Raw genomic sequence first — 84,764 nt, forward strand, 5'->3', positions numbered from 1 at the left:
AACTCAGCAGTGAAACGATGCATCGCCGATGGTAGTGTGGGGTTTCCCCATGTGAGAGTAGGTCATCGTCAAGATTCATTTCGCAAAACCCCTATCTGCGCATGCAGGTAGGGGTTTTGTCTTTCTGGCCTAAACCCCAGACCTGCACAACCCTCCTCTGTGGGAGCGGGTTCACCCGCGAACACCGGCATAGCCGGTGCCATCCACCGCGTCGCCCGCTTCGCGGCTAAAGCCGCTCCCGCAGGTATGGCGCGGGTCCAGGGTATGCTGTGGAAGTGGCCTTCACCCCGCCGGCAGCCCTTTTCCTATGCAAGCCAACAGCCCATAGCTATCATGCCTGCCTTATTCCAAGTCGAGACTGGCATGCTGAAGTTGTTGAATCTCCTCAAGGATGGTCGGTTCCATTCCGGAGAAGCTCTGGGGGCGGCCCTCGGGGTAAGTCGCAGCGCCGTTTGGAAGCAGCTGCAGCACCTGGAGAGCGAACTGAACCTCACCATTCACAAGGTTCGTGGGCGCGGCTATCAGCTGGCGGCGCCACTGGCTTTGCTCGATGCGCAAGCGATTGCCGGGTTTGCCGAAGGCGAGCAGTGGCCCGTTTTCATCCACGAAACCATCGACTCGACCAATGCCGAAGGCTTGCGGCTCGCCGGGGAGGGGCAGACCGCTCCATTTCTGGTCCTGGCCGAGCGCCAGAGCGCCGGCCGTGGTCGTCGCGGTCGGCAGTGGGTCAGCCCGTTTGCCGAAAACCTCTATTACAGCCTGGTACTCCGTGTGGATGGCGGCATGCGCCAGCTCGAGGGCTTGAGCCTGGTGGTGGGGTTGGCGGTAATGCGTACCCTGCAGGCGTTTGGGGTTAAGGATGTGGGGCTCAAATGGCCCAACGATGTCCTCGTTCGCGGGCAGAAGATCACCGGTATCCTCCTGGAGTTGGTGGGTGACCCGGCAGATGTCTGTCATGTGGTGCTGGGTATCGGCATCAATGTGAACATGCAGGTCAACGATCAGGTCGACCAGGTGTGGACCTCGATGCGCCGCGAAGTAGGGGCGGCAGTCGACCGTAACCGGCTGGTAGCGTTGCTCAGTCAGCAATTGCAGCACGAATTGGCACGGCATCGTCGCTACGGGTTTGCCGCATTCCAGGAAGAATGGGAGCAGGCGCACCTCTGGCAGGGGCGCAATGTTTCTCTGGTTGCCGGTAGCACGCGTATTGATGGCGTGGTTCTTGGCGTCGACGGGCAGGGCGGCTTGCGCCTTGAGGTGGGCGGGGTGGAAAAGAGCTTCAGTGGTGGTGAGCTCAGTTTGAGGTTGCGTGATGATTCTTGAGCTCGATTGCGGTAACAGCTTCATCAAGTGGCGGGTAATCCACGTCGCTGATGCAGCGATTGAAAGCGGCGGTATCGTCGACTCCGATCAGGCGCTGGTGGCCGAAGTGGCTGCGCTGGCTTCGGTACGTCTGACCGGCTGCCGCATTGTAAGTGTGCGCAGTGAGGAAGAAACCGATGCGCTTTGCGCGCTGATTGCCCAGGCATTTGCCGTGCAAGCGCGCGTGGCGCACCCCGCCCAGGAAATGGCGGGTGTGCGCAATGGCTATGACGACTACCAGCGCCTGGGCATGGACCGTTGGTTGGCGGCGCTGGGAGCATTTCACCTGGCCAAGGGCGCTTGCCTGGTCATTGACCTGGGCACCGCTGCCAAAGCGGATTTCGTTGCGGCGGACGGTGAGCACCTGGGTGGCTACATCTGCCCGGGTATGCCATTGATGCGTAGCCAGTTGCGTACTCACACCCGGCGTATCCGTTATGACGATGCCTCGGCCGAGCGTGCATTGGCCAGCCTGGCGCCAGGTCGCTCGACGGTCGAGGCGGTCGAGCGCGGTTGCGTGTTGATGCTCCAGGGTTTTGCGCGTACCCAGCTCGAGCAGGCGCGTGCGTTGTGGGGGGACGATTTCACGGTGTTCCTCACAGGTGGCGATGCGCCGCTGGTTAGGGAGGCCGTGCCCCAGGCGCGTGTCGTGCCTGACCTGGTTTTCGTAGGCCTGGCTATGGCCTGCCCATTGGATTGAGGTGCCTATGCGTTGGTTGTTTCTGCTGTTACTGGTGCTCAACGTCTTCTATTACGTGTGGCACCAGCAGGAAGCCCCGCTGAAGGTCAAGGAAGTCGCGCCCCTGTCGCTGTACAAGGGGAATCAGCAAGAAATCCGCCTGTTGCGCGAAACGGGGGTGTCGGCGCCACCCAAGCGCCGGGATGAGTGCCTGGTGGTCGGTGGCGTGATGGGGCAGGGCCAGCTCGATGCACTGCGTCAGCGCCTGTTGAGCCTGGATATTGCCACGCTGCCGGTGGTGGGGCAGCTGCCAGGGGCGGATGGTCGTTGGCTCAAGGTTGCCCCGGAAAGCGAGCGTTTGCTGGACCAAACCGTGCTCGCGACTCTTTCCAACGATTTCAAAGACTTAAAACACAAAATTATTTTCTGCCAGGGTATTGCAACTGGCGAATAGCTTGATAGAATGGCGCCCGCTTCACAGGGAACACCACTCAGGTGGCAGAACTGGAAGCGGTGTCAAAGCAGCTAAGTTTCAGATTTGATTGAAAAAATTTGAAAAAAACGCTTGACACTAGGACGGCAGACAAATAGAATGCCGGCCACATCTGGAGGGATTCCCGAGCGGTCAAAGGGGACGGACTGTAAATCCGTTGCGAGAGCTTCGAAGGTTCGAATCCTTCTCCCTCCACCAGTTTTAGCGAGAGCCGCAAGCTCCGCGGGTATAGTTTAGTGGTAGAACCTCAGCCTTCCAAGCTGATGATGCGGGTTCGATTCCCGCTACCCGCTCCAAGTTTGCTGGATTTTGCACAAAGTGTTTCGCTCTTGTAGCTCAGTTGGTAGAGCACACCCTTGGTAAGGGTGAGGTCAGCGGTTCAAGTCCGCTCAAGAGCTCCATATAAACAAGGCAGATATGAAAATATCTGCCTTTGTTTTATCAGCGCAAGACTATTTCTTCTGCGGAGGATTGTATCGATGGCTAAGGAAAAGTTTGATCGTTCCCTTCCCCACGTTAACGTCGGCACTATCGGCCACGTTGACCACGGTAAGACCACTCTGACCGCAGCTCTGACTCGCGTCTGCTCCGAAGTTTTCGGTTCGGCAGTCGTTGAGTTCGACAAGATCGACTCGGCTCCGGAAGAAAAAGCGCGCGGTATCACCATCAACACCGCTCACGTCGAGTACAACTCGAACATTCGTCACTACGCTCACGTTGACTGCCCAGGTCACGCTGACTACGTGAAGAACATGATCACCGGTGCTGCCCAGATGGACGGCGCGATCCTGGTTTGCTCGGCCGCCGATGGTCCGATGCCACAAACCCGTGAGCACATCCTGCTGTCCCGTCAGGTAGGCGTTCCTTACATCGTGGTCTTCCTGAACAAGGCTGACCTGGTAGACGACGCTGAGCTGCTGGAACTGGTCGAGATGGAAGTTCGCGACCTGCTGTCCACCTACGACTTCCCAGGCGACGACACCCCGATCATCATCGGTTCGGCTCGTATGGCCCTGGAAGGCAAAGACGACAACGAAATGGGTACTACCGCTGTCAAGAAGCTGGTAGAAACTCTGGATGCCTACATCCCTGAGCCAGTTCGTGCCGTTGATCAGCCGTTCCTGATGCCGATCGAAGACGTATTCTCGATCTCGGGTCGTGGTACCGTTGTTACCGGTCGTATCGAGCGTGGTATCGTCCGCGTTCAGGATCCGCTGGAAATCGTTGGTCTGCGTGATACCACCACCACCACCTGCACCGGTGTTGAGATGTTCCGCAAGCTGCTGGACGAAGGTCGTGCTGGCGAGAACTGCGGCGTTCTGCTGCGTGGTACCAAGCGTGACGACGTTGAGCGTGGCCAGGTTCTGGTCAAGCCAGGTTCGGTCAAGCCGCACACCAAGTTCACCGCAGAAGTCTATGTTCTGTCGAAGGAAGAAGGCGGTCGTCACACTCCGTTCTTCAAAGGCTACCGTCCTCAGTTCTACTTCCGTACCACTGACGTGACCGGTAACTGCGAACTGCCGGAAGGCGTTGAAATGGTAATGCCAGGTGACAACATTCAGATGACTGTCACCCTGATCAAGACCATCGCAATGGAAGACGGTCTGCGCTTCGCTATCCGTGAAGGCGGTCGTACCGTCGGCGCCGGCGTCGTAGCAAAAATTATTGAATAAGTAGTTGATTTACTTGATCAGGCCGGTATAATGGCCGGCCTGATACAGCGTTACAGGTCAGTAGCTCAATTGGCAGAGCGACGGTCTCCAAAACCGTAGGTTGGGGGTTCGATTCCCTCCTGACCTGCCATTTCACCTCGGTGTGATGGCTTTCTTCTCACAGGATCCTCCTCGATGACTCCCAAAACTGAAGCCCAAGAATCGCGTTTTGATCTGTTCAAGTGGCTGGCTGTAGTGGCTTTGGTGGTTGTCGGCGTAGTGGGTAACCAGTATTACTCCGCCTCCCCGATCCTGTATCGCGTCCTTGCACTTCTCGTCCTGGCTGCTGTCGCAGGCTTTGTAGCTCTGCAGACTGCGAAGGGCAAGTCGTTCTTTGCGCTGGCGAAGGAAGCTCGTACCGAGATTCGTAAAGTCGTGTGGCCGACCCGCCAGGAAACCACCCAGACCACGCTGATTGTCGTGGCTGTCGTGCTGGTTATGGCACTGCTGCTGTGGGGTCTTGATTCCCTGCTCGGCTGGGCGGTCTCCTTGATCGTTGGCTAAAGGTGTCCCGTGGCTAAGCGTTGGTATGTTGTGCATGCTTACTCGGGTTACGAGAAGCATGTAATGCGCTCCCTGATCGAGCGCGTCAAGCTGGCTGGCATGGAAGACGGTTTCGGCGAGATCCTGGTCCCGACCGAAGAAGTCGTCGAAATGCGCAACGGCCAGAAGCGCAAGAGTGAGCGTAAATTCTTCCCTGGCTATGTACTGGTCCAGATGGAGATGAACGAAGGGACTTGGCACTTGGTCAAGGACACCCCTCGTGTGATGGGCTTTATTGGTGGCACCGCAGACAAGCCTGCGCCGATCACCGATAAAGAAGCAGAGGCTATCCTGCGTCGCGTTGCCGACGGTAGCGACAAGCCGAAGCCGAAGACGCTGTTCGAGCCGGGTGAAGTGGTTCGAGTCATTGACGGTCCGTTCGCTGACTTCAATGGTAGTGTCGAAGAGGTTAACTACGAAAAGAGTCGCCTGCAGGTAGCGGTGCTCATTTTCGGTCGCTCTACTCCGGTGGAGCTCGAGTTCAGCCAGGTCGAAAAGGTCTAGGCGGACGAAGCATCCCATACCCCGCAGCCCTGTGTGCTGCGGGGTTTTGTCGTCACTGGGATAAAACGCAAGTCATCCGGGGAGCCAACAGGCGTTCGTACCCGATTTTGGAGTAGCTCATGGCTAAGAAGATTCAGGCTTACATCAAGCTGCAAGTTAAGGCCGGCCAGGCCAACCCAAGCCCACCCGTTGGTCCAGCACTGGGTCAACACGGTGTGAACATCATGGAATTCTGCAAGGCCTTCAACGCCCGTACCCAGGGTCAAGAAGCCGGCCTGCCGACTCCTGTGATCATCACTGTCTACAGCGACCGTAGCTTCACCTTCGAGACCAAGAGCACCCCTGCCTCGGTTCTGCTGAAGAAAGCTGCTGGCCTGACCAGTGGTTCGGCTCGCCCGAACACCGTTAAAGTCGGTACCGTTACCCGTGCTCAGCTGGAAGACATCGCCAAAGCTAAACAGGCTGATCTGACTGCCGCTGACCTGGACGCTGCTGTACGCACCATCGCTGGCTCTGCCCGCAGCATGGGCCTGAACGTGGAGGGTGTGTAATGGCTAAGCTGACCAAACGCCAAAAGGCAATCGCCGAGAAAATCGAAGCAGGCAAGGCCTACAACTTCGAAGAAGCGGCCACTCTGCTGGCTTCGCTGCCGGCTGCCAAGTTCGTAGAATCCTACGACATCGCCGTTAACCTCGGTGTTGACCCGCGTAAATCCGACCAGGTCGTACGCAGCGCTACCGTGCTGCCGCACGGCACTGGCAAGACCGTTCGCGTTGCTGTCTTCACCCAGGGTCCAGCTGCTGAAGCCGCTCTGGCTGCCGGCGCTGACCGCGTAGGCATGGACGATCTGGCTGCCGAAATGAAAGGCGGCGACCTGAACTATGACGTCGTTATCGCATCGCCTGATGCCATGCGCGTTGTAGGTCAGCTGGGTCAGGTTCTGGGTCCTCGCGGCCTGATGCCTAACCCGAAAGTTGGTACCGTGACCCCAGACGTAGCCGGCGCCGTCAAGAACGCCAAGGCTGGTCAGGTTCGCTACCGTACCGACAAGAACGGTATCATCCACACCTCCGTTGGCAAGGTCGGCTTCGAAGCCGGCAAGCTGAAGGAAAACGTTGAAGCCCTGATCGCTGATCTGAAGCGTATCAAGCCAGCTTCCTCGAAAGGTATCTACGTCAAGCGCGTTACCCTGAGCACCACCATGGGCCCAGGTCTGGTCATCGATCAGAGCTCGCTGAACGTGTAAGAACATGGTGGCGCGACCTGTCGCGCCACCAGCAAAAATTGGGGTCCCTGCCTGGCGGGGGCTATCCAAGACCGTAGGCGGCGCAAGCCTTAAAACACCAGCCCACGCAGATGGTGCTCCCGATTCGTTACCGAATCAGACACCAAAACGACATCCGGCTCCGGCCAGATGAAACGGTAAAAACCAGGAGTAAACCCGTGGCAATTAAACTCGAAGACAAGAAGGCCATCGTCGCTGAAGTCAACGAGGCTGCCAAAGTCGCTCTGTCCGCTGTCGTGGCTGATGCCCGTGGTGTGACTGTAGGCGCAATGACCGGACTCCGTAAAGAGGCCCGCGAAGCTGGCGTTTACGTACGTGTCGTACGTAACACCCTGCTGAAGCGCGCTGTTGAAGGCACCGAATTCTCGATCCTCAACGACGCGTTCAAAGGCCCGACCCTGATTGCTTTCTCCAACGAACACCCGGGCGCTGCTGCTCGTCTGTTCAAAGAGTTCGCCAAGGGTCAGGACAAGTTCGAGATCAAGGCAGCTGCGTTTGACGGCAAGTTCCTTGCCGCTAACCAGATCGACGTGCTGGCAACCCTGCCAACTCGCGACGAGGCTATCGCACAGCTGATGAGCGTAATCCAAGGTGCAACCAGCAAGCTGGCTCGTACCCTGGCAGCTCTGCGCGACCAGAAAGAAGCTGCTGCTGCCTAAGGCACGTGCAACTCTTTCAAAATCATACGTTTAATTTGATGGCTGCGTAGGCTGTCACCCCAATACAGGATTGAAGTCATGTCTCTGACTAACGAGCAAATCATCGAAGCAATCGGCCAGAAAACTGTTCTGGAAATTGTTGAACTGATCAAAGCGATGGAAGAAACCTTCGGCGTTACCGCTGCTGCCGCTGTTGCCGCTGGCCCAGCCGCTGGCGCTGCTGCCGCTGTTGAAGAACAGACCGAGTTCAACGTCGTTCTGACCGAAGCTGGCGACAAGAAAGTAAACGTGATCAAGGCCGTTCGTGAACTGACCGGTCTGGGCCTGAAAGAAGCCAAAGAGAAAGTCGACGGCGCTCCTCAGGTTATCGCTGAAGGCGTTTCGAAAGAAGCCGCTGAAGACGCGAAGAAGAAGCTGGAAGAAGCTGGCGCTAAAGTCGAGCTGAAGTAATCTCGACCTTGCGACTCCAGTCCGAGCGTTGAGCGAAGGGCTGATGGCTGGTGGCTTATGCCACCGGCCTTTTTCCGTTATTGGTGGCCGGTCAGGCCGGCCCCGATAACAAGCTGCAAGACACCCATGTGGGTGGCGCAAACCAAGGGGTTTGCACGATTTTCTGGCTGCTCCCGCCGGGAGAAGCCAAACAAGCAGGTGACCAAGCTGGGGAACGCTGATGGCTTACTCATACACTGAGAAAAAACGTATCCGCAAGGACTTTAGCAAGTTGCCGGACGTCATGGATGTGCCTTACCTCCTGGCCATCCAGCTGGATTCGTATCGCGAATTCCTGCAAGCGGGAGCATCCAAGGATCAGTTCCGCGACGTCGGCCTGCACGCGGCCTTCAAATCGGTATTCCCGATCATCAGCTACTCCGGCAATGCTGCCCTGGAGTACGTAGGCTATCGCCTGGGCGAACCCGCCTTCGATGTGAAGGAATGTGTCCTGCGTGGCGTGACCTTCGCGGTCCCACTGCGGGTCAAGGTGCGCCTGATCATCTTCGACAAGGAATCGTCGAACAAAGCGATCAAGGACATCAAAGAGCAAGAAGTCTACATGGGTGAAATCCCCCTGATGACTGAGAACGGTACCTTCGTTATCAACGGTACCGAGCGTGTGATCGTTTCCCAGCTGCACCGTTCGCCTGGTGTGTTCTTCGACCACGACCGTGGCAAGACTCACAGCTCCGGCAAGCTGCTGTACTCCGCTCGCATCATCCCTTACCGCGGCTCCTGGCTGGACTTCGAGTTCGACCCGAAGGACTGCGTGTTCGTACGTATCGACCGTCGCCGCAAACTGCCGGCCTCGGTGCTGCTGCGTGCCCTGGGTTACAGCACTGAAGAAGTGCTGAACACCTTCTACACCACCAACGTGTTCCACATTTCCGGCGAGAAACTCAGCCTGGAACTGGTACCGCAGCGTCTGCGTGGTGAGGTTGCAGTCATGGATATCCATGACGAAACCGGCAAAGTCATCGTCGAGCAGGGCCGCCGTATTACCGCGCGCCACATCAACCAGCTCGAGAAGGCCGGCGTCAAGCAGCTGGACGTTCCTATGGAATACGTCCTGGGCCGCACTACCGCCAAGGCCATCGTGCATCCGGCTACCGGCGAGATCCTGGCCGAATGCAACACCGAGATGACCACCGAACTGCTGATCAAGGTCGCCAAGGCACAGGTTGTCCGTATCGAGACCCTGTACACCAACGACATCGATTGCGGTCCGTTCATCTCCGATACCCTGAAGATCGACACCACCAGCAACCAGCTGGAAGCCCTGGTCGAGATCTACCGCATGATGCGTCCTGGCGAGCCGCCAACCAAGGATGCTGCCGAGACCCTGTTCAACAACCTGTTCTTCAGCGCCGAGCGTTACGACCTGTCCGCCGTTGGCCGCATGAAGTTCAACCGTCGTATCGGTCGTACCGAGATCGAAGGTTCGGGCGTGCTGAGCAAGGAAGATATCGTCGAGGTTCTGAAGACCCTGGTCGACATCCGTAACGGCAAAGGCATCGTCGACGACATCGACCACCTGGGTAACCGTCGCGTACGTTGCGTCGGCGAGATGGCCGAGAACCAGTTCCGCGTTGGCCTGGTGCGTGTCGAGCGCGCGGTCAAGGAACGCCTGTCGATGGCGGAAAGCGAAGGCCTGATGCCGCAAGACCTGATCAACGCCAAGCCGGTTGCGGCGGCGGTGAAAGAGTTCTTCGGTTCCAGCCAGCTGTCCCAGTTCATGGACCAGAACAACCCACTCTCCGAGATTACCCACAAGCGCCGCGTCTCCGCACTCGGCCCAGGTGGTCTGACCCGTGAGCGTGCCGGCTTCGAAGTCCGTGACGTACACCCGACCCACTACGGCCGTGTGTGCCCGATCGAGACCCCTGAAGGTCCGAACATCGGTCTGATCAACTCCCTGGCTGCCTATGCCCGCACCAACCAGTACGGTTTCCTGGAAAGCCCGTACCGTGTGGTGAAGGAAGGTGTGGTCAGCGACGACATCGTGTTCCTGTCGGCCATTGAAGAAGCGGATCACGTCATCGCCCAGGCTTCGGCCGCGATGAACGAGAAGAAGCAACTGATCGATGAGCTGGTAGCTGTTCGTCACCTGAACGAATTCACCGTCAAGGCGCCGGAAGACGTCACCCTGATGGACGTTTCGCCGAAGCAGGTTGTTTCCGTCGCTGCGTCGCTGATTCCGTTCCTCGAGCACGACGACGCCAACCGTGCATTGATGGGTTCGAACATGCAGCGTCAGGCTGTACCGACCCTGCGCGCCGACAAGCCGCTGGTAGGTACCGGCATGGAGCGCAACGTTGCCCGTGACTCCGGTGTCTGCGTGGTTGCTCGCCGCGGTGGCGTGATCGACTCGGTCGACGCCAGCCGTATCGTTGTTCGCGTTGCTGACGACGAAGTTGAAACCGGCGAAGCAGGTGTGGATATCTACAACCTGACCAAGTACACCCGTTCGAACCAGAACACCTGCATCAACCAGCGTCCGCTGGTGAGCAAAGGTGACAAGGTTCAGCGTGGCGACATCATGGCCGACGGCCCGTCCACCGACATGGGTGAACTGGCACTGGGTCAGAACATGCGCATCGCGTTCATGGCGTGGAACGGCTTCAACTTCGAAGACTCCATCTGCCTGTCCGAGCGTGTGGTCCAGGAAGACCGCTTCACCACCATCCACATCCAGGAACTGACCTGTGTGGCGCGTGACACCAAGCTTGGCCCAGAGGAAATCACTGCGGACATCCCGAACGTGGGTGAAGCCGCACTGAACAAGCTGGACGAAGCCGGTATCGTCTACGTGGGTGCCGAAGTCGGCGCTGGCGACATCCTGGTCGGCAAGGTAACGCCAAAAGGCGAAACCCAGCTGACTCCGGAAGAAAAACTGCTGCGCGCAATCTTCGGTGAGAAGGCCAGCGACGTTAAGGACACCTCCCTGCGCGTGCCAACCGGCACCAAGGGTACCGTCATCGACGTACAGGTCTTCACCCGTGATGGCGTCGAGCGCGACAGCCGCGCCCTGGCCATCGAGAAGATGCAGCTGGACGAGATCCGCAAGGACCTCAACGAAGAGTTCCGCATCGTCGAAGGTGCAACCTTCGAGCGTCTGCGTTCTGCCCTGAACGGCCAGGTGGTCGACGGTGGCGCGGGCCTGAAGAAAGGCACCGTGATCACTGACGAAGTGCTGGACGGTCTGGAGCACGGCCAGTGGTTCAAACTGCGCATGGCCGAAGATGCACTGAACGAGCAGCTGGAAAAGGCTCAGCAGTACATCGTCGATCGTCGCCGTCTGCTGGACGACAAGTTCGAAGACAAGAAGCGCAAGCTGCAGCAGGGTGATGACCTGGCACCGGGCGTACTAAAGATCGTCAAGGTTTACCTGGCAATCCGCCGTCGCATCCAGCCGGGTGACAAGATGGCCGGTCGTCACGGTAACAAGGGTGTCGTCTCGGTAATCATGCCGGTCGAAGACATGCCGCACGACGCCAACGGTACTCCGGTCGATGTCGTACTGAACCCGCTGGGTGTACCTTCGCGTATGAACGTCGGTCAGATCCTCGAAACCCACCTGGGCCTGGCGGCCAAAGGTCTGGGCGAGAAGATCGACCGCATGATCGAAGAGCAGCGCAAGGCCGCTGAACTGCGCGTGTTCCTGACCGAGGTCTACAACGAGATCGGCGGTCGTCAGGAAAACCTGGACGAGTTCACCGACGAAGAGATCCTGGCCCTGGCCCACAACCTGAAGAAGGGCGTGCCAATGGCTACCCCGGTCTTCGACGGTGCCAAGGAGCGCGAGATCAAGGCCATGCTGAAGCTGGCCGACCTGCCAGAGAGCGGCCAGATGGTGCTGTTCGATGGCCGTACCGGCAACAAGTTCGAGCGTCCTGTGACCGTTGGTTACATGTACATGCTCAAGCTGAACCACTTGGTGGACGACAAGATGCACGCGCGTTCCACTGGTTCCTACAGCCTGGTTACCCAGCAGCCGTTGGGTGGTAAGGCGCAGTTCGGTGGTCAGCGTTTCGGGGAGATGGAAGTGTGGGCGCTGGAAGCATACGGCGCGGCATACACCCTGCAAGAAATGCTCACAGTGAAGTCGGACGACGTGAACGGCCGTACCAAGATGTACAAGAACATCGTGGATGGCGATCACCGTATGGAGCCGGGCATGCCCGAGTCCTTCAACGTGTTGATCAAAGAGATCCGTTCGCTCGGTATCGATATCGATCTGGAAACCGAATAACACGTGACGCGAAGGGGAGTGGGGCAGGTAATGCCCGCTCCCTGCTCCGCCAGGAGGAAAGGCCTTGAAAGACCTACTGAATTTGCTGAAAAACCAGGGTCAAGTCGAAGAGTTCGACGCCATCCGCATCGGTCTGGCGTCGCCTGAAATGATCCGTTCGTGGTCGTTCGGTGAAGTTAAGAAGCCGGAAACCATCAACTACCGTACGTTCAAGCCTGAGCGTGACGGCCTGTTCTGCGCCAAGATCTTTGGCCCAGTCAAGGACTACGAGTGCCTGTGCGGCAAGTACAAGCGCCTCAAGCACCGCGGCGTGATCTGCGAGAAGTGCGGCGTTGAAGTTGCCCTGGCAAAAGTTCGTCGTGAGCGCATGGCGCACATCGAACTGGCCTCGCCGGTTGCCCACATCTGGTTCCTGAAGTCGCTGCCGTCCCGTATCGGCCTGCTGATGGACATGACCCTGCGTGACATCGAGCGCGTGCTCTACTTCGAGAGCTACGTCGTTATCGACCCGGGCATGACCACCCTGGAAAAAGGCCAGCTGCTGAACGACGAGCAGTACTTCGAAGCGCTGGAAGAGTTCGGTGATGACTTCGACGCCCGCATGGGTGCCGAGGCTGTCCGCGAGCTGCTGCACGCTATCGACCTGGAGCACGAGATCGGTCGCCTGCGCGAAGAGATTCCGCAGACCAACTCGGAAACCAAGATCAAGAAGCTGTCCAAGCGCCTGAAGCTGATGGAAGCGTTCCAGGGTTCGGGCAACCTGCCTGAGTGGATGGTCCTGACCGTCCTGCCAGTACTGCCGCCGGACCTGCGTCCGCTGGTACCGCTGGATGGCGGCCGCTTCGCGACCTCCGACCTGAACGACCTGTATCGTCGGGTGATCAACCGTAACAACCGTCTGAAGCGCCTGCTGGATCTGTCGGCGCCGGACATCATCGTGCGCAACGAAAAGCGCATGCTGCAGGAAGCGGTCGACGCCCTGCTGGACAACGGCCGTCGCGGTCGCGCCATCACTGGCTCGAACAAGCGTCCGCTGAAGTCCCTGGCCGACATGATCAAAGGTAAGCAAGGTCGCTTCCGTCAGAACCTGCTCGGTAAGCGTGTGGACTACTCTGGCCGTTCGGTAATTACCGTAGGCCCGACCCTGCGTCTGCACCAGTGCGGTCTGCCGAAGAAGATGGCCCTCGAGCTGTTCAAGCCGTTCATTTTCGGCAAGCTGGAAATGCGTGGTCTGGCGACCACCATCAAGGCTGCCAAGAAGATGGTCGAGCGCGAGCTGCCAGAGGTGTGGGACGTGCTCGCCGAGGTGATCCGCGAACACCCCGTGCTGCTCAACCGTGCACCGACCCTGCACCGTCTGGGTATCCAGGCATTTGAACCGGTTCTGATCGAAGGTAAGGCTATCCAGCTGCACCCGCTGGTCTGTGCCGCGTACAACGCCGACTTCGACGGTGACCAGATGGCCGTTCACGTGCCGCTGACCCTGGAAGCCCAGCTCGAAGCGCGCGCGCTGATGATGTCGACCAACAACATCCTGTCGCCAGCCAACGGTGAGCCAATCATCGTTCCGTCGCAGGACGTGGTACTGGGTCTGTACTACATGACCCGTGAAGCCATCAACGCCAAGGGCGAAGGTCGCGTGTTCGCCGACCTGCAGGAAGTCGACCGCGTATTCCGCGCCGGCGAGGCTGCCCTGCACGCGAAAATCAAGGTTCGTATCAACGAAACCGTGAAAGAGCGTGACGGTTCCGTGGTCAAGAACACCCGCATCGTCGACACCACCGTCGGCCGTGCGCTGCTGTTCCAGGTTGTACCGGCAGGCCTGCCGTACGACGTGGTCAACCAGCCGATGAAGAAGAAGGCGATCTCCAAGCTGATCAACCAGTGCTACCGCGTGGTTGGTCTGAAAGAGACCGTAATCTTCGCTGACCAGCTGATGTACACCGGTTTCGCTTACTCGACCATTTCCGGCGTTTCGATCGGTGTTAACGACTTCGTTATCCCGGACGAGAAAGCTCGCATCATCGGTACCGCTACCGACGAAGTGAAGGAAATCGAGAGCCAGTACGCCTCCGGCCTGGTAACCCAGGGCGAGAAGTACAACAAGGTCATCGACTTGTGGTCGAAGGCGAACGACGAAGTGTCCAAGGCGATGATGGCCAACCTCTCGAAAGAGAAGGTCATTGACCGCGAAGGCAAGGAAGTCGAGCAAGAGTCCTTCAACTCGATGTACATGATGGCTGACTCCGGTGCGCGGGGTTCCGCAGCCCAGATCCGTCAGCTGGCCGGTATGCGTGGCCTGATGGCCAAGCCGGACGGCTCCATCATCGAGACGCCGATCACTGCGAACTTCCGTGAAGGTCTGAGCGTTCTGCAGTACTTCATTTCGACCCACGGTGCTCGTAAGGGTCTGGCGGATACCGCACTGAAGACTGCGAACTCCGGTTACCTGACTCGTCGTCTGGTAGACGTTGCCCAGGATCTGGTGGTTACCGAGATCGACTGCGGTACCGACCAGGGTCTGCTGATGACTCCGCACATCGAAGGCGGCGACGTTGTAGAGCCGCTGGGTGAGCGTGTACTGGGTCGTGTTATCGCCCGTGACGTGTTCAAGCCAGGCACCGAGGACGTCATCGTTCCGGCCGGTACCCTGGTCGACGAGAAGTGGGTCGAGTTCATCGAGCTGAACAGCATCGACGAAGTGATCGTGCGTTCGCCGATCAACTGCGAAACCCGCTACGGCATTTGCGCCAAGTGCTACGGCCGTGACCTGGCTCGCGGTCACCAGGTGAACATCGGTGAAGCTGTCGGCGTTATCGCCGCCCAGTCGATCGGTGAGCCGGGTACCCAGCTGACCATGCGTACGTTCCACATCGGTGGTGCTGCAAGCCGTACTTCGGCTGCCGACAGCGTCCAGGTGAAGAACGGCGGTATGGTGCGTCTGCACAACCTCAAGCAGGTTGAGCGTGCCGATGGCAACCTGGTTGCCGTATCGCGTTCGGGTGAGTTGGCCATCGCCGACGAATTTGGCCGTGAGCGTGAGCGTTACAAGCTGCCTTACGGTGCGGTGATTTCGGTCAAGGAAGGTGACAAGGTCGAAGCTGGCGCCATCGTCGCCAAGTGGGACCCGCACACCCACCCGATCGTTACCGAGCTGAAAGGTACCGTGACCTTCGTGGGCATGGAAGAAAACATCACCATCAAGCGTCAGACCGATGAGCTGACCGGCTTGACCAACATTGAAGTACTGGACGTCAAGGATCGCCCTGCCGCAGGCAAGGAAATCCGTCCGGCAATCAAGATGGTCGACGCCGCTGGCAAGGACCTGTACCTGCCAGGTACCGACGTACCTGCCCAGTACTTCCTGCCGGCTAACGCCCTCGTCGGCGTGGCTGACGGTGCTCAGATCGGTGTTGGTGACGTTATCGCGCGTATCCCGCAAGAAACGTCGAAGACCCGTGACATCACCGGTGGTCTGCCGCGTGTTGCCGACCTGTTCGAAGCGCGCCGTCCGAAAGAGGCCTCGATTCTGGCTGAAGTCAGCGGCACCATCGCGTTCGGCAAGGAGACCAAAGGCAAGCGTCGTCTGGTCATCACCCCGACCGACGGTAGCGATCCGTACGAAGAGCTGATTCCGAAGTGGCGCCACCTGAACGTCTTCGAAGGCGAACAGGTAAACCGCGGCGAAGTTATCTCCGACGGCCCGAGCGATCCGCACGACATCCTGCGTCTGCTGGGTGTGAGCGCGCTGGCGAAGTACATCGTCAACGAGATCCAGGACGTTTATCGTCTGCAAGGCGTTAAGATCAACGACAAGCACATCGAGACCATCCTGCGTCAGATGCTGCGCAAGGTCGAGATCTCCGAGTCGGGCGATTCCAGCTTCATCAAGGGCGACCAGATGGAACTGACCCAGGTACTGGTAGAGAACGAGCGTCTCGCCGCCGAGGACAAGTTCATCTCCAAGTTCACCCGCGTGCTGCTGGGTATCACCAAGGCCTCGCTGTCGACCGAGTCGTTCATCTCCGCGGCTTCCTTCCAGGAAACCACCCGCGTACTGACCGAAGCGGCGGTAACCGGCAAGCGCGACTACCTGCGCGGCCTGAAAGAGAACGTGGTCGTGGGTCGTCTGATCCCGGCCGGTACTGGTCTGGCCTACCACAGCGAGCGTAAGCGTCGCCGTGATGCCGACAAGCCGCTGCGTGTGAGCGCCAGTGAGGTGGAAGCCGCACTGACCGAAGCGCTGAACTCCAGCGGTAATTAAGTACAGGGCAGGGCCCCGGCAAGCCCCGAGCGATCAGCGGCGACATGAAATGTTGCCGATGATCGGGCGGGGAGGGCCGGGGCCTCGTCTTGACTGGGTGCAAGATCCTCTTTAGACTTTTGTACCCTTAAATTTGGTGAGGCTCCGTCTCGCCAATTTTTGGCTTTCTTGCAAGACAATAGAGTCGCAAGACAATCAGTGGAGCTAGTAGATGGCAACTATCAACCAGCTGGTACGTCAGCCGCGTAAGCGTTCGGTCGAGAAGTCCGACGTTCCTGCGCTGCAGAACTGCCCGCAGCGTCGTGGCGTGTGCACCCGCGTGTACACCACCACGCCGAAAAAACCTAACTCGGCACTGCGTAAAGTATGCCGTGTGCGTCTGACCAACGGTTTCGAGGTTTCCTCGTACATCGGTGGTGAAGGCCACAACCTGCAAGAGCACAGCGTCGTCCTGATCCGTGGCGGCCGTGTAAAAGACTTGCCAGGTGTTCGTTACCACACCGTTCGCGGCTCTCTGGATACTTCGGGCGTTAAAGGCCGTAACCAGGGTCGTTCGAAGTACGGTACCAAGCGTCCGAAGTAATCGGTCGTTTGCAGACATCCATTTTTTTGAGTCGATAAGAGTAAGGTCGGGCGTAGGTCGAATGACCTGGTCCCGGGCTAACCTGAAGACCGTTTGAGGGCTTATCATGCCAAGACGTCGTGTAGCAGCAAAACGTGAGATCCTTGACGATCCGAAGTACGGATCCCAGATCCTCGCCAAGTTCATGAACCACGTGATGGAAAGCGGCAAGAAGGCCGTAGCCGAGCGCATCGTTTACGGTGCCCTGGATACCGTCAAAGCACGCAAGAACAGCGACCCCCTGGAAATCTTCGAGAAAGCTCTCGACGCCATCGCTCCGCTGGTCGAAGTTAAGTCCCGCCGTGTCGGCGGTGCCACTTACCAGGTTCCGGTTGAAGTTCGTCCATCCCGTCGTAACGCTCTGGCAATGCGCTGGCTCGTAGACTACGCCCGCAAGCGCGGCGAGAAGTCGATGGCTCTGCGCCTGGCTGGCGAGCTGCTGGATGCTGCTGAAGGCAAGGGTGCTGCAGTCAAGAAGCGTGAAGACGTGCACCGTATGGCTGAGGCCAACAAAGCGTTCTCGCACTACCGCTTCTAATTCAAGCATCAATCATTTTGCGAGGGCTTTATGGCTCGTACTACAGCAATTAACCGCTACCGTAACATCGGTATCTGCGCCCACGTTGACGCGGGCAAGACTACCACTACCGAGCGGATCCTGTTCTACACAGGTCTGAGCCACAAGATGGGCGAGGTGCACGACGGCGCCGCGACCACCGACTGGATGGTGCAGGAGCAGGAGCGCGGTATCACCATTACCTCCGCTGCCGTTACCACCTTCTGGAAAGGTTCCCGTGGTCAGTACGACAACTACCGCGTAAACGTCATCGATACCCCCGGCCACGTTGACTTCACCATTGAAGTAGAGCGTTCGCTGCGTGTACTCGACGGCGCGGTCGTTGTGTTCTGCGGTACCTCCGGCGTTGAGCCGCAGTCCGAAACCGTATGGCGTCAGGCCAACAAGTACGGCGTTCCACGTGTTGTATACGTGAACAAGATGGACCGTGCTGGTGCCAACTTCCTGCGCGTTGTCGGCCAGATCAAGAACCGCCTGGGTCACACCCCGGTTCCGGTCCAGCTGGCTATCGGTGCAGAAGACGACTTCCAGGGTCAGGTCGACCTGATCAAGATGAAAGCCATCTACTGGAACGAAGACGACAAGGGCACCACCTACCGCGAGGAAGAAATTCCTGCGGATATGGTCGAGCTGGCTAACGAGTGGCGCAACAACATGGTTGAAGCCGCCGCCGAAGCCAACGAAGAGCTGATGAACAAGTACCTTGAAGAAGGTGAGCTGACCGTCGAGGAAATCAAGGCAGGCCTGCGCGCGCGCACCCTGGCCAGCGAGATCGTTCCGGCTGTCTGCGGTTCGTCGTTCAAGAACAAGGGCGTTCCCCTGGTTCTCGACGCTGTGATCGACTTCCTGCCTGCTCCGACCGAAATCCCGGCGATCAAGGGTATCCACCCTGACCTGATCGACGTGCCGAAGGACGAAGTCAAGCCAGAGCAGTTCGACGAGCGTCACGCTGACGACAACGAGCCGTTCTCGGCTCTGGCGTTCAAGATTGCCACCGACCCGTTCGTTGGTACTCTGACCTTCGTTCGCGTTTACTCGGGCTTCCTGACCTCCGGTGACTCCGTCATCAACTCGGTCAAGGGCAAGAAAGAGCGCGTTGGTCGTATGGTGCAGATGCACGCCAACCAGCGTGAAGAGATCAAAGAAGTACGTGCGGGCGACATCGCCGCTCTGATCGGCATGAAGGACGTCACCACTGGTGACACCCTGTGCAACGCCGACAAGCCGATCATCCTCGAGCGTATGGACTTCCCAGAGCCTGTGATTTCGCTCTCCGTAGAGCCGAAAACCAAGGCTGACCAGGAGAAGATGGGTATCGCACTGGGCAAGCTGGCTCAGGAAGACCCGTCGTTCCGCGTCAAGACCGACGAAGAAACTGGTCAGACCATCATCTCCGGTATGGGTGAGCTGCACCTGGACATCCTCGTTGACCGCATGAAGCGCGAGTTCAACGTCGAAGCCAACATCGGCAAGCCGCAGGTTTCGTACCGCGAGAAGATCACCAAGTCCAACGTCGAGATCGAAGGCAAATTCGTTCGTCAGTCGGGCGGTCGTGGTCAGTTCGGTCACTGCTGGATCCGTTTCTCGGAGCCGGATCAGGACGACAAGGGCAACATCACCGAAGGTCTGGTGTTTGCCAACGAAGTCGTTGGTGGTGTGATTCCTAAGGAATACATCCCTGCGATCCAGAAGGGTATCGAAGAGCAGATGAAGAACGGCGTTGTTGCCGGCTATCCTCTGATCGGCCTGAAGGCCGCGGTATTCGACGGTTCGTACCACGACGTCGACTCCAACGAAATGGCGTTCAAGATCGCTGCTTCGATGGCAACCAAGCAGCTGGCCCAGAAGGGCGGTGGCGTGGTTCTCGAGCCGATCATGAAGGTCGAAGTTGTAACCCCGGAAGACTACCTGGGTGACGTGATGGGTGACCTGAACCGTCGTCGTGGTCTGGTCCAGGGTATGGATGAGTCGGTCTCTGGCCGTGTCGTCCGCGCTGAAGTTCCGCTCGGAGAAATGTTCGGTTACGCAACCGACGTTCGTTCCATGTCTCAGGGTCGCGCAAGCTACTCCATGGAATTCTCCAAATACGCCGAAGCTCCGTCGAACATCGTCGAAGCACTCGTTAAAAAACAAGGCTAATCCCCTTTAGGCAAGAGGTTCACTGTCGTGGCTAAAGAAAAATTTGATCGTTCCCTTCCCCACGTTAACGTCGGCACCATCGGCCACGTTGACCACGGTAAGACCACTCTGACCGCAGCTCTGACTCGCGTCTGCTCCGAAGTTTTCGGTTCGGCAGTCGTTGAGTTCGACAAGATCGACTCGGCTCCGGAAGAAAAAGCGCGCGGTATCACCATCAACACCGCTCACGTCGAGTACAACTCGAACATTCGTCACTACGCTCACGTTGACTGCCCAGGTCACGCTGACTACGTGAAGAACATGATCACCGGTGCTGCCCAGATGGACGGCGCGATCCTGGTTTGCTCGGCCGCCGATGGTCCGATGCCACAAACCCGTGAGCACATCCTGCTGTCCCGTCAGGTAGGCGTTCCTTACATCGTGGTCTTCCTGAACAAGGCTGACCTGGTAGACGACGCTGAGCTGCTGGAACTGGTCGAGATGGAAGTTCGCGACCTGCTGTCCACCTACGACTTCCCAGGCGACGACACCCCGATCATCATCGGTTCGGCTCGTATGGCCCTGGAAGGCAAAGACGACAACGAAATGGGTACTACCGCTGTCAAGAAGCTGGTAGAAACTCTGGATGCCTACATCCCTGAGCCAGTTCGTGCCGTTGATCAGCCGTTCCTGATGCCGATCGAAGACGTATTCTCGATCTCGGGTCGTGGTACCGTTGTTACCGGTCGTATCGAGCGTGGTATCGTCCGCGTTCAGGATCCGCTGGAAATCGTTGGTCTGCGTGACACCACCACCACCACCTGCACCGGTGTTGAGATGTTCCGCAAGCTGCTGGACGAAGGTCGTGCTGGCGAGAACTGCGGCGTTCTGCTGCGTGGTACCAAGCGTGACGACGTTGAGCGTGGCCAGGTTCTGGTCAAGCCAGGTTCGGTCAAGCCGCACACCAAGTTCACCGCAGAAGTCTACGTTCTGTCGAAGGAAGAAGGCGGTCGTCACACTCCGTTCTTCAAAGGCTACCGTCCTCAGTTCTACTTCCGTACCACTGACGTGACCGGTAACTGCGAACTGCCGGAAGGCGTTGAAATGGTAATGCCAGGTGACAACATTCAGATGACTGTCACCCTGATCAAGACCATCGCAATGGAAGACGGTCTGCGCTTCGCTATCCGTGAAGGCGGTCGTACCGTCGGCGCCGGCGTCGTAGCCAAAATCATCGAGTAATCACTCGACCGATTGAAAAAACCCCCGCTCAGCGGGGGTTTTTTTTATTGGGTTGACACTAAATTGGGGCGTCTATAGAATCACGCCTCCTTTTAGCGGGCGTAGTGCGTCCGTTGGGAACAGCCTGGAGTCTGAAATCCAATGCAAAATCAGCAAATCCGTATCAGGTTGAAGGCTTTCGACCATCGCCTGATCGACCAATCCACCCAGGAAATCGTGGAAACCGCGAAACGTACTGGTGCACAAGTGCGTGGTCCAATTCCACTGCCTACCCGCAAAGAGCGTTTCACCGTTCTGGTCTCCCCGCACGTCAACAAAGACGCGCGTGACCAGTACGAGATTCGCACTCATAAGCGTGTTCTGGACATCGTCCAGCCAACGGATAAAACCGTTGACGCGCTGATGAAGCTTGATCTGGCGGCAGGTGTGGAAGTACAGATCAGCCTCGGCTAAGACTTCGGTCTGGTCGTGTAACGCTCTGAAATGGGCGGCCATAGCGGGTGAAAGCCCCGTACACTCATGAGGTTTACAACATGACTATTGGTGTAATCGGTCGCAAGTGCGGTATGACCCGCATTTTCACCGAAGAAGGTGTCTCCATTCCGGTCACGGTCATCGAGATCGAGCCGAATCGTGTCACCCAGTTCAAAACTGAAGAAACCGATGGCTACCGTGCAGTGCAAGTCACTGTCGGCGAGCGTCGTGCTTCGCGTGTGACTGCCGCTCAGGCAGGTCACTTCGCCAAGGCCAACGTTGCCGCTGGTCGCGGTGTCTGGGAGTTCCGTCTTGAAGAAGGCGATTTCCAGGCTGGCGATCTGATCAAAGCTGAACTCTTCACTGCAGGCCAGCTGGTAGACGTTACTGGTCAGTCCAAAGGTAAAGGCTTCGCCGGTACCATCAAGCGCTGGAACTTCCGTGGCCAGGACAACACCCACGGTAACTCCGTGTCGCACCGTGTCCCAGGTTCCATCGGCCAGTGCCAGACTCCTGGTCGTGTGTTCAAGGGCAAGAAAATGTCCGGTCACATGGGCGCCGAGCGCGTGACTGTTCAGTCCCTGGAAGTAGTTCGCGTAGACGCTGAGCGCAACCTGCTGCTGGTCAAGGGTGCCGTTCCAGGCGCTACTGGCGGCGACGTGGTTGTACGTCCAGCTGTCAAGGCTCGCGGTTAAGGGGAAACTGACATGCAACTCAATGTAAATGACGCTCAGGCGATCGAAGTTTCCGAACTGACTTTCGGTGGCGAATTCAACGAGACGCTGGTACACCAAGCAGTCGTGGCCTACATGGCCGGCGGCCGTCAGGGCACCAAGCAGCAGAAGACCCGTTCCGACGTGGCTGGTGGCGGTAAGCGCCCATGGCGTCAGAAGGGTACTGGCCGTGCTCGTGCTGGTACCACTCGTGGTCCGATCTGGCGTGGCGGTGGTGTAACCTTCGCAGCTCGCCCTCAAGATCACTCGCAGAAGCTCAACAAGAAGATGTATCGCGCAGCCCTGCGCTCCATCCTCGCTGAGCTGGTGCGTAGCGACCGTCTGGTCGTGGTTCAGGACTTCGCTGTTGAAGCACCGAAAACCAAAGATCTGCTGAACAAGCTGAACGGCATGGGTCTGAACGACGTACTGATCGTTTCCGACGCTGTTGATCAGAACCTGTACCTGGCTGCTCGCAACCTGCCGCACGTCGACGTACGTGACGTACAAGGTTCCGACCCGGTCAGTCTGATCGCATACGAGAAAGTGTTGATCACTGTCTCGGCCGTGAAGAAATTCGAGGAGCTGCTGGGATGAACCAGGAACGCGTATTCAAAGTCCTCCTTGGCCCGCACGTTTCCGAGAAGGCTACCGTTCTGGCTGAGAAAAAAGGCCAGTTCGTATTCAAGGTTGCTACCGATGCAACCAAGCTGGAAATCAAGAAAGCTGTCGAAGGCCTGTTCAACGTAAAAGTTGAAAACGTGTCGACTGTTAACGTTCTGGGTAAAACCAAGCGTACCGCACGTGGTCTGGGCAAGCGTAATGACTGGAAGAAGGCGATCGTCTCCCTTCAGCCAGGCCAAGATCTCGATTTCAGCAGCAGTGCTGAGTAAGGAAGGGGTGCATCATGGCAATCGTTAAATGCAAACCGACTTCCCCTGGCCGCCGTTTCGTGGTCAAGGTGGTCAACCAGGAGCTGCACAAAGGCGCTCCTCACGCACCGCTGATCGAGAAGAAATCGAAGTCTGGTGGTCGTAACAACAATGGCCGCATCACCACTCGTCACGTTGGTGGTGGTCATAAGCAGCATTACCGTCTGGTCGACTTCCGTCGCAACGACAAAGATGGCATCCCAGCCACTGTCGAGCGTATCGAATACGACCCGAACCGTACTGCTCACATCGCCCTGCTGTGCTACGCAGACGGTGAGCGTCGCTACATCATCGCCCCTAAAGGCGTGAGCGCTGGCGACCAGCTGATCGCAGGTGCCCTGGCCCCAATCAAGGCCGGTAACTCCCTGCAGCTGCGCAACATCCCAGTAGGTAGCACCATTCACGGCATCGAACTGAAGCCGGGTAAAGGTGCTCAGATCGCTCGTTCCGCTGGTGCTTCGGCTCAGCTGATCGCTCGTGAAGGCGTCTACGTGACTCTGCGTCTGCGTTCCGGTGAGATGCGTAAAGTACTGGCTGAGTGCCGTGCGACCCTGGGCGAAGTCTCGAACTCCGAGCACAGCCTGCGTTCGCTGGGTAAAGCTGGTGCCAAACGCTGGCGCGGCGTTCGCCCAACCGTTCGTGGTGTTGCCATGAACCCGGTTGACCACCCACATGGTGGTGGTGAAGGTCGTACCTCCGGTGGTCGTCATCCGGTATCGCCATGGGGCTTCCCAACCAAGGGTGCGAAGACCCGTGGTAATAAGCGTACCGACAACATGATCGTCCGTCGTCGCAAGTAACTAGAGGGATACGACAGTGCCACGTTCTCTGAAAAAAGGTCCTTTTATCGATCTTCACCTGCTGAAGAAGGTCGAAGTGGCGGTGGAGAAGAACGATCGCAAGCCAGTTAAAACCTGGTCGCGCCGTTCGATGATCCTGCCACAAATGGTCGGTCTGACCATCGCGGTACACAACGGTCGTCAACATGTCCCAGTTCTGGTGAACGAAGACATGGTCGGCCACAAACTGGGCGAGTTCGCCGGTACCCGCACCTATCGCGGGCACGTGGCTGACAAGAAAGCCAAGCGTTAAGGGGTAAGGAAATGGAAGTAGCCGCTAAGTTGTCGGGCGCTCGCATCTCCGCCCAGAAAGCCCGCTTGGTCGCCGACCAGATCCGCGGGAAGAAGGTGGGCGAAGCGCTCAACCTGTTGGCCTTCAGCAGCAAAAAAGCCGCTGAAATCATGAAGAAAGTCCTCGAGTCGGCCGTTGCCAACGCCGAACACAACGAAGGCGCAGACGTTGATGACCTGAAGGTCTCCACCGTCTTCGTCAACGAAGGGCGTTCGCTGAAGCGCATCATGCCACGTGCCAAAGGCCGTGCTGATCGCATCGTCAAGCGGTCTTGCCATATCACTGTCAAGGTTGCGGACAAGTAACGGAGTCGATCAGATGGGTCAGAAAGTACATCCCACTGGCATTCGCCTGGGAATCGTCAAGGAGCACACCTCCGTCTGGTACGCAGACGGTGCTACTTACGCAGATTACCTGTTGAAGGATCTGAAAACGCGTGAGTACCTCCAGGACAAACTAAAAAGCGCGTCCGTAAGCCGTATCGATATTCATCGTCCGGCTCAAACTGCACGCATCACCATCCACACCGCTCGTCCCGGTATCGTTATCGGTAAGAAAGGTGAAGATGTCGAGAAGCTGCGTCAGGACCTGACCAAGCAGATGGGTGTGCCTGTGCACATCAACATCGAAGAGATCCGCAAGCCGGAACTCGACGCTATGCTGGTTGCGCAGAGCGTAGCTCAGCAGCTGGAACGCCGCGTAATGTTCCGTCGCGCCATGAAGCGCGCCGTACAGAACGCCATGCGTATTGGTGCCAAGGGCATCAAGATCCAGGTGAGCGGTCGTCTCGGCGGTGCTGAGATTGCTCGTACCGAGTGGTATCGCGAAGGTCGTGTGCCTCTGCACACCCTGCGTGCCGATATCGACTACAACACCTACGAAGCTCACACCACTTACGGTGTGATCGGTGTGAAGGTTTGGATCTTCAAAGGCGAAGTTATTGGTGGTCGCCAAGAAGAACTGAAACCACAAGCACCAGCGCCTCGTAAAAAAGCTGCTAAGTAAGGGGTACGCCAAATGTTGCAACCAAAGCGTACAAAATTCCGCAAGCAGATGACTGGCCACAACCGTGGTCTGGCACTGCGCGGTAGCAAAGTCAGCTTCGGCGAATTCGCCCTGAAAGCTGTTGCTCGCGGTCGCCTCACCGCTCGCCAGATCGAGTCCGCACGTCGTGCGCTGACCCGTCACGTAAAACGTGGCGGTAAGATCTGGATCCGTGTGTTCCCGGACAAGCCGATCTCCAAGAAGCCTCTCGAGGTTCGTATGGGTAAAGGTAAGGGTTCCGTGGAATACTGGGTTGCCCAGATTCAGCCAGGCAAGGTCCTGTATGAAATCGAGGGTGTTTCTGAAGAGCTGGCGCGCGAAGCTTTCGCCCTGGCTGCTGCAAAGCTGCCTCTCGCCACCTCCTTTGTTAAGCGGACGGTGATGTGATGAAAGCGAATGAACTTCGTGAAAAATCGGCACAGCAACTGAATGAGCAACTGCTCGGCTTGCTGCGCGACCAGTTCAATCTGCGTATGCAGAAAGCAACTGGCCAGTTGGGGCAGTCGCACCTGCTCTCGCAAGTTAAGCGTGACATCGCTCGCGTGAAAACTGTGCTCAACCAGCAGGCAGGTAAGTGATCATGGCTGAAGCTGAAAAAACCGTCCGTACGCTGACTGGCCGTGTCGTCAGCGACAAAATGGACAAGACCATCACCGTTCTGATCGAGCGTCGCGTAAAGCACCCGATCTACGGTAAATACGTTAAGCGTTCGACTAAGCTGCACGCGCACGACGAAGCCAACCAGTGCAAGATCGGCGACAAGGTTTCCATCCGTGAAACCCGTCCGCTGGCCAAGACCAAGTCCTGGGCACTGGTTGAAGTCCTCGAACGCGCTGTTGAAGTCTAAGGGCTAGGGGTCGGAGAAATTTTATGATTCAGACTCAATCCATGCTCGATGTGGCCGATAACAGCGGCGCTCGTCGCGTCATGTGCATCAAGGTGCTCGGCGGTTCGCACCGCCGTTACGCCGGCATCGGTGACATCATCAAGGTAACCGTCAAGGAAGCAATTCCGCGCGGTAAGGTCAAGAAAGGCCAAGTGATGACTGCTGTTGTCGTGCGCACCCGTCACGGTGTTCGTCGCGCTGACGGTTCCATCATTCGTTTCGACGGCAACGCTGCTGTTCTGCTGAACAACAAGCAAGAGCCGATCGGCACTCGCATCTTCGGGCCAGTGACCCGTGAACTTCGTACTGAGAAGTTCATGAAGATCGTCTCGCTCGCCCCTGAAGTGCTGTAAGGAGATCCGACATGCAAAAGATTCGTCGTGACGACGAGATCATCGTGATCGCCGGCAAAGACAAAGGTAAGCGCGGTAAGGTGCTGAAGGTTCTGGCTGATGACCGTCTGGTCGTTGGTGGTGTGAACCTGGTCAAGCGTCATACCAAGCCTAACCCGATGGCGGGCGTACAGGGCGGTATCGTCGAAAAAGAAGCGCCTCTGCACGCTTCCAACGTTGCCATCTTCAACGGCGAAACCAACAAGGCTGACCGCGTTGGTTTCAAAGTAGAAGACGGTAAAAAAATTCGTGTCTTCAAGTCGACCCAAAAAGCGGTTGATGCTTGAACACTGCTAGGTAGAAGACCATGGCACGACTGAAAGAGATTTACCGGAACGAAATCGCTCCTAAGCTTAAGGAAGAACTTAAGCTGTCGAACGTGATGGAAGTTCCGCGCGTTACCAAGATCACCCTGAACATGGGTCTGGGCGAAGCGATCGGCGACAAGAAAGTCATCGAGCACGCTGTTGCCGACCTGGAAAAGATCACCGGTCAAAAGCCGGTCGTGACTTTCGCTCGTAAATCCATCGCGGGCTTCAAAGTCCGTGAAGGCTGGCCGATCGGTGTCAAGGTGACCCTGCGTCGCGACAAGATGTACGAATTCCTGGACCGCCTGCTGGCGATCTCCCTGCCTCGGGTTCGCGACTTCCGCGGCCTGAATGCCAAGTCCTTCGATGGCCGTGGCAACTACAGCATGGGCGTGAAAGAGCAGATCATCTTCCCGGAAATCGACTACGACAAGATCGATGCTCTGCGCGGTTTGGACATCACCCTGACCACCACTGCTCGTTCGGACGACGAAGGCCGCGCTCTGCTGCGTGCTTTCAAGTTCCCGTTCCGCAACTGATTGGAGTAGGAAAATGGCCAAGAAGAGCATGAAAAACCGCGAGCTGAAGCGTCAGCTCACGGTAGCCAAGTACGCCAAAAAGCGTGCCGAGCTGAAAGCGACCATCGTCAACCTGAACGCCTCTCCTGAAGAGCGTTTCGCTGCCGTTGTCGCCCTGCAGAAGCAGCCACGTGATGCCTCCGCTTCGCGTCTGCGCAACCGTTGCCGCCTGACCGGTCGTCCTCACGGTGTATACCGTAAGTTCGGCCTGGGCCGTAACATGCTGCGTCAAGCTGCAATGCGCGGTGACGTACCAGGTCTGGTCAAGGCCTCCTGGTAATCGCTGCAGGCTGGATCCCGGCGGAAGGGGAGCAATCTTCCGACCGCCGGTGACCTCGCCAACAAACAAGCCCCTATATGGGGCTTGTTTCGTTTCTACCTTGTGTCTAGAATGACCGGCTCACCTGAGCCTGGGTTTTTTGCCCTGTCCGCTCGGGTGGTTGTGATAGCCGCAAGGCTAATAATTCTTGTATCAGGAGCATCTAGCCCATGAGTATGCAGGACCCGTTAGCGGACATGCTAACTCGCATCCGTAATGCCCAGATGGCTGAAAAGTCCGTCGTAAGCATGCCTTCCTCCACCCTGAAGGTCGCGGTTGCCAAAGTTCTGAAAGACGAAGGTTACATCGCCGGCTACCAGGTAACTGGTGAGGCCAAGCCTTCCCTGTCGATCGAACTGAAGTACTTCGAAGGCCGTCCGGTCATCGAGGAACTGAAGCGCTCCAGCCGTCCAGGCCTGCGCCAGTACAAGTCCGTCGCAGAGCTGCCGAAAGTACGTGGCGGTCTGGGCGTGTCTATCGTCTCCACCAACAAAGGTGTGATGACTGATCGCGCTGCACGCGCTGCCGGTGTCGGCGGCGAAGTTCTGTGCACAGTGTTCTAAGGGGAGATAGGCATGTCTCGCGTCGCTAAGAACCCCGTTAAGCTGCCAGCAGGCGTCGAAGTCAAATTCGCCGGCCAGCAGCTTTCGGTGAAGGGTGCCAAAGGCACTCTCGAACTGAACGTTCACTCGTCTGTTGAAGTTACCGAAGAGTCTGGCGAGCTGCGTTTCGTCGCTCGCAACGGTGACCAGCAAGCTCGCGCCATGGCCGGTACCACCCGCGCTCTGGTGAACAACATGGTCCAGGGCGTAAGCCAAGGCTTCGAGCGCAAGCTCCAGCTGGTCGGTGTTGGTTACAAGGCACAGGCCAAGGGCACCGTCCTGAACCTGGCCCTGGGCTTCTCGCACCCAGTGGACTACGAACTGCCAGCCGGTATCACCGCTGAAACCCCAAGCCAGACCGACATCCTGATCAAGGGTATCGACAAGCAGCTGGTGGGTCAGGTGGCCGCTGAAATCCGCGACTTCCGTCCGCCAGAGCCTTACAAAGGCAAGGGTGTGCGTTACGCGGACGAAGTAGTCCGTCGTAAAGAAGCCAAGAAGAAGTAGGGCCTAGCAAATGACCGACAAAAAAGTTACTCGACTGCGTCGCGCTCGCAAAGCACGTCTCAAGATGCACGAACTCGAAGTCGTGCGCCTGTGCGTGTTCCGCTCCTCGCAGCACATCTACGCCCAGGTCATTTCGGCCGACGGCAGCAAGGTTCTGGCAAGCGCCTCGACCTTGGACAAAGAACTGCGTGATGGCGCCACTGGCAACATCGACGCGGCCACTAAGGTTGGCAAGCTGGTAGCTGAGCGTGCGAAAGCCGCCGGTGTATCTCAAGTTGCCTTTGACCGTTCCGGCTTCAAGTACCATGGCCGCGTCAAAGCGCTGGCTGATGCTGCTCGTGAAGGCGGGCTGGAGTTCTAAGTTATGGCAAATAACGATCAAAAGCGCGACGAAGGCTACATCGAGAAGCTGGTTCAAGTTAACCGCGTTGCCAAAACCGTAAAAGGCGGCCGTATCTTCACCTTCACCGCGCTGACCGTGGTAGGTGATGGTAAGGGCCGTGTTGGCTTCGGCCGTGGCAAGTCGCGCGAAGTACCAGCCGCGATCCAGAAAGCCATGGAAGCTGCTCGCCGCAACATGATCCAGGTTGACCTGAAGGGCACCACCCTGCAGTACGCCACCAAGGCTGCCCACGGCGCCTCGAAGGTTTACATGCAGCCTGCCTCGGAAGGTACCGGTATCATCGCCGGTGGCGCAATGCGTGCTGTCCTGGAAGTTGCTGGTGTTCAGAACGTTCTGGCCAAGTGCTACGGTTCGACCAACCCGGTGAACGTGGTTTACGCCACCTTCAAGGGTCTGAAAGCCATGCAATCTCCTGAATCCATTGCTGCCAAGCGCGGCAAGAGCGTCGAGGAGATCTTCTGATCATGGCAACCGTAAAAGTAACGCTGATCAAGAGCGTCTCGGGCCGTCTGCCTAACCACAAGCTGTGCGTTAAGGGCCTGGGTCTGCGTCGCATCGGTCACACTGTAGAAGTCCAGGATACTCCCGAAAACCGCGGGATGATCAACAAGGCTTACTACATGCTGAAGGTCGAGGGTTAATCGATGAAACTCAATGATCTGAGTCCAGCGCCGGGTTCCCGTCGCGAGAAGCATCGTCCAGGTCGTGGTATCGGTAGCGGTCTGGGTAAGACCGGCGGCCGTGGCCACAAAGGTCAGACTTCCCGTTCGGGTGGATCGATCGCTCCTGGCTTCGAAGGCGGTCAACAGCCGCTGCACCGTCGTCTGCCGAAGTTCGGCTTCGTTTCCCTGAAAGCCATGGACCGCGCCGAAGTGCGTCTGTCCGAGCTGGCCAAGGTGGAAGGCGACGTGATCTCCGTGCAATCCCTGAAGGATGCCAACGTGATCGGCCAGAACGTACAGCGCGTGAAAATCATGCTGTCTGGCGAAGTCACTCGCGCAGTCACCATCAAGGGTATCGCAGCCACCAAGGGTGCGCGTGCGGCTATCGAAGCAGCTGGCGGCAAGTTCGAGGAATAAATGGCTAAGCAAGGTGCTCTCTCTTCGCTCGGTAAGGGCGGGATGTCGGAACTCTGGGCTCGTCTGCGCTTTCTGTTCATGGCGATCATCGTCTATCGGATAGGTGCGCATATCCCGGTTCCTGGCATCAATCCAGACCGTCTGGCGGATCTGTTTCGGCAGAATGAGGGGACCATTCTTAGCTTGTTCAACATGTTTTCCGGTGGCGCGCTCGAGCGCATGAGCATCTTTGCACTGGGGATCATGCCGTACATCTCGGCATCGATCATCATGCAGCTGATGACGGCGGTCAGCCCGCAACTGGAGCAGTTGAAGAAGGAAGGTGAAGCTGGCCGTCGCAAGATCAGCCAGTACACCCGCTACGGCACCGTTATCCTGGCACTGGTTCAAGCCATTGGCATGTCCATTGGCCTGGCCAACCAGGGCGTGGCGTTTTCTGTAGGCCTGGGCTTCCATGTCGTCGCCGTCTCCACCTTCGTGGCGGGCGCGATGTTCATGATGTGGCTGGGCGAGCAGATCACCGAGCGCGGTGTGGGCAACGGTATCTCGATGTTGATCTTCGCGGGTATCGTTGCCGGTCTTCCGAGAGCAATCGGGCAGTCTTTCGAGTCTGCACGCACAGGCGATATCAACATTTTCGCCCTGGTCGCTATCGGTTTGCTGGCAGTAGCGATTATCGGCTTCGTGGTGTTCATTGAGCGTGGTCAGCGTCGTATCGCCGTTCACTACGCCAAGCGTCAGCAGGGCCGCAAGGTCTTCGCTGCGCAGACCAGCCACTTGCCGCTGAAGGTGAACATGGCGGGGGTTATCCCGGCCATTTTCGCGAGCAGCATTCTGCTGTTCCCGGCTTCGCTGGGTGCCTGGTTCGGTCAGTCCGAAGGTATGGGCTGGCTGCAGGACATCTCGCAGTCGATCGCTCCTGGTCAGCCGTTGAACATTCTGCTGTTTAGTGCAGGGATCATTTTCTTCTGCTTCTTCTACACAGCGCTGATGTTCAACCCGAAAGACGTAGCGGAAAACCTGAAGAAGTCCGGTGCCTTTATTCCGGGTATCCGTCCTGGTGAGCAGTCGGCACGCTACATTGATGGCGTTCTGACCCGTCTGACCATGTTCGGTGCTCTTTACATGATGGCCGTCTGCCTTCTGCCCCAGTTCCTGGTGGTGGCAGCAAATGTGCCGTTCTACCTTGGCGGGACCTCGTTGCTGATTGTGGTAGTGGTTGTGATGGACTTCATGTCCCAAGTACAATCGCACCTCGTTTCGCACCAGTACGAATCCCTGATGAAGAAAGCCAACCTGAAAGGCTACGGTGGCAGCGGTCTGCTGCGCTGATACGCCCCTAAGGTTCGAGGAGTCGGTAATGAAAGTTCGTGCATCGGTGAAAAAGCTGTGCCGTAACTGCAAGATCATCCGTCGCGAAGGCGTCGTACGAGTGATCTGCAGCGCGGAACCGCGTCACAAACAGCGCCAAGGCTGAGTGTGATCTGCGCTTCAAACCCAGCAGCTAGTGTGCTGCTGGGTTGATTATTCGTTTCTACAGCGATATTATCTCGCGCCCTATTTCTTGGCTTCCGGGGCGTAGGTAGCTGTCAATTGGAGTCCCACTGAATGGCCCGTATTGCAGGCGTCAACATTCCAGATAACAAGCATGCTGTTATCTCGCTGACCTACATCTATGGTGTCGGTCGCACAACTGCACAGAAGATCTGTGCAGACGCTGGTGTAAACCCAGCCGCTAAGATCAAGGATCTGAGCGACGAGCAAATCGAAACCCTGCGTGGCGAAGTCGCGAAGTTCACCACCGAAGGTGACCTGCGTCGTGACATCAACATGAAGATCAAGCGCTTGATGGACCTGGGTTGCTACCGCGGCCTGCGTCATCGTAAAGGTCTGCCGGTTCGCGGTCAGCGCACCAAGACCAACGCACGCACCCGTAAGGGCCCGCGTAAGCCGATCCGCAAGTAATCGCCCAGGAATATAGACATGGCAAAACCTGCTGCTCGTCCTCGTAAGAAAGTCAAAAAGACAGTGGTTGATGGCATCGCCCACATCCATGCCTCTTTCAACAACACCATCGTGACCATCACCGACCGTCAGGGCAACGCTTTGTCCTGGGCGACCTCCGGTGGTTCGGGTTTCCGTGGTTCGCGCAAATCCACCCCGTTCGCAGCCCAGATCGCTGCTGAGCGTGCTGGTCAAGCTGCGCTGGAATACGGTCTGAAGAACCTCGACGTAAACGTCAAGGGTCCAGGTCCAGGTCGTGAGTCCGCCGTTCGTGCACTGAACAGCTGCGGCTACAAGATCGCCAGCATCACCGACGTGACGCCAATCCCGCACAACGGGTGCCGTCCGCCGAAGAAGCGTCGCGTGTAATCAGGAGACAGATAAATGGCACGTTACATTGGTCCAAAATGCAAACTGTCTCGTCGTGAAGGCACTGACCTGTTCCTGAAGAGCGGCGTTCGCGCTCTGGAATCGAAGTGCAACATCGAAGCAGCCCCAGGTATCCACGGCCAGCGCCGTGGCCGTCAGTCCGACTACGGTACCCAGCTGCGCGAGAAGCAAAAAGTTCGTCGTATCTACGGTGTTCTGGAGCGTCAGTTCCGCGGTTACTACCAGGCTGCAGCCTCGAAAAAAGGCGCAACCGGTGAGAACCTGCTGCAACTGCTCGAGTGCCGTCTGGATAACGTCGTCTACCGTATGGGCTTCGGCTCGACTCGTTCCGAGTCCCGTCAGCTGGTTTCGCACAAAGCGATCAGCGTCAACGGTAAGACTGTAAACATTCCATCCTACCAAGTTCGTCCGGGTGACGTGGTCGCGGTTCGCGAGAAGTCGCTGAACCAGCTGCGCATTGTTCAAGCCCTTGAACTGTGCGCCCAGCGTGGCCGCGTTGAGTGGGTTGACGTGGATGCTGCTAAAAAGTCGGGCGTTTTCAAGAACGTTCCTGCTCGCAGCGACCTGTCTGCCGACATCAACGAGAACCTGATTGTCGAGCTCTACTCCAAGTAAGGGCTAGAAAATAGGTGCATCCATGCAGATTTCGGTAAATGAGTTCCTGACTCCCCGCCACATTGATGTGCAGGTAGTCAGTCCGACCCGCGCTAAGATTACGCTCGAGCCTCTCGAGCGTGGTTTCGGCCATACCCTGGGCAACGCGCTGCGCCGCATCCTGTTGTCCTCCATGCCTGGCTGTGCAGTAGTCGAGGCCGAGATCGACGGCGTACTCCACGAGTACTCCGCGATCGAAGGTGTTCAGGAAGACGTCATTGAAATCCTGTTGAACCTGAAAGGCCTGGCTATCAAACTGCACGGTCGTGACGAAGTTACGCTGACCTTGTCGAAAAAGGGTTCGGGGGTGGTTACCGCTGCCGATATTCAGCTGGATCACGATGTCGAGATCGTCAACCCCGATCACGTAATCGCGAACCTGGCGTCGAACGGCGCCCTGAACATGAAGCTCACTGTAGCTCGTGGTCGTGGTTACGAGCCGGCCGACTCCCGTCAAACCGACGAAGACGAAAGCCGTAGCATTGGCCGTCTGCAGTTGGACGCTTCGTTCAGCCCGGTGCGTCGTATCGCCTATGTGGTCGAGAACGCCCGTGTTGAACAGCGTACCAACCTGGACAAGCTGGTCATTGATCTGGAAACCAACGGCACCCTGGACCCTGAAGAGGCTATCCGCCGCGCTGCGACCATCCTGCAACAGCAGCTGGCCGCGTTCGTCGACCTCAAAGGTGACAGCGAGCCTGTCGTAGTCGAGCAGGAAGACGAGATCGATCCGATCCTGCTGCGTCCGGTTGACGACCTGGAACTGACTGTACGTTCGGCCAACTGCCTCAAGGCGGAGAACATCTACTACATCGGCGACCTGATTCAGCGTACCGAAGTAGAGCTGTTGAAGACTCCTAACCTGGGCAAGAAGTCCCTGACTGAAATCAAGGACGTCCTGGCCTCTCGTGGTCTGTCTCTCGGCATGCGCCTCGACAACTGGCCGCCTGCAAGTCTTAAGAAAGACGACAAGGCGACCGCCTGATCGTCGTAATCACCGAACGTAGTGTTTGGTAAGGAATGAATCATGCGTCATCGTAAAAGTGGACGTCACCTGAGCCGTACCAGCTCTCACCGCAAGGCTATGTTCCAGAACATGGCAGTGTCGCTGATCGAGCACGAGCTGATCAAAACCACCCTGCCGAAAGCCAAGGAACTGCGCCGCGTTGCCGAGCCGCTGATTACCCTGGCCAAGGAAGACAGCGTAGCTAACCGCCGTCTGGCCTTCGATCGTACCCGTTCGAAGTCCGCTGTTGGCAAGCTGTTCAACGACCTGGGCAAGCGTTACGCCACCCGTCAGGGCGGCTACCTGCGCATCCTGAAGTGCGGTTTCCGCGCTGGCGACAACGCTCCTATGGCGTACGTCGAGCTGGTTGATCGTCCGGTCGGCGGTGCTGTAGAAGCTGCTGAGTAAGACGTTCTGTCTGCTACAAAGAACCGGGCCTAGTGCCCGGTTTTTTGTTTCAAGATGTATTGTTTATTTCTATTGATGCAAGTCATGTAATGCATTTGTTCTTGTAACCTTGCTCGTCAATACTCTCTCCAGAGCCGATTAGCCGGCGCTTGAAGACCGATAAGGAGAGCCCATGAGCAAGATTCTCACCACCGCCAGCGGTGCACCTGTAGCAGACAACCAGAATTCCCGTTCCGCCGGCCCGCGCGGCCCGCTGCTGCTCGACGACTTCCACCTGATCGAGAAGCTCGCCCACTTCAACCGCGAGAACATTCCTGAGCGCCGCGTACACGCAAAAGGCTCGGGCGCCTACGGCACCTTTACCGTCACCCGCGATATCACCGATTACACCAGTGCCAAGTTGTTTGAACAGGTTGGCAAGCAGACCGAAACCTTCCTGCGCTTCTCCACCGTTGGTGGTGAGCGTGGCTCCGCTGATACCGAGCGCGATCCCCGTGGTTTTGCCGTCAAGTTCTACACCGAGGAAGGCAACTGGGACATCGTCGGCAACAACACGCCGGTGTTCTTCATCCGCGATCCACTGAAGTTTCCGGACTTTATCCACACCCAGAAGCGTCACCCACAATCCAACTTGAAGAACGCTCAGATGATGTGGGACTTCTGGTCGCACTCTCCCGAGGCGCTGCATCAGGTCACCATTCTGTTCTCCGATCGTGGCATTCCGGACGGCTACCGCCACATGCACGGCTTCGGTAGCCATACCTACAGCCTGATCAATACCAAGGGTGAACGCACCTGGGTCAAATGGCACTTCAAGACCCAGCAAGGCATCAAGAACCTCGCACCGGCAGATGCCGCGCGCCTGGCAGGTACTGACCCGGACTACGCCCAGCGCGACCTGTTCGAAGCCATCGAGCGGGGCGATTACCCACGCTGGACCGTGTGCATCCAGGTGATGAGCGAAGCCGATGCTGCCAGCCGCGACGAAAACCCCTTCGACGTGACCAAGACCTGGTCGCAGAAGGACTACCCGCTGATTGAAGTGGGCGTGCTGGAGCTCAACCGTAACCCGCTCAACTACTTTGCCGAGGTCGAGCAGGCTGCGTTTGGCCCAAGCAACATGGTACCGGGTGTTGGCCTGTCGCCGGACCGCATGCTGCAAGGGCGGGTATTCGCCTACGCCGACGCGCATCGCTACCGGGTGGGTACCAACCACCAGCAGCTGCCGGTGAATGCACCACGCTGCCCGGTCAACAGCTACCAGCGTGATGGTTCCATGGCCGCTGGCAGTTACGGCAGCGCGCCGAACTATGAGCCCAACAGCTACAGCGATGCACCGAAGCAGTCGCCACGCCACGCCGAGCCTGCACTGGCCCTGAATGGTTCCGCAGACCGTTACGACCACCGCGAAGACACCGACTACTACAGCCACGCCGGCGCGCTGTTCCGCCTGATGAACGATGAGCAGAAAGCCCTGCTGATAAACAACATTGCCGGCACCATGGCAGGCGTCAGCGAAGACGTGATCCAGCGTCAGTTGCAATACTTCTTCAAGGCCGATCCTGCCTATGGCGAAGGGGTTGCCAAGGCCTTGGGCATCAATCTCGCCTAAGTCGAAGTGATAAGAAGAACCGCCCTCATTTGGGCGGTTTTTCAATGAATATCACTACTGTTTAACCGATTTTTTGCTTCTAATTGCGCGGTTTTCAGTGACCGCAGGCAAAAGCTGGTTCACACTATGTGGCATAGACGTTTTCACATGGAGAAGCAGGGCGATGCAAGGTCACCCGGACGTAATCAACTACCTCGTTACGCTGCTGAAGGGCGAACTGGCGGCGCGTGACCAGTACTTCATTCACTCGCGTATGTACGAAGACTGGGGCCTGTCCAAGCTCTACGAGCGCATCAACCACGAAATGGAAGAAGAGACGCAGCACGCAGATGCCCTGATGCGTCGCATCCTCATGCTCGAAGGCACCCCTGACATGCGCGCGGACGACCTGGAAGTGGGCAGCACCGTGCCGGAAATGATCGAGGCTGACCTCAAGCTCGAGTACAAGGTACGCGGCGCGCTGTGCAAAGGCATCGAGCTGTGCGAGCTGCACAAGGACTACATCAGCCGCGACATCCTGCGCGCTCAGTTGGCTGATACCGAAGAAGATCACACCTACTGGCTGGAGAAGCAGCAGGGGCTGATCAAGGCCATTGGCCTGGAGAATTACCTGCAGTCGCAGATGTAAAAGCCTGGGCTGCTTTGCAGCCCTATCGCGACACAAGGCCGCTCCTACATTTGAACGCGTCAATCCAGAGATTACGCGATCGCCTGTAGGAGCGGCCTTGTGTCGCGAAAGGGGCGCAAAGCGCCCCCAGGGCCTTACGCCCGATCCCGCTCCAGCAACGGTTTCAGGTAGTGCCCGGTATACGACTGTTTCATCGTACTCAGTTCTTCTGGCGTACCGCAGGCAATGATCTGCCCACCTTTCGAGCCACCCTCCGGCCCCAGATCCACCAGCCAGTCCGCGGTCTTGATCACATCCAGGTTGTGCTCGATCACCACCACGGTATTGCCGTGGTCGCGCAGGCGATGCAGCACGTCCAGCAACTGCTGGATATCGGCAAAGTGCAGGCCCGTGGTTGGCTCATCGAGGATGTACAGGGTCTTGCCGGTGTCACGCTTGGACAGTTCGCGCGATAGCTTGACTCGCTGGGCCTCACCACCCGACAGGGTGGTCGCCGACTGCCCCAGCTTGATGTACGACAGCCCCACATCCATCAACGTCTGCAGCTTGCGCGCCAGCGCCGGCACTGCGTCGAAGAACTCGCGGGCATCCTCGATGGTCATCTCCAGCACCTCGTGGATGTTCTTGCCCTTGTACTTGATCTCCAGGGTTTCGCGGTTGTAGCGCTTGCTCTTGCACACGTCGCACGGCACGTAGATGTCCGGCAGGAAGTGCATCTCCACCTTGATCAGGCCATCGCCCTGGCAGGCCTCGCAACGGCCCCCCTTGACGTTGAACGAGAAACGCCCCGGACCATAGCCGCGCGAACGCGATTCCGGCACACCGGAGAACAGCTCGCGGATCGGCGTGAAGATGCCGGTGTAGGTCGCCGGGTTCGAGCGAGGAGTGCGGCCGATCGGGCTCTGGTCGATATCCACCACCTTGTCCAGGTGCTGCAGGCCATCCATGCTGGCATGCGGCGCCGCTTCCAGGCTGCTTGCGCCATTCAGGGCGGTGGCGGCCAGTGGGAACAGGGTGTTGTTGATCAGCGTCGACTTGCCCGAGCCGGACACCCCGGTCACGCAGGTCAGCAGGCCGATCGGGACTTCCAGGTCGACGTTTTGCAGGTTGTTGCCACGCGCGCCCTTGAGCTTGAGTTGCAGCTTCTTGTTGCGCGGCGTGCGCTTGGCCGGCACGACGATCTTCTTGCGCCCGGACAGGTACTTGCCGGTCAGCGAGTCGGGGTGGGCCATGACCTCCTGCGGCGAGCCCTCGGCGACGATCTGCCCACCGTGCACGCCGGCTCCCGGGCCGATGTCCACCACGTAGTCGGCCAGGCGGATGGCGTCCTCGTCGTGTTCCACCACGATCACCGTGTTGCCCAGGTCGCGCAGGTGGTTGAGGGTGGCCAGCAGGCGGTCATTGTCACGCTGATGAAGGCCGATGGACGGCTCATCGAGGATGTACATCACTCCCACCAGGCCAGCGCCGATCTGGCTGGCCAGGCGGATACGCTGCGCTTCGCCACCGGACAGGGTATCGGCGCTGCGGTCCAGGGTGAGATAGTCGAGACCGACGTTGACCAGGAACTGCAGGCGCTCGCAGATTTCCTTGAGGATCTTCGCCGCAATCTCGCCACGGCGACCGGTCAGGGTCAGCTCGCCGAAATAGTTGCTGGCTTCACCGATCGGCAGATTGGTCACCGCCGGCAGGGTTTTTTCGCCCACCCACACGTGCCGTGCCTCACGGCGCAGGCGGGTGCCGCGGCAATCCGGGCAGGGCTGGGTGCCGAGGAACTTGGCCAGTTCTTCGCGCACGGTGGCCGACTCGGTCTCGCGGTAGCGACGCTCCAGGTTCGGCACGATGCCTTCGAACGGGTGCGAGCGCTTGACGATGTCGCCACGGTCGTTGAGGTACTTGAAGTCGACGCTCTGCTTGCCGCTGCCCTGAAGGATCACCTTCTGGTGCTCGGCCGAAAGCTGGCCGAATGGTTCCTCCAGGCTGAAGCCGTAATGCGCGGCCAGCGAGCCGAGCATCTGGAAGTAGTACACGTTGCGCCGGTCCCAGCCGCGGATTGCGCCTTCGGCCAAGGTGAGCTCGGCATTGACCAGGCGCTTGGTGTCGAAGAACTGCTTCACCCCCAGGCCATCGCAGGTCGGGCAGGCGCCGGCGGGGTTGTTGAAGGAGAACAGCTTCGGCTCCAGCTCGCTGATGGCATGACCACAGACCGGGCAGGCGAAACGCGCGGAGAAGATCGTCTCTTCGCCTTGTTCGTCATCCATCGGTGCCACCAGGGCGATGCCGTCGGCCAGCTTTAGCGCGGTCTCGAACGACTCGGCCAGGCGTTGTTGCAGGTCGGCGCGGACCTTGAAACGGTCCACCACCACATCGATGCTGTGTTTTTTCTGCTTGTCCAGCTTGGGCAGTTCGTCGAGTTCGTAGAGCTTGCCGTTTACCCGGGCGCGCACAAAGCCCTGGGCGCGCAGCTCGTCGAACACTGCCAGGTGCTCGCCCTTGCGCTCGCGCACCACCGGCGCCAGCAGCATCAGCTTGCTGCCTTCCGGGCGCTCCAGCACCAGGTCGACCATCTGGCTGATCGTTTGCGCCTCCAGCGGGATATCGTGATCCGGGCAGCGTGGGGTGCCGACGCGGGCGTACAGCAGGCGCAGATAGTCGTAGATTTCGGTGATGGTGCCGACCGTGGAGCGGGGGTTGTGCGAGGTCGACTTCTGCTCGATGGAAATGGCTGGCGACAGGCCCTCGATGGTATCGACGTCGGGCTTTTCCATCATCGACAGGAACTGCCGGGCGTAGGCCGACAGCGATTCCACATAGCGGCGCTGGCCTTCGGCGTACAGGGTGTCGAACGCCAGGGACGACTTGCCGGAACCGGACAGGCCGGTGATCACGATCAGCTTGTCCCGGGGCAGGGTCAGGTCGATGTTCTTCAGGTTGTGGGTACGTGCCCCACGAATCAGGATCTTGTCCACTGCGGCCTCGCTCGGCGGGCATAAACAAGGAAGTATACGGCGCGCTGCCAGTACGCGGCAAAGCGTCGCGTAGATGCCGTCAAGCTGTCGGACTGATAGAATCGCCGCCGGTTCACACGAGATTAATCCATGCACGACACCCACAACGAACGCATGAGTGGCAGCGAAACCCGCGCCGCTGGCGGCCTGGCCCTGGTCTTTGCCTTTCGTATGCTGGGCATGTTCATGGTCTTGCCGGTGCTGGCCACCTACGGGATGGACCTGGCCGGTGCCACGCCTGCTCTGATCGGCCTGGCCATTGGTGCCTATGGCCTGACGCAGGCCGTATTGCAGATCCCGTTCGGGATGATTTCCGATCGCATCGGCCGCCGGCCGGTGATTTACCTGGGGTTGGTCATCTTTGCCCTGGGTAGTGTATTGGCGGCCCAGGCCGACTCCATCTGGGGAGTGATCGCCGGGCGTATCCTGCAGGGCGCCGGGGCGATTTCCGCTGCGGTCATGGCGCTGCTGTCCGACCTCACGCGCGAGCAGCACCGGACCAAGGCCATGGCCATGATCGGCATGAGCATCGGCCTGTCGTTTGCTGTCGCCATGGTCGTTGGCCCATTGCTGACTCGTGCCTTTGGCTTGTCAGGATTGTTCCTCGCCACGGCAGGACTTGCCCTGGTAGGCATCCTGCTGATCGCCTTTGTGGTGCCCAATACCCACAGCATCCTGCAGCACCGTGAGTCGGGTGTGGCGCGCCAGGCCATCGGCCCGACCCTGCGCCATCCGGACCTTCTGCGCCTGGATGTGGGCATCTTCATCCTCCATGCCATCCTCATGGCCAGCTTCGTCGCATTGCCACTGGCCTTTGTCGAGCGCGGCGGCCTGCCGAAGGAGCAGCACTGGTGGGTGTACCTGACTGCGTTGTTCATCTCATTTTTTGCAATGGTCCCGTTCATCATCTATGGCGAAAAAAAGCGCAAGATGAAACGCGTGCTGGCCGGGGCGGTCAGTGTGTTGCTGCTGGTGGAGGTGTTCTTCTGGCAGTGGGCTGACGGTTTGCGCGGACTGGTGATCGGCACCGTGGTATTCTTTACTGCATTCAACCTGCTGGAGGCATCGCTGCCTTCGCTGGTGAGCAAGGTGTCGCCTGCAGGTGGCAAGGGGACGGCAATGGGGGTCTACTCCACCAGCCAGTTCCTCGGCGCTGCCCTGGGAGGAATCCTTGGTGGCTGGTTGTTCCAGCACGGCGGGCTGAACATGGTGTTCCTCGGTTGTGCGGTACTGTGTGCCATCTGGTTGGTCGTCGCCTTGCGCATGAACGAGCCGCCCTATGTGACCAGCCTGCGCATGCCGCTGACGCCAGAGGCAGTCCGGGAAGCCGGCCTGACCGAGCGCCTGATGGCTGTGCCAGGTGTGACCGACGCCGTCGTGGTGGCGGAAGAAGCCGCCATCTATATCAAACTGGATACGAAAATTTTGGACCGTACGACCCTCGAGCGCCTGGTGAACCCGGCCTCTTCGGCGTGCGAAGCCTAGGAGAACGTTATGGCCCGTGGGGTTAACAAAGTCATTCTGGTCGGCACCTGTGGCCAGGATCCCGAAGTCCGCTACCTGCCCAACGGTAACGCCGTGACCAACCTGAGCCTGGCTACCAGCGAGCAGTGGACCGACAAGCAGTCGGGCCAGAAGGTCGAGCGTACCGAGTGGCACCGTGTGTCGCTGTTCGGCAAGGTTGCCGAAATCGCCGGCGAATACCTGCGCAAGGGTTCGCAGTGCTACATCGAAGGCAAGCTGCAGACTCGCGAGTGGGAAAAAGACGGCATCAAGCGTTACACCACCGAGATCATCGTCGACATCAACGGCACCATGCAGCTGCTCGGCGGTCGTCCGCAGGGCCAGCAGCAGGGCGGTGACCCGTACAACCAGGGTGGCGGCAACTACGGTGGCGGCCAGCAGCAGTACAACCAGGCCCCGCCACGTCAACAGGCCCAGCGCCCGCAACAGGCCCCTCAGCGCCCGGCACCGCAGCAGCCAGCCCCGCAGCCGGCGGCTGACTTCGACAGCTTCGATGACGATATTCCGTTCTGATCAGAGCGGTTTAGCGTCTAGCAGGGCCAGAAACCCAGGGCAGAGTTGCCCTGGGTTTTTTCATTTGTGGGGAATGCCAGAAGAGAAGGTGAGGGCTGCCAGGTGCTCAATCTCCCGGCGAGCACATCACCGGTTGCTAATTTTCAGCATTTGGTGATGAAGCTTTTTCATGGGCAATGGCACGTACCCTGTGGGAGCGGGCAAGCCCGCGAAGCAGGCGACGCGATGGATGGCACCGGCTACGCCGGTGTTCGCGGGCATGCCCGCTCCCACAGGTTGCGTGGGTTTCTGCTACGGCGCAATCCTGTGAGGGCGGGTGCAGCCAGCCAGCGCTTCAATAAAACAACCGCGGCTCCGGCGAGTCCAGCAAGCTGACCAGCTTGGTCAGGGCAAAGCCCAGTTCCTGGCGGCTGGGGGCCATCAGGGCGATGCGCACGCCGCAGCTGGCGTGGCTGCGTTCTGGCAGGAACTGGCTGCCACTGACTACCGTGACGCCGTTGTTACGCGCCAAGTTGGCGAATTCGTCGCTGGTCCACGGCTCGGGCAACTCCAGCCAGATGTGGAAGCTGTTGGGCTGGCTGCGGATCTTGTACTTGCCAAGGATCTCCCGGGCCATTTGCTGGCGCGCGGCCGCCTCCTCCTGTTGTTCCCGCACCAGCTGGTCGGCCATGCCGCTGTTGATCAGGTTGCTGGCCAGTTGCGCCATCAACGGTGATGGCATCCAGACGCTGCTGCGTACCATCGACGAAAGCCGCGAGAGGGTTTGCGGTGGGGCATACAGGTAACCGATGCGCAGTGCCGGCAGCACACTTTTGGACAGGCTGGTGAGGTACACCGAGCGTTCGGGCGCATACGCCGCCAGTGGCTGGTAATCCGGTGCGGGTTCAAGGAAGCCGTAGATATCGTCATCGACGATGAACAGGTCGAACTCGCGGGCGATCTCTGCGATGGCCTGGCGCCGTGCGTGGGGCATGATCGAGTTGGTGGGGTTCTGGTGGGTGGTGACACACACCAACAGGGAAGGGCGATGCTCCAGGCAGGCCGCGCGCAATGCCTCGGGAATCAGGCCATGCTCGTCCATGGCCACGCCACGCAGGCGGCGGCCCATGCTGTGGGCCAGGGAGATGATCCCTGGGTAGCAGAACGACTCGCACAGCACCACATCGTCGCTCTTCGACAGGCTGCTGATGGCCACCAGCAGGCCGTGCTGGGCCCCTGAGGTAAGCACCACCTGCTGCCAGCGCGCCTCGGGCAGCCAGCGCTGGATCCAGGCGGCACCGGCCTGCTTGTGGGTCGCATGGCCGCCATCAGTGACGTAGTCGAGTACCTGCGCCAGGTCGGGCGACGCGGCCAGCTCGTTTATGGCTCCGCGCAGCCAGTCGGTCATGTGGGCATCGTTGGGCTTGATGATCGACAGGTCGATCTGGCCGCTCTCACGTTCGGTGGCCACGGGCTTCGGCCGTGCGACCGGGGCAGGAGGAGAGCTTTGCAACTGCCGTTGCTGCAGCACGAAGGTGCCGCGGCCGACTTCGCCTACCACCAGGCCGCGCTTGGCAGCTTCGTCGTAAGCGCGCCCGATGGTGCCGGGGGTCACGTTCAGGGACTCGGCCAGGTCCTTGAGTGTCGGCAAACGTTCGCCAGCCACCAGCCGGCCACTGCCAATGTCTTGCTCCAAGGCGTCGGCAATCATCAGGTAGACCGGCTGCGCCAGGTCGCTGTAGTGAGGAACCCACATAGAAATGGCACCAGAATCTGCGAGAACGCGGAAGCCTAGCACGAAAGGTCTGATGGAAGTAATTGTGTTTTCGTACGAGTAAATTGCCTTGATTGAGTCGCTTGAGGTTGTCGTGCATTCGTATCGAACGCCCGCTGTCACAAGGCGATCCCTTCGCCGGCTGTCCTCCGTATCTCGTGATGGCAGATGGAAACCTTTTGAAATCAATGAGTTGATTGAATCGATTCAATCCTGCGGCTTTATGCGGTCGGAAATGAATTGAATCGACTCTATTTTTGTAATTACAATGATTGAGTCGATGCAATGTGCGATTACCCCAGCGGCGTCCATCGCTGGCATCGCACAGCTGTGAACGGCTTCAAAAAATACAACGTCTGCCGCCTCTGCCCGGCTTAGCACGACACCGAACGGCCTCAAGCCAGCTCAATGGAATATCACTCGAAATGGAAAGCGCACAACTGCATCAAGGGGCCGAGCCTCGGACCTCACTGGAGATCCGCCTGCCCTGGGTCACCTCCAGCGCCTGGCAAACCCTGCTGAACAACACCCCGCTCGATTTCGAGACGAGCAAAGAGCTTTACCCACAGATCAAGGATCAGGCGCAGGAAGTACTGGGCAAGGCGCTGTGCCAGCAGATCCGCGGCTTTGTCGAAGACCCGCACCTGACCAGCATGATCGTGCGCAACTGCCCCCGCGACCGGGACATCCCGCCTACGCCCTATTCGGGCGTGCTCAGTCCGCGCAGCACACCCATTGCCTGCCTGGTCAGCCTGACCATGCAGAGCCTGATGGGGATCAACCCGGTGGTTTATGAGGGGGAGAACGATGGCCGCCTGTTCCGCCATGTCATTCCGTCGCGCAGTTCTTCCAGCCACAAGAGTTCCCATGGTTCGCGGCTGCGCTTTTCCTATCATGTGGACAACCCGGACCTGCCGCTGTCTTCCGAGCCGCTTGGCACCGCTTCCTGCTGCCCGGAGTACCTATCGTTCTTCGGTATGCGCTGTGATCCGCGCATCAGCACCACACTGGTAAACCTCGATGCAGTGGTCGCAGCGCTACCCGCATCGACCGTGCGCGAACTGTGCCTGCCGCAGTTCGAAATCCGCCGCCCGGACTCGTTCACCGGCAATCGTCGTTGCACCGCCGAGCTGCCAGTCCTGGCGCGTGGTCACGCTGGCGAATGGTTGTGCCGCTTCGACAGTGAAAACACCCACGGCCTGAACCTGCGTGCCGAGCAGGCCCTGGGCAGCCTGCGCAGTGTGCTGGAAACCCGCCGCTTCGATGAGCCGCACCTGCTGCTGCCGGGCGATTTCATGATCTTCAAGAACCAGCGCGTGCTGCATGCCCGCGATGGCTTCGAGCCACAGAACGATGGTGCCGACCGCTGGCTGTTGCGCCTGTTCGCGGTCAACGACCTGAACCGGGTGCACTTCGCCCGGGCTGATCACCTCTACGAAGTTCTCTCCTGATCCCTTTCACTGACTCGATGGACGTACTGTTATGGAACTGTTAGGCGCTTTCTGGGCGGAACACTGGTTGCTGGCGATCCTCATGCTCGGGGCGATTGCCTTCGTTGCCGGCTTCGTCGACAGCATTGCCGGTGGCGGCGGGCTGTTCCTGGTGCCGGGCTTTCTGCTGGTTGGCATGCCGCCCCAGGTTGCCCTGGGCCAGGAAAAACTGGTCAGTACCCTCGGCACGCTGGCGGCCATCCGCAACTTCCTGGCCAACAGCAAGATGGTCTGGAAGGTGGCGCTGGTCGGCGTGCCATTCTCGCTGCTCGGTGCCTACCTGGGGGCGCACCTGATCGTGTCGATCTCCCAGGAAACCGTGGGCAAGATCATCCTGGCGCTGATCCCCTTCGGCATCCTCATCTTCCTCACCCCCAAGGACCGCCCGGTCGAGGAGCGCGAACTGTCATCGCGCATGCTGTTCACCGTGGTCCCGCTGACCTGCCTGGCCATCGGTTTCTATGACGGCTTCTTCGGCCCAGGTACCGGCAGCATGTTCATCATTGCTTTCCATTACCTGCTGCGCATGGACCTGGTCTCCAGCTCGGCCAACTCCAAAACCTTCAACTTCGCGTCCAACATCGGCGCCCTGGTGGCCTTCGTCATTGCCGGCAAGGTCGTCTACCTGCTGGCGCTGCCGCTGGTGGCCTGCAACATCCTCGGTAACCACCTGGGCAGCGCGCTGGCCCTGCGCAAGGGCAACGAAGTGGTGCGCAAGGCGCTGGTGTTCTCGATGCTCTGCCTGTTCACCAGCCTGGGCGTGAAGTACCTGGCCTGACCCTTCCATAGGAGACAACTGATGAAAACCGCATTCGTAACCGGCGCCTCCTCGGGCTTTGGCCGCGCTATCTGCCGTACCTTGATCGGCAAAGGCTACCGCGTGATCGGTGGCGCCCGGCGCATGGACAAGCTGCAAGCGCTGGAGGCCGAGCTGGGCGTCAATTTCATTCCGCTGGCGCTGGACGTCACCGACCCGGTGTCGCTCGAGACGGCGGTCGAGCAGATTCGTGATGCTTCGCTGCAGATCGACTTGCTGGTCAACAATGCCGGGCTGGCGCTGGGCGTGGACCGTGCCCAGGCCAGCAGCGCGGAAAACTGGCAGCGGATGATCGACACCAACATCACCGGCCTGGCCATGGTCACCCACAAGATCCTGCCGCAGATGGTGGAAGCCGACAGCGGCATGATCATCAACATCGGCTCGATCGCCGGCACCTACCCCTACCCGGGCGGTAATGTGTATGGCGCCAGCAAGGCCTTTGTCCGCCAGTTCAGCCTCAACCTGCGCGCCGACCTGGCGGGCACTCGAGTGCGAGTGAGCAACATCGAGCCAGGGCTGTGCTCGGGGACCGATTTCTCGGTGGTGCGCCTGAACGGCAACCTGGATGCCGTGCAGGCGCTGTATCGGGATGTGGAGGCCATCCTGCCCGAGGACATCGCGGCCACGGTGGCCTGGATTGCCGAGCAGCCGGCGCATGTGAACATCAATACCATCGAGATCATGCCGGTGGCCCAGAGCAGTGCGGCGCTGAACGTGGTGCGCAACCTGCCGGCTTGCTGATCGGCCGGTGGTGGATGGCACCGGCGTTGCCGGGTTTGCGGGCACGCCCGCACCCACAGGAATAGCGCCCTGCTTCGGGCATGTGCAGTACCTGTGGGTTTACCCGCGAATCTGGCAACACAGCGCCTTCAGCTGACCCATGTCATCGCACCTTCTCGATTCTTGGCTAGTCTTAACTGTTGGCGGCCATCAATTGGCCGCCACCGTGACTACCAAGAGGCGCCGGCCATGTTCCGTGCGTCCACCACCTGATCAGGAGTGCACGATGGACCTGAACCGTCGGCAATTCTTCAAGGTCGCCGCCGTCGGCCTTGGAGGCTCGAGCCTTGCGGCGTTGGGCATGGCCCCGACACCAGCATTCGCCGAGCAGGTGCGTCACTTCAAGCTGGCGCATACCAAAGAAACCCGTAACACCTGCCCCTACTGCTCGGTCGGCTGCGGCCTGATCATGTACAGCCAGGGCGATGCGGGCAAGAACGTCAAACAGAACATCATCCATATCGAAGGTGACGCCGACCACCCGGTCAACCGCGGCACCCTCTGCCCGAAAGGCGCTGGCCTGCTGGACTTCATCCACAGCCCGAGCCGCCTGCAGTACCCCGAGGTACGCAAGCCTGGCAGCAAGGAGTGGGTGCGGGTCAGCTGGGACGAGGCGCTCGATCGCGTCGCCGACCTGATGAAGCAGGACCGCGACGCCAACTTCATCGAAAAGAACGCCCAGGGGCAAACGGTCAACCGCTGGCTCACCACCGGTTTTCTCGCTGCTTCCGCCGCCTCCAGCGAGGCTGGCTACCTGACCCACAAGGTCGTCCGCGCAACAGGCATGCTGGGGTTCGATAACCAGGCTCGTGTCTGACATGGCCCGACGGTGGCAAGTCTTGCCCCGACGTACGGCCGTGGCGCCATGACCAACCACTGGTCCGATATCGCCAACGCGAATCTGGTCCTGGTGATGGGTGGCAACGCAGCAGAAGCGCATCCGTGCGGCTTCAAGTGGGTGACCGAGGCCAAGGCGCACAACAAGGCGCGGCTGATCGTGGTCGACCCGCGGTTTACCCGTACCGCTTCGGTGGCGGACTACTACGCACCGATCCGTACCGGTACCGACATCGCCTTCATGGGCGGGCTGATCAATTACCTGCTGAGCAACGACAAGATCCAGCACGAGTACGTGCGCAACTACACCGACGTGTCGTTCATCGTCAAAGAGAACTATGGCTTCGAGGATGGCCTGTTCAGCGGCTACGACGAGGCCAAGCGCGTGTATGCCGACAAGTCCGGCTGGGGTTACGAGCTGGGTGAGGACGGTTTTGCCAAGGTCGACCCGACCCTGCAGCATCCGCGCTGCGTGTTCCAGCTGATGAAGCAGCACTACAGCCGCTATACCCCGGAACTGGCGAGCATGACCTGTGGCATGCCGCAGGACGCCATGCTGAAGATCTGGGAAGAGATCGCTACCTGCTCGGTACCGGGCAAGACCATGACGATCCTCTACGCGCTGGGCTGGACGCAGCACTCGATCGGTGCGCAGATCATACGCAGTGCGGCCATGGTGCAATTGCTGCTGGGTAACGTCGGCATGCCGGGTGGCGGGGTCAACGCCTTGCGCGGGCACTCCAACATCCAGGGCCTGACTGACCTCGGCCTGCTTTCCAACTCGCTGCCGGGCTACCTGACCCTGGCCGGCGATGCCGAGCAGGACTACGCCGCGTTCATCGACAAGCGCGCCTCCAAGCCGCTGCGCCCTGGGCAACTGTCGTACTGGCAGAACTACGGCAAGTTCCACGTCAGCCTGATGAAGGCCTGGTACGGCGTCAACGCCACCGCGCAAAACAACTGGGGCTACGACTGGCTGCCCAAGCTCGACGTGCCGGCCTACGACGTGCTGCGCATGTTCGAGATGATGGGCCAGGGCAAGGTCAACGGCTACATGTGCCAGGGCTTCAACCCGATTGCCGCGCTGCCGGACAAGAACCGCGTCACCGCGGCCTTGGGCAAGCTCAAGTGGCTGGTGATCATGGACCCGCTGGCCACCGAGACCTCGGAGTTCTGGCGCAACGCCGGGCCGTTCAATGATGTAGACACGGCCAACATCCAGACCGAAGTGATCCGCCTGCCCACCACCTGCTTCGCCGAGGAAGACGGCTCGCTGGTCAACAGCAGCCGCTGGCTGCAGTGGCACTGGAAGGGCGCCGACGGCCCGGGCGAGACCCGCACCGACGTTCACATCATGAGCGAGCTGTTCCTGCGCCTGCGTCAACGCTACCAGGCCGAGGGCGGCGCCTACCCTGATGCGCTGATGAACATCAACTGGCCATACAAGGTCCCTGAAGAGCCATCCCCGGAGGAACTGGCCAAGGAAATGAACGGCTGGGCGGTGGCCGACGTCACTGACCCGACTGGCGCAGTGCTCAAGGCCGGCCAGCAACTGGCGGGCTTTGGCCAGCTCAAGGACGACGGCAGCACCGCGTCCGGCTGCTGGATCTTTGCCGGCAGCTGGACCGAGCAGGGTAACCAGATGGCTCGCCGTGACAACAGCGACCCGTACGGCATGCACCAGGTGCAGAACTGGGCCTGGGCCTGGCCGGCCAACCGCCGCATCCTCTACAACCGTGCCTCCAGCGACCCGCAAGGCAAGCCGTGGGACCCGGAGAAGAAGCGCCTGGTGTGGTGGAACGGCAAGGCCTGGACCGGCACCGACGTGCCCGACTTCAAGGTCGACTCGCCGCCCGAGGCGGGGATGAACCCGTTCATCATGAACCCCGAAGGCGTGGCGCGGTTCTTCGCCATCGACAAGATGGCCGAAGGCCCGTTCCCCGAGCACTACGAACCGTTCGAAACGCCGATTGGCATCAACCCGCTGCACCCGCAGAACAAGAAGGCCACCAGCAACCCGGCCGGGCGGGTCTTCGACTCGGTGTGGGACAGCCTCGGCAAGCACGACGAGTTCCCGTACGCGGCGACCACGTACCGGCTGACCGAGCACTTCCACTTCTGGAGCAAGCATTGCCGGCTCAACGCCATTGCCCAGCCCGAGCAGTTCGTCGAAATCGGCGAGGTGCTGGCCAGCGAGAAAGGTATCAAGGCCGGTGACCGGGTGCGGGTGTCGAGCAAGCGCGGGCACATCGAGGCGGTGGCAGTGGTGACCAAGCGGATTCGCCCGCTCAAGGTCAACAACCAGACCGTGCACCAGATCGGCATCCCGCTGCACTGGGGCTTCACCGGGGCTACGCGGCATGGCTACCTGACCAACACCCTGGTGCCTTTCCTGGGTGACGGCAATACCCAGACGCCAGAGTCCAAGTCGTTCCTCGTCAAAGTGGAGAAACTCTGATGGCCAGCCAAGACATCATCGCCCGCTCGGCCACCACCACCGTACCGCCTTCGGTACGCCAGCAGCAGGAAGTAGCCAAGCTGATCGACACCACCAAGTGCATCGGCTGCAAGGCCTGCCAGGTGGCGTGTTCGGAGTGGAACGAACTGCGTGACGAGGTCGGCCACAACCACGGCACCTACGACAACCCCCAGGACCTCACCGCCGAGACCTGGACCCTGATGCGCTTCACCGAGCACGAGCGCGACGATGGCAACCTGGAGTGGCTGATTCGCAAGGACGGCTGCATGCACTGCGCCGAGCCAGGTTGCCTGAAGGCCTGCCCGAGCCCGGGGGCGATCATCAAGCACGCCAACGGCATCGTCGACTTCAACCAGGACCACTGCATCGGTTGCGGCTACTGCATCACCGGTTGCCCGTTCAACATCCCGCGCATCTCGCAGAAGGACCACAAGGCGTACAAGTGCACCCTGTGTTCCGACCGCGTGACCGTGGGCCTGGAGCCGGCCTGCGTGAAAACCTGCCCGACCGGGGCCATCGTGTTCGGCACCAAGGACGAGATGAAGGTGCATGCCGCCGAGCGCATCGTCGACCTCCAGTCGCGGGGCTACGACAAGGCCGGGCTGTACGACCCGGACGGCGTCGGTGGCACCCATGTGATGTATGTGCTGCATCATGCCGATACGCCGAAGCTGTACGCCGGCCTGCCGGACCAGCCGGTGATCAGCCCGCTGGTGGGGTTGTGGAAGGGCTTCACCAAGCCGCTGGCGCTGCTGGCCATGGGTGCGGCGGTGCTGGCCGGGTTCTTCCACTATGTGCGGGTCGGGCCACAGCGGGTGGAGGAGGACGAACACCCGGCACCTGCGGATGAAAGCGTGCACCAGGTGGACCCGTCGGTCCATGTCTATGATCCGACCAAGCCCGGTGGGCAAGGGGAGCAGCGACCATGAACGACAACAAACCCATCCTGCGCTACAACGCCAACGAGCGCAGCAACCACTGGGTCGTCGCGATCCTGTTCGTCCTGGCTGGCCTGTCGGGGCTGGCGCTGTTCCATCCGGCGCTGTTCTGGCTCAGCAACCTGTTCGGCGGTGGGCCGTGGACACGCATCCTGCACCCCTTCATCGGGGTGGCGATGTTCGTGTTCTTCCTCGGCCTGGTGTTGCGTTTCTGGCGGGCCAACTTCATCACTGCCAACGACCGCCTGTGGCTGCGCCGCGTGGACCGGGTGATGCTCAACAAGGAGGAGGGTGTGCCACCGATCGGCAAGTACAACGCCGGGCAGAAGCTGTTGTTCTGGACCCTGCTGGTGTGCATGCTGGTTCTGCTGGTCAGCGGCGTGGTGATCTGGCGCGCATACTTCAGCCATTTGTTCGGCATCGAGGTCATTCGCCTGTCCGCTCTGCTCCACGCCCTGGCGGCGTTCGTGCTGATCCTCAGCATCATCGTGCACATCTACGCCGGCATCTGGATCAAGGGCTCGATCGGCGCCATGCTGCATGGCTGGGTCAGCCGCGCCTGGGCGCGCAAGCACCATGAGTTGTGGTACCGCGAAGTGACCGGTGACAAGACGCCGGGCAATCACGGACGAAAAGAAGGATGAGCGCTTGAGCACGATACTCGAACCCGGGCAGATCGAAGCGTCGGCAGTGATGCCACCGTTTCTGCACCTGCCCCCCGCCAACCTGTTCGAACTGCGCGCTGCGCGCCTGGAGCAGTTGGCCGAGGGCAATGCCCTTGGCGAATACCTGAAGCTGGTGGCTCGTTTGTGCCGTATCCAGCAGCAGCTTGTGGATAACCCGCCCGCTGGCATGCCGGTGGCCGAGGAGCGTCAGCGCCTGTGCATAAGTCATGGTTTGCCGCCACTGGCGGCGGACAGCCTGGTGCGTGAAGGGCCGTGGCTGGTCTGGTTGCAGGCTTTGCTCGAGCACCTCGACGCGGACACCAGCGGTCCGTTGGGGGAGGCGCTGCAAGCCCTGCGCAGCAGTGACGACCCTCAACGCAAGGGTTGGGGCATCGCCTTGCTCGCCGGCCAGTACGACGCAGTGCCCGCGGCACTGGTGCCGTTCATTGGGGCGGCCTTGCAGGCGGCCTGGTCCAGCTGGTTGCTGGCGCTGCCCGCGCCAGAGCTCAAGCCCGCCGGCAGCCTGGCCCAGTGCCCTGCCTGCGGTTCGCCGGCGATGGCCGGGGTGGTGCGCAACCGCGGCAAGCACAATGGCCTGCGCTACCTGGCTTGTTCGCTGTGTGCCTGCGAATGGCATGTGGTGCGGGTCAAATGCGTGTACTGCGAGTCGAGCAAGGACCTGCGCTATACCAGCCTTGACGATGACCGCCATGCGCCGGGCAAGGCGCCGCTACGGGCGGAGTGCTGCCCGGAGTGCGAGAGCTACCTGAAGCAGAACTACCTGGAAAACGATGCGGCGGCCGAGCCGCTGGCCGATGACCTGGCCAGCCTGGCACTGGACATTCGCCTGGACGAGGAGGGCTTCCATCGGTTGGCACCGAACCTGATGCTCGCACCCGGGTAATGGAGAGTGTCTACACTGTAAGACCGAGTCGCCTTCTTCGCGGGTAAACCCGCTCCCACAGGGCCCGCGCAGCTTTTGAGGCTTGCGCGGCCCCTGTGGGAGCGGGTTTACCCGCGAAGAGGCCAGTACAGACAACGGATCAGTCCAAGGTAGTACCGCATGTCCTCCAGCCTAGCCAGCGACACCCCACGCCTGCCCTCCATCGACACCCTTTTGCGCCACTCGGCCTGCCTCCCGCTGATCGACCGCCACGGTCGCGACGCGGTCCTTGCCACCCTGCGGCAACTGCTCGATGACCTGCGCGACCCCGCCCGCACCGGCCAGCTCAGTGCCGCCGAACTGGCCGCTGAAGTCTTGCTGGGCCGCACTGGCGAACGCTTGGCCACCCAGCAACGCAGCCAGGTCCGTCGTGTGTTCAACCTCACCGGCACCGTGTTGCACACCAACCTCGGCCGCGCCTTGTTGCCAGAGGAGGCCATCGAGGCCATGCAGACCGCCGCCCGCTACCCGCTCAACCTGGAATTCGACCTGGCCACCGGCAAGCGCGGCGACCGTGACGACCTGATCGAAGGTCTGATCCGCGAGCTGACCGGCGCCGAAGCCGTCACCGTGGTCAACAACAACGCCGCCGCCGTGCTGCTGGCGCTCAACAGCCTGGGCGCGCGCAAGGAGGGGATCATCTCCCGCGGTGAACTGATCGAGATCGGCGGTGCCTTCCGCATCCCCGACATCATGGCTCGCGCCGGCGTGAAGCTGCACGAAGTCGGCACCACCAACCGCACCCACGCCCGTGACTACGAGGCCGCCATCAGCCCACGTACCGGCCTGCTGATGCGGGTGCATTGCAGCAACTACAGCATCCAGGGCTTCACTACCCAGGTGCCCACCGGCGAGCTGGCGCGCATCGCCCACCAACATGACCTGCCGCTGCTTGAAGACCTTGGCAGCGGCAGCCTGCTTGACCTTACCCGCTGGGGCCTGCCCGCCGAGCCGACCGTGCGCCAGGCCTTGGCTGACGGCGCCGATATCGTCACCTTCAGCGGCGACAAACTGCTGGGCGGGCCGCAAGCCGGAATCATCGTCGGGCGCAAGGAGCTGATCGCCAGGATCAAGAAGAACCCGCTCAAGCGCGCGCTGCGGGTCGACAAGATCACCCTGGCCGCACTCGAAGCGGTGCTGGCGCTGTACCGCAACCCCGACCGCCTGGCCGAGCGCCTGCCCAGTCTGCGCCTGCTGACCCGCAGCCAGGTAGAAATCCAGTTCCAGGCCGAGCGCCTGGCGCCAGAGCTCAAGGCCCGCCTCGGCGAACAATGGACGGTCAGCGTGGAACCGGCGTTGGGCATGATTGGCAGTGGCAGCCAACCGGTGGCCCGCCTGCCAAGCGCGGCATTGTGCCTGCGCCCGCAGGTGTCGAAGAAGCTGCGCGGGCGCAGCCTGCATGTGCTGGAGCGCGCCTTGCGCGGTCTGCCCGTGCCAGTGCTCGGCCGAATCGACGATGACGCCCTGTGGCTGGACCTGCGGCAACTGGATGACGAGGCCCAGTGGCTGGCGCAGTTGCCCGCCCTGCAATTGGGGCCGGTACAGTGATCGTTGGTACCGCCGGCCACATCGACCATGGCAAGACCGCACTGCTCCAGGCCCTGACCGGCCAGGCCGGTGACCATCGCCAGGAGGAGCGCGCCCGTGGCATGACCATCGACCTTGGCTACCGCTATGCGGCGTTGACCGAGGGGGCAGCGCTGACCGGCTTCATCGATGTACCGGGCCATGAGCGCTTTATCCATAACATGCTGGCCGGCGCCCACGGCATCGACCTGGTGCTGTTGGTGGTGGCGGCCGACGACGGGGTGATGCCACAAACCCGAGAGCACCTGGCGATCATTGAGCTGCTGGGCATCCCTCAGGCCCTGGTGGCGATCAGCAAATGTGACCGGGTAGAGCCGGCCCGCCTGGTCGAAGTGCAGGCACAGGTCAGCGAGCTTCTGGCGCCGGGCCCATATGCTGGTGCACGGCAGTTTCCGTTGTCGAGTGTGACCGGCGAAGGTATCGATGCCCTGCGCCAGGCCGTGCTTGCCGCGCAACAGCGCGTGCGCCAGCGCAGCGTGCGTGGTGGTTTCCGTCTGGCTGTCGACCGCGCCTTCGCCGTTACCGGTGCGGGTGTTGTGGTCACGGGCACGGCGCTGGCTGGGCGGGTCAGTGCCGGCGACACCTTGTTGCTGGGCAAGGCCGGCAAACCGGTGCGGGTGCGTGGCCTGCATGCGCAGAACCAGGCCGCGCTGGTGGCCGAGGCGGGCCAGCGGGTGGCACTGAACATCGCTGCCGAACGGCTGGCGGTGGAGCAGGTGCGCCGGGGTGACTGGCTGGTGCCCGAGTGGCTGCACGCCCCCAGCGTGCGGGTGGATATCGAGCTGAACCTGTTGCCGGGCGAGACCCGTACCTTCGAACATTTCAGCGCTGTGCACGTGCACCTCGGCACCCAGGACGTAACCGCCCGGGTGGCCTTGCTCGAAGGTGAAACCCTGGCGGCGGGCCAGCGCATGTTCGCCCAGTTGTTGCTCAACGCGCCGCTGCAGGCGGTACACGGCGACCGCCTGGTTCTGCGCGACCAGCGTGCTCAGCGCACCCTGGGGGGCGGCAAGGTGCTCGACCCGTTCGCGCCAAGCCGTCAGCGTCGCAGCGATGAGCGCCTGCGCCAATTGCAGGTGCTGCGTGATGCCGAGGACCTGGAGCAGGCCTTGCCGGCACTGCTTGCCAGCGCACCAGGGGGTATCGACCCACAGCGTCTGGAGCGGCAGTTCAATCGCCTGCGCGAAACCTGGCAGTTGCCGGAAGACGTGCTGGTGGTGGCCACGCGGCAGGGCCAACTGCTGTTTGCCAGTGCCCGGTGGCAGGCGCTCAAGCGCCAGGTGCTGGAGCAGCTGGCGCGGTTCCATGAACAGGAGCCCGACCAGCTCGGCCCGGACCGCGACCGCCTGCGCCGCTTTGCTGCCTTGCCGCTGGAGCGGCCCGCTTTTGTCAGCCTGCTGGATGAGTTGCTCGAAGACGGCGCCATTGCCAGCAGCGGGCCTTGGCTGCACCTGCCTGATCACAAGGTGCAGCTGAGCGAAGCCGACAGTGCGTTATGGGCGAGTCTGCAACCGAAGTTGCTGGCGGGGCAATACGATCCGCCCTGGGTCAGGACGCTGGCGAGCGAGGAAAATTGTGCCGAAGCCGATGTGCGCCTGTTGCTGCGCAAGCTGGCCCGGTTGGGCATGGTGCACCAGGTGGTGCGCGACCTGTTCTACCCCGAGGCGACGCTACAGCGCATGGCAGAGCTGCTGCTGGGGCAGGCCAGTGAAACGCCGATAGTGCAGGTTGCCGCGTTTCGCGATATGTTGGGCATCGGTCGCAAGCGCAGTGTGCAGATTCTGGAGTACTTCGACCGCATCGGCTTGACCCGGAGGGTGGCCGATCAGCGTCACATTCGCGCCGACAGCGCCCTGGCCCAGCAGCAGGCCAGGCACTGAGTTCAAGGAAGGCAATCGCGCCCGGTGGCGCGGCCGGGCTTCAAACCCGGTTGGGGACGGCAGCCGTTCCCGGGCAGGTTCGACTCCCGCTGCCTTCCGCCATTTTCTTTTGCCTGTCAGGGCCCTATCGCCGGCAAGCCAGCTCCCACAGGTACTCCACAGGCCTCAGGCCTTGTGTTATCCCTGTGGGAGCTGGCTTGCCGGCGATAGGGCCAGACCAGGCAACACTCAGGCCCGTTCCCCACACAGATCCAGGGCAAACCACCTTTCCGCCGTGTCGACATCCAGCCCGGCCCCCAGCAACGCAACCATCTTGGCCAGCGCCGCCTCCCGGGTCATGCCACCGCCACTGACCAGCCCGGCCCCGCGCAAGCGGTTACCCGCCGCATAGGTATCGAACACCACCGACCCCTCAGGGCACTGGCTGATAGCCGCCAGCATCACGCCCCGCTGGCGTGCCGCGCTCAGCACATCCAGCAACGCCTGGTCATCCGACGGCCCTGTACCGCTGCCGTAGCACTCCAGCAGCAACCCCTGCACGCCGCTGCCCAGCAGTGCCTGCAAGTGCCCGGCTTGCAGGCCCGGGAATACCGGCACTACCGCCAGGTTGACCGGCTGGCGCGGGTGCTTGTAGCCAAGTTCGGCTGGGATCGCCGTGGCGCGCTCACTGTCACGATGACGCGGCAGCGCGGCAAAGGCATCGAACGCCTCGCTGCGCAGCTTCGACGCCCGGCAGCCATGCAGCAGTTGCCCATGGAAGTACAGCTGCACGCCATCTTCCAGCCCCTGTTCGAACTGGCGCAGTGCGCCGCACAGGTTGCCCCAGGCGTCGCTGTCCGCGGTACCCGCCGGCAGCATCGAGCCGGTCAGCAGCACCGGCACCGGCAGGCCCAGCAGCAGGAACGACAATGCCGCGGCGCTGTAGGCCAGGCTGTCGGTGCCATGCAGCACCAGCACGCCATCATGGCCAGCCACCTCTACCGCTGCGACGATGGCATCGCGCATCGCCAGCCAGTTGTGCTGTTGCATGTTGGCGCTGTCGAGCAGCGGGTTCAGTTCCTGCAGGGTCCATTGCACCTGGGGCGCATCGGCCAACTGGGCGAAGTGTTCACGCATTCGCGCTTCGAAACCACCGGCCGGCGCCAGGCCTTCCGGTGTTTCGAGCATGCCGATGGTGCCACCGGTATAGAGAACGAGAAGATTCTTTACTGCACGCATGGAAAGCATCCGTAGCGATGAGCGGAGAAAGAAAAGCCGCCCGCGGACGGGGCGGCTGGGCAGGAGAGGATATCAGCGCTGCGTCTGAGCTTGGCCGACTGCTTTGTCAGTGGCTGTTTCCGCCTGCGGATTGGCAGGCCAGGCATTGCGGTCCAGGTCCAGGTCGGTGAACTTGGCCGAGTCGAACACTGGCTGGTCGACGCCCGCCTTGCGCTGGTCGTCATAGTCGCGCATCACCCGCAGGCCGACCTTGAACAGCAGGGCCAGGGCCACCAGGTTGACGAAGGCCAGGCAGGTCATGGTGATGTCGGCGAAGGCGAACACGGTCGACAGGTCCTGCATCGAACCCCATACCACCAGCGCCAGCACCAGACCACGGAACACCATCAGTACCACGCGGTTGCGGCTGAGGAACTGCAGGCTGTTTTCGCCCAGGTAGTAGTTGTAGAGGATGCAGGTGAAGACGAACAGCGACAGCGCCACGCTGACGAACACGCGGCCCCAGTCACCGACCACGGCGGCCAGCGAGTTCTGGGTCAGGACGATGCCGTCACCTTCGAAGCCCGGGGTGTAGAAGCCCGACAACAGGATCAGCAACGCGGTGCAGGTGCAGATCACGAAGGTGTCGAGGAACACGCTGAATGCCTGGACAACGCCCTGCGCACCCGGGTGTTTCACGGCGGCCACGGCGGCGACGTTCGGCGCACTGCCCAGGCCCGCTTCGTTGGCGAACACACCACGCTTCACGCCCATGACGATGGCGCTGCCGAGCAGGCCGCCGAATGCCGGGTCGAGGCCGAAGGCGCTCTTGAAGATGGTTTCCAGCATGGCTGGCACGTGCTCGATCTGGGTACCGATCACGTACAGGGTCACGCCGATGTAGGCCAGGGTCTTGACCGGTACCAGCAGGTCGGACACCGCAGCGATGCGCTTGATGCCGCCAATGAAGGTGATGGCCAGCAGCACGGCGAGGACGATGCCGGTGTGCTTGGGGTCGAAGGCAAAGGCGTTCTGCAGCGAGTGGGTCACGGTGTACGACTGCAGGCCGATGAAGGCGAAGCCGTAGGTGACCAGCAGCAGGATCGAGAACACGATGGCCATGCTTTTCAGCTTGAGACCGTGCTGGATGTAGTAGGCCGGGCCACCACGGTACAGGCCGTCGCCATCGGCGCGCTTGTAGACCTGGGCCAGGGTGCATTCGAAGAAGCTGCTGGACATGCCCACCAGTGCGGTGACCCACATCCAGAACACCGCGCCTGGGCCGCCCAGGGTAACGGCGATACCGACACCGGCGATGTTACCGGCGCCCACGCGGCCGGCCAGGCTCAGCATCAGGGCCTGGAAGGAGCTCAGCTGGCCTGCCTGGCCACGCAGCGATTCTTTGAACACACCGAACATGTGGCCAAAATGGCGGAACTGGACGAACCGGGAACGGATGGTGAAGTAGCTACCCAGCCCTACGATCAGCACAATGAGAAGTTTCCCCGAGAGGAAATCGTTGAGTACTTCGAGCATTGGAAAATGACCTCGATTCTTATTGTTCGTGTGGAAAGATCAGCGGACGGCAGGCGCACCGCTTCGTGGGGCGCATGGTTGGCTATGACAAGAGCGGTTACAATTTCGCGGGTTGCTCTGATTTGGTGCAACTTGATGCTACAATTGCGCCATTCGCGTCACCTGAGTCCCGAGTCATGAGCGATCATTTCGCTACCAACCTCAAACTGGCCTGCAGCCACTACCGCTCTATCTCCGAAGTTTGCCGCCAGCTGTCGATCAACCGCGCGCAGTTCAACAAGTACCTGAGCGGGCAGAGCCGCCCGACGGCCTACAACCTCAAGCGCATCGGCGATTTCTTCGGAGTCGAAGATTACGAATTGCATTTGCCACCCGAGCAGTTCAGCCGCCTGATCGGTGCTCGCGTGTCGACCCCGGCCGAGCAGCCTGGCGACCCGATCAGTGATCTGTTCCGTCCGTTGCACGCCCATGCGGGGAACCTGTCGCGCTATTGCGGTTATTACCTGGAATATTCCAACTGCATGTCGGTTCCGGGCACGGTCCTGGTGTCATTGGTTCACCTGTGGGAGGAGCGCGGGCAGTTCCTTTTCGAACGCCAGGAACGCCAGGAGCGTTCCAGCGCCACCAACCCCCATGCCGAGGTGCGTTGTCGCTATCTGGGAGCGGCGTTCCAGTTGCAGGACCGGATGTTCCTGGTCGATTACGAGTCGCTGACGTTCAACGAGATGAGCCAGACTATCCTCATCCCCAGTTTCAAAAGCCGCATTACCCGCCTTAACGGCCTGAAGGCCGGCGTATCCAGCGGAGACCGGCGCAACCCGGCCTGCACTCGGGTTGTGTGGGACTACCTGGGAGAGGAGATCAATCGCATAAATGTCTACCGGCAGGTAAAACTGTACCAGCCGGATGATCCCCGCATAGATGACGATGTGCGTGAGCGCCTCAGCGTGGGGCCGTTGCGTAACAGCCTGTTCGAAATCGAGTGATGCTTTTTTCAGAGAACAAGTTGATGTAACCACTCGCCAACAGGGTTGCCTGGGTCGAGCAGCAACTTGATTGCCATGATGCAGCAAACACAGACCAGCAATGGCTTGATCAGCCGTGGGCCAAAGTGCACTGCGCAGCGTGCGCCCAATTGAGCCCCCACAAAAGCCGCGAACGCCATTGCCAGCGCCAGTGGCCAGATGATCGCCCCGCTGAGTGAAAAGACTGACAATGCGCCCAGGTTACAGGCTGCGTTCAAAAGCTTGCTGGTGCACACGGCTTGTATCAAGTGCTGGCCCAGGAGGATCACGCAGGCCAGCATGAAGAACGAGCCGACACCAGGGCCGAAGATACCGTCATAAAAGCCAATGATCGGTGCAACCGTCACGCAGAACAGGCTGGTCGATACCTTTGCCTTGCGCGCTTGTTCATTCGGCTTTGGGCTGAAGGCAAAGTAAGCGGCTATCAGAATCAGCAGTGGTGGGACGCACGCCTGCAGAACGCTTTTGGGCACGTAAGTTATCGACAAGGCACCCAACGCCCCTCCTATAAAAGACATGACAGCCATTGGACTGCCTCGTCTCCAGTCGATCATGCCTTTGCGGGCGAAGGCGCATGTAGCCGAAACCGTAGCCGAAGCCGCCTGGAACTTGTTGGTGGCAATTGCCGCCAAGGGTTCGATACCGGCAATGAACAACACCGGGAGCGTGATCAGGCCGCCACCACCGGCGATGGCATCGAAAAAGCCGGCCATCAGTGCCACCAGTGCGAGTGTCAGAACAAGCGTTACGTCGAATTCGATCATTGGGTGTTTTCCTGTGATCAGCCACGCACGAGCAGTGGGTCTTCAGCGAGCACCAACGGTACTGCGAAGGGGGAGTATCCGAATTGACGGATGAGCAGCCGCCGGTTGTCCTGGACCATGTCGCGGCCGTGCAAGGCTCGGCTGTTGTTGATCAACAGTGCGCTGTCAGGCTGCAGGACAAACGCCAGTGGTCGTGCGTTATCCAGTGCTTTCTGAAAGGCGTCGAAAGCGCGCGCCGCTGCGCTGCAGGCGCGTTCATTCAGGCTGAAGCGATAGCTGTTGTAACGAACAGAGAAACCACCGTTGGGCTCGAATTGCAGCATTGAAACTGCTTTGCCTGCATTGCCTTGTCCGTGAGCGAAGCAGTCACTGCGGGTGAAGTCGAAGGACGTTGAAGTCAGCGCAAGTGTGTCCAGGCTACCCAGGCGTTCGATGATTTCCCGGAGCGGGAAGACATTCGTAGGTTCATTGGCGGGGTTCCAGCGCGCAGTCAGAATCAGTGCAGAGGGAGCAGGGGAGTTGGCATTGGTGGAAATTGTCGAGCAGTTGTAGGGCGCTTCAGTGTGCGGCCCCAAGCGCAAGCCCGCATGGGAGCTGGTTTCAACTTCCAGGCAGGGATTTTCGTCGAGCCGCGGGATGCGGCCACCGCCCTTGAAGTTGCCGACCAGGCGAACCTGTTTACCATCGTTGTCTATATCGAAGGCGAAACTGCGGTAGCGCACGAGCTCCAGCAGCAGTTGATTGCGGGAGGCAAGGTATTGGCAGCGAGGGTTTTGCGCCAGGGCGGAAATGTCGGGCAGGTACTCTGGTATTGGCTCGTTGGCACAAGGCATCTGCCTGTACATCAAGGCAGATAGCTGGCCTTCACTGAAGCGTTGTAACAGTGCACGCTGTTCCTCACTCAAGGCTTGCTCGAGTTGATCGGCGAATATACGAGCCTGAAGTGCTACTCCTTTGGTCTCCGGGCCACCCAAGTCAGCAATGGTCTGGCTTGCAAAGGTTATGGCCTTGCTTTGCTCCGGGCTGAAATCCAGGTATGCAACTTCCGAACGAGGCATTGAACGTTCCCTGTACTTGTTTTTGTGAAGCTCCCCGGCTGGCAAGTGGGGGAGTCAACTATTCAATGCGGTTGTGCTGCGGCATGGAAGTCAGCTCGTTCCTGGTATGTCGTAGGAGAATTCTGCCTATGGTGGTATTGAACTGTGGAACTTTGGAATCAATACCGCCTGTGGCATCGAACGGGTCCGGTGTTGGACTTCCCGGGCAGGAAACCGCAAAATGGCCCCTTTCCTTCAATCAACCTCTCCGGATCTGCTGACTCTATGCGTATGCGCCTAATGCTGTTGGGTGGTGGCAATGCCCTCGGGCAAGCGCTGATTCGTCTTGGGGCCGAGGAGGACATCGCATTCCTGGCGCCGCGCCCGCCCGAGAACGGCTGGACGCCGGCCAGCCTCACCCAGCTGCTCGACGATCATCGTCCCGATGCCCTGGTCAACCTGGCCTATTACTTCGACTGGTTCCAGGCCGAGTCGGTCAGTGAACAGCGCCTGGCCCAGCAGGAGCGAGCTGTGGAGCGGTTGGCGGAGCTGTGCCAGCACCACCAGATCACCTTGGTGCAGCCTTCCAGCTACCGCGTGTTCGACGGTTCGCGGGCCACGGCCTACAGCGAAAAGGACGAGCCGGTACCGCTGGGCCTGCGTGGTCAGGCCCTGTGGCGCATCGAGCAGAGCGTGCGCGCGGCTTGCCCGCAGCACGTGCTGTTGCGCTTTGGTTGGCTGCTCGACGAAAGCATCGACGGGGCGCTGGGCCGTTTCCTGACCCGCGCCGAGCAACCACAGGAGCTGCTGCTGGCCGATGACCGGCGTGGCAACCCGACGCCGGTCGACGACGCCGCCCGGGTGATCCTGTCGGTGCTCAAGCAACTCGATTGCAGTGCGCCGCTGTGGGGCACCTACCATTACGCCGGCAACGAGGCGACCACGCCGCTGGCGCTGGGCCAGGCGATCCTTACCGAAGCAGGCCAGTACCGCCAGCTGGCCGTGCAGGCACCGACGCCGCAGGCCCATGCCGCACGGCCGGATGCCAGCGAAGAGCCGCAGCACGCGGTACTGGCCTGCAAGAAAATCCTTCATACCTTCGGCATCAAGCCGCGCGCCTGGCGCGCCGGCCTGCCGCCTCTACTGGACCGGTTCTACCGCCATGGCTGACGCCCCCATCCTGATCACCGGCGGTGCCGGCTTCATTGGCTCCCACCTGTGCGATGCGTTGTTGGACAAAGGCTACGCCGTACGCATTCTCGACGACTTTTCCACTGGCCAACGGGGCAACCTGCAGGTCGGCCACCCACGGCTGGAACTGATTGAAGGCGATGTCGCCGATGCCGGGCTGGTCACGCAGGTTGCGGCTGGCTGCAGTGCCGTGGTGCACCTGGCAGCGGTGGCCTCGGTGCAGGCCTCGGTCGAGGACCCGGTGCGGACCCACCAGAGCAATTTCATCGGCACCCTCAACGTGTGCGAAGCCATGCGCGTGCATGGGCTGCGCCGGGTGCTGTTCGCCTCCAGTGCGGCGGTGTATGGCAACAATGGTGAAGGTGAGTCGATTGCCGAAGACACCCCCAAGGCGCCGCTGACCCCGTATGCCGTGGACAAGCTGGCCAGTGAGCAGTACCTGGACTTCTACCGTCGCCAGCATGGCCTGGAGCCGGTGGTGTTCCGCTTCTTCAATATCTTCGGGCCGCGCCAGGACCCGTCCTCGCCGTATTCCGGGGTGATCAGCATTTTCTCCGAGCGCGCTGTGAAGGGTTTGCCGATTACGGTGTTCGGTGATGGCGAGCAGACCCGGGACTTCCTCTACGTGGGCGACCTGGTGCAGGTGATGGTGCAGGCGCTGGAGCAGCCGCAGGTCGAGGAGGGGGCGGTGAATATCGGCCTCAACCAGGCCACATCGCTCAACCAGTTGCTGGCAGCGCTTGAGAAGGTGGTGGGTAGCTTGCCGGCGGTCAGCTATGTGGCGGCACGTTCGGGTGACATTCGCCATTCGCGGGCGGATAACCAGCGCTTGTTGGCGCGGTTCGAGTTTCCGCAGGCGACGCCGATGGTCGAGGGCTTGTCGCGGCTTCTGGGCAAGGGCTGAAATGCTTGGGGGCGCTTTGCGCCCCTATCGCCGGCAAGCCAGCTCCCACAAGAGCGAGTACGCGGTCCCTGTGGGAGCTGGCTTGCCGGCGATGGGCTGCGCAGCAGCCCCAGAATCACTCATGCCGCACCACTTTTCGCAGGCAATCCCCTGCCGCCAGCACCCGCCCGTCCCGGGCCCGCACCTGCAGCGTTTCCAGCGCCTGCCCCGTATCACCATCCACCAACTCCGAACGCACCTCACTCGCCTCGAACAGAAACCGCTCCCCCCACTGCCTCAAGCCAACCACCACCGGGAACACCGATCGCCCTTTCTCGGTCAGCACATATTCCTTGTAGGCACTGCCATCCGACGCCGGCTGCAGCGTCAGCAGCCCGCTTTCCACCAGCCACTTCAGCCGTGAGGCGAGGATGTTCTTCGCCAGCCCCAGGTTTTTCTGGAATTCACTGAAGCGCCGCAGGCCATCGAAGGCGTCGCGCAGGATCATCAGCGCCCAACGGTCTCCCAGCACCTCCAGGGCCCGGGCGACGGGGCATTGCGCATTGTTTTCATCGAGCATGGACGGGGCCTTTCGTGATCATCTGGTTGCAGATTAAAACCACATTTGCTAAATAGCCAGCATGTGGTTTCAATTCGAAACCAGATTGACGAGGCCAGCCCGATGAACCCTGCACTGACACGCTGGATAACCCTGCTGCTGGCCATCACCAGCGCCATGGCCGTGGCGACTGTGTATTTCGCCCAGCCTTTGCTCGAGTCGATGGCCGCTGACCTGGGCGTGGCGCAGCAGCAGATCGGTTGGGTAGTAGGCGCGACCCAGGCGGGCTATGCCCTGGGGTTGTTGCTGATCGTGCCGCTGGGTGACCTGATCGACCGCAAGCGCCTGTTGCTCGGGCAGTTGCTGTTCTCGGCCCTGGCGCTGGTTGGGGTAGGCATGGCACCCAACTGGGCGCTATTGCTGCTGGCCCTGGCCATCACCGGGCTGATGGCGGTCATGGTGCAGGTGATGGTGGCGCATGCAGCGAGCCTTGCCGCCCCCGGCCGGCAAGGGCAGGCCGTGGGCACCGTCACCAGCGGCGTAGTGCTGGGCATTCTGCTGGCGCGGCTGGTCTCGGGCGGGCTTGCCGACCTGGCTGGCTGGCGCAGCGTGTACCTGATTGCCGCAGGGCTGCTGATGCTGCTGGCCCTGGTGCTGTGGCGCAGCCTGCCCGCGGGGCAACCGGTGTCGCTGCGGTCTGGCTACCGGGCGTTGATCGTTGCCCAGTTCAGGCTGTACCGGCACGACCGGCTGCTGCGTCAGCGCGGGCTGTTCGGCGTGTTGATCTTCGCTGCGTTCAGCGTGCTCTGGAGTGCCATGGTCATGCCCCTGAGTGCCGAGCCACTGGCGCTGAGCCATACCGCGATCGGTCTGTTCGGCCTGGCGGGTGTTGCTGGCACATTGGCGGCAGCGCGCGCCGGTCGCCTGGCCGACCAGGGGCTGGGGGAGCGCACCACCGGAGTAGCGCTGGTTTTGCTGGTGCTGTCATGGCTGCCCACGGCCTTCGTCGGGCATTCACTGATGGCCTTCGGGTTGGGTGTGCTGATGCTGGACTTTGCCGTGCAGGCGGTGCATGTCACCAACCAGAGCCTGCTGCTGGCCGGGCGTGGCGCAATGGCCAGCCGGTTGATCGGCGCCTACATGTGCTGCTATTCGCTTGGCAGTGGAGTGGGGGCAGTGCTGGCGAGCTGGGTGTATGCCCATTGGGGTTGGGCAGCGGTGTGTGGGCTTGGGATGGGCATCAGCGCGGTGGCGCTGGGGTACTGGCTATGGCTGCAACGCGCGAGGGCGGCCGAAGCCGCCCTGCAGTGTTCAGGTCAGAACTTGTAGCCAAGGCCGACCATGTACACCCACGGGTCGACATCGACGTCGACCTTGGTCTTGCTGTAGCCCAGTGCGGACGGGCCATCGACGCTGGCCTTGGTGTCGATGTCGACGTACCAGACCGATGCGTTGACCAGCAAGTTGTCGGTGATCATGTAGTCCATGCCCAGCTGGCCGGCGATGCCGACCGAGTCTTGCAGCTTCAGGTTGCTGAAGCCCTGCTGCTTGCGTGCGCTACTGAGGTCTTCGTCGAAGAACAGGGTGTAGTTGATGCCGACGCCGGCATACGGCTGGAACTTGGAAGTCGGTTCCATCGGGTAGTACTGCAACGACAGGGTCGGTGGCAGCTGCTTGATGTCGGCGAGCTTGCCGTCCAGGCCGCCGCCCAGGCCTTTGACGCCGACGGTGTGCTTGAACGGGGTGGCAGCCAGCAGCTCGAGGCCGATATGGTCGGTGAGCATATAGGCGAAGGTCAGGCCCAGTTGGGTGTCGCTGTCCAGAGTCGCCTTGGTGCCCGAGACTTTGTTGCCGTCGAATTTCAGGTCGCCGCTGCTTTCGTTGGGAGCTGTGGTAATGGCACCTGCGCGGACGATGATATCGCCTGCCTGGTGGGCGTGGGCGACAGGGGCAGCGAGCGCCAGGGCCGCGAGGGCGGCGCTGAGCAAGGACTTGTTCATGGAAGCTCCCAGAGGACGTGAGTAATCGAGTAGTCCAATGGTACGGATGCCGTTAAACAGAAAGTTTGACCCAGCTCAAAGAAGCGTCGTCACGAATTCGAAACAGTTCTCATCTCAGCTCATAAGCGTATATTTTCTCGGCTTCCATCTGGTAGCCGGCATCGGCCAGTTCGCTGCTGGAGGCTCTAACCTGCAGCTTTCCCTCGATCCAGTAGGGCCGGTAGAGGTCTTCTACGCGCACGCCCATTTCGCTGAAGATGTGCACGATCTGGTTCGAGGGTGGTGGTGGCACGTGGATGCACGCGCCGTAATAGGGGACCAGCAGGAATTCGGTGGTGCGGCCTTCTTCGCTCACCTCCAGCGGCACGATGTAGCCGGGCAGTTTGATCTGCTGGCCGTCGAGGCTTTTTACCACCGGGGCGTCGGGTGCCTGCTGGCGCGCCGGTGGGGCGGACTCGGCGGACAGGGCGTTGCTGAGCTGCGACATGTCGTGCAGCGGCGCCAGTTGGGGCGGGATGACCGGGGCGCCTTCGGGGATGAGGGCGGGCCAGTCAAGTTCGCGGGGTTCCGAGGCCCACAGCGGCATCGCTACTGTCAGCAGCAGGATCAGCAGCGTATGCAGTGCTGGCCTCTTCGCGGGCATGCCCGCTCCCACAGGGTTCACCACAGGCTTCGAACCTTGTGAAAGCCCTGTGGGAGCGGGCGCGCCCGCGAAGAAGGCGGTGAGGTTTCCGATCATTACTCGCACTCAGAGGTGAATGGACAAGCCATCGGCCAACGACTGCCGATAGGCCCGCCACGCCGGTACGCTGCCCATCAACAGCGCAGCTCCCAGGATGATAGCCAGCAACGTCCATTCATGAGCGCTCGGCATGGCCAGCGGCAAATACAAACCATAGTTGGCTTGCACATACCCCTGCGCCAGGGCGATTCCCGCATACAGCAAGCCAAGCCCGGCAGCGATCCCGACCGCCGCCAGCGACAGTGCCTCCAGCACCAGAAGCCCTGCGATATGCCACGGCCTGGCGCCAACCGAGCGCAATATCGCCATCTCCCTGCGGCGTTCATTGAGGCTGGTGAGAATCGCCGTAAGCATGCCGATCAGGCCGGTCAGCACCACGAACAGCGACACCACGAACAACGCCTGCTCCGCGGTGCCCATCAGGCTCCACAGCTCCTGCAGGGCTACCCCGGGCAGGATCGCCAGCAACGGCTCGCTGCGGTATTCATTGATCTCCCGCTGCAGGCTGAATGTCGCGATCTTGCTGTTCAGGCCGAGCATGAACGCAGTGATGGCGGCAGGCTGCAGGTCCATGGTCCGTGCCTGCTCGGCGCTGATACGCCCGGCGCCACGGGCCGGTACACCGTTGTGCCAGTCGATGTGGATGGCTTCCATGCCGCCCAGGCTGATATGCAGCGTGCGGTCGACCGGCGTACCGGTGCGCTTGAGCACACCGACCACGGTGAATGGCTTGTCGTCGTGCTTGACCAGGCTGATCGCGGCCACGCCGTGGGCAAGCACCAGCTTGTCGCCCAGTTTGTAGTGCAATGCCTCGGCCACTTCGGCACCCAGCACCACCTCGAACGGATCATCGGCTAACGCGCGGCCCTGGCTCAATTCCAGGTGCTGGCGGCGGCCGTACTGGTAATGGCTGAAGTAGTCGCCGGTAGTGCCCATCACTCGATAACCACGGTGCGAGTCGCCCAGCGAGATGGGGATGGCCCATTTCACCCGCGGGTCCTTGGCGTAGTGCTCATAGCTGTCCCAACGGATGTTGTTGGTGGCGTTGCCGATGCGGAACACCGAGTACAGCAGCAGGTTCACCGAGCCGGAGCGGGCGCCGACGATCAGGTCGGTACCGCTGATGGTGCTGGCGAAACTGGCCCGGGCTTCGGTACGGACCCGTTCAACGGCCAGCAGCAGGCACACCGACAGGGCGATGGCGAAGGCGGTGAGGAATGCGGTGAAGCGGCGGTTGGCCAGGCTGGCCAGGGCAAGGCGGAGCAGGTACATCAGGCCTCCCGGGGCTTGGCGGCACGGTTGAGTTCGGCCAGCGACAGGTGGCGGTCGAACAGCGGCGCCAGGCTCTGGTCGTGGCTGACGAACAGCAGGCTGGCACCGGCGGCGCGGCATTCATCGAACAGCAGGCGGATGAACGCTTCACGGGTGTCGGCATCCAGCGCCGAGGTCGGTTCGTCGGCGATCACCAGTTCGGGTTGGCCGATCAGTGCGCGGGCGGCAGCGACCCGTTGCTGCTGGCCGATCGACAGGCTGTCGGCGCGGCGGGCGAGCAGGGCGGGGTCGTCCAGGCCCAGGTGGGCCAGCAGCGTGCTGGCTGCCTGGTCGACACTGCCATGGCGTTGCTCGGCGCGGGCCTTGCGGTTGCGCGAGAAGCGGCAGGGCAGCTCGACGTTTTCGCGTACCGAGAGGAACGGCAGCAGGTTGAACTGCTGGAAGATATAACCGGTGTGGTCGACCCGGAAGCGGTCACGGGCGCCTTGGCCCAGGCGGCCGAGGTCCTGGCCGAGCAACTGGATGCGGCCCTGGCCCGGTACGTTCACCCCGCCCAGCAGGCCCAGCAATGTGGTCTTGCCACTGCCGCTGGGGCCCTTGAGAAACAGGGCTTCGCCAGCCTCCAGGCGGAATGCCGGAATATCCAGCAGCGCTGGCTGGCCGGGCCAGGCGAACACCAAGTCATGCAGTTCGATCAACGGCTGGCGCATTCAGAACGCGACCGCGGCCTTGGCCGGTGTGGTTTCCACGCCTTTCTGGCCATTGGGGCCGATCAGTTGAACGTTGATCTTCTGGGTGGCCGGGAAGGCCTTGAACAGCGGAGCGAGGTCCACCTGCATCAGTTTGTCGGGGTTGGCGCAGGTCAGTTGGTAATGGGCGCCGATGTCGCTGTGCTGGTGGTCGTGCTCGTCCCCATCGTCGTCTGCTTTCGGGGCATCACCGAACAGCGGGCTTTCGAGTTCCTGCTGGTCTTCCTTGCAGCCTGCGGCAGCGGGCAGGCCGAACAGCTTCAGTGGCTGCTCCAGCTGCTGGCGCACCGCCGCGACCTTGGCCTTGTCGGCGTCGCTGTTGGCGGCGTGTTCGAAGCCGACCAGGTTCATTGCCGGGCTGTCCAGCTCCAGCTCCAGGGTGTTGCCATCGAGCACGGCGTTGAGCTTGGCCACGCCATGCTCGTGGGCGCCGAGGGTGCCGTGGGCGTGGTCGTGATCATGGTCATCATCGTGGGCATGGGCCACGGCCAGGGGCAGCAGGGCGAAGGGCAGGGCGAGCAACAGGCGACGCATGGACGACTCCGGAGCGGGCGGGAAGATTGGGTTATGTTATAACAACTTTTCGGCGTGCTGCCAGCCTGCGTGGCGCAGGTTTCATGTTGGGGTAGGATGGTGGCATTGACTTGGGTTCAGGGAATGCAGCATGAGAATTCGTGGACAGATTGGTGACTGGCCTGTGGATCTGACCATCGAGCTGGCGCCTGAAGAGTGGGCGCAACTGGGGCGGCAGATCGAATTGCCCGCGGTGGCACAGACCGCAACAACGGAAACCGTGGCGACAACTCGTCAGGACGACGGGCAATGGACTGCGGCACGTGAGGTGTTGCGCTTGGCGGGGCAGATGAGCGGGCCGGAATTGCTGGATCGGCTGGAAGGGCTGGCCGGGAGTACGGCGGCGGGTAAACGGCTGCTGGTGCGCTTGCGGCATAGCAGTGAAGTTAAGGTGGAAAGTGGCGTGGACGCGCCGGTGTATCACTGGGTGGGATAAATCTGTATTGCCTGTGCTGGCCTCGTTCGCGGGCTTGCCCGCTCCCACAGGTATACCACCGGTATTGAATTCAGTGCGTACCCTGTGGGAGCGGGCGTGCCCGCGAACGAGGGCAAAGCCCTCGCAATAGGCCTCAGGTCAGAACATCGCCGCCGACAACTTGCGACGATACACGCCGACCAGCGGGTGATCACCGCCCAGCAGCTCGAACACCTGCAGCAACGCTTTCTGCGGCAGCCCGTTCTCATAACCACGGTTACGCTGGAACAGCTTCAGCAATCCTTCCAGCGCCGCTTCATACTGCTGGCGCGCCAGCTGCTGGATGCTTAGCTGATAGGCCGCCTCGTCATCCTGAGGGTTCTGTGCCAGGCGGCTTTTCAGGTCGGCCACTTCCGGCAGGCTGGCAGCCTGGCGCAGGAAGGTCAGCTGGGCCTTGGCGCCGGCCAGCGCGGCCTTGTGCTCGTCGGTCTTGACCGCATCCAGCACCACCTGGGCTTCACCCAGTTCCCCGCGCTCGGCCAGGCAACGGGCATACAGGATCAGCGCCTCGGCATTGCTGTTGTCCTCACCCAGCAGTGCCTGCAACAGTGCTTCGGCCTCGGCAAAACGGCTTTCGGCAAACAGCCCCTTGGCCTGCTCCAGCGGCGATGCGCTGGGTGCGGCGGGCAGTTGCACGTGTGGCTCGAGCATGGCGCGGATCGCCGATTCCGGCTGCGCACCGGCAAAGCCGTCCACCGGCTGGCCGTCCTTGAACAGCACCACGGTCGGCAGGCTGCGGATGCCGAACTGGGCAACCACCTGTTGCTCCACGTCACAGTTGATCTTGGCCAGCAGCAGCTCGCCCTGGTAACCCTCGGCGATCTTCGCCAGCAGTGGCATCAGTGCCTTGCACGGCGCGCACCACTCGGCCCAGAAGTCCACCAGCACCGGTTTGTGGAAGGAGTTCTCGATAACCAGTTGCTGGAAGGTGGCATCGGTAGCGTCGAAAATGTAAGGCGTGTCTTGGGTCATCGCGACTCTCGCAAACTCGTGGATAACACCACTATAAGGTGTCGCGGCTGGCGTGGTACAGGCTGACCCGGCGGAATTCGTGCGGCTCGGCCAGGTCCGGCAGGGTCAGCGCTTCCAGCACGCCCAGTTGCTGGTACAGCGGGTGGCTGAAGTCGCGTACCCGCGAGTCGGCCACCAGCGCCTGGCGGCCGCGGCCGAGGAAGGCATCCAGCAGCGGCAGGTTGGCGCGGTCGTAAAGTACGTCGGCAACCAGGATCAGATCGAAGCGATCGTCTTCGGCGAAGAAATCGCTGCTGTAACCCAGTTCCACCCCGTTCAGCGCGGCATTCGCGCGGCAGGCATCGAGTGCCAGCGGGTCGAGGTCGCAGGCCACCACTTCCAGCGCACCGGCGCGGGCGGCGGCAATACCGGCGATACCGGAGCCGGCGCCAAAGTCCAGCACGCGCTTGCCGGCTACCCATTCCGGGTGCTCGGCCAGGTAACGGGCCATGGCCAGGCCGCTGGCCCAGCAGAAGCTCCAGTAGGGCGGTTCTTCAAGAATGCGCCGGGTCTCTTCGCTGCTGAAGGCGCGGTCCATGTTCTGGTCGTCGATCAGCCACAGCTTGAGGTCGCAGCCGGGCAGCGCGCTGACCACAAGACGCGCTTCGCCGATCAGGCCGCTGAGGGCCTGTTGCAGGGGCTGTTGTAGGGAGACTGGCGCCACTTACGGCGCCTTCTCGAAACGCAGCGGGCCGATGGCCTGGGTCTGGGCCTGGGTAATGCGCACCGGCGGCAGGTGCATGATCAGCTGGCCAGAGCTGCTGGCGCGGCCGCGCAGCTCGACCCGGGCACCGGCGGGGAAGGCCTCGGGGTTGAAGCGCAGCTGGTAAGGCAGGGCCTGGCCGGTGCCGGTCAGGTTGCTGCTGGCCAGCAGGCGTTGTGGGCGGTCGCGTTCGTCGATGACCAGCAAGGCCAGCTCAACGTCGGCACCGGCGGGGATTTCCAGCAAGGTGCCGCTCAGCTCGCGCTGGTAGGCCGGCAGCGGGCCCAGCACTGCGGCCGGCTTGGCCGTGCGGGCTGGCGTGGGTGCCGGAGGGGTGTCGGGCTTCGGCCTGTCGCTGCCGCAGGCGGCGAGCAGGGCGGCGCAGCACAGCACGACGAGCGCTCGGTAGTGCATGGGGTAGTCCTTCACGGGCAGATTTCCCATGGATGTTAACCCCTTTGGCTTGTCTTGCCAGTGGGATGCGCTACCATGGCCCTCCCTTTTTTTGTTGCCTGCCACCATGCACTGTCCCTTTTGCGGTGCCAACGACACCAAGGTCATCGACTCTCGCCTCGTTGCCGAGGGCGAGCAGGTGCGCCGCCGCCGCGAATGCGTCGCCTGCGGCGAGCGCTTCACCACCTTCGAAACCGCCGAGCTGGTGCTGCCCCGGCTGATCAAGCAGGACGGCACGCGCCAACCCTTCGACGAAGAAAAACTGCGCGCCGGCATGCAGCGGGCTCTGGAAAAGCGCCCGGTCAGCGTCGAGCGCCTGGAAGCTGCGCTGGCGCATATCAAGAGCCGCCTGCGTGCTACCGGCGAGCGTGAAGTCAAATCGCTGGTGGTGGGTGAGATGGTCATGGCCGAGCTGCGCAAGCTCGACGAAGTGGCCTATATCCGTTTTGCCTCGGTTTACCGCCGCTTCCAGGACCTCGACGAGTTCCGCGAAGAAATCGACCGCCTGGCTCGCGAGCCGGCTAAAGAGTGACCATGCCCAGCCAAGCTGCCATCCTCGACGCCCACTACATGGCCCGCGCGCTGGAGCTGGCGCGCAAGGGCCTGTACACCACTCACCCGAACCCGCGCGTAGGCTGCGTGATCGTGCGCGATGGCGAGGTGGTCGGCGAAGGCTGGCATGTGCGCGCCGGTGAGCCTCATGCCGAAGTGCATGCCCTGCGACAGGCCGGTGAGCGAGCCCGTGGCGCCTGTGCCTATGTCACCCTCGAGCCGTGCAGCCACCATGGCCGCACACCGCCGTGCGCCGAAGCGCTGGTCAAGGCCGGCGTGGCACGGGTGGTAGCCGCCATGCAGGACCCCAACCCGCAAGTGGCGGGGCAGGGCCTGCGGCGCCTGGCCGAGGCCGGTATCGAAGTGGCCAGCGGCGTGCTCGAGGCCGAGGCCCGCGCACTCAACCCCGGTTTCCTCAAACGCATGGAGCACGGCCTGCCGTTCGTTCGCGCCAAGCTGGCCATGAGCCTGGATGGCCGCACCGCCATGGCCAGTGGCGAAAGCCAGTGGATCACCGGCCCGGCCGCCCGCTCGGCGGTGCAGCGCCTGCGCGCCCGCTCCAGCGTGGTACTGACCAGCGCCGCCAGCGTGTTGGCCGATAACGCGCGGATGACCGTGCGCGGCGCCGAGCTGGGCCTGGATGCCGAAACCACTGCCCAGGCACTCAGCCGCACACCGTTGCGCGTGCTGGTCGATGGCCGCCTGCGCCTGCCGCTGGATGCACCGTTCTTCCAGGCTGGCCCGGTGCTGGTGGTGAGCGCTGTCGCAGATGACCCTCGCTATGCCGCTGCCGGCCACGAACTGCTCAGCCTGCCGGGTGACAATGGCCAGGTAGACCTGCCGGCGCTGCTGCAGGCCCTGGCAACCCGTGGCGTCAACGAAATCCTGCTGGAAGCCGGTGCCGGCCTGGTCGGCGCCTTCGCCCGGCAAGGCCTGATCGACGAGTATCAGTTGTTCGTCGCCGGCACTTTCCTCGGTTCCCAGGCCCGCCCGCTGCTGGACTGGCCACTGGACAAGATGAGCGAAGCGCCGCGGCTGAAAATTACCGAAATGCGCGCAGTGGGCGATGACTGGCGGGTCACGGCCATCCCCCTGCCGGCGCCCGGCGTATAATGCCAGGCTTGCCCTGCGCAAACCGTTTTTGAGGAAGACCCCATGTTCACCGGCATCATCGAATCCATCGGCACCATCCGCAGCCTGACCCCCAAGGGTGGCGACGTGCGCGTCTACGTCGAAACCGGCAAGCTCGACCTGGGTGACGTCAAGCTCGGCGACAGCATCGCCGTCAACGGCGTGTGCCTGACCGCCGTCGAACTGCCGGGCGACGGCTTCTGGGCCGACGTCAGCGTCGAAACCCTCAAGCGCACCGCCTTCATCGACCTCAAGAGCGGCAGCAAGGTCAACCTTGAAAAAGCCCTGACCCCCACCACCCGGCTGGGCGGGCACCTGGTCAGCGGCCACGTCGACGGGGTCGGCGAAATCATCTCGCGCAGCGATAACGCCCGCGCCATCCAGTTCCGCGTGCGTGCACCGAAGGAACTGGCCAAGTACATCGCCCACAAGGGTTCGATCACCGTCGACGGCACCAGCCTGACGGTCAACGAGGTCAATGGCGCCGAGTTCGAGCTGACCATTGTCCCGCACACCCTGTCCGAAACCATCATGGCCGACTACCGTGCAGGGCGTCGGGTAAACCTTGAGGTCGACCTGCTGGCCCGTTACCTGGAGCGTCTGCTGCTGGGTGACAAGGCCGCCGAACCGAGCAAGGGCAGTGGCATTACCGAAAGCTTCCTGGCCGCCAACGGCTTCTTGAAATCCTGATTGAGAAGGGGGTGCCGCGTGGCGCTCAACAGCATCGAAGAACTGGTCGAAGACATCCGCCAGGGCAAAATGGTCATCCTCATGGATGACGAAGACCGCGAAAACGAGGGCGACATCATCATGGCAGCCGAGTGCTGCCTGCCCGAGCACATCAACTTCATGGCCAAGCACGCCCGTGGCCTGATCTGCATGCCGATGACCCGCGAGCGTTGCGAAACGCTGAAGCTGCCGCTGATGGCACCGCGCAACGGCTCGGGCTTCGGCACCAAGTTCACCGTGTCGATCGAAGCCGCCGAAGGTGTCACCACCGGCATCTCCGCCGCTGACCGCGCACGCACCGTGCAGGCAGCCGCTGCCAAGGACGCCAAGGCCGAAGACATCGTCAGCCCAGGCCACATCTTCCCGCTGATGGCCCAGCCTGGCGGTACCCTGGCCCGTGCCGGCCACACCGAGGCCGCGTGCGACCTGGCGCGCATGGCCGGTTTCGAGCCGAGCGGCGTGATCTGCGAAGTGATGAACGACGACGGCACCATGTCGCGCCGCGCCGAGCTGGAAGTGTTCGCCGCCGAGCACGGCCTGAAGATCGGCACCATCGCCGACCTGATCCACTACCGCATGATCCACGAGCGCACCGTGCAGCGCGTCTCCGAGCAACCGGTGGAGAGCGAGCTGGGCGAGTTCAACCTGGTCACCTACCGCGACGCAGTGGAAGGCGATGTGCACATGGCCCTTACCTTGGGCAAGATCTGCGCCGAAGAGCCGACCCTGGTGCGCGTGCACAACATGGACCCGCTGCGCGACCTGCTGCTGGTCAAGCAACCGGGCCGCTGGAGCCTGCGCGCCGCCATGGCCGCCGTGGCCGAGGCCGGCAGCGGCGTGGTATTGCTGCTGGGCCACCCGCTGGACGGCGACGTACTGCTGGCGCACATCCGCGAAAGCGCGGGCGATGCACCCGCCAAGGCACCGACCACCTACAGCACCGTGGGTGCCGGTTCGCAGATCCTGCGTGACCTTGGTGTGCGCAAGATGCGCCTGATGAGTTCGCCGATGAAGTTCAACGCGATATCCGGATTCGATCTGGAAGTTGTAGAATACGTGCCCTCCGAGTGACTTGAGGCGGCAGTGACGCCCTCCAGCTCGAGTCCATACCCCTGTCGAGGCCGCCAGCATGCGGCCTCGCTCTTGAAGATGAGAATATCGGAATGACCCTGAAGACCATCGAAGGTACCTTCATCGCCCCCAAAGGTCGCTATGCTTTGGTGGTTGGCCGCTTCAACAGCTTCGTTGTCGAAAGCCTGGTAAGCGGTGCCGTTGACGCCCTGGTACGCCACGGTGTCAGCGAAAGCGACATCACCATCATCCGTGCCCCGGGTGCATTCGAAATCCCGCTGGTGGCACAGAAGGTCGCCCAGCAAGGCGCCTACGACGCGATCATCGCCCTGGGCGCCGTGATCCGTGGTGGTACCCCGCACTTCGAATACGTGGCGGGCGAATGCACCAAGGGCCTGGCCCAGGTGTCCATGGAGTTCGGTGTTCCGGTGGCCTTCGGCGTACTGACCGTCGACTCCATCGAACAGGCCATCGAGCGTTCCGGCACCAAGGCCGGCAACAAAGGTGCTGAAGCTGCCCTGTCCGCTCTGGAAATGGTCAGCCTGCTGGCGCAGTTGGAGGCCAAGTGATTAGCGACGAAAGCGATCGTTTCAACCCGCGCGATCCAAAACCTGCGGATGCCGGCAAGCCATCGAAGAGCGCCAAGCGCCGCGAAGCCCGCAAGCTCGCGACCCAGGCACTGTACCAGTGGCACATGGCGCAGCATTCGCTGAACGAGATCGAAGCGCAGTTCCGGGTCGATAACGATTTCACCGATGTCGACGGTGCCTATTTCCGCGAGATCCTGCATGGGGTCCCGGCAATCAAGGGCGAAATCGACAAAGCGTTGGTGCCGTGCATGACCATCGCACTGGAAGAGCTCGACCCGGTCGAGCTGGCCGTGCTGCGTCTGTCCACCTGGGAACTGATCAAGCGCGTTGATGTACCGTACCGCGTAGTGATCAACGAAGGCGTGGAACTGGCCAAGGTCTTCGGCGCCACCGACGGCCACAAGTTCGTCAACGGCGTGCTGGACAAGCTCGCCCCGGCCCTGCGCGAAGCAGAAGTCAAGGCGAACAAGCGCTGATCCTGGCGCTTGCGGACCATGGGTGAGTTCGAGCTGATCAGCCATTACTTTGCCGCCGCGCCCTGTGCGCAAGGTGGTGAAGGCGTGGCCCTGGGCATCGGTGACGACTGCGCCCTGCTGAGCCTTCCCGCCGGCGAGCAACTGGCGGTGTCTACCGACACCCTGGTTGCCGGGGTGCATTTTCCGGCTGTGTGCGACCCCTGGTTGCTCGGCCAGCGCTCGCTGGCCGTGGCGGCCAGCGACCTGGCTGCCATGGGCGCCACCCCCATCGGTTTCACCCTTGCCCTGACCTTGCCCGAGGTCAGCGCCGACTGGCTGCAAGCCTATGCCAGCGGCCTCAATCGCATGGCCGGCCACTGCCAGCTGAGCCTGATCGGTGGCGATACCACCCGTGGCCCGCTGAGTATCACCATGACCGTGTTCGGCCGGGTTCCGGCGGGGCAGGCGTTGCGCCGTGACGGCGCTCGCCCGGGCGACCTGCTGTGCGTTGGTGGCGAGTTGGGCAACGCGGCAGGGGCCTTGCCGCTGGTACTGGGCCAGCGCCAGGCCGATGCCGCGCTGGCGCAACCGTTGCTCGACCATTACTGGTCGCCATCGCCACAGTTCGCCCTGGGCCGACTGCTGCGCGGGCGTGCCACCTCGGCGCTGGATATTTCCGACGGCTTGCTAGCCGACTGCGGGCATATCGCCAAGGCCTCCCGTGTGGTGCTCGAGGTGAACCTGGAGCAGGTACCGGTGTCAGCCGCTTTGCAGGGGTTCCTCGGTGCCGAGGCGGCCGTGCAGGCGGCGCTGACCGGTGGCGACGACTATGTGCTGGCGTTCACCTTGCCGCCAGCCGAGCTTTCATCCCTGCGGGCACAAGGCCTGGCGGCGTTCCATGTCATCGGGCGGGTGCTCGAAGGGCAGGGTGTCAGCCTGCGCGATCAGCAGGGCCAGGACATCACCCCGCGGCAACGCGGCTATCAACATTTTAGGGAGACACCGTGACCGATCACCCCAACCAGGTGCCTGCGGAGTTCGTTCCGCCTTCGGTCTGGCGCAACCCGTGGCACTTCATCGCCTTCGGTTTCGGTTCCGGCACCTTGCCCAAGGCGCCGGGCACCTGGGGCTCGCTGGTGGCCATACCGTTCATCCCGCTGTGGCAGATGCTGCCCGACTGGGGCTACTGGCTGTTGCTGGGCGTGAGCATGCTGTTCGGCTTCTGGCTCTGCGGCAAGGTCGCCAATGACCTGCGCGTGCACGACCATGAAGGCATTGTCTGGGACGAGATCGTCGGCATGTGGATAACCCTCTGGCTGGTGCCGGAAGGCTGGCAGTGGCTGCTGGCGGGGTTCCTGATGTTCCGCTTTTTCGACATCCTCAAGCCGTGGCCGATCCGCTGGGTCGACCGCCATGTGCATGGGGGCGTCGGGATCATGCTCGACGATATCCTGGCCGGCGTGTTTGCCTGGCTGGGGATGCAGGTTCTGGTGTGGGCGGTTGCCTGATACAGGGAGCGTGTGAATGGCCATGAGGACGGTGCTGCTGGCAATGCTGCTGAGCTTTGCCCCGTGGGCGGCGGCTGCCGAAGGTATGCCGAAGCAGATCCACCTGGTCAGCGAAGAGTGGCTCGACTACACCAACGCCGACGGTACCGGGGTGGCCTGGGACGTGCTGCGCAAGGTGTTCGAGCCGGCCGGGGTCAAGGTGGTGACCCAGAGCGCGCCTTACAGCCGTGCGATCGGGCTGGTCAAGCGTGGCGAGGCTGACGCCTGGGTAGGCTCGTACAAGGACGAGAACGACGACAACCTGTACCCGCGCTGGCACTTCGACATGGACCACATCTACGCCCTGGGGCTGGTCAGCAAGCCTGTGCCTACCCAGCAGACCATAGGCCAGTACCGCCTGGCCTGGGTGCGTGGCTACGATTTCGGCAGCTACCTGCCCAATGTGCATGACTTTCGCGAAGTCCAGCGCCGCGAAGGCATTTTGCCGATGCTCGAGCATGACCGCGTGGACTACTACATCGATGCGCTGACCGAGATCGACTACGTGCTCGGCCAGACCTCCTACCCCGAGCGCTTCCGCCGCACCCATGTGGCCGAGCTGCCGCTGTACCTGGCCTTTGCCCGCAACGACCAGGCCAAGGCCCTGCGCGACCTGTTCGACAAGCGCATGGCCGAGCTGGTGCGCAGTGGCGAGCTGAAGCCGATCTTCGAGCACTGGCAGCAGCCGTATCCGTTCAGCCCGAATAGCAAACCGCATTGAGGCGCAGAGCACCAAGGCCTGTGCGGTCCCTGTGGGAGCGGGTTTACCCGCGAACACCGGCGAAGCCGGTGCCAGGCGCCGCGTTACCTTCTTCGCGGGTAAACCCGCTCCCACAGAAGCCCGCGTAGGGGGCAGGGTTGATCGATGGCCTAATAAGCATCGAACTTTTCGATCTTAAGCCACGGTATTCAGCCAGCCCACATCCCCCAACCTGCTGATACAATCGGCCCACGAGAAATTTTCAACTTATTCCAGGAGCACAACGTGCCCGTCGTCTTTGTTGCCGCCTCTAAACTCCCGACTCCCTTCGCGACCTTCACCATGCATGGCTTCCTCGACGAAGCCACTGGCCGTGAGCACGTGGTGCTCAGCCTGGGTGACATCGCGGACGGCCAGCCGGTGCTGGGGCGCCTGCACTCCGAGTGCCTGACCGGCGATGCCCTGTTCAGCCAGCGCTGCGACTGCGGCTCGCAGCTGGAAGCCGCGCTGCAGGCCATCGCCCGTGAAGGCCGTGGCGTGCTGCTGTACCTGCGTCAGGAAGGCCGTGGCATCGGCCTGCTGAACAAGATTCGCGCCTACGAGCTGCAGGATGGTGGCGCCGATACCGTCGAGGCCAACGAGCGCCTGGGCTTTGCCGCCGACCAGCGCGACTACGCCATGTGCCTGCCGATGCTGGAGCACCTGGGCGTGAAGTCGCTGCGCCTGATGACCAACAACCCGCGCAAGGTCAAAGCCCTGACCGACATGAACATCGTCGTCGCCGAGCGCGTACCGCTGCACACCGGGCACAATCCGCACAACCGCTACTACCTGGCAACCAAGGCCGGCAAGCTGGGCCACATGCTGGGTAACGAGCACCAGGGCGAGGTGCCTCAGGCGTGACCCGCGCCGAGGTCAAGCGGCGCCTGGCGCTGGCCTGGTGGCAGTACCTGGCGGTGGGCCTGGTGCCGCTGCCAGTGATGGCCTGGGCCTTCGGTGGCGGTGATGGGCTGGCCTCGGTGCTGGCCATGCCACTGTTCATTGCCGGCGCGGCGACCATGTTCCTCAGCCTGCCGCGCTTCGGTGCCTACAAGCGCGCCCTCATCGCCACGTCCAAGGTGCTCGGCACTGGCGAAGAGCCCGCCGCCTGGATCGAGCTGGCGCGGGTGCGGCGCCTGGCCATGCTGTATGCCTGCTTCCCGGCCTGGGTCGCCGCCTTGTCGGTGCTGGTCGGCCTTGAGGCGGTGCCGCAGATCCTGCTGGCGTTGTCCACCGCAGTGGTGCTGTACCTCTATCGCATTCCACGCCAGCTCGGCTGATGCGCCTGCTGCCCGGCCTGCTGGTGCTGTTCGCCTGTTCCGCACTGGCCGCCGAACCCCAGCGGGTGGTCAGCCTGGCCCCGTCGATGAGCGAGATCATGCTCGAACTGCAGGCCGATGACCTGCTGGTAGGTGTGCTCGACGGTGGCGAACGGCCGGCGGCGCTGCGTAAGCTGCCCTCGGTGGGGCGCCAGGGGCAACTGGACCTCGAACGCCTGCTCAGCCTGCGCCCCGACCTGTTGCTGCTGTGGCCGGGCAGCGTGCCGCCGGCCCAACGCGACCAGCTCAAGCGCCTGGGTATCGCAACGTACAGCGCAGAACCCCATGACATCGACCAGCTGATCGAGCAGATTGAAGCCATCGCCGAACGAATCGGCCGTGCCGAACAGGGCCATCGGTACGCCCAGGCCCTGCGTGACCGGCTGCGGCAGCTGCGCCAGCAGTATCGACGGGACGAGCCCCTGCAGGTGTTCTACCAGGTCTGGGACCGACCGCTGTATACGCTCGGTGGCCGGCAGGTGGTCAGCGATGCCCTGGCCGTTTGCGGCGCGCGTAATGTCTTCGCCGATCTCACCCAGCCGGCGCCGCAGGTAAATGTGGAGTCTGTGCTGCTGCGCAACCCGCAGGTCATTCTGGCGGGTGATGAGGCGCAGCTGGAGAGTTGGAAGGCCTGGCCGCAACTGCGTGCGGTTGCCGATGATCGTTTACTGGTGGTGCCAGACAAAGGCCTGGAGCGGCCTAGTGGGCAGATGATCGAAGCTACGGCGCGCTTGTGTGCGCTGCTCGAGGCTAACGCGCCAACGCCCAAGTGAGCTTTTGCGAGGGCTGCGCCCTCGATCGCGACGCAAGGCCGCTCCTACAAAGAACTGCGCGGTCCCTGTAGGAGCGGCCTTGTGTCGCGATGGGCCGCAAAGCGGCCCCAAAAAATCAAAGCCCGAGCCTGGCCATGCGGGCCTTCACCGAAGCCCCGATCCCGGCCGCATCAAGCCCACACTCAGCCAGCATCTGCGCAGGCTTGGCATGCTCGACATAGATGTCCGGCAACCCCAGGTGCAGCAGCGGTTTCACGATCGCCTGGCTAGCCAGGAACTCACCCACAGCCGCACCGGCACCGCCCATGATGGCGTTTTCTTCGATGGTCACCAGCAGCTCATGGTTTGCGGCCAGTTCCAGCACCAGTGCCTCGTCCAGCGGTTTGACGAAGCGCATGTCGACCACGGTAGCGTTGATCTGCTCAGCCACCTGCATGGCCTCGGCCAGTTGCACGCCGAACACCAGCAAGGCGACTTTTTCGCCCTGGCGACGGACCACGCCCTTGCCGATTTCCAGCGGTTCCAGGTCACCACTGATCGGCGCGTTCGGGCCGGTGCCACGCGGGTAGCGCACAGCCGCCGGGCCGTTGTACAGGTGGCCGGTGCTGAGCATCTTGCGCAGCTCGTTCTCGTCGCTTGGGGTCATCACCAGCATGCCCGGGATGCAGCGCAGGTACGACAGATCGTAGCTGCCCGCATGGGTCGGGCCGTCTTCGCCGACCAGGCCGGCGCGGTCGATGGCGAACAGCACGTCGAGGTTCTGTACCGCCACGTCGTGGATCAGCTGGTCGTAGGCGCGCTGCAGGAAGGTAGAGTAGATCGCCACCACCGGCTTGCTGCCCTCGCAAGCCATGCCGGCCGCCAGGGTCACGGCATGCTGCTCGGCGATCGCCACGTCGAAGTAACGCTCCGGGTAGCGCTCGCTGAACTCGACCAGGTCGGAGCCTTCCTTCATCGCCGGGGTAATGCCCACCAGGCGGTTGTCGGCGGCAGCCATGTCGCACAGCCACTGGCCGAACACCGCGGAATATTTCGGGCCGCTGGCTTTCTTCGGTGCGGCGGGTTTGTCGGCCGGCTCCAGCTTGGTGATGGCGTGGTAGCCGATCGGGTCGATCTCGGCCGGGGCGAAGCCCTTGCCCTTCTTGGTCACCACGTGCAGGAACTGCGGGCCCTTGAGGTCACGCATGTTGCGCAGGGTGGCGATCATGGTCGGCAGGTCGTGCCCGTCGATCGGGCCGATGTAGTTCCAGCCCAGTTCTTCGAACAGCGTGCCCGGCACCAGCATGCCTTTGGCGTACTCCTCGGTGCGGCGGGCGATTTCCCAGGCGCCCGGCAGGCGCGACAGCACTTTCTTGCTGCCTTCGCGCATGCTCGCGTAGGTGCGGCTGGAGAGGATCTTGGCCAGGTAGTTGGACAGGCCGCCGACATTGCGCGAAATCGACATGTCGTTGTCGTTGAGGATCACCAGCATGTCGGCGTTGACTTCCTGGGCGTGGTTCAACGCCTCGAAGGCCATGCCGGCGGTCAGCGCGCCGTCGCCGATCACCGCAATCGACTTGCGAGCGCTGTTCTGCAGGCGGGCGGCAATGGCCATGCCCAGTGCGGCGCTGATCGAGGTGCTGGAGTGGCCGACGCCGAAGGTGTCGTACTCGCTCTCGCTGCGGCGCGGGAAGGCGGCGATGCCGTCCTTCTGGCGCAGGCTGAGCATGCGGTTACGGCGCCCGGTGAGGATCTTGTGCGGGTAGGCCTGGTGGCCCACGTCCCACACCAGCCGGTCGTCGGGGGTGTCGAAGACGTAGTGCAGGGCGATGGTCAGCTCGATGACACCCAGGCCGGCACCAAAATGCCCACCGGTCTGACCCACGGTGTAGAGCAGTTCCTGGCGCAGTTCGTCGGCCAGGGTCTCCAGGTCGGCTTCGGCCAGCCGGCGCAGGCCGGCAGGCGTGTCAGCGCGGTCGAGCAACGGCGTGACCGGGCGTTCGCGGGGGATCTCTTGAAACGTCGTGGGCATCAGGCGAGTCGTTATAGGTGTGTGAAGACGCGGCAGTTTACCCCATTGTAGGAAATACTGCCCATTCAGACGGGTGTAGCATCGGGGGCTGCTTTGCAGCCCATCGCCGGCAAGCCAGCTCCCACAGGTTGTTCACAGTGCTCAAGGCCAGTGGGGTCTCTGTGGGAGCTGGCTTGCCGGCGATGGGCCGCACAGCGGCCCCAATCAAATCAGTTGCGGCGTTCGACGATGTAACGCGCCAACGCCCGCAGCGGTTCGGCCTTTTCGCCGAACCCTTGCAGTGCGACCAGCGCCTGGTCGCGCAGTTCGATCGCATAGGCCTTGGCCGCTTCCAGGCCCAGCAGCGCCGGGTAGGTCGGTTTGTCACGGGCGATATCGGCCCCCTGGCGTTTGCCCAGGGTGGCGGTGTCGCTTTCCACGTCGAGGATGTCGTCTTGCACCTGGAACGCCAGGCCGATGGCCTGTGCATAGGTCTGCAGGGCATCCAGTTGCGCCTGTTCGGCGCGGGCGCTGGCCAGGGCGCCGAGGCGCACGCTGGCTTCGATCAGCGCACCGGTCTTGTGCCGGTGCATGAACTCCAGCGCCTGTTGGTCTAGCTTCAGGCCAACCGAGCCCAGGTCGATGGCCTGGCCACCGACCATGCCTGCCGGGCCGGCAGCCTTGGCCAGGGCCTGGACCATGGCCAGGCGAATGCTGTCAGCCTGCGGGCTCAGGCGCGGGTCGAGCAGGGCGCTGAAGGCCAGGCTCTGCAAACCGTCGCCGGCGAGGATCGCGCAGGCTTCATCGAAGGCTTTGTGGGTGGTCGGCTGGCCGCGGCGCAGGTCGTCGTCATCCATGGCCGGCAGGTCGTCATGCACCAGCGAGTACGCGTGGATCAGTTCCACCGCACAGGCTGCGCCGTTGGCCTGTTCGGCCGGGGCGCCCAAGGCTTCGCAGGCCGCATAGGCCAACAGCGGACGAACGCGTTTGCCGCCGTTCATCACGCTGTAGCGCATGGCGGCGTAAAGGCGTTCGAGTTCCTTGGTCGGGGCGACGAACAACGGTTCGAGGGCGGCGTCGACCCGCGCCTGGCAGCTGGCCTGGTAGGTGCCGATCATGCTTCCGGCTCCGCGTCGAAGGGCTGTGCTGCCAGTTCGCCATCGCGTTCCAGCAGGATTTGCACCTTCTGTTCGGCCTGGGCCAGGGCGCCCTGGCAATCGCGGGTCAGGGCGATGCCTTGCTCGAAGGCGGCCAGCGACTCTTCCAGCGACAACTCGCCGTTCTCCAGGCGCTCGACCAGTGCTTGCAGGTCTGCGAGGGATTGCTCGAAATCGAGGGAGGCTTTTTTGCGGGCCATGGCGACTGTCTCGGTGGCATTCAGAACGGCGCGACACTAGCAGAGCGGGGCGGGGGGAGCAAACTTCAGGGGCAACGCTGTTGGTTTCAAGGGCCCTTTCGCGGGCTTGCCCGCTCCCACAGGTGCACCACAGGTCTTGAAGACTGTGATGTACCTAATGAAATGGTCCTCCCAGGACTCCCCAGTGAAAGCCTAAGCTTTCACTGGGGGATCTAACTGGAGATCGCCGTTATGAATACTCAAAATCTTG

General features: G+C 61.4%; 92 protein-coding genes and 5 tRNA genes. 79 read left to right on the forward strand and 18 right to left on the reverse strand.

The window, feature by feature from the left end:
* The first annotated feature begins 363 nt into the window (after positions 1-363).
* The 50 genes from birA to bfr all read left to right on the forward strand — a co-directional run bounded on the left by birA (position 364) and on the right by bfr (position 36,874).
* A complete protein-coding gene (gene birA, locus CAG44_RS24195) occupies positions 364-1,323 on the forward strand; it encodes a bifunctional biotin--[acetyl-CoA-carboxylase] ligase/biotin operon repressor BirA (RefSeq protein ID WP_085693134.1) in 960 nt (319 codons plus the stop codon).
* Complete coding sequence (locus CAG44_RS24200; RefSeq protein ID WP_085693135.1) at positions 1,313-2,062, forward strand: pantothenate kinase; 750 nt, start codon at positions 1,313-1,315, stop codon at positions 2,060-2,062. Before birA ends, CAG44_RS24200 begins: the two co-directional genes overlap by 11 nt.
* A 7-nt stretch (positions 2,063-2,069) precedes the next feature.
* Positions 2,070-2,495, forward strand: coding sequence for a hypothetical protein (locus tag CAG44_RS24205; RefSeq protein WP_025337487.1), 426 nt, complete (start codon positions 2,070-2,072; stop codon positions 2,493-2,495).
* A gap of 153 nt (positions 2,496-2,648) precedes the next feature.
* Positions 2,649-2,732, forward strand: a tRNA-Tyr gene (locus CAG44_RS24210).
* A gap of 24 nt (positions 2,733-2,756) precedes the next feature.
* Positions 2,757-2,830 (forward strand) — tRNA-Gly (locus CAG44_RS24215).
* A 29-nt stretch (positions 2,831-2,859) separates the two neighbouring features.
* Positions 2,860-2,935 (forward strand) — tRNA-Thr (locus tag CAG44_RS24220).
* Between the two features lie 78 nt (positions 2,936-3,013).
* On the forward strand, positions 3,014-4,207 hold the full coding sequence (gene tuf, locus CAG44_RS24225; RefSeq protein WP_013970626.1) for an elongation factor Tu: 1,194 nt from the start codon (positions 3,014-3,016) through the stop codon (positions 4,205-4,207).
* 54 nt (positions 4,208-4,261) lie between these two features.
* A tRNA-Trp gene (locus tag CAG44_RS24230) sits at positions 4,262-4,337 on the forward strand.
* A gap of 44 nt (positions 4,338-4,381) precedes the next feature.
* Positions 4,382-4,750, forward strand: coding sequence for a preprotein translocase subunit SecE (secE, locus tag CAG44_RS24235; protein WP_003257081.1), 369 nt, complete (start codon positions 4,382-4,384; stop codon positions 4,748-4,750).
* A gap of 9 nt (positions 4,751-4,759) precedes the next feature.
* A complete protein-coding gene (gene nusG / locus CAG44_RS24240) occupies positions 4,760-5,293 on the forward strand; it encodes a transcription termination/antitermination protein NusG (protein ID WP_003255501.1) in 534 nt (177 codons plus the stop codon).
* A 119-nt stretch (positions 5,294-5,412) separates the two neighbouring features.
* Complete coding sequence (gene rplK / locus CAG44_RS24245; protein WP_003255500.1) at positions 5,413-5,844, forward strand: 50S ribosomal protein L11; 432 nt, start codon at positions 5,413-5,415, stop codon at positions 5,842-5,844.
* On the forward strand, positions 5,844-6,539 hold the full coding sequence (gene rplA, locus CAG44_RS24250; RefSeq protein ID WP_013970629.1) for a 50S ribosomal protein L1: 696 nt from the start codon (positions 5,844-5,846) through the stop codon (positions 6,537-6,539). The genes rplK and rplA overlap by 1 nt, the downstream gene beginning before the upstream one ends.
* Before the next feature lie 197 nt (positions 6,540-6,736).
* Positions 6,737-7,237, forward strand: a complete 501-nt coding sequence (gene rplJ / locus CAG44_RS24255; protein ID WP_003257082.1) for a 50S ribosomal protein L10 — start codon at positions 6,737-6,739, stop codon at positions 7,235-7,237.
* A 78-nt stretch (positions 7,238-7,315) separates the two neighbouring features.
* On the forward strand, positions 7,316-7,687 hold the full coding sequence (gene rplL / locus CAG44_RS24260) for a 50S ribosomal protein L7/L12 (protein WP_013970630.1): 372 nt from the start codon (positions 7,316-7,318) through the stop codon (positions 7,685-7,687).
* A 220-nt stretch (positions 7,688-7,907) separates the two neighbouring features.
* Positions 7,908-11,981, forward strand: coding sequence for a DNA-directed RNA polymerase subunit beta (rpoB, locus tag CAG44_RS24265; protein WP_013970631.1), 4,074 nt, complete (start codon positions 7,908-7,910; stop codon positions 11,979-11,981).
* Positions 11,982-12,045: 64 nt separating this feature from the next.
* Positions 12,046-16,245, forward strand: a complete 4,200-nt coding sequence (gene rpoC, locus CAG44_RS24270) for a DNA-directed RNA polymerase subunit beta' (RefSeq protein ID WP_075044428.1) — start codon at positions 12,046-12,048, stop codon at positions 16,243-16,245.
* Between the two features lie 211 nt (positions 16,246-16,456).
* Positions 16,457-16,828 (forward strand): 30S ribosomal protein S12, encoded by a 372-nt coding sequence (gene rpsL, locus CAG44_RS24275; protein WP_003255492.1) that lies wholly within the window; start codon positions 16,457-16,459, stop codon positions 16,826-16,828.
* A 106-nt stretch (positions 16,829-16,934) separates the two neighbouring features.
* A complete protein-coding gene (rpsG, locus tag CAG44_RS24280) occupies positions 16,935-17,405 on the forward strand; it encodes a 30S ribosomal protein S7 (protein ID WP_003246741.1) in 471 nt (156 codons plus the stop codon).
* A gap of 30 nt (positions 17,406-17,435) precedes the next feature.
* Complete coding sequence (gene fusA / locus CAG44_RS24285) at positions 17,436-19,583, forward strand: elongation factor G (RefSeq protein ID WP_025337489.1); 2,148 nt, start codon at positions 17,436-17,438, stop codon at positions 19,581-19,583.
* A gap of 27 nt (positions 19,584-19,610) precedes the next feature.
* Positions 19,611-20,804, forward strand: coding sequence for an elongation factor Tu (gene tuf / locus CAG44_RS24290; RefSeq protein WP_013970626.1), 1,194 nt, complete (start codon positions 19,611-19,613; stop codon positions 20,802-20,804).
* Positions 20,805-20,945: 141 nt separating this feature from the next.
* Entirely contained in the window at positions 20,946-21,257 is a 312-nt protein-coding gene (gene rpsJ, locus CAG44_RS24295) for a 30S ribosomal protein S10 (RefSeq protein ID WP_003186070.1), read from the forward strand.
* 80 nt (positions 21,258-21,337) lie between these two features.
* A complete protein-coding gene (gene rplC, locus CAG44_RS24300) occupies positions 21,338-21,973 on the forward strand; it encodes a 50S ribosomal protein L3 (protein WP_003257089.1) in 636 nt (211 codons plus the stop codon).
* A 12-nt stretch (positions 21,974-21,985) separates the two neighbouring features.
* Complete coding sequence (rplD, locus tag CAG44_RS24305) at positions 21,986-22,588, forward strand: 50S ribosomal protein L4 (protein ID WP_008089819.1); 603 nt, start codon at positions 21,986-21,988, stop codon at positions 22,586-22,588.
* Positions 22,585-22,884, forward strand: a complete 300-nt coding sequence (rplW, locus tag CAG44_RS24310) for a 50S ribosomal protein L23 (RefSeq protein ID WP_003255484.1) — start codon at positions 22,585-22,587, stop codon at positions 22,882-22,884. The genes rplD and rplW overlap by 4 nt, the downstream gene beginning before the upstream one ends.
* 14 nt (positions 22,885-22,898) lie before the next feature.
* Positions 22,899-23,723, forward strand: coding sequence for a 50S ribosomal protein L2 (rplB, locus tag CAG44_RS24315; protein WP_015268750.1), 825 nt, complete (start codon positions 22,899-22,901; stop codon positions 23,721-23,723).
* Between the two features lie 16 nt (positions 23,724-23,739).
* Positions 23,740-24,015: a 30S ribosomal protein S19 gene (gene rpsS / locus CAG44_RS24320; protein ID WP_003255482.1), complete on the forward strand. Its 276-nt coding sequence runs from the start codon at positions 23,740-23,742 to the stop codon at positions 24,013-24,015.
* Positions 24,016-24,026: 11 nt separating this feature from the next.
* Positions 24,027-24,359: a 50S ribosomal protein L22 gene (gene rplV / locus CAG44_RS24325; protein WP_003103908.1), complete on the forward strand. Its 333-nt coding sequence runs from the start codon at positions 24,027-24,029 to the stop codon at positions 24,357-24,359.
* 13 nt (positions 24,360-24,372) lie between these two features.
* Positions 24,373-25,059, forward strand: coding sequence for a 30S ribosomal protein S3 (gene rpsC, locus CAG44_RS24330; protein ID WP_003255481.1), 687 nt, complete (start codon positions 24,373-24,375; stop codon positions 25,057-25,059).
* A 12-nt stretch (positions 25,060-25,071) separates the two neighbouring features.
* The gene (rplP, locus tag CAG44_RS24335) at positions 25,072-25,485 is read left to right on the forward strand and encodes a 50S ribosomal protein L16 (RefSeq protein ID WP_003255479.1); all 414 of its coding nucleotides are present in this window, start codon (positions 25,072-25,074) and stop codon (positions 25,483-25,485) included.
* On the forward strand, positions 25,485-25,676 hold the full coding sequence (gene rpmC, locus CAG44_RS24340) for a 50S ribosomal protein L29 (RefSeq protein ID WP_002555481.1): 192 nt from the start codon (positions 25,485-25,487) through the stop codon (positions 25,674-25,676). The genes rplP and rpmC overlap by 1 nt, the downstream gene beginning before the upstream one ends.
* A 2-nt stretch (positions 25,677-25,678) precedes the next feature.
* Positions 25,679-25,945 carry a 30S ribosomal protein S17 gene (gene rpsQ, locus CAG44_RS24345; protein ID WP_003255478.1) on the forward strand — a complete coding sequence of 89 codons (267 nt, stop codon included), beginning with the start codon at positions 25,679-25,681 and terminating at the stop codon, positions 25,943-25,945.
* A 23-nt stretch (positions 25,946-25,968) separates the two neighbouring features.
* On the forward strand, positions 25,969-26,337 hold the full coding sequence (gene rplN / locus CAG44_RS24350) for a 50S ribosomal protein L14 (protein ID WP_002555479.1): 369 nt from the start codon (positions 25,969-25,971) through the stop codon (positions 26,335-26,337).
* Between the two features lie 11 nt (positions 26,338-26,348).
* On the forward strand, positions 26,349-26,663 hold the full coding sequence (gene rplX, locus CAG44_RS24355; protein ID WP_016715319.1) for a 50S ribosomal protein L24: 315 nt from the start codon (positions 26,349-26,351) through the stop codon (positions 26,661-26,663).
* 20 nt (positions 26,664-26,683) lie between these two features.
* On the forward strand, positions 26,684-27,223 hold the full coding sequence (gene rplE / locus CAG44_RS24360) for a 50S ribosomal protein L5 (RefSeq protein ID WP_003257095.1): 540 nt from the start codon (positions 26,684-26,686) through the stop codon (positions 27,221-27,223).
* Positions 27,224-27,236: 13 nt separating this feature from the next.
* On the forward strand, positions 27,237-27,542 hold the full coding sequence (gene rpsN / locus CAG44_RS24365; RefSeq protein ID WP_013970638.1) for a 30S ribosomal protein S14: 306 nt from the start codon (positions 27,237-27,239) through the stop codon (positions 27,540-27,542).
* Between the two features lie 209 nt (positions 27,543-27,751).
* Complete coding sequence (gene rpsH / locus CAG44_RS24370) at positions 27,752-28,144, forward strand: 30S ribosomal protein S8 (RefSeq protein WP_009681971.1); 393 nt, start codon at positions 27,752-27,754, stop codon at positions 28,142-28,144.
* A 12-nt stretch (positions 28,145-28,156) separates the two neighbouring features.
* The gene (gene rplF, locus CAG44_RS24375; RefSeq protein WP_009681972.1) at positions 28,157-28,690 is read left to right on the forward strand and encodes a 50S ribosomal protein L6; all 534 of its coding nucleotides are present in this window, start codon (positions 28,157-28,159) and stop codon (positions 28,688-28,690) included.
* Between the two features lie 10 nt (positions 28,691-28,700).
* Positions 28,701-29,051 (forward strand): 50S ribosomal protein L18, encoded by a 351-nt coding sequence (gene rplR / locus CAG44_RS24380; protein WP_009397496.1) that lies wholly within the window; start codon positions 28,701-28,703, stop codon positions 29,049-29,051.
* Positions 29,052-29,054: 3 nt separating this feature from the next.
* Positions 29,055-29,555 carry a 30S ribosomal protein S5 gene (gene rpsE, locus CAG44_RS24385; protein ID WP_003255465.1) on the forward strand — a complete coding sequence of 167 codons (501 nt, stop codon included), beginning with the start codon at positions 29,055-29,057 and terminating at the stop codon, positions 29,553-29,555.
* A gap of 2 nt (positions 29,556-29,557) precedes the next feature.
* Positions 29,558-29,734, forward strand: coding sequence for a 50S ribosomal protein L30 (gene rpmD / locus CAG44_RS24390; RefSeq protein WP_003255463.1), 177 nt, complete (start codon positions 29,558-29,560; stop codon positions 29,732-29,734).
* 3 nt (positions 29,735-29,737) lie between these two features.
* Positions 29,738-30,172 carry a 50S ribosomal protein L15 gene (gene rplO, locus CAG44_RS24395; RefSeq protein ID WP_003257107.1) on the forward strand — a complete coding sequence of 145 codons (435 nt, stop codon included), beginning with the start codon at positions 29,738-29,740 and terminating at the stop codon, positions 30,170-30,172.
* Positions 30,173-31,504, forward strand: coding sequence for a preprotein translocase subunit SecY (secY, locus tag CAG44_RS24400; protein ID WP_003257108.1), 1,332 nt, complete (start codon positions 30,173-30,175; stop codon positions 31,502-31,504). It abuts the gene before it with no gap.
* A gap of 28 nt (positions 31,505-31,532) precedes the next feature.
* Positions 31,533-31,649 (forward strand): 50S ribosomal protein L36, encoded by a 117-nt coding sequence (gene rpmJ / locus CAG44_RS24405; protein WP_002555468.1) that lies wholly within the window; start codon positions 31,533-31,535, stop codon positions 31,647-31,649.
* 131 nt (positions 31,650-31,780) lie between these two features.
* The gene (rpsM, locus tag CAG44_RS24410; protein WP_003257112.1) at positions 31,781-32,137 is read left to right on the forward strand and encodes a 30S ribosomal protein S13; all 357 of its coding nucleotides are present in this window, start codon (positions 31,781-31,783) and stop codon (positions 32,135-32,137) included.
* 18 nt (positions 32,138-32,155) lie between these two features.
* On the forward strand, positions 32,156-32,545 hold the full coding sequence (gene rpsK, locus CAG44_RS24415; protein WP_003255454.1) for a 30S ribosomal protein S11: 390 nt from the start codon (positions 32,156-32,158) through the stop codon (positions 32,543-32,545).
* Positions 32,546-32,560: 15 nt separating this feature from the next.
* A complete protein-coding gene (gene rpsD, locus CAG44_RS24420) occupies positions 32,561-33,181 on the forward strand; it encodes a 30S ribosomal protein S4 (protein ID WP_003257114.1) in 621 nt (206 codons plus the stop codon).
* Positions 33,182-33,203: 22 nt separating this feature from the next.
* Positions 33,204-34,205, forward strand: coding sequence for a DNA-directed RNA polymerase subunit alpha (gene rpoA, locus CAG44_RS24425; protein ID WP_003255452.1), 1,002 nt, complete (start codon positions 33,204-33,206; stop codon positions 34,203-34,205).
* Between the two features lie 42 nt (positions 34,206-34,247).
* Positions 34,248-34,634, forward strand: coding sequence for a 50S ribosomal protein L17 (gene rplQ, locus CAG44_RS24430; protein WP_003255451.1), 387 nt, complete (start codon positions 34,248-34,250; stop codon positions 34,632-34,634).
* A 172-nt stretch (positions 34,635-34,806) separates the two neighbouring features.
* On the forward strand, positions 34,807-36,246 hold the full coding sequence (locus CAG44_RS24435; RefSeq protein ID WP_085693136.1) for a catalase: 1,440 nt from the start codon (positions 34,807-34,809) through the stop codon (positions 36,244-36,246).
* Positions 36,247-36,409: 163 nt separating this feature from the next.
* Positions 36,410-36,874, forward strand: a complete 465-nt coding sequence (gene bfr, locus CAG44_RS24440) for a bacterioferritin (protein ID WP_003257116.1) — start codon at positions 36,410-36,412, stop codon at positions 36,872-36,874.
* A 134-nt stretch (positions 36,875-37,008) separates the two neighbouring features.
* Here bfr and uvrA read toward each other — a convergent pair whose 3' ends face one another.
* On the reverse strand, positions 37,009-39,843 hold the full coding sequence (gene uvrA, locus CAG44_RS24445) for an excinuclease ABC subunit UvrA (protein ID WP_075044431.1): 2,835 nt from the start codon (positions 39,841-39,843) through the stop codon (positions 37,009-37,011).
* Positions 39,844-39,972: 129 nt separating this feature from the next.
* On the opposite strand from uvrA, the gene CAG44_RS24450 reads away from it, so the two are divergent.
* Together CAG44_RS24450 and CAG44_RS24455 are read left to right on the forward strand one after the other, a co-directional pair.
* Positions 39,973-41,367, forward strand: coding sequence for an MFS transporter (locus tag CAG44_RS24450; protein ID WP_025337493.1), 1,395 nt, complete (start codon positions 39,973-39,975; stop codon positions 41,365-41,367).
* A 9-nt stretch (positions 41,368-41,376) separates the two neighbouring features.
* Positions 41,377-41,919: a single-stranded DNA-binding protein gene (locus CAG44_RS24455; RefSeq protein WP_021783897.1), complete on the forward strand. Its 543-nt coding sequence runs from the start codon at positions 41,377-41,379 to the stop codon at positions 41,917-41,919.
* Between the two features lie 334 nt (positions 41,920-42,253).
* On the opposite strand, the gene CAG44_RS24460 is transcribed toward CAG44_RS24455, so the two are convergent.
* Positions 42,254-43,654: a PLP-dependent aminotransferase family protein gene (locus tag CAG44_RS24460; RefSeq protein ID WP_085693137.1), complete on the reverse strand. Its 1,401-nt coding sequence runs from the start codon at positions 43,652-43,654 to the stop codon at positions 42,254-42,256.
* A gap of 443 nt (positions 43,655-44,097) precedes the next feature.
* Here CAG44_RS24460 and CAG44_RS24465 point away from each other — a divergent pair, with 443 nt between their 5' ends.
* From CAG44_RS24465 to CAG44_RS24515, 10 genes are all read left to right on the forward strand, one after another.
* Positions 44,098-45,123 (forward strand): TauD/TfdA family dioxygenase, encoded by a 1,026-nt coding sequence (locus CAG44_RS24465; RefSeq protein WP_075044434.1) that lies wholly within the window; start codon positions 44,098-44,100, stop codon positions 45,121-45,123.
* Between the two features lie 31 nt (positions 45,124-45,154).
* Positions 45,155-45,940: a TSUP family transporter gene (locus CAG44_RS24470; RefSeq protein ID WP_046615926.1), complete on the forward strand. Its 786-nt coding sequence runs from the start codon at positions 45,155-45,157 to the stop codon at positions 45,938-45,940.
* Between the two features lie 21 nt (positions 45,941-45,961).
* A complete protein-coding gene (locus CAG44_RS24475; protein ID WP_085592037.1) occupies positions 45,962-46,723 on the forward strand; it encodes an SDR family NAD(P)-dependent oxidoreductase in 762 nt (253 codons plus the stop codon).
* A 265-nt stretch (positions 46,724-46,988) separates the two neighbouring features.
* Positions 46,989-50,057 (forward strand): formate dehydrogenase-N subunit alpha, encoded by a 3,069-nt coding sequence (fdnG, locus tag CAG44_RS24485; protein WP_143493956.1) that lies wholly within the window; start codon positions 46,989-46,991, stop codon positions 50,055-50,057.
* Entirely contained in the window at positions 50,057-51,007 is a 951-nt protein-coding gene (gene fdxH / locus CAG44_RS24490) for a formate dehydrogenase subunit beta (protein ID WP_085592035.1), read from the forward strand. Before fdnG ends, fdxH begins: the two co-directional genes overlap by 1 nt.
* Positions 51,004-51,660: a formate dehydrogenase subunit gamma gene (locus tag CAG44_RS24495; protein ID WP_075044437.1), complete on the forward strand. Its 657-nt coding sequence runs from the start codon at positions 51,004-51,006 to the stop codon at positions 51,658-51,660. Before fdxH ends, CAG44_RS24495 begins: the two co-directional genes overlap by 4 nt.
* A gap of 4 nt (positions 51,661-51,664) precedes the next feature.
* Positions 51,665-52,585: a formate dehydrogenase accessory protein FdhE gene (fdhE, locus tag CAG44_RS24500; RefSeq protein ID WP_085693139.1), complete on the forward strand. Its 921-nt coding sequence runs from the start codon at positions 51,665-51,667 to the stop codon at positions 52,583-52,585.
* Between the two features lie 159 nt (positions 52,586-52,744).
* Positions 52,745-54,172, forward strand: coding sequence for an L-seryl-tRNA(Sec) selenium transferase (selA, locus tag CAG44_RS24505; protein ID WP_085693140.1), 1,428 nt, complete (start codon positions 52,745-52,747; stop codon positions 54,170-54,172).
* Positions 54,169-56,091 carry a selenocysteine-specific translation elongation factor gene (selB, locus tag CAG44_RS24510; protein WP_085693141.1) on the forward strand — a complete coding sequence of 641 codons (1,923 nt, stop codon included), beginning with the start codon at positions 54,169-54,171 and terminating at the stop codon, positions 56,089-56,091. The genes selA and selB overlap by 4 nt, the downstream gene beginning before the upstream one ends.
* Before the next feature lie 6 nt (positions 56,092-56,097).
* Positions 56,098-56,193: transfer RNA gene (locus CAG44_RS24515), tRNA-Sec, on the forward strand.
* Between the two features lie 126 nt (positions 56,194-56,319).
* Here CAG44_RS24515 and CAG44_RS24520 read toward each other — a convergent pair.
* Positions 56,320-57,309, reverse strand: coding sequence for an asparaginase (locus CAG44_RS24520; RefSeq protein WP_085693142.1), 990 nt, complete (start codon positions 57,307-57,309; stop codon positions 56,320-56,322).
* A 72-nt stretch (positions 57,310-57,381) separates the two neighbouring features.
* Positions 57,382-58,824, reverse strand: a complete 1,443-nt coding sequence (locus CAG44_RS24525) for a sodium:alanine symporter family protein (protein ID WP_025337506.1) — start codon at positions 58,822-58,824, stop codon at positions 57,382-57,384.
* A gap of 176 nt (positions 58,825-59,000) precedes the next feature.
* On the opposite strand from CAG44_RS24525, the gene CAG44_RS24530 reads away from it, so the two are divergent.
* Positions 59,001-59,810, forward strand: coding sequence for a helix-turn-helix transcriptional regulator (locus CAG44_RS24530; protein ID WP_025337507.1), 810 nt, complete (start codon positions 59,001-59,003; stop codon positions 59,808-59,810).
* An 8-nt stretch (positions 59,811-59,818) separates the two neighbouring features.
* On the opposite strand, the gene CAG44_RS24535 is transcribed toward CAG44_RS24530, so the two are convergent.
* The gene (locus CAG44_RS24535; protein ID WP_085693143.1) at positions 59,819-60,613 is read right to left on the reverse strand and encodes a TSUP family transporter; all 795 of its coding nucleotides are present in this window, start codon (positions 60,611-60,613) and stop codon (positions 59,819-59,821) included.
* 17 nt (positions 60,614-60,630) lie between these two features.
* On the reverse strand, positions 60,631-61,671 hold the full coding sequence (locus CAG44_RS24540; RefSeq protein WP_085592022.1) for a TauD/TfdA family dioxygenase: 1,041 nt from the start codon (positions 61,669-61,671) through the stop codon (positions 60,631-60,633).
* A gap of 264 nt (positions 61,672-61,935) precedes the next feature.
* Here CAG44_RS24540 and CAG44_RS24545 point away from each other — a divergent pair, with 264 nt between their 5' ends.
* Together CAG44_RS24545 and CAG44_RS24550 are read left to right on the forward strand one after the other, a co-directional pair.
* Complete coding sequence (locus tag CAG44_RS24545; RefSeq protein WP_038407862.1) at positions 61,936-62,820, forward strand: sugar nucleotide-binding protein; 885 nt, start codon at positions 61,936-61,938, stop codon at positions 62,818-62,820.
* The gene (locus CAG44_RS24550; RefSeq protein ID WP_085693144.1) at positions 62,813-63,745 is read left to right on the forward strand and encodes an NAD-dependent epimerase/dehydratase family protein; all 933 of its coding nucleotides are present in this window, start codon (positions 62,813-62,815) and stop codon (positions 63,743-63,745) included. The genes CAG44_RS24545 and CAG44_RS24550 overlap by 8 nt, the downstream gene beginning before the upstream one ends.
* Before the next feature lie 115 nt (positions 63,746-63,860).
* Here CAG44_RS24550 and CAG44_RS24555 read toward each other — a convergent pair whose 3' ends face one another.
* Positions 63,861-64,304: a helix-turn-helix domain-containing protein gene (locus CAG44_RS24555; RefSeq protein WP_085693145.1), complete on the reverse strand. Its 444-nt coding sequence runs from the start codon at positions 64,302-64,304 to the stop codon at positions 63,861-63,863.
* 102 nt (positions 64,305-64,406) lie between these two features.
* On the opposite strand from CAG44_RS24555, the gene CAG44_RS24560 reads away from it, so the two are divergent.
* Positions 64,407-65,612 carry an MFS transporter gene (locus tag CAG44_RS24560; protein WP_085693146.1) on the forward strand — a complete coding sequence of 402 codons (1,206 nt, stop codon included), beginning with the start codon at positions 64,407-64,409 and terminating at the stop codon, positions 65,610-65,612.
* On the opposite strand, the gene CAG44_RS24565 is transcribed toward CAG44_RS24560, so the two are convergent.
* The 5 genes from CAG44_RS24565 to CAG44_RS24585 form a co-directional block, all read right to left on the reverse strand.
* Positions 65,600-66,283, reverse strand: a complete 684-nt coding sequence (locus tag CAG44_RS24565) for an OmpW family protein (RefSeq protein WP_085592011.1) — start codon at positions 66,281-66,283, stop codon at positions 65,600-65,602. The two genes, CAG44_RS24560 and CAG44_RS24565, sit on opposite strands and share 13 nt — an antisense overlap.
* A 109-nt stretch (positions 66,284-66,392) precedes the next feature.
* A complete protein-coding gene (locus CAG44_RS24570; RefSeq protein ID WP_085693156.1) occupies positions 66,393-66,905 on the reverse strand; it encodes a DUF3299 domain-containing protein in 513 nt (170 codons plus the stop codon).
* 126 nt (positions 66,906-67,031) lie between these two features.
* On the reverse strand, positions 67,032-68,297 hold the full coding sequence (locus CAG44_RS24575; protein WP_085693147.1) for an ABC transporter permease: 1,266 nt from the start codon (positions 68,295-68,297) through the stop codon (positions 67,032-67,034).
* Positions 68,297-69,007, reverse strand: a complete 711-nt coding sequence (locus CAG44_RS24580; RefSeq protein WP_085693148.1) for an ABC transporter ATP-binding protein — start codon at positions 69,005-69,007, stop codon at positions 68,297-68,299. The genes CAG44_RS24575 and CAG44_RS24580 overlap by 1 nt, the downstream gene beginning before the upstream one ends.
* Positions 69,008-69,580, reverse strand: a complete 573-nt coding sequence (locus CAG44_RS24585; protein WP_085693149.1) for a DUF2796 domain-containing protein — start codon at positions 69,578-69,580, stop codon at positions 69,008-69,010. It abuts the gene before it with no gap.
* Between the two features lie 130 nt (positions 69,581-69,710).
* Here CAG44_RS24585 and CAG44_RS24590 point away from each other — a divergent pair, with 130 nt between their 5' ends.
* Positions 69,711-70,055, forward strand: a complete 345-nt coding sequence (locus CAG44_RS24590; RefSeq protein WP_075044453.1) for a hypothetical protein — start codon at positions 69,711-69,713, stop codon at positions 70,053-70,055.
* A gap of 138 nt (positions 70,056-70,193) precedes the next feature.
* On the opposite strand, the gene trxA is transcribed toward CAG44_RS24590, so the two are convergent.
* The 3 genes from trxA to CAG44_RS24605 are packed head-to-tail and all read right to left on the reverse strand — an operon-like array spanning position 70,194 to position 72,222.
* The gene (trxA, locus tag CAG44_RS24595) at positions 70,194-71,066 is read right to left on the reverse strand and encodes a thioredoxin (RefSeq protein ID WP_025337519.1); all 873 of its coding nucleotides are present in this window, start codon (positions 71,064-71,066) and stop codon (positions 70,194-70,196) included.
* 31 nt (positions 71,067-71,097) lie between these two features.
* Entirely contained in the window at positions 71,098-71,769 is a 672-nt protein-coding gene (locus CAG44_RS24600; protein ID WP_085693150.1) for a methyltransferase, read from the reverse strand.
* Positions 71,770-72,222 carry a YbaY family lipoprotein gene (locus CAG44_RS24605; protein ID WP_024086181.1) on the reverse strand — a complete coding sequence of 151 codons (453 nt, stop codon included), beginning with the start codon at positions 72,220-72,222 and terminating at the stop codon, positions 71,770-71,772.
* A gap of 106 nt (positions 72,223-72,328) precedes the next feature.
* Here CAG44_RS24605 and nrdR point away from each other — a divergent pair, with 106 nt between their 5' ends.
* The 12 genes from nrdR (at position 72,329) to CAG44_RS24665 (ending at position 81,167) form a co-directional block, all read left to right on the forward strand.
* Positions 72,329-72,793 (forward strand): transcriptional regulator NrdR, encoded by a 465-nt coding sequence (gene nrdR, locus CAG44_RS24610; protein ID WP_003255402.1) that lies wholly within the window; start codon positions 72,329-72,331, stop codon positions 72,791-72,793.
* A gap of 2 nt (positions 72,794-72,795) precedes the next feature.
* The gene (ribD, locus tag CAG44_RS24615) at positions 72,796-73,926 is read left to right on the forward strand and encodes a bifunctional diaminohydroxyphosphoribosylaminopyrimidine deaminase/5-amino-6-(5-phosphoribosylamino)uracil reductase RibD (RefSeq protein WP_085693151.1); all 1,131 of its coding nucleotides are present in this window, start codon (positions 72,796-72,798) and stop codon (positions 73,924-73,926) included.
* A 42-nt stretch (positions 73,927-73,968) separates the two neighbouring features.
* Positions 73,969-74,634: a riboflavin synthase gene (locus CAG44_RS24620; protein ID WP_003255399.1), complete on the forward strand. Its 666-nt coding sequence runs from the start codon at positions 73,969-73,971 to the stop codon at positions 74,632-74,634.
* An 18-nt stretch (positions 74,635-74,652) separates the two neighbouring features.
* Positions 74,653-75,744: a bifunctional 3,4-dihydroxy-2-butanone-4-phosphate synthase/GTP cyclohydrolase II gene (gene ribBA, locus CAG44_RS24625; protein ID WP_016484697.1), complete on the forward strand. Its 1,092-nt coding sequence runs from the start codon at positions 74,653-74,655 to the stop codon at positions 75,742-75,744.
* 92 nt (positions 75,745-75,836) lie between these two features.
* The gene (ribE, locus tag CAG44_RS24630; protein WP_003255395.1) at positions 75,837-76,313 is read left to right on the forward strand and encodes a 6,7-dimethyl-8-ribityllumazine synthase; all 477 of its coding nucleotides are present in this window, start codon (positions 75,837-75,839) and stop codon (positions 76,311-76,313) included.
* The gene (gene nusB, locus CAG44_RS24635) at positions 76,310-76,810 is read left to right on the forward strand and encodes a transcription antitermination factor NusB (protein ID WP_003255393.1); all 501 of its coding nucleotides are present in this window, start codon (positions 76,310-76,312) and stop codon (positions 76,808-76,810) included. Before ribE ends, nusB begins: the two co-directional genes overlap by 4 nt.
* An 18-nt stretch (positions 76,811-76,828) precedes the next feature.
* On the forward strand, positions 76,829-77,797 hold the full coding sequence (gene thiL / locus CAG44_RS24640) for a thiamine-phosphate kinase (RefSeq protein WP_085693152.1): 969 nt from the start codon (positions 76,829-76,831) through the stop codon (positions 77,795-77,797).
* On the forward strand, positions 77,794-78,297 hold the full coding sequence (locus CAG44_RS24645) for a phosphatidylglycerophosphatase A (RefSeq protein ID WP_004376077.1): 504 nt from the start codon (positions 77,794-77,796) through the stop codon (positions 78,295-78,297). Before thiL ends, CAG44_RS24645 begins: the two co-directional genes overlap by 4 nt.
* Positions 78,298-78,313: 16 nt before the next feature.
* Positions 78,314-79,057, forward strand: a complete 744-nt coding sequence (locus CAG44_RS24650) for an ABC transporter substrate-binding protein (RefSeq protein ID WP_085693153.1) — start codon at positions 78,314-78,316, stop codon at positions 79,055-79,057.
* 264 nt (positions 79,058-79,321) lie between these two features.
* A complete protein-coding gene (gene ribA / locus CAG44_RS24655; protein ID WP_003260612.1) occupies positions 79,322-79,939 on the forward strand; it encodes a GTP cyclohydrolase II in 618 nt (205 codons plus the stop codon).
* Positions 79,936-80,355 (forward strand): MFS transporter, encoded by a 420-nt coding sequence (locus CAG44_RS24660; RefSeq protein WP_085591996.1) that lies wholly within the window; start codon positions 79,936-79,938, stop codon positions 80,353-80,355. Before ribA ends, CAG44_RS24660 begins: the two co-directional genes overlap by 4 nt.
* Positions 80,355-81,167: a cobalamin-binding protein gene (locus tag CAG44_RS24665; RefSeq protein WP_085693154.1), complete on the forward strand. Its 813-nt coding sequence runs from the start codon at positions 80,355-80,357 to the stop codon at positions 81,165-81,167. The genes CAG44_RS24660 and CAG44_RS24665 overlap by 1 nt, the downstream gene beginning before the upstream one ends.
* A gap of 115 nt (positions 81,168-81,282) precedes the next feature.
* Here CAG44_RS24665 and dxs read toward each other — a convergent pair whose 3' ends face one another.
* The 3 genes from dxs to CAG44_RS24680 all read right to left on the reverse strand — a co-directional run bounded on the left by dxs (position 81,283) and on the right by CAG44_RS24680 (position 84,514).
* The gene (gene dxs / locus CAG44_RS24670) at positions 81,283-83,178 is read right to left on the reverse strand and encodes a 1-deoxy-D-xylulose-5-phosphate synthase (RefSeq protein ID WP_085693155.1); all 1,896 of its coding nucleotides are present in this window, start codon (positions 83,176-83,178) and stop codon (positions 81,283-81,285) included.
* A gap of 209 nt (positions 83,179-83,387) precedes the next feature.
* A complete protein-coding gene (gene ispA, locus CAG44_RS24675) occupies positions 83,388-84,275 on the reverse strand; it encodes a (2E,6E)-farnesyl diphosphate synthase (protein WP_039614624.1) in 888 nt (295 codons plus the stop codon).
* Positions 84,272-84,514 (reverse strand): exodeoxyribonuclease VII small subunit, encoded by a 243-nt coding sequence (locus tag CAG44_RS24680; RefSeq protein ID WP_003255380.1) that lies wholly within the window; start codon positions 84,512-84,514, stop codon positions 84,272-84,274. Before CAG44_RS24680 ends, ispA begins: the two co-directional genes overlap by 4 nt.
* Positions 84,515-84,764 lie beyond the last annotated feature (250 nt).

The organism is Pseudomonas sp. B13(2017) (genome assembly GCF_002113245.1).
Classification (GTDB): Bacteria; Pseudomonadota; Gammaproteobacteria; order Pseudomonadales; family Pseudomonadaceae; genus Aquipseudomonas; species Aquipseudomonas putida_Z.

Excerpts from the sequence above, each read along its gene's own strand:
- birA (WP_085693134.1), top strand. The coding sequence starts at position 364 with ATGCTGAAGTTGTTGAATCTCCTCAAGGATGGTCGGTTCCATTCCGGA.
- CAG44_RS24200 (WP_085693135.1), top strand. The coding sequence starts at position 1,313 with ATGATTCTTGAGCTCGATTGCGGTAACAGCTTCATCAAGTGGCGGGTA.
- CAG44_RS24205 (WP_025337487.1), top strand. The coding sequence starts at position 2,070 with ATGCGTTGGTTGTTTCTGCTGTTACTGGTGCTCAACGTCTTCTATTAC.
- tuf (WP_013970626.1), top strand. The coding sequence starts at position 3,014 with ATGGCTAAGGAAAAGTTTGATCGTTCCCTTCCCCACGTTAACGTCGGC.
- secE (WP_003257081.1), top strand. The coding sequence starts at position 4,382 with ATGACTCCCAAAACTGAAGCCCAAGAATCGCGTTTTGATCTGTTCAAG.
- rplK (WP_003255500.1), top strand. The coding sequence starts at position 5,413 with ATGGCTAAGAAGATTCAGGCTTACATCAAGCTGCAAGTTAAGGCCGGC.
- rplA (WP_013970629.1), top strand. The coding sequence starts at position 5,844 with ATGGCTAAGCTGACCAAACGCCAAAAGGCAATCGCCGAGAAAATCGAA.
- rplL (WP_013970630.1), top strand. The coding sequence starts at position 7,316 with ATGTCTCTGACTAACGAGCAAATCATCGAAGCAATCGGCCAGAAAACT.
- rpoB (WP_013970631.1), top strand. The coding sequence starts at position 7,908 with ATGGCTTACTCATACACTGAGAAAAAACGTATCCGCAAGGACTTTAGC.
- rpsL (WP_003255492.1), top strand. The coding sequence starts at position 16,457 with ATGGCAACTATCAACCAGCTGGTACGTCAGCCGCGTAAGCGTTCGGTC.
- rpsG (WP_003246741.1), top strand. The coding sequence starts at position 16,935 with ATGCCAAGACGTCGTGTAGCAGCAAAACGTGAGATCCTTGACGATCCG.
- fusA (WP_025337489.1), top strand. The coding sequence starts at position 17,436 with ATGGCTCGTACTACAGCAATTAACCGCTACCGTAACATCGGTATCTGC.
- rpsJ (WP_003186070.1), top strand. The coding sequence starts at position 20,946 with ATGCAAAATCAGCAAATCCGTATCAGGTTGAAGGCTTTCGACCATCGC.
- rplC (WP_003257089.1), top strand. The coding sequence starts at position 21,338 with ATGACTATTGGTGTAATCGGTCGCAAGTGCGGTATGACCCGCATTTTC.
- rplD (WP_008089819.1), top strand. The coding sequence starts at position 21,986 with ATGCAACTCAATGTAAATGACGCTCAGGCGATCGAAGTTTCCGAACTG.
- rplW (WP_003255484.1), top strand. The coding sequence starts at position 22,585 with ATGAACCAGGAACGCGTATTCAAAGTCCTCCTTGGCCCGCACGTTTCC.
- rplB (WP_015268750.1), top strand. The coding sequence starts at position 22,899 with ATGGCAATCGTTAAATGCAAACCGACTTCCCCTGGCCGCCGTTTCGTG.
- rplV (WP_003103908.1), top strand. The coding sequence starts at position 24,027 with ATGGAAGTAGCCGCTAAGTTGTCGGGCGCTCGCATCTCCGCCCAGAAA.
- rpsC (WP_003255481.1), top strand. The coding sequence starts at position 24,373 with ATGGGTCAGAAAGTACATCCCACTGGCATTCGCCTGGGAATCGTCAAG.
- rplP (WP_003255479.1), top strand. The coding sequence starts at position 25,072 with ATGTTGCAACCAAAGCGTACAAAATTCCGCAAGCAGATGACTGGCCAC.
- rpmC (WP_002555481.1), top strand. The coding sequence starts at position 25,485 with ATGAAAGCGAATGAACTTCGTGAAAAATCGGCACAGCAACTGAATGAG.
- rpsQ (WP_003255478.1), top strand. The coding sequence starts at position 25,679 with ATGGCTGAAGCTGAAAAAACCGTCCGTACGCTGACTGGCCGTGTCGTC.
- rplN (WP_002555479.1), top strand. The coding sequence starts at position 25,969 with ATGATTCAGACTCAATCCATGCTCGATGTGGCCGATAACAGCGGCGCT.
- rplX (WP_016715319.1), top strand. The coding sequence starts at position 26,349 with ATGCAAAAGATTCGTCGTGACGACGAGATCATCGTGATCGCCGGCAAA.
- rplE (WP_003257095.1), top strand. The coding sequence starts at position 26,684 with ATGGCACGACTGAAAGAGATTTACCGGAACGAAATCGCTCCTAAGCTT.
- rpsN (WP_013970638.1), top strand. The coding sequence starts at position 27,237 with ATGGCCAAGAAGAGCATGAAAAACCGCGAGCTGAAGCGTCAGCTCACG.
- rpsH (WP_009681971.1), top strand. The coding sequence starts at position 27,752 with ATGAGTATGCAGGACCCGTTAGCGGACATGCTAACTCGCATCCGTAAT.
- rplF (WP_009681972.1), top strand. The coding sequence starts at position 28,157 with ATGTCTCGCGTCGCTAAGAACCCCGTTAAGCTGCCAGCAGGCGTCGAA.
- rplR (WP_009397496.1), top strand. The coding sequence starts at position 28,701 with ATGACCGACAAAAAAGTTACTCGACTGCGTCGCGCTCGCAAAGCACGT.
- rpsE (WP_003255465.1), top strand. The coding sequence starts at position 29,055 with ATGGCAAATAACGATCAAAAGCGCGACGAAGGCTACATCGAGAAGCTG.
- rpmD (WP_003255463.1), top strand. The coding sequence starts at position 29,558 with ATGGCAACCGTAAAAGTAACGCTGATCAAGAGCGTCTCGGGCCGTCTG.
- rplO (WP_003257107.1), top strand. The coding sequence starts at position 29,738 with ATGAAACTCAATGATCTGAGTCCAGCGCCGGGTTCCCGTCGCGAGAAG.
- secY (WP_003257108.1), top strand. The coding sequence starts at position 30,173 with ATGGCTAAGCAAGGTGCTCTCTCTTCGCTCGGTAAGGGCGGGATGTCG.
- rpmJ (WP_002555468.1), top strand. The coding sequence starts at position 31,533 with ATGAAAGTTCGTGCATCGGTGAAAAAGCTGTGCCGTAACTGCAAGATC.
- rpsM (WP_003257112.1), top strand. The coding sequence starts at position 31,781 with ATGGCCCGTATTGCAGGCGTCAACATTCCAGATAACAAGCATGCTGTT.
- rpsK (WP_003255454.1), top strand. The coding sequence starts at position 32,156 with ATGGCAAAACCTGCTGCTCGTCCTCGTAAGAAAGTCAAAAAGACAGTG.
- rpsD (WP_003257114.1), top strand. The coding sequence starts at position 32,561 with ATGGCACGTTACATTGGTCCAAAATGCAAACTGTCTCGTCGTGAAGGC.
- rpoA (WP_003255452.1), top strand. The coding sequence starts at position 33,204 with ATGCAGATTTCGGTAAATGAGTTCCTGACTCCCCGCCACATTGATGTG.
- rplQ (WP_003255451.1), top strand. The coding sequence starts at position 34,248 with ATGCGTCATCGTAAAAGTGGACGTCACCTGAGCCGTACCAGCTCTCAC.
- CAG44_RS24435 (WP_085693136.1), top strand. The coding sequence starts at position 34,807 with ATGAGCAAGATTCTCACCACCGCCAGCGGTGCACCTGTAGCAGACAAC.
- bfr (WP_003257116.1), top strand. The coding sequence starts at position 36,410 with ATGCAAGGTCACCCGGACGTAATCAACTACCTCGTTACGCTGCTGAAG.
- CAG44_RS24450 (WP_025337493.1), top strand. The coding sequence starts at position 39,973 with ATGCACGACACCCACAACGAACGCATGAGTGGCAGCGAAACCCGCGCC.
- CAG44_RS24455 (WP_021783897.1), top strand. The coding sequence starts at position 41,377 with ATGGCCCGTGGGGTTAACAAAGTCATTCTGGTCGGCACCTGTGGCCAG.
- CAG44_RS24460 (WP_085693137.1), bottom strand. The coding sequence starts at position 43,654 with ATGTGGGTTCCTCACTACAGCGACCTGGCGCAGCCGGTCTACCTGATG.
- CAG44_RS24465 (WP_075044434.1), top strand. The coding sequence starts at position 44,098 with ATGGAAAGCGCACAACTGCATCAAGGGGCCGAGCCTCGGACCTCACTG.
- CAG44_RS24470 (WP_046615926.1), top strand. The coding sequence starts at position 45,155 with ATGGAACTGTTAGGCGCTTTCTGGGCGGAACACTGGTTGCTGGCGATC.
- CAG44_RS24475 (WP_085592037.1), top strand. The coding sequence starts at position 45,962 with ATGAAAACCGCATTCGTAACCGGCGCCTCCTCGGGCTTTGGCCGCGCT.
- fdxH (WP_085592035.1), top strand. The coding sequence starts at position 50,057 with ATGGCCAGCCAAGACATCATCGCCCGCTCGGCCACCACCACCGTACCG.
- CAG44_RS24495 (WP_075044437.1), top strand. The coding sequence starts at position 51,004 with ATGAACGACAACAAACCCATCCTGCGCTACAACGCCAACGAGCGCAGC.
- selA (WP_085693140.1), top strand. The coding sequence starts at position 52,745 with ATGTCCTCCAGCCTAGCCAGCGACACCCCACGCCTGCCCTCCATCGAC.
- CAG44_RS24520 (WP_085693142.1), bottom strand. The coding sequence starts at position 57,309 with ATGCGTGCAGTAAAGAATCTTCTCGTTCTCTATACCGGTGGCACCATC.
- CAG44_RS24525 (WP_025337506.1), bottom strand. The coding sequence starts at position 58,824 with ATGCTCGAAGTACTCAACGATTTCCTCTCGGGGAAACTTCTCATTGTG.
- CAG44_RS24530 (WP_025337507.1), top strand. The coding sequence starts at position 59,001 with ATGAGCGATCATTTCGCTACCAACCTCAAACTGGCCTGCAGCCACTAC.
- CAG44_RS24535 (WP_085693143.1), bottom strand. The coding sequence starts at position 60,613 with ATGATCGAATTCGACGTAACGCTTGTTCTGACACTCGCACTGGTGGCA.
- CAG44_RS24540 (WP_085592022.1), bottom strand. The coding sequence starts at position 61,671 with ATGCCTCGTTCGGAAGTTGCATACCTGGATTTCAGCCCGGAGCAAAGC.
- CAG44_RS24545 (WP_038407862.1), top strand. The coding sequence starts at position 61,936 with ATGCGTATGCGCCTAATGCTGTTGGGTGGTGGCAATGCCCTCGGGCAA.
- CAG44_RS24550 (WP_085693144.1), top strand. The coding sequence starts at position 62,813 with ATGGCTGACGCCCCCATCCTGATCACCGGCGGTGCCGGCTTCATTGGC.
- CAG44_RS24555 (WP_085693145.1), bottom strand. The coding sequence starts at position 64,304 with ATGCTCGATGAAAACAATGCGCAATGCCCCGTCGCCCGGGCCCTGGAG.
- CAG44_RS24560 (WP_085693146.1), top strand. The coding sequence starts at position 64,407 with ATGAACCCTGCACTGACACGCTGGATAACCCTGCTGCTGGCCATCACC.
- CAG44_RS24565 (WP_085592011.1), bottom strand. The coding sequence starts at position 66,283 with ATGAACAAGTCCTTGCTCAGCGCCGCCCTCGCGGCCCTGGCGCTCGCT.
- CAG44_RS24575 (WP_085693147.1), bottom strand. The coding sequence starts at position 68,297 with ATGTACCTGCTCCGCCTTGCCCTGGCCAGCCTGGCCAACCGCCGCTTC.
- CAG44_RS24580 (WP_085693148.1), bottom strand. The coding sequence starts at position 69,007 with ATGCGCCAGCCGTTGATCGAACTGCATGACTTGGTGTTCGCCTGGCCC.
- CAG44_RS24585 (WP_085693149.1), bottom strand. The coding sequence starts at position 69,580 with ATGCGTCGCCTGTTGCTCGCCCTGCCCTTCGCCCTGCTGCCCCTGGCC.
- CAG44_RS24590 (WP_075044453.1), top strand. The coding sequence starts at position 69,711 with ATGAGAATTCGTGGACAGATTGGTGACTGGCCTGTGGATCTGACCATC.
- trxA (WP_025337519.1), bottom strand. The coding sequence starts at position 71,066 with ATGACCCAAGACACGCCTTACATTTTCGACGCTACCGATGCCACCTTC.
- CAG44_RS24605 (WP_024086181.1), bottom strand. The coding sequence starts at position 72,222 with ATGCACTACCGAGCGCTCGTCGTGCTGTGCTGCGCCGCCCTGCTCGCC.
- nrdR (WP_003255402.1), top strand. The coding sequence starts at position 72,329 with ATGCACTGTCCCTTTTGCGGTGCCAACGACACCAAGGTCATCGACTCT.
- ribD (WP_085693151.1), top strand. The coding sequence starts at position 72,796 with ATGCCCAGCCAAGCTGCCATCCTCGACGCCCACTACATGGCCCGCGCG.
- CAG44_RS24620 (WP_003255399.1), top strand. The coding sequence starts at position 73,969 with ATGTTCACCGGCATCATCGAATCCATCGGCACCATCCGCAGCCTGACC.
- ribE (WP_003255395.1), top strand. The coding sequence starts at position 75,837 with ATGACCCTGAAGACCATCGAAGGTACCTTCATCGCCCCCAAAGGTCGC.
- thiL (WP_085693152.1), top strand. The coding sequence starts at position 76,829 with ATGGGTGAGTTCGAGCTGATCAGCCATTACTTTGCCGCCGCGCCCTGT.
- CAG44_RS24650 (WP_085693153.1), top strand. The coding sequence starts at position 78,314 with ATGGCCATGAGGACGGTGCTGCTGGCAATGCTGCTGAGCTTTGCCCCG.
- CAG44_RS24665 (WP_085693154.1), top strand. The coding sequence starts at position 80,355 with ATGCGCCTGCTGCCCGGCCTGCTGGTGCTGTTCGCCTGTTCCGCACTG.
- dxs (WP_085693155.1), bottom strand. The coding sequence starts at position 83,178 with ATGCCCACGACGTTTCAAGAGATCCCCCGCGAACGCCCGGTCACGCCG.
- ispA (WP_039614624.1), bottom strand. The coding sequence starts at position 84,275 with ATGATCGGCACCTACCAGGCCAGCTGCCAGGCGCGGGTCGACGCCGCC.
- CAG44_RS24680 (WP_003255380.1), bottom strand. The coding sequence starts at position 84,514 with ATGGCCCGCAAAAAAGCCTCCCTCGATTTCGAGCAATCCCTCGCAGAC.